The sequence below is a fragment of the Geodermatophilus pulveris genome (assembly GCF_900188375.1).
In the GTDB taxonomy this organism is placed as follows: domain Bacteria; phylum Actinomycetota; class Actinomycetes; order Mycobacteriales; family Geodermatophilaceae; genus Geodermatophilus; species Geodermatophilus pulveris.
Genome location: NZ_FZOO01000001.1, coordinates 167,048 through 277,944, shown reverse-complemented (window position 1 = coordinate 277,944; position 110,897 = coordinate 167,048). Strand labels below are relative to the sequence as shown.

Below are 110,897 nucleotides of genomic sequence, written 5' to 3'. Positions count from 1 at the left end.
GGCCCAGCCCGCGGCGCGCGGCGGCCGTCCGCACCTCGGCGACCGTGCCGGCCAGGTCGGCCTTGGCCTCGGCGACGGTGCTGCAGACCCCGGTGATGACCTCGATCGTCGACTGCAGCAGCTCGTGCTTGGCCCGGGGGTGCTCCTCGGCGCCCTCGGGGCGGAGCTCCTCGAGGATCTCGACGGCGCCCGCGGTCAGCTGGCGGGTCCGCAGGTCGACGAGCTGCAGCTCCCACTCCACGCCGAGGCTGGCGCGCTCGGACGACCGGAACGGGATCTCCACTCCCTGAGTCTAGGGAGAAGCGGCCGCCCCGGCGCCCGGGAGAGCCGCGGCCACGAGCCCGGCGGCCGGCGTCCCCGCCACGGGGGCCGGCCGCGGCAGCCAGCGGTCGGCGGGCACGCGGTCGCGCACGGCCGCGACGGTGCCCCGGCCGTACCGGTCGTCGTCCACCAGCGTGCTGCACAGGTCCCGGCCGACCACGAGGACCGCGCGGCCGTCCGGGGTGGGCAGGGCGGCGGCGACCCGGTCCCAGGGGACGGCGTGCACGTCGCCGTCCGGGTCGCGCCAGGCCAGCTCCCGCTCCCCCACGACGAGCGCGACGCGCTGCGCCGGGGAGAACAGCCGGGCCAGCAGCGGCGGCCGGGAGGTGCGGCCGGGCGGCAGCCGGTCCTGCACCGCGCAGACGTAGCGGCGCTCGACCGGGTGCCCGGGCCCGTCGTAGTGGTCGGTGTCCTCGGGCACCGCGAGCACGGCCGTCGGCACGGTGGCGCGCAGCGCGGCCGCGACCTGCCCCGGGCCGGTCGCCCGCCAGGCGGCGAGCACGTCCTGCACGGGGCGGAACGGCAGGCCGCCGACCGCGCAGTACGCGGCGTCGGCCAGCTCGGACTCGACCACCGCGCGCTCGTCGTCCAGCTCCTCGGCGAAGCCGCCGACCGCGTGCGCCAGCTCGGCGGCGGTGGGGCCGGCCTCGCCGAGCTCCGCGTAGGCCGCCCAGAGCAGCCTGGCCACCTCGCCCTCCTGGCCGGGGCGGGCGTCGACGACGACGGCGACCTCCCGGCGGTCGGCGGACAGGTCCAGGGCCAGGGAGTCCACGGAGTAGCTCAGGCCCCGGGCCAGGCGGGCGGTGTCGCGCAGCCGCTCCTTGAGCACCTCGACGCCGAGGGTGAGCGCCGGGTCGGCCGCGCCGCCGGCGGTGAGCAGCAGGCCGACGCCGGAGCGGCCGGCGCGGGTCCACACCGGCCCGGTCTGCGGCCGGGCGGCCGGGACGGGCCGCCCGGGACGCGGGCCGGGCGGGAGGGGCAGCCGCAGGCCGGGGGGCAACGGGCCGCTGACCCACAGCGCGGCGTTGCCGCGGACGAACCAGCGGCGGGCGTGCGCCCGCACGGTCTGCTCGGTGAGGTACTCGGGGCCGGGCCCGGCGGCCACGACCAGGCCGGGGCCGGCCAGCCCGAAGCGCGCGGCCCACAACCCGGCGGCCGTGGAGTCCGGCGTGCTGCAGCTCTCCGCCTGCAGGACGCCGACCTCGACGCCCATCCGCTCGGTGGGCAGGTCCGACAGCGCCCGGCAGACGCCCTCGAGGAACGCGCCGACCGCATCGGGCCGGCCCGTGGCGCTGAAGGTGGTGGTGTCGACGTCGGTGACCGCGCTGCAGCGCAGGTGGGTGCGGGGCAGCGCGGCCATGGCCAGGTGCTCGACGAGGTGCGTGACCTCGATCGTCGCGAACGTCTCGTCGCGCAGCCCGACGCCGAAGACGAGGGCGGCGGTGGTCCGCGCCGGGCCGTCGGCGGTGAAGACGGGGACGCCGTCGATGTCGATGCGCTGCACGCCGCCACAGTCGGCACCCCGCGCGCCGGCCTCCAGCGGACACGCCCGCGGCGGGACGGGTGGGGTCCGTGTGCCGCCGCGGTCCCCGTGCCGGGGTCCGCGCGCTGGCGATAGCGTCGCCCCCGTGAGCGCACCCCCCACGACCGACGCCGCGACCCTGGCCGGACGGGCGGCCGACGAGCTGACCCGCGCGCTCGGCGGCGGCCACGAGGTGGCCGTCGTCATGGGCTCGGGCTGGGCGCCGGCCGCCGACGCCTTCGGTGCCGTCGCGGACACCGTGGCCATCGGGGAGCTGCCCGGCTTCGCCGCCCCGACGGCGGTCGGCCACGGCGGGGAGGTGCGCTCGGTGCGGGTCGGCGAGCGCCGGGTGCTGCTCTTCCTCGGCCGCACCCACCTCTACGAGGGCCGCGGGGTGGAGCCGGTGGTGCACGGCGTCCGGACGGCGGCCGCCGCGGGCGTGCGCACCGTGGTGCTGACCAACGCCGCCGGCGGGCTGGCGCCCGACCACCGGGTCGGCCAGGCGGTCCTGATCAGCGACCACCTCAACCTCACGGCCCGCTCGCCGCTGGTCGGCGCCACCTTCGTCGACCTCACCGACCTGTACGCCGCCCGGCTGCGGTCGCTGGCCCGCGAGCTGGACCCGTCGCTGACCGAGGGTGTCTACGCGGCGCTGCCCGGGCCGCACTACGAGACGCCGGCGGAGATCCGGATGCTGCGCACCCTGGGCGCGGACCTGGTCGGCATGTCGACCGCGCTGGAGGCGATCGCCGCGCGGGCCGCCGGCCTGGAGGTGCTCGGGCTGTCGATGGTCACCAACGCCGCGGCCGGCATCACCGGGGAGGCGCTGGACCACCAGGAGGTGCTCGCGGCGGGCCGGGCCGCCGCCGGCCGGCTGGGCGAGTTCCTGGTCGGGTTCGTCGGGCGGTTGCCGTGAGCGGGCAGGGGCGTGAGCATCACAGCGGGGGACGAGCGAGGAGCGGAGCGCCCCGCGTGAGCGATCCGGTGTCATCGTGAGCGGTCCGGTGCTGCTCACCGGGGCTGCGGGGCGGATCGGCACGGTGCTGCGCGGCGGGCTGCCCGAGCGCGGCTGGGCGCTGCGCTCGCTGGACGTCGTCCCGCTGACCGACACCCGGCCCGGCGAGGAGCACCTCGTCGCCGACGTCACCGACCCGGCCGCGGTGCTGGACGCCGCGCAGGGCGCCGACGCCGTCGTCCACCTGGCCGGCGTCTCCGGGGAGTCGACGTGGGCGGCGGTCTCGCACGCCAACATCGAGGGCACCTGGTCCGTGCTGGAGGCGGCGCGGCGGGCCGGCGTCCCCCGGGTGGTGCTGGCGTCGAGCAACCACGCCACCGGATTCACCCCGCGCCCCGGCTCCGGGCTGCTGCGCGAGGCGGACGCCCCGCCGCGGCCGGACACCTTCTACGGGGTCACCAAGGTGGCGACCGAGGCGCTCGGCGCGCTGTACGCCGACCGGTACGGCATGGACGTGGTCTGCCTGCGCATCGGCACCGCCGCCCCCGAGCCGACGACGACGCGGCACCTGTCCACCTGGCTGTCCCCCGGCGACCAGGTGGGCCTGGTCGACGCGGCGCTGCGCGCGCCGGCCCCCGGCTTCGCGGTCGTGTGGGGCATCTCGGCCAACACCCGCGCCTGGTGGGACCTCACCGCCGCGCGGGCGCTGGGCTACGAGCCGCAGGACGACGCCGAGGTCTTCGCCGCGGCCCTGGTCGAGGTGGACGGCGAGCCGGACCCGGCCGACCCGGTGCACGCGCGGGTGGGCGGCGAGTTCACCACCCGGGACTTCGACGCCGAGCACCTCGGGCCGCCCCTGCCCCGCGGGGACATCGCGCCCGGGAGTGGGGCGGAGCCGTGACCCTGCTGGACCGGGCCCGGGAGTGGGCCGGCGCCGACCCGCACGACGGCGACCGCGCGGAGATCGAGGCGCTGGTCGCGGCCGGTGACACCGCGGAGCTGGCCCGCCGCTTCGCCGGGCCGCTCACCTTCGGCACCGCCGGGCTGCGCGGCCCGCTGCGGGCCGGGCCGGCCGGGATGAACGCCGCCGTGGTCACCCGCGCGGCCGCGGGCCTGGGCCGCTGGCTGGCCGGCGCCGGGCACGCGGGCGGCGGCGTGGTCGTCGGCTTCGACGCCCGCCGCCGGTCCGACGAGTTCGCCCGGGTCTCGGCCGCGGTGCTCGCGGCGCAGGGGTTCGCCGTCCGGGTGCTGCCCCGGCCGCTGCCGACGCCGGTGCTCGCCTTCGCCGTCCGGCACCTGGGCTGCGTGGCCGGGGTGATGGTCACCGCCAGCCACAACCCACCCGACGACAACGGCTACAAGGTCTACCTCGGCGACGGCGCGCAGCTCGTGCCGCCGGCCGACCGGGAGATCGAGGCGGCCATCGCCGCCGTCGGGCCGGCCCGCGCGGTGCCGACGTCGGAGGCCTGGACCAGCCTCGGGGACGACGTCGCCGCCGACTACGTCGCCGCGGTCGTCGGGGCGCTGGAGCCCGACCGGGTGCCCGGCCGCGACCGGCTCGTCGTCGCCTACACGGCGATGCACGGCGTGGGGGCGGAGACCACCCGCGCGGTGTTCGCCGCCGCGGGGCTCGCGCCGCCGGTGGGCGTGCCCGAGCAGGAGGAGCCCGACCCGGCGTTCCCGACCGTCGCCTTCCCCAACCCCGAGGAGCCGGGGGCGGTGGACCTGCTGACCGCGCTGGCCGCGCGGGCGGGCGCCGACGTGGCGATCGCCCAGGACCCCGACGCCGACCGCTGTTCGGTGGTCTGCGGCGGGCGCCGGCTGACCGGCGACGAGGTGGGCGGACTGCTCGCCGACTGGCTGCTGCGCCGGGGGGTGCGCGGCACCTACGCGGCGTCGCTGGTGAGCGGCTCGCTGCTGCACGCGCTGGCCGGCGCGCACGGCGTGCGGTTCGCCGAGACGCCGACCGGGTTCAAGTGGATCGTCCGCGCCGGCACGGATGCCGACCCGCTGGTCTTCGGCTACGAGGAGGCGCTGGGCTACGCCGTGGCGCCGCACGTGGTGAAGGACAAGGACGGCATCTCCGCCGCGCTCGCCGTCGCGCTGCTGGCCGCCGAGCTCGCGGCCTCCGGCCGCACGCTCACCGACCGCCTCGACGAGCTGGCCCTCGAGCACGGGCTGTTCGCGACCGGGCAGCTGTCGGTGCGGGTCGAGGACCTGTCCCGGATCGGCGCGATGACGGCGCGGCTGCGGTCCGCGCCGCCCACCCGGCTGCTGGGGCGCCCGGTGGTCGCCTCCGACCTGCTGGCGGAGACCCCCGCCGTGGACGCCGTCCGGTTGCTCGGCGACGGCGTCCGGGTGGTCGTGCGGCCCAGCGGCACCGAGCCCAAGCTCAAGGCCTACCTGGAGACCGTCGTCCCCGTGCACGAGGACGCCGGGATCATCGCCGCCCGGGGCCGCGGGGCCGACGAGCTCGACCGGCTCCGCGACGAGATGTCGGCGGCACTGGGGCTGTAGTGGACGTCCGCGCGCTGGTCTTCGACGTCTTCGGCACCGTGGTGGACTGGCGCGGCGGCGTGGCCCGGGAGGTCCGCCGGCTGCTCGGGCCCGCGGTGGACGCCGAAGCGCTGGCCGACGACTGGCGCGGGCGGTACGTGCCGTCGATGCAGCGGGTGCGCTCCGGTGACCTGCCGTGGACGCCGCTGGACGCCCTGCACCGTGCCTCGCTGGACGACGTGCTGGCCGACGCGGGGCGGGCGGACGTGGGCCCCGACGTCCGGGAGGAGCTGGTGCTCGCCTGGCACCGGCTGGACGCGTGGCCCGACGTGCTGCCGGGCCTGACCCGGCTGCGGCGGTCCTTCGTGCTGGCGCCGCTGTCCAACGGGAACGTCGCCCTGCAGGTGGACCTCGCCCGGCGGTCGGGGCTGCCCTGGGACTGCGTGCTGGGCGCGGAGGTCGTGCGGCACTACAAGCCCGACCCCGAGGTCTACGACTCCGCGGCGCAGCTGCTGGCCGTGCCGCCGTCGTCGGTGGTCATGGTGGCCGCGCACGTCGACGACCTCGCGGCGGCGCGGGCGCGGGGGCTGCGGACCGCCTACGTGCACCGGCCCGCGGAGTTCGGCGGGCGGGTGGTGCCGCCGTCCGCCGACCCGGACGCCGACTGGTCGGTGGACTCCGTCGAGGAGCTGGCCGACCGCCTCGGCGCCTGACCCGCCGCCGGGTCGCAGGACACGAGACGGTCACGCGGCGTGGCGGGCGTCACGCCCGGTGATAGCGTTCCGCCGCTCCTGGCCGGTACACGACTCAGAAGGACACCACTCAATGCCACGAGGCCCCCGGTACGACATCGCGCGCCCGCGCCGCTCCCGCTCGGTGATCGGCCTGGCCGCCGCCACGCTGACGCTCGCCGCGTGCGGCGGTGGCGGTGGTGGCGGGGAGGACGCCGCGGCGTCCTACCCGGACGGCGACATCACCTTCGTGGTGCCCTTCTCGGCGGGTGGGCCGACCGACACGGTCACCCGGCTGATCGCGGAGCCGATGAGCGCGGAGCTCGGCCAGCCGGTCGTCGTCCAGAACGTCGAGGGCGCCGGCGGCACCATCGCGGCCGGTCAGGTCGCCTCGGCCGAGCCGGACGGCTACACGGTGCTGATGCACCACATCGGCATGTCGACGGCCCCGTCGCTGTACAGCGACCTGCCCTACGCGCCGCTGGAGGACTTCAAGACGGTCGGGCTGGTCACCGAGGTCCCGATGACGATCGTCGCCCGCAACGACCTCGAGCCGACGACGCTCGAGGAGCTGGTGGCCTACGTCCAGGAGAACCAGGACACCGTCACGATCGCCAACGCCGGCATCGGCGCGGCCTCCCAGCTGTGCGGCCTGCTCTTCCAGCAGGCGACGGACACGACCCTCACCGAGGTGGCCTACGAGGGGACCGGCCCGGCCCTGACCGACCTGGTCGGCGGGCAGGTCGACATCATGTGCGACCAGACCACGAACACCACCGGGCAGATCCAGTCCGGTGAGATCAAGGGCTACGCGGTGACCACGCCGGAGCGGGTGGAGAGCCTGCCCGACCTGCCGACCACCGAGGAGGCGGGCCTGCCTGACCTGCAGGTCGGCGTGTGGCACGGCCTCTACGTGCCGACCGAGACCCCGGACGCGATCGTCGAGGAGCTCACCGCCGCGCTCCAGGTCGCGCTGACCGACCAGAACGTGATCGACCAGCTGGCCGAGCTGGGCGCCACCCCGGTCCCCGAGGAGGACGCCACGCCCGAGGCGCACACCGAGCAGCTGTCCAGCCAGATCGACCTCTGGCAGCCCATCATCGAAGAGGCCGGCGTCTCCGCGGACTGATGCCCGTGGCGGTGGGGCGGTGCGTCCTGGGGACGCACCGCCCCACCGCCGTCCCCGAGACCTGAGGACACGCATGAAACTGCAGGACGCACGCAAGGACCTCCTGGCGGGCGCGGTGTTCACCGGCTTCGGCCTGGCCTTCGCCGTCACCGCCTCGACCTACGACATCGGCACCGCGCTGCGCATGGGACCGGGGTTCTTCCCGCTGGTCCTCGGCGCGATCCTGGTCCTGCTGGGCATCTCGATCGCCGTCAAGGGCTTCGTCGCCGGCGAGGGCGGCGACCTGGGCACGGTGCCGTGGCGGTCCCTCGTCCTGCTCATCGCCGCCATCCTGTTCTTCGGCGCCACGGTCCGTGACCTGGGCCTGGTGCCCGCGCTGTTCGTGTCGGTGCTGCTGGCCGCCCTGGCCGGCCGCGGCGTCCGCGTCGTCCCGGCCGTGGTCATCGCTGCGAGCCTGACCGCGCTCAGCGTGCTGATCTTCGTGGTCGCGCTGCAGCTGCGGTTGTCGCTCGTCGGCCCCTGGCTCGGGGGCTGACCGGGCCGTGGGCATCCTCGACAGCCTCGCCCTCGGGTTCGAGACGGCGTTCACGCCGGTCAACCTGCTCTTCTGCCTCATCGGCGTCACCCTCGGCACCGCGGTCGGGGTGCTGCCCGGCATCGGGCCGACCGCCACCATGGCCCTGCTGCTGCCGATCACCTTCGGCTTCGACCCGGCCACCTCGCTGATCATGCTGGCCGGCATCTACTACGGCGCCCAGTACGGCGGGTCGACGACGGCCATCCTGATCAACCTGCCCGGTGAGTCGTCGGCTGCCGTGACGGCCATCGACGGCCACCAGATGGCCAAGCAGGGCCGCGCCGGCAAGGCCCTGGCCACCGCGGCGCTGGGCTCCTTCTTCGCCGGTAGCGTGGCCACGCTCCTCGTGGCGCTGCTGGCCACCCCGCTGTCCCGGCTCGCGCTGGACTTCGGGCCGGCCGAGCTCGCCTCGCTGATCCTGCTCGGCCTCATCGCCTCGATCACGCTGGCCAGCGGGTCGACGCTCAAGGCGCTGGCCATGATCGTGCTCGGCCTGCTGCTGGGCACCGTCGGGCAGGACATCGGCTCGGGCACGCCGCGGTTCACCTTCGGCCAGCGGGAGCTGTTCGACGGCCTGGACTTCGTCTCGCTCGCGGTCGGCCTGTTCGGCGTGGCCGAGATCCTCCGCAACCTCGAGGGCTCGATGGTGCGGTCGGTCGTGGTCAAGAAGGTCCAGGACCTCTGGCTCACCCGGGAGGACTTCCGCCGCATCCGGATGCCGGTGCTGCGCGGCACCGCCCTGGGCTCCGCGCTCGGCGTCCTCCCCGGCGCGGGGCACGTGCTCGCGTCGTTCATCTCCTACTCCACCGAGAAGCGCGCCGCCAAGGACCCGCAGGAGTTCGGCCGGGGCGCCATCCAGGGCGTCGCCGGCCCGGAGTCGGCGAACAACGCCGCCGCGCAGACCTCCTTCATCCCGCTGCTCACCCTCGGCCTGCCGGCGAACGCGGTCATGGCGCTGCTCATCGGGGCGCTGCTCATCCAGGGCATCGTCCCGGGCCCCAACGTGATCAACGAGGAGCCCGGGCTCTTCTGGGGCCTGATCGTCTCCTTCTGGATCGGCAACCTGTTCCTGGTGCTGCTCAACCTGCCGCTGATCGGGCTGTGGGTGAAGATGCTCGCCATCCCGTACCGCTGGCTGTTCCCGGCGATCATCGGGTTCGCGGCCATCGGCACGTTCTCGATCAACCTCAACGCCTTCGACGTCTACGCCATCGCCTTCTTCGCCGTCCTCGGCTACGGGCTCATCAAGCTGGGCTGCGAGCCGGCACCGCTGCTGCTGGGCTTCGTCCTGGGACCGCTGCTCGAGGAGTACGTCCGCCGCGCGCTGACCATCTCGCAGGGCGACGCCACGGTGTTCGTGACCCGGCCGCTGTCGCTGACCCTGCTGGTCCTGGCGGTGGTCGCCTTCGTCGTCGCCGTGCTGCCCACGGTGCGCCGCAAGCGCGAGGTCGTGTTCGTCGAGGAGGACGACGGCTCCCGCCCGCCCCAGCCGGCGCAGGCCGGGACCGGGGACGGCGCCGCGCGCCGCTGACCGGCCGGCGGTCGAGGGCGGGCCGGTCAGCCCCGGACGGCCGCCAGCACGGGGGCGAGCCCGGCCTTGAGCTCCAGCCCGATGCCCGGCGCGTCGGGCAGGCGCACGTGGCCGTCCTCGATCGGGTACCCGTCGGCGAAGCCGCCGAAGGGCGCGAAGATGCCCGGGTAGGACTCGCAGCCGTACAGGTGGAAGGCCGCGGCGATGGACAGGTTGAACTGGTGGCCGCCGTGCGGGACGCACCGGTTCGGGTCCCAGCCGGCGTCGAACAGCATGCCGACGGTGCGGCGGAACTCCGTCAGCCCGTAGCTGAGCGCCGGGTCCATCTGCAGCACGTCCCGGTCGGCGCGCAGGCCCCCGTAGCGGATCAGGTTGCGGGCCTCGGGGAAGGACAGCAGGTTCTCCCCCGTGGCCAGCGGGCCCTCGTACCGCTCGGCCAGCGCCCGCAGCTCCTCGAAGTCCAGGGGGTCACCGGCCTCCTCGTACCAGCGCAGCGGGTAGGCCGACAGCGCGTCGGCGTAGGCCAGGGCCTGCTCGAGGGAGAAGCGCCCGTTGGCGTCGACGGCGAGGTCGCAGCCCTCGGGCAGGACGGCGAGGACGGCCTCGATGCGCCGCACGTCCTGCTCCAGCGGCGCCCCGCCGATCTTCATCTTCACCGTGCGGTAGCCCAGGTCCAGGTAGGAGCGCATCTCGTCCTGCAGGGCCTCGATCCCGCGGTCCGGGTAGTAGTAGCCGCCGGCGGCGTACACCCAGACCCGCTCCAGGGGCTCGGCCGGCGTGCGGGGGTCCCGGGCGCGGTCGCTGAGCAGGCGGTACAGCGGGACGCCGGCCAGCTTGGCGGCGAGGTCCCAGGAGGCCATGTCCAAGATGCCCATCGCGACGGCGCGGTCGCCGTGCCCGCCGGGCTTCTCGTCGCGCATGGCCGCCCGCCAGATCAGCTCCGGGTCCAGGTCGCCGTGCTCGCCGACCAGGCTCTCCGGCGCCGCCTCCAGCACCCGGGGGACGATCCGCTCGCGGAGCAGGCCACCCTGGGCGTACCGGCCGTTGGAGTTGAAGCCGTACCCGACCACCGGCTGCCCGTCGCGCACCTCGTCGGTGACGATCGCCAGCACGCTGACGGTCATCTTCGAGAAGTTGATGAAGGCGTTGGACATGTCCGCCTCGATGGGGACGGTCTGCTCACGGACGTCGACGATGCGCACGCCCGTCACCGTAGACACCGCTGCCGGGGCGTCCTGCCCCCGCCGTCGGGCGGTCAGGACGCGGGCACCGACCGGTGCGGCGGCGGGCCGTGGCGGTTCGGCGTGTCCTGCCCGCGCAGGAACCAGGTCTGCACGACCAGCACCAGCACGCCGACGAGGGGCACGAGCAGCAGGAGCAGCCACCAGGCCGAGTGCCCGCGGTCGTGCAGGCGGGTCACCGTGGACGCGACTGTCGGCACCAGGGTGGCCAGCGAGGCGGCCATGCCGATCGGCCCGGCCGTGCTGGAGAAGACGAACCCCTCCCCCGTGGCCGGCGCGGTGCCGGCCAGGCCGAGGAGCACGTCGAGGGTGCCGGCGGCCACCTGGACGGCGAGGATCGGCAGGAAGTAGCGCAGCCAGAAGACCCGCCGCCGCATCCGGCCCCGGGGCAGGTACCAGCGTCCGGCGTCCACGTCGTCTCCCTGTCGTCCGGGGCCGGCTCAGCCGCCGACCGGCTCCCGGCAGCCGGAGCGCAGCGCGCGGACCGCGGTGTCCAGCACCGCCACGACGTCGCGGGCGAAGCCGACGTCGCACGGGTGCGTCCCGCCGGTCACCGCGGCGGCGGCCAGCTCGTCGACCGCGACGGCGAACGACTCGACCGGGCTCTCGGTGTCCGGCAGGAGCACCAGCCGGCCGGCGTCCCCGTGCACGGAGAACTCGATGCCCGTCGACAGCGGCGCCGCGGTGTGCGACAGGGTCACCGTGGAGGCCACCCCCGGGGTCGCGTGCTGCAGCACCAGGTGCACGGTGTCGCCCGCCCCGGCGCCGGCCTGCACCGACACCACCGGGCCCAGCGCGGGCACCAGCAGGGACAGGGCGTGCGGGCCGATGTCCCACAGCGCGCCGTGCTGGCGGCGCCAGGCCGAGTCGAAGGGGCTGCCGGCCAGCGCGCTCAGCCACGAGGCGGCGCCCCCGGCCAGCCGGGTGCGGGCGGCCTGGGTCAGCCAGGTCGACGTCCCGGCCTGGAAGCGGAAGGTGAAGAACACGACCGAGGCGACGCCGGTCGAGCGCACCGCGGCGACCACCCGGTCGGCCTCGCCGAGCGAGAGCCCGATCGGCTTCTCCAGCAGCAGGTGCCTCCCGGCGGCCGCGGCCTGCTCGGCCAGCTCCACCTGCACCGACGGGGGGACGGCGATCGCCACGGCGTCCACCCGGTCCAGCAGCCCGGCCAGGTCCGCGGAGCCGGGGACGTCGAACTCCGCGCCGACCTCCCGGGCCCGGCCCGGGTCGCGGCCCCAGACGCCGACCAGCTCGGCGGTCGGGTGGGCGGCCAGCGCGGCCGCGTGGACGGTCCGCGCCCAGTGGCCGGTGCCCAGCACGCCGAACCGCACGGTCAGACCGCCCCGAACTGCCGGTCGCCGGCGTCGCCGAGGCCCGGGACGATGTAGGCCTTGTCGTTGAGCCCCTCGTCGACCGAGGCGGTGAACACCCGCAGCGGCAGCCCGCTCCCTTCGAGCCGGCGGATGCCCTCCGGGGCGGCCAGCGCGCACAGCACGGTGATCGCGGTGGCGCCGCGCTGGGTGAGCAGCCCGCAGCAGTGCACCAGCGAGCCGCCGGTGGCCAGCATCGGGTCCAGGACGAACACCTGACGGTCGACCAGGGACGCCGGCAGCGAGGCCATGTAGGCCTCCGGCTGGAAGGTGTGCTCGTTGCGCGCCAGGCCGACGAAGCCCATCTGGGACTCCGGCAGCATCCCGTGCGCGGTGTCGGCCATGCCGAGCCCGGCGCGCAGCACCGGCACGATCAGCGGCGGCGCGGCCAGCCGGTAGCCGGTGGTCGCGGTGACCGGCGTGGTGATCGGCTCCTCGGTGATCGGCAGGTCGCGGGTCGCCTCGTAGACCAGCATCTGGGTCAGCTCGGCCAGCGCCGCGCGGAACGCCGCGTTGTCGGTCCGCTCGTCGCGCATGCGGGTCAGGCGGGCACGGGCCAGCGGGTGGTCGACCACGGTGAGCTGCACGCGCGCCACCGTAACGGGCGACGCGGCGCACGGCGCCGCGCCCGAGGTGGCGCAATCGGTGGCCTGGGCCGGTCCGGCGGTTCGCCTATCCAATCGCTGTTGATCATTCCCGAGTATCGCCGTGCTCGCTGGTGCTGAGTTCGCTGCTGTTGGCCAACAGGGCCCAAGCGAGCGCAGCCAGTCCGACGGCGGCCGCCTGCACCACAAACAAGAAGGCGAAATACTCATGCCCTTCGTTGAGTACGTCGTCCGCCTCACCCTGATTGGAACGCACCAGCGCGGAAAGGGCCAACACCTCGCCTAAGAAGAGGATGAGCACCATGACCGCCAGCCCCGCTCGTTGAGCACTGCTCCTCAGCGCTCGCCTGAAATGGCTAGATTCCAGTCCGACGCCGATCAACAGCAGCAAGATGATTTGACTGAGCTGCGCGAAGTACTCCGGATCGATCGAACCAGAACAGTCCTCCGCACAATCGGTCCGTACAGCCGCAATACCGATTTGACCTTCCCACAGGATAGCGGCCATATAGCTGACGAATGCTCCCACGAGTAGCGGGATGGTCGCAGAGAAGTCGGCCCAACCCTCGCCGCGACGGCGGATGGCTTCGCGCGGAGTCACCGCAAATGTGGCCAATACGAGCATTGCCATCGAGGCGACATAGGCGGTAGAGGTGGCGAGCTCAAGCCCTGCTGGAATGCGATAGAATGCGCCGCCAAAAATCGGGACGGCGACGAATGCCCGAATCGAGTCGAGAGCGACGGTTCCGCCAGCGGCAATCCGCCAGGCGACCCGATGGCGCCTGCTGACGCGGATGTTCTGTCGCCACACGAGCTTGACGAGAAGGTACGAGATGAAAAGCAGAACGCTATCGAGGAGGGGAAGTGCCACAGCAGGAAGCGGCATCTCGACAGTCAGCTCGGCAGCATACAACATGTCTTCGCTGAAAGTAATGGGAAGGAAATAGAACAGAAGAACAGCGAAGACAGCCTTGCTGGCTCTGGGAGGGGGTCGTTGCATGGCAGTAGCCACTGGCGCTGCTCCTTGCCACCGGGGTGCACGTCGATCCAACACCCGTGCACCTGACGAAGGACCTTTGTGCGAGGGATGTCCGCCCTCGCGTACCCGCGGGGGAGAATGCCCTCATGACCCACGTGCTCGACCCCGGCGCGCCGGCGGCGGCGGTCCCGCCGCGGCGGGAGCCCCCGGCGCCCTACCGCGACGTGACCCGCTCCGACGCCGCCTTCCGGGCCTTCCTGCACGGCCTGCCGGGGGTCGACCAGGTCGGCGCCGAGGCGCGCACCGCCGTCCTCGCCACCCGGTCGATCAAGACCACCGCCAAGGCGTGGGCGATCGACACCGCGATCTCGATGATCGACCTCACCACGCTGGAGGGCGCCGACACCCCGGGCAAGGTGCGCAGCCTGGCCGCCAAGGCCCGCCGTCCCGACCCCACCGACCCGACATGCCCGCCGGTGGCCGCGGTCTGCGTCTACGGCGACCTGGCCGGCGTGGCGAGGGAGGCGCTGTCCGGGACCGGCATCAACGTCGCCGCCGTCGCCACCGCGTTCCCCAGCGGCCGGGCCAGCCGGGCGGTCAAGCTCGCCGACGTCCGGGACGCCGTGGCGAACGGCGCCGACGAGATCGACATGGTCATCGACCGCGGCGCCTTCCTGGCCGGCCGCCACCGGGACGTGTACGACGAGATCGTCGCGGTCAGGGAAGCCTGCGGGGACGCCCACCTCAAGGTGATCCTGGAGACCGGCGAGCTGGTCACCCTCGACAACGTGCGCCGCGCCTCCTGGCTGGCGATGCTCGCCGGCGGGGACTTCATCAAGACCTCCACCGGCAAGATCTCCCCCGCGGCCACCCTGCCGGTGTGCCTGGTGATGATGGAGGCCGTCCGCGACTTCCGAGCCGCCACCGGCCGGCAGGTGGGCGTCAAGCCGGCCGGCGGCATCCGGACGACGAAGGACGCGATCCGGCACCTGGTGCTGGTCAACGAGGTCGCGGGCCCGGACTGGCTGACCCCCGACTGGTTCCGCATCGGCGCGTCCAGCCTGCTCAACGACCTGCTCCTGCAGCGGCAGAAGCTGCACACCGGCCACTACTCCGGCCCCGACCACGTATCGGTGGACTGATGACCAACCCGTTCCAGTACGCCCCCGCGCCCGAGTCGCGGTCCATCGTCGACGTCGCGCCGTCGCACGGCCTGTTCGTCGACGGGGAGTTCGTCGACGGCACCGGGACGCCGTTCAAGACGGTGAACCCGGCCACCGAGGAGGTGCTGTCCGAGATCGCCTGCGCCTCGGACGCCGACGTCGACCGCGCCGTGAAGGCCGCCCGCCGCGCGTTCACCCGCACGTGGGGCCCGATGCGCCCGGCCGACCGCGGCAAGTACCTGTTCCGCATCGCCCGGCTGCTGCAGGAGCGGGCGCGGGAGTTCGCCGTCCTGGAGTCGCTGGACAACGGCAAGCCGATCCGGGAGTCCCGCGACGTCGACGTGCCCCTGGCCGCGGCGCACTTCTTCTACCACGCGGGCTGGGCCGACAAGCTGGACTGGGCGGGCCTGGGCCCCGGCCCGCGCCCGCTGGGCGTGGCCGGCCAGGTGATCCCGTGGAACTTCCCGCTGCTCATGCTGGCGTGGAAGGTCGCCCCGGCGCTGGCCACCGGCAACACCGTCGTCCTCAAGCCCGCCGAGACCACGCCGCTGACCGCGCTGCTGTTCGCCGAGGTGTGCCGGCAGGCCGACCTGCCGCCGGGCGTGGTGAACATCGTGACCGGCGCCGGCGAGACCGGGCGGGCCGTCGTGGAGCACGCGGACGTCGACAAGGTGGCCTTCACCGGGTCGACCGAGGTGGGCCGCTCCATCGCCCGCGCCGTCGCCGGCACCCGCAAGCGGCTCACCCTCGAGCTCGGCGGGAAGGCGGCCAACATCGTCTTCGACGACGCCCCCGTCGACCAGGCCGTCGAGGGCATCGTGCAGGGCATCTTCTCCAACCAGGGGCACGTCTGCTGCGCGGGCAGCCGGCTGCTGGTGCAGGAGAACGTGCACGACGAGGTCATCGCCTCGCTGCAGCGGCGGATCGGCACGCTGCGCCTGGGCGACCCGCTGGACAAGAACACCGACATCGGCGCCATCAACTCCGCGGAGCAGCTGGCCCGGATCCGGGAGCTGGTAGACGTCGGCGAGGCCGAGGGCGCGCACCGCTGGCAGCCGGCCTGCGAGCTGCCCGACCGCGGCTTCTGGTTCCCGCCGACGGTGTTCACCGAGGTCTCCCCGGCGCACCGCATCGCCCGCGACGAGGTCTTCGGCCCGGTGCTGTCGGTGCTGACCTTCCGGACACCGGACGAGGCGGTGGCCAAGGCCAACAACACCACCTACGGCCTGTCGGCCGGCGTGTGGACCGAGAAGGGCTCGCGCATCCTCGCCGTCACCGACCGGCTGCGCGCCGGCGTGGTGTGGGCCAACACCTTCAACAAGTTCGACCCGACCTCGCCGTTCGGCGGGTACAAGCAGTCCGGCTACGGCCGCGAGGGCGGCCGGCAGGGGCTCGCCGCGTACCTGGAGGGTGCCCAGTGAGTGACCGCCTGGCGGTGCGCAAGACCTACAAGCTCTACCTGAACGGCGCCTTCCCGCGGTCGGAGTCCGGCCGCACCTACGAGGTCACCGACGCCCGCGGCGGCTTCCTCGCCAACGCCGCGCAGGCCTCCCGCAAGGACGCCCGGGACGCCGTCGTCGCCGCCCGCGCCGCGTTCGGGACGTGGTCCGGTGCCACCGCCTACAACCGCGGCCAGGTGCTCTACCGGGTGGCAGAGGTGATGGAGGGCCGGCACGCGCAGTTCTGCGAGGAGGTGGCCGCCGGGGAGGGGCTGTCCTCGTCCCGGGCGCGCGCCGCCGTCGACGCCGCCATCGACCGGTGGGTCTGGTACGCGGGGTGGACCGACAAGCTGGGCGCCGTCCTCGGCGGGGCCAACCCGGTCGCCGGCGCGTACTTCGACTTCTCGCTGCCCGAGCCCACCGGGGTGGTCGCCGTCCTCGCGCCGCAGCGCTCCTCGCTGCTCGGCCTGGTCAGCGTGCTGGCGCCGGTGCTGGCCGGCGGCAACACCGCCGTCGTCGTCACCTCGCGGGCCCGGCCGCTGCCGGCGGTGACCCTCGGCGAGGTGCTGGCCACCAGCGACCTCCCCGGCGGCGTGGTCAACCTGCTCACCGGCGACGCCGGCGAGCTGGGCCCGTGGCTGGCCGAGCACGACGACGTCGACGCCGTCGACCTCGCCGGCGCCCCCGCCGACCGGGCCATGGAGCTCGAGCGCCTCGCCGCGGGCAGCATCAAGCGGGTCGTGCGGCCGCCGGCCGAGGAGCCGGACTGGTCGGCCGACCCGGGCCTGGGCCGGCTCACCCCGTTCCTGGAGACGAAGACCGTGTGGCACCCGATGGGTCTGTGAGCGGCCCCCGCCCCCGGTCCGCCGGAGGTGGCGGGGACGGGCGTCCCGATCGGGCAGGATGGGGCGCGTGGCCCGGCCCAGCATCGTCCCCATCGCCCTGACCGTCGACGACCGCACCGGGTTCACCCTGTGGGCCCCGCCGTGGGAGGAGGACGGCGAGGAGTGGCAGGCCTTCCTCGGCACCTCCGATGACGACGGCACGGCGGGCAGCGCCCGTGTGCACCTGTTCCCGACGCCGGCGGCCCTGGCCGCCTTCTGCCGCACCCGCACCGACCACGACCTCGCCGACCACCCGGTGTGGCCGGTCGTGGTCGGCCTGGACGCCGCCGACCTGACCCCCGACGACGACCACCGCTACGACCTCGACGGCGTCTACGACATCGCCGCGGAGGACCCCGACCGGTGGGCGGTCGAGGAGCTGGCCGCCGACATCGACATCGTCACCCGGCTGGCCGAGTGCCTCGACAGCGGCGACGACACCGGCGAAGACACCGGTGACGACGACGAGTCCGACGACGAGCGGGCCGACGACGCCCGGGACGACGACGACATCGAGCTGGAGCGGCGCCCCGGCGGGGCCGCCGGCGACGGGGAGTTCGGCGCGCTCGCCGAGCTGGTCGCCCGGCCGGAGATCGGCTCCCTCGGCCTGGGCGTCGAGGCCTTCCTGGGCCGCTCCGGCGAGGACGCCTGGGCCGGCGTCGGCGCCGCGCTCGACGACCTCTGGGAGGACGTCATCGAGGAGCTCGGGGCGCACCTGGACTGGACCGGCGGCGGCACGGTCGGCCTCGCCGACTACCCGCCGGCCGGCGAGGCAGACGACGACTACGAGGACGAGGACGAGGACGCCGAGGACGCTGCCCCGGCAGCCCGCCCCGCCGCCGGCGCGACGGCGGCCGCGGCCGGCGTCAGCACCATCGCCCGCCCGGGCCGGCTCTCCGCCCCGGAGAGCGAGGTCGCCAAGGCCGCGGAGTTCTGGGAGGCCGTCGGGATCCTGCCGGTGGAGATCGTGGTGCCCGAGGGGGCCGGGGTGACGCTGCGCTGCTACGTCGAGGACCGGGCCCGGTTCCTCGGCCGGGACGGCGAGGTCTTCCTGTTCCCCTCCCCCGCCGAGCTCACCCGGTTCTGCCGCGGCGAGGAGGCGCACGACCTGACCGACATCGCCTCCTGGCCGGAGGTCGCCGACACCGACACCCCGCCGCTGCCGGCCGACCAGGACCGCTACGACCTCACCGAGCTCACCGAGGTGCTGGCCGAGGTCAGCGGCGGCGCGGCCGGGCTGGTCGACCACCAGGTGCTCGCCCAGCAGGTGGAGGGGGTGCGCGACGTCGCCGAGTACGCCGGGCTGATCCGCGTCGACGAGCTGCTGCGTTCCGACGCGCCGCTGGGCCGGGCCGTCGCGCGCAGCGAGCGGGTCCCGGACACGCCGCTGACCGCCGAGGACGCCGCCACGCTGCGCCCGGCCTGGAACGAGGTCGTCACCGCGGTGAGCGGGGCACTGGTCTTCCGCGACTAGCGCAGACGCGGCAGCGGCCGGCCCCGGGGAACCGGGACCGGCCGCTGCCGTGTGGCTGGGTGCTCAGTCGGCGGGACGCCGGCCCTGGCCGCGGTACGGGCTGGACCGGCGCTCACCCGAACCGGACCGCTCGCCGTAGGAGCGCTCGCCGCTCCCGCGGGAACGCTCGCCCTGGGCCCGCTCGCCGTACGCCGGACGGTCGCCGTCCCGGCGCGGGCGCTCGCCGTGCGGGCGGCGCGGCCGCTCGCCGTCCCGGCGCGGACGCCGGCCGCCGTGACCCCCGGAGGCATGACCACCGGCGGGGCGGCGGGACTCGCGCACCGGGCGCTGCACCGGCTCGACGTGCACGCCGCTGGCGACCAGCTCGGCGATCGGGGCGTCGCCCGGGCGGACCCGGGAGACCTCCGGCTCGACCTTGGCCTGGCGGAACCGGCGCTTGGCCTGGCCCACCTGGTCGGGCAGCAGCAGCGACACGACCACGCCACCGGCGCCGGCGCGGGCGGTGCGGCCCGAGCGGTGCAGGTAGGTCTTGTGGTCGGCCGGCGGGTCGTAGTGCAGCACCAGCGAGACGTCGTCGACGTGGATGCCGCGGGCGGCGACGTCAGTGGCGACCAGCACCGGGCTGCGGGCGTCGGTGAACTCCTCCAGCGCGCGGCGGCGGGCGCCCTGCGGCAGCCCGCCGTGGATCACCTCGGCCTTGATGCCCGCGGCCTGCAGGTTGCCGGCCAGCCGGTCGGCGCCGAGCTGGGTGCGCACGAAGACCAGCGTGCGGCCCGGGCGGGCGGCCAGCTGCTCGGTCACCGGCACCTTGTCGCGGAAGGCGATGCTGTAGGCCAGGTGCTCGGCCGGCGGCGCGTCGTCGCCGGCGCGCTTGACCTCGTGCCGGGCCGGGTCCTTGAGGTAGCGGCGGACCAGCGTGTCGACCTCGCCGTCCAGCGTGGCCGAGAACAGCAGCCGCTGGGCGTCGGGGCGGGTCTGGTCGAGCAGCTCCTGCACGACCGGCAGGAAGCCCAGGTCGGACATGAAGTCGGCCTCGTCGACGACGGTCACGGAGACCTCGTCGAGGGTGACCTCGCCCTGGCCGATGAGGTCCTGCAGCCGGCCGGGGGTGGCGATGACGGCGTCCACGCCGCGGCGCAGCTGCTGGATCTGCCGGTACATCGAGGCACCGCCGTAGACGGTGGTCAGCTGGACGCCGATCGACTGGCCCAGCGGGGCGAGGTTGTCGAAGACCTGCTGGGCGAGCTCGCGGGTCGGCACGAGCACCAGCGCGCGCGGGGCGCGCGGGCCCCGGCGGGCGGTCTCGCCCAGGCGGGCGAGCAGCGGCAGGCCGAAGGCCAGCGTCTTGCCCGAGCCGGTGGCGGCCTTGCCCAGCACGTCGCGCCCGGCGAGGGCGTCGGGCAGGGCGGAGGCCTGGATGGCGAAGGGGTGCCGGATGCCGCGCCGCTCCAGCGCGGTCACCAGCTGCTGGGGCAGGCCCAGCTGCGCGAAGGTGGGGCCGGTCGGGGCGGGGGCCTCGACGACGGGGACCTCGGGGGTGGTGTCGGGGGCGGTCGGGACGTCGACGGTGTCGAACGTGGTCATGCGGGTGTGGGACTCCGATGCTGCTCGGGCGCGTCCCGTGGTGAGTGCGCGGACACCGGCTACCGGCGTCCCCACTGGCGACCGCTCGCGTCAGCTGTGACGACCGGATCTGCACGGATGCGCTCATGCCCGGACGGACCGTCCGGGAGGATGACCGGCGTGTGCCGGTCCACCCACCGTAGCAGCGGGACCGGCCCCGGCATTCCGGCCGTGATCAGGCTCGCAGCGCCGCGTACCCCGGCCGGAGGACGTCGGTGAGCAGCCGGGACCGCTCCCCCGCGTCCACGAACGCGGCGGCCAGCGCCCGCTCGGTGACCGTCGCGACGTCGTCCCAGCCCCAGCCGGCGGTGGCCGCCACGTCGGCCAGCTCGCTGGTGGCCGACACCCCGCTCATCAGCCGGTTGTCGGTGTTGACGGTGACCGCGAAGCCCAGCCGGTGCAGCAGGCCCACCGGGTGCGCGGCCAGCGACGGGTAGGCGCCGGTCTGCACGTTGGACGACGGGGCGACCTCCAGCGGCACCTGCTCGTCGAGCACCCGCCGCGCCACCGGGCCCAGGGTGTCGCCCTCGCCCACCTCGTCGGCGATCCGCACCCCGTGGCCGAGCCGTTCCGCGCGGGCGCCGTCCAGGGCGGCGACGATGCTCTCGACGCCGGCGGCCTCGCCGGCGTGCACGGTGCGGTGCGCCCCGGCGCGGTCCAGCAGCGCGATGGCCGACGGGTGGCGGTCCGGCGGGAAGCCGATCTCCGGGCCGGCCAGGTCGAAGCCGACCACCCCGGCGTCGCGGTGGCGGACCACCAGCCCGGCCACCTCGTCCCAGCGGTCCTCCTGACGCATGGCGCACAGCAGCGTGCCGACGGTGATCGGCGTGCCCTGCGCGGCGGCCTCGGCGCTGCCCTTGGCGAACCCGTCGAGGATCGCCTCCACGGCCTCCTCGATCGGGGTGCCGCCCGCGGTCAGCAGCTCCGGTGCCATGCGGACCTCGGCGTAGACGACGCCGTCGGCGGCGAGGTCGAGGGCGCACTCGGCGGCGACCCGGGCGACCGCCCCGGGCCGCTGCATCACCGCGACGGTGTGCCGGAAGGTCTCCAGGTAGCGCACCAACGAGCCGGAGTCGGCGGCCTGCCGGAACCAGCGGCCCAGGGCCTCGGCGTCGCCGGCGGGGAGGTCCCGGTAGCCGGCCTCGTCGGCGAGCTCGAGCACGGTCTGCGGCCGCAGCCCGCCGTCGAGGTGGTCGTGCAGCAGCACCTTGGGGGCGCGGCGGATCGCATCGGCGTCGAGCGGAGCGGGCACCGGCAGACGCTATCTCGTCCCCCGGTCCTGCCAGCGGAAGGTCAGGACGCACAGGACCAGGCCGGCGACGCACCACAGGCCGAGCACCACCGCCACGGTGCCCAGCTCCCACGACCCGGCCGGCTCGCGGGCGGCCAGCGCGTCGGGCAGGAACACCGACCGCAGGCCCTGGGCCAGCCACTTGACGGGGAAGACGGCGGCGACGTCCTGCAGCCAGCCGGGCACCTGGTCGAACGGCATGAAGACGCCGGAGACGAACTCCAGCACCAGCGCGATCGGGGTGACCGTCGCCGACGCCGACCGGCCGTTGCGGGCCAGCGTGGAGACCACGATGCCCAGCAGCGTGCACGCCGCCGCGCCGAGCACCGACACCCAGGCGAAGGTCAGCCAGTCGGTGCCGGAGGGCAGGTCGATGCCGTACACCAGCACGCCGACCAGCAGCAGCAGCGCGATCGTGGCGACGGCCACGGCCAGCACCTGGACGACCTTGCCGGCGAAGTAGGCGCTGGCCGGCATCGGCGTGCCCCGCAGGCTCTTCAGCGTCCCGTCCGAGCGCTCCGCGGCGATGTGGATGGCCATGTTCTGCAGGCTGGCGCCCACGATGCCGGCGGTGATGACCCCGGCCATGAAGTACTGCGGGAAGTCGACGCCGGCACCGAGGTCGTAGTCGAGGACGGCGCCCAGCCCGAGCAGCAGGATGACCGGGAACACCAGGGTGAAGACGACGGACTCGCGCTGGCGGAAGAACTCCTTGAGCTCGACGCCGGCGCGGCTCAGGTAGACCCGGCCGAGCGGCGGCAGCGCGGTGCGCTCCGGTGCGGTGGTCACGCGTGCTCCCCGATCATCTTCAGGTAGACGTCCTCCAGGGTCGGCCGGGCGACGGTCAGCCCGGGCACCTCGCCGGGGAAGCGGGCCGCCAGCTGCTGCACGAACGCGGTCGGCGTGGCGGTCTCCGCGGTGCGCCGCACGCCGTCCTCGGTCCAGCTGACGACGGCCGGCGCGGTGCCCCGCCCGCCGAGCGCCGTGGGGACGGCGACCTCGGCGAGCCGGCCGCGGGCGAGGACGCCGACCCGGTCGGCCAGCGCCTCGGCCTCGTCGAGGTAGTGCGTGGTGAGCAGCATGGTGGTGCCCAGGTCGCGCAGCGAGCGCAGCAGCGCCCAGAACTGCCGCCGCGCCTCGGGGTCGAACCCGGTGGTCGGCTCGTCCAGGAAGAGCAGCCGCGGCCGGCCGACGATGCCCAGCGCGACGTCCAGCCGGCGGCGCTGGCCACCGGAGAGGGTGCGCCCGCGGGCCCCGGCCCGCTCGGTGAGCCCGACCAGCTCCAGCACCTCGTCGGGGTCCAGCGGCCCGGCGTAGCAGGCCGCCCGGGCCTGCAGCAGCTCCCGCACCGACAGCTGGCTGTCCCCGCCGCCGGACTGCAGCACGATGCCCAGCTGGGCCTTCCAGCGCCGTCCGCCCCGGGCCGGGTCGACGCCCAGGACGCGCACCTCGCCGGCGTCCCGCGTGCGGTGGCCCTCCAGCACCTCGACCGTCGTGGTCTTGCCGGCGCCGTTGGGCCCCAGCAGGGCGAAGATCTCGCCGCGGCGGATGTCCAGGTCCAGCCCGTCGACCGCCACCCGGTCGCCGTAGCGCTTGACCATGCCGCGCACCGAGACGGCGGCATCCGGGTCCAGCGGGTCACCCGGCCGCGGCCGGCCGTCGGCCAGGGCCGTTGGGCGCGTACTCGTCACGGGTGCCGAGTCTCCCACCCGGCCGGCCGGCTCCCCCGCGCCGATCACGGACGACGGGGAGCGACCCTCCGCCAGCCGGCGGCGTGTCGCTCCCCGAGCGCCATGACCACGGAGGAGGCGCCCCTCAGGAGGCCGTGACGCGGTCGAGCACCAGCGGCAGCGGGACGTCGCCGGTGTCGACGCCGACCGCGCCCGCCAGGGCCTCCAGCGCCCGCGGGATGCGCGCCGGCTCGTCGGTGTGCAGCTCCAGCAGGGGCTGCCCCTCGGTCACCCGCTCCCCCACGGTCGCCGTCCAGGTGACGCCGGCCGCGGCCGACACCGGGTCCTCCTTGCGGGCCCGGCCGGCCCCCAGCCGCCAGGCGGCGACGCCGAGGGCGTAGGCGTCCAGCCGGGTCAGCGTGCCGGTGGCGGGGGCGGTCACCACGTGCCGCTCGGCCGGCTGCGGCAGCGGGGCGTCGGGGTCCCCGCCCTGCGCGGCGACCATGCGCCGCCACACGTCCATGGCCCGCCCGTCGGCCAGGGCCGCGGCCGGGTCGACGTCGTCGCGCCCGGCGCCGGCCAGCATCTCCCGGGCCAGCGCAAGGGTCAGCTCGACGAGGTCGGCCGGGCCGCCGCCGGCGAGCACCTCCACCGACTCGGCCACCTCGACGGCGTTGCCCGCGGCGCGGCCCAGCGGCCGGTCCATCGCGGTCACCAGCGCCACCGTGCGCACCCCGGCCGCCTCGCCCAGGCCGACCATCGTGCGGGCCAGCTCGACCGACGAGGCGACGTCCTTCATGAACGCCCCGGAGCCGGTCTTCACGTCCAGCACGAGGGCGTCGGCGCCCTCGGCGATCTTCTTGCTCATGATGGAGCTGGCGATCAGCGGGATGGACTCGACGGTGCCGGTGACGTCGCGCAGCGCGTACAACTTCTTGTCCGCCGGCGCGAGGTCCGCGCCCGCGGCGCAGATGACCGCGCCCACCTCGCGCAGCTGGGCCAGGTAGGCCTCCTCGTGCACGTCGGCCCGCCACCCCGGGATGGCCTCGAGCTTGTCCAGCGTGCCCCCGGTGTGGCCCAGCCCGCGGCCGGACAGCTGCGGCACCGCCACCCCGCACGCGGCGACCAGCGGGGCGAGCGGCAGGGTGGTCTTGTCGCCGACCCCGCCGGTGGAGTGCTTGTCGGCAGTCGGGCGGCCCAGCCCGGAGAGGTCCTTGCGCTCGCCGGAGTCGATCATCGCCTGGGTCCAGACGGCCAGCTCGCCGGGCGTCATGCCGCGGAAGAACACCGCCATGAGCAGCGCGCTGACCTGCTCGTCGGGCACCTCGCCGCGGGTGTAGGCGTCGATGACCCAGCGGATCTGCTCCGCGCTGAGCTGCCCGCCGTCCCGCTTGGTGCGGATGACGTCGATCGCGTCCGGGGTCACCGCGTGGCCGCCCTCTCCAGGTCGTCGGGGCCGAAGGCGTCCGGCAGCACCTCGCGCATCGGCACGATCCCCAGCGAGACCGTCTCGATGAGCATGTCCGGGCCGCCGTGCTCCCACAGCAGCTGCCGGCAGCGGCCGCACGGCATCAGCGGCCGCCCGTCCCCGTCGACACAGGACACCGCGACCAGCCGCCCGCCGCCGGTGCGGACGAGGTCGCTGACCAGCCCGCACTCCGCGCACAGGGCCAGCCCGTAGGAGGCGTTCTCCACGTTGCAGCCGGTGACCACCCGGCCGTCGTCGACCAGCCCGGCCGCGCCCACGGGGAACCGCGAGTACGGCACGTAGGCGCGCGTCATGGCCTCGCGGGCGGCACCGCGCAGCGCCGCCCACTCGACGTCCACTAGTGCTCTCCCCGCCGGTAGACCAGGCCGTCGGCCTTGGGCGGGCGCAGCCGCTGGGAGGCCAGCGACAGCACCAGCAGCGTGGTGAGGTGCGGGGTGAAGAAGACGATGCCCTCGGGCAGCCGCTCGACGGTGAGGAAGCCGACCAGCGCGACCACCGCGAAGGCGCCGGCGAGGACGGCCTGCACCACCTTGCGGCGGCGCGCCTGGTAGGCGGCCACCCCGGCGAGCAGCACGGCGACGAGCAGCAGCAGCGCGACGACCGCGGTCTGGCTGCGCAGCTGGAGGGCGTCGGCGAAGCCGAACAGGCCCGCCCCGGCCGCCAGCCCGCCGGGCCGCCAGTTGCCGAAGATCAGCGCGGCCAGGCCGATGAACCCGCGGCCGCCGGTCTGTCCCTCGCGGTAGATGCCGGCGACGAAGACGAGGAAGACGCCGCCGAGGCCGGCCAGGGCCCCGGACACGATGACCGCCAGGTACTTCAGCCGGTAGACCGGCACGCCCAGGGAGTCCGCCGCGGCGGGGTTCTCCCCGCAGGCGCGCAGCCGCAGGCCGAACGCGGTGCGCCACAGCAGCAGGTAGGACACCGGCACGAGCAGCACGGCCGCCAGGGTCAGCAGGCCCACGCCGCTGGTCAGCCCGCGCAGCAGCCCGGCCAGGTCGCTGACGAGGAACCAGCCCTGGCGCTCCAGGTCGCCGAGCAGGTCCGGCCCCGAGGACAACACGGGCAGGGAGAACGACGGCGGTTCGCTGGACAGCGACGGCGACTGGGTCGGGCCGCCGCCGCTGCCCTCGGTGAACAGCAGCTCGGACAGGAAGCGGACGACGCCCTCGGCGAGGATGTTGATCGCCACGCCGGAGACCACGTGGTCCACGCCGAAGGTGACCGTGGCGACGGCGTGCAGCAGGCCGCCGGCCGCGCCGAAGGCCAGCCCGCCGACGACCGCGCCGGCCCAGCCCCACTGGTAGCCGGCCCAGCCGGCGCCCCAGGTGCCGAGGATCATCATCCCCTCGAGGCCGATGTTGACCACGCCCGCGCGCTCGGCCCACAGCCCGCCCAGGGCGGCCAGGCCGATCGGGACGGCGAGCAGCAGGGCCGCCGACAGGGTCGAGGAGGAGGTGAGCTCCTGCTCGCCGGAGACCACCCGGACCAGCGAGAACAGCAGCCACAGGCCGGCGAGCAGCCACATGACCCGCCGGGCCCGGCCGCCGCCGGTGAGCAGGTCGGTCAGCGGGCCGCGGCTGGGCTGGCCGCTGCGGGTGGGTGCCTGGGTGCTCATCGCCGCACGTCCTCGGAGGTGCCGGGGACCCCGGCGCGGGCCCGCTGCCCGCCGTCGGGAGCGGTGGGCGGGGGCGCGCCGTCCGCGCCCGGGTCGGGGCCGGGACCGGCGGTGGCGCCGGCCCGCTCGGCGGAGCGCAGCGCCAGCCGGCGGGCGATCTCGTTGGCGACGACGACGGCGAGCACGATGGTGCCCTGGATGATCGTGACCACCGAGGCCGGGATGTCGGCGAACTGCAGCGGCAGCGCCGCCCGGTCGAGGAAGGCGAACAGCAGCGCGGCCATCGCGATGCCGAGCGGGGAGCTGCGGCCCAGCAGCGCGACGGCGATGCCGAGGAAGCCCAGCCCCGCGGTGAACTCGGTGCCGTAGTCGTACTGGGTGCCCAGCAGGTCCGGCAGGCCGATCAGCCCGGCGATGGCCCCGGAGATGAGCATCGTCTTGACCACCATGCCCCGGGCGTCGACGCCGCTGGCCGTGGCCGCCGACGGCGACAGGCCGGTGGCGCGCAGGTCGAAGCCGAAGCGGGTGCGCTGCAGCAGCACGGCGACGACGACGCCGACCACCACGGCGACCGGCAGGAAGCCGTGCAGGGCGCTGCGCGGCTCGGCGAGGCCCAGCGCGGTGAGCACCCCGTTGAGGCTGGGCACCCGGCCGGACTCGGGGATCTCGCTGGTGGTGATGATCGAGGCGCCCGGCGGGCTGCCGCGCAGCGGGCCGGTGAGCAGGAAGGACGCCAGGCCCAGCGCGATGAAGTTGAGCATGATCGAGCTGATGACCTCGCTGACGCCGCGGGTCACCTTGAGCACGCCGACGATGCCGGCCCACAGCGCGCCGATCGCCATCGCGACGACGACGATGAGCAGCACGTGCAGCGGGCCGGGCAGCGCGACGGCGGCGCCGACCGCGGCGGCCAGGATGGTCGCCAGGCGGTACTGGCCCTCCACGCCGATGTTGAACAGGCCCATCCGGAACGCGACGGCCACGGCCAGCCCGGCCAGGAACAGCGGCACCGCCCGGTTGAGGATGACCACGATCGACTGCACCTGCTGCGACGGGCTGTCGCCCAGGTCGGTCATGACGCCGAACGCGCGGGCCGGGTCCTCGCCGATGAGGGCGATGACCACCGCGGAGATGACCAGCGCGACGACGACGGCGAGCACCGGGCCGAACAGCGACAGCGCCACCCGGCGCAGGCCGCTCACGCCGCGCCCGCGGTGCGCGCGCCGGTCATGTGCCCGCCGAGCTCCTCGGGGGTGACCTGGCCGGGGTCGAGGGTGGCCACCAGCCGCCCGCGCAGCATGACGTGCAGCGTGTCGGACAGGCCGATCAGCTCGTCGAGGTCGGCGGAGACGAGCACGATGCCCAGCCCCTCGGCGCGGGCGTCCTTGAGCAGCTCCCAGATCACCGCCTGGGCGCCGACGTCGACCCCCCGGGTCGGGTGGGCGGCCACCAGCAGCCGGGGGCCGGCGCTCATCTCGCGGCCGACGATCAGCTTCTGCTGGTTGCCGCCGGACAGCGCGACGGCGAGGGTGTCCGGCCCCGGGGCGCGGACGTCGTACTCGCGCATGATGCGGGCGGTGTCGGCCCGGGCGCCGCGACGGTCGATGAACGGGCCCCGGACCGCCGGCGGGCGGGTCTGGTGGCCCAGGATGCGGTTCTCCCACAGCGGGGCGTCGAGCAGCATGCCCTGGCGGTGCCGGTCCTCGGGGATGAAGCCGACGCCGGCCTCCCGCCGAACCCGGGTGCTCCAGGCGGTGACGTCCTGCCCGCCGAGGAGCACGGAGCCCGCGGCCAGCGGGCGCAGCCCCATGACGGCGTCGACGAGCTCGGCCTGGCCGTTGCCCTCGACGCCGGCGATGCCGACGACCTCGCCCTCGCGCACGGTGAGCGTGACGTCGTCCACGACCGGGCGGGCCCCGGCGTCGCGCACCGTCACGCCCACCAGCTGCAGCACCGGCGTCTCGCGCACCGTGGACTCGCGAGTCTCCGGGGTGGGGAGCTCGGCGCCGACCATCAGCTCGGCCAGCTGGCGGGCCGTCGTCGTCCGGGGGTCGGCGGTGCCGACGGTGGTGCCGCGGCGGATGACGGTGATCGCGTCGGCGACCCGGCGCACCTCGTCGAGCTTGTGGGAGATGAACACGACCGTCAGCCCCTCCCGCTTGAGCTCGGCGAGGTTGGCGAACAGCTCGTCGACCTCCTGCGGCACGAGGACGGCGGTCGGCTCGTCGAGGATCAGGATGCGGGCGTCGCGGTAGAGCACCTTGGCGATCTCGACGCGCTGTCGGTCGCCGACCCCGAGGTCCTCCACGAGGGCGTCCGGCTGCAGGCCCAGGGAGTAGCGGTCGGAGATGTCGGTGATCCGGCGGCGGGCCTCGGCGAGGTCCAGCCGGCCGCCGCGGGTGGGCTCGCTGCCCAGGACGACGTTCTCCAGGACGGTGAAGTTGTCGGCCAGCATGAAGTGCTGGTGCACCATGCCGATCCCGGCGGCGATCGCGTCGGCCGGGCTGCGGAACACCACCTCGCGGCCGTCGACGAGGATCTGACCCTCGTCGGGACGGTGCTCGCCGTAGAGGGTCTTCATGAGCGTCGACTTGCCGGCGCCGTTCTCGCCCACGACGGCGTGCACCTCGCCGCGGCGCACCCGCAGCTCGATGTCGCGGTTCGCCACGACGCCCGGGAACCGCTTGGTGATCCCGCGCAGCTCGACGGCGAGCGGGGCCTCGCCCGCCACCGGCGCGTCGTGTGCTGGCGGGTCTGCTGGGGCCATTGCCGGCACCTCCTCGGCTCGTGGACCCGCCGGTGGGCGGGAGGTCACTGGTGGGACGGCGGCGGGCGGGGTCGTCCGCCGCCGTCGTCCGCGGCCCCCGGGGGCCGTGGGTATGGTGCCGCACCCGCGGCGCGCCGAGGGAGGCCGGGGCGGGCCTGGGAGCAGCGCGGGCCCGGGCGGTGAGCGCCCGGGCCCGCGTCGCGGGGTGGATCGTGCGGGGTGCCCCCGCACGGGTCACTCGATCGTCGTCGGGACCGTGATGGTGCCGTCGGTGATCTGCTGCTTGTACTCGTCGATCTCGCCCTGGATGTCGTCGATGAACCCGCCGCTGGTGGCCAGGTCGATGCCCTCGGTGGACAGGTCGTTGAGGACATCGGTGGCGCCCTCGACGTTGCCCTCGGCGTAGTCGTTGATGAACTGCTCCACCGCGTTGTCGACCCGCTTGAGCATCGACGTCATGATCACCGCCTGCAGCGCCGGGTCGTCGACCGTCAGGTACTGGTCGGAGTCGACGCCGATCGCCCGGTTGCCGGAGGCCGCGGCGGCCTGGAAGACGCCGATGCCCGAGCCGCCTGCGGCGTGGTAGACGATGTCGGCGCCGGCGTCGTACATGCCCTGGGCCACGATCTGGCCGCGGGCCGGGTCGCTGAAGCCGGAGAAGTCACCGGCCGGCGAGATGTACTGCCGGTCGACGCGGATCTGCGGGTCCACGGCCTGCGCACCGGCGACGTAGCCGGCCTCGAACTTCTGGATCAGCGGGCTCTCCACGCCGCCGACGAAGCCGATGTGGGCGGCCTCGCTCTTCAGGGCGGCCGCGACGCCGGCGAGGAAGGAGCCCTCCTCCTCGGCGAAGATCAGGCCGGTGACGTTCTCGCCCTTGGCGCCGTCGGCGTTGGAGCCGTCGACCTGGGCGAAGGTCGTGTCGGGGAACTGCGGGGCGACCTCGGCGATGACCTCGTCGTAGTTGAAGCCGACGGCGATGACCGGGTCGAAGCCCTGCTCGGCCAGGCTGGCCAGGCCCTCGCCGCGGTTCGAGGCGTCCTCGTTGGGGCTGAACTCCTGCAGCTCGCCGCCGAGCGCGTCGACCGCCGCGGCGGCGCCGGTGTAGGCGGAGTCGTTGAACGACCGGTCGCCGCGGCCACCGGTGTCGTAGGCCAGACCCACGCGCAGCTCCTCGGCCGCCGGCGCGCCCCCGCCGCCGCCGGCATCGGTGGTCTCGTCGCTGGCACAGGCGGCCAGCACCATGCTGCCCGCGATCAGCAGCGAGGCGGCCCTCATCTTCCGACGCACAACGGTCTCCTCTCTGGGGACGGGCCGCACCCGGGAGGCGGCCCGCCCGGTGGGTCCGGGTCGTGCGTGACTGCCGGCGGAGCCGGTCCCCACAGCACGCGACCAGCGCACGCTAGCCGCGCGCGGCGGGCGGGCGGCACCCGCACGAGAGACCGAGACGGGATCGTTGCCTGCGCCGCCGGGCGGCCGACCCGCCGTCCCACCTGCGGGTCAACGGCGTGCGGCCGCCGTCCGGCCGTCGGCCGGGGGCACGGCAGGGTCCGCGCCCTCGGCCACCACGCGGGCGTCGCCCTGCACGCCGGGCAGGGTCGCGGTCCACGCGGCGGTGAAGAAGGCGAACCTGCAGACGACGTTGAGCCAGATGAGGATGCCGACCGCGCCGCCGAACGCCGACGCGGTCACGCTGCCGGAGATCAGCGACAGGTAGAGGCTGCCGATCAGCTTGAGCACCTCGAAGCCGGCCGCGCCGAAGAGCGCGCCGGGCAGCAGCCGGCGCACCGGGTGGGCGGTCGAGGGCACCACCGTGAGCAGCCACAGGAAGACGACGACGTCGGTGGCCAGCGCCAGCGCGATGCCGACGACCGCGGTGAGCAGCGGCAGGCCGGGCGCCTGGGCCAGCCCGGACAGCTCCAGCAGCCACCCGGTCGCCTGGGTCACCAGGCCGGTGAACCCGAGGCTGAGCAGCCCGAGGAGGCCGAGGGCGACCAGGGCGAGCAGGTCCTGCAGGTTGTCCCGCAGGAACTCCGGCTCGTCGACGCGCCCCTTCCAGATCCGCTCCATGCCCACGCGCAGCTTGTCCATGGCGCGCAGCCCGGCGTAGAGGAAGCCGACCACGCCGATGAGCCCGGTGAGCCCCGCCGAGCCGACCGCACCGCCGAGCTCGTCGGTGATCTGCCGCCCGGCGGAGCCGGGGAAGCTCTCTCGGATGGCCGCGTAGAGCTCCTGCTGCAGCAGCTCGTTGCCGGCCAGCACCAGCCCGATGACCGAGGCGACCAGCAGCAGCACCGGCACCAGGCCGAGGAAGACGAAGTAGGTGACGCCGGCGGCCATGAGGTCGCCCTGGGTGCGCCGGTAGCGGCCGCCGGCGCGGGCCAGGTGGTCGAACCACGGGAGGCGCCGGCGCAGCTGGGTCACCCGGTCCTGCCACCGGCCGGGCAGCCCGGTGACCCGGGACCACCGGCCGCCGGGCGGCGGGTCCCCGGCGGGCGCGGGAGCCGACCGCCGGGCCCGGGTGGCGCTCACCCGGCCGAGTCTGCGGGCAGCCGGCGCCGGCCGCGCCCCCGGGGCGGTCAGCCCCGGTGCGGCGGGCCGGTGAGCGGGTACTCGGCGGCGACGGCCCAGGAGCCGTCGGGGGTCTGCTCGAACGCGGTGAAGTGCTGTACCGGGAACTCCGCGGAGAGGTCGGCCAGCCCGCAGTAGGCGAGGTCCAGCATGTCCTGCGGGACGTCGTGGGCCACGGTGACGTGCGGGTGGTACGGGTAGGCCAACGAGCGGGTCAGCGGGCCGCTGCGGACGTCGTTGGCGATCAGCTCGCAGTTGCCGATGCCGCGGGCCACGGCGACGAACACCACCGCCGACACCGGCGCGAAGGTGCCCGTCCCGGACAGGTGCATGTCGAACGGCGGGTGCGCGCGGGCGACCTCGGCCAGGTGGGCGCTGATGGCCGGCCGGTCGACCACGGGCACCTCGGTCGGCGGCAGCAGCGTGACGTGCGGCGGCACCGAGCCGTCCTGCGGGTCGCCGACCTTGGCCCGCCAGTCGACGAACAGCTGCGACCACGGCTCCGGGATGGGGACGACGACCCCCAGCACCGTGGTGCCGGTGACCGGCCGCGGCCGGACCGGCTCGAAGGAGAAGGTGTCCTCGTTCACGCCGGTGCCCCCGCCGGTGGCAGGAAGCCGACCGCCTCGTGGACGTCGGCGACCGTGCGCGCGGCGACCTCCCGGGCGCGGGCGGCGCCGCGGGCCAGGGTGCGCTGCAGCTCGGCGGGGTCGTCGAGCAGCTCCTGGGTGCGCTGCCGGACCGGCGTGACGAAGTCGGCGACCACCTCCACCAGCTCCTTCTTCAGGTCGCCGTAGCCGCGGCCGGCGAAGTGCTCCTCGAGCTCGGCGACCCCGCGCCCGGACAGCGCGCTGTGGATGGTCAGCAGGTTGGTCACCCCCGGCTTGCCCTCCGGGTCGGCGACGACCTCGCGGCCGGTGTCGGTGACCGCCGAGCGGATCTTCTTGCCCGTCGCCCTCGGGTCGTCCAGCAGGTCGATGCAGCCGGCCGGCGGCAGGCTCTTGCTCATCTTCTTGTCCGGCGACTGCAGGTCGAGGATCTTCGCGGTGCCCTGCACGATGTGCGCCTCGGGCAGGGTGAACGTCTGCCCGAAGCGGTTGTTGAACCGGGTGGCCAGGTCGCGGGTCAGCTCGAGGTGCTGGCGCTGGTCCTCACCGACGGGCACCCGGTCGGCCTGGTAGAGCAGGATGTCGGCGGCCTGCAGCACCGGGTAGGTGAACAGCCCCACCGAGGCGCCGGCGGTGCCCTCCCGCTGGCTCTTGTCCTTGAACTGCGTCATCCGGCTGGCCTCGCCGAACCGGGCGACGCACTCCATCACCCAGGACAGCTGCACGTGCTCGGGGACGTGGCTCTGCACGAACAGCGTGCTGCGCTCCGGGTCGACGCCGAGGGCGAGCAGCTGGGCCGCCGAGACGAGGGTGCGCCGGCGCAGCGCCTCGGGGTCCCAGTCGACGGTGATCGCGTGCAGGTCGACCACGCAGTAGAACGCCTCGTGGTCGCCCTGCAGGGCCACCCACTGCCGCAGCGCACCCAGGTAGTTGCCCAGGTGGAACGAGTCCGCCGTCGGCTGGATGCCGGAGAGCACGCGGGGAGGGGGCACGACGGTCATCAAACCAGCCGGACCTGAGCCTCGGGAGCGCACGCCCGGGACGTCGTCCGCACCGGCGGGGTCAGCCGACCGTCGCGGCCGGCCGCACCCGGTCCAGGGCGTCGAGGAAGACGTCGTCCTCCTCGGGCGTGCCCACGGTGACCCGGATCCCCTCGCCGGCGAAGGGCCGGGTGATGACGGCCCGGGACTCCAGCGCGGCGGCGAGGTCGGCGGCCTGCTCCCCCACCGGCAGCCAGACGAAGTTGGCCTGGCTGTCGGAGACCTCCAGGCCGCGCCCGCGCAGCTCCGCGGCGAGCCGCTCCCGCTCGGCGGTGACCGCCGCGACGCGCCGGCGCACCTCCTCCTCGCTGGCCAGTGCGGCGACGGCGGCGGCCTGGGCGAGGGTGGAGACGCTGAACGGCACGTGCGTCCGGCGCACCGCGTCCGCGACGGCGGGGTCCTCCGCCACCAGGTAGCCGACCCGCAGCCCGGCCAGCCCCCACGCCTTGGAGAAGGTGCGCAGCACGGCCACGTTGGGCCGGCCCCGCATCAGCTCCAGCCCGTCGGGGACGTCGGGGTCGGTGACGAACTCGCGGTAGGCCTCGTCGAGGACGACGAGGGTGTCGGCGGGGACGGCGTCCAGGAAGCGCTCGAGCGGCGCGCGGCGGACCGCCGTCCCGGTGGGGTTGTTCGGGTTGCACACGAAGACCACGCGGGTGTCGTCGTCGACCGCCGCGGCCAGGGCCCCGAGGTCGTGGGTGTCGGCGGAGCCGCCGGGGCGGCCGGGCACCAGGGGCACCTGCACGGCCCGCGCCCCGGCCACCCGGGCCAGCAGCGGGTACATCTCGAAGGACCGCCAGGCGAAGGCCATGGCCGTGCCCGGGTCGGTGAACGACTGGGCGACCTGCTGGCACAGCATGACCGCGCCGCAGCCGGTCACGACCTGCGCGGGGTCGACGCCGTAGCGCCGGGCCAGCGCGCCGGTGAGGACGACGGCGCCGTTGTCGGGGTAGCGGTGGGTCTCCCCCGCCGCGGCGGCGATGGCCTCGACGACGGCCGGCAGCGGCGGGAAGGCCACCTCGTTGCTGGCCAGCTTGACCGCCCGCTCGACGCCGATCTCGCGGGCGAGGTCGGCCGGGTTGCGTCCGGGCCGGTAGGCGGGCAGCGACTGCACCGCCGGTCGTGCGCTGACCACGTCCGTGCCTCCTGACCGCGCCTCCGCGTCGCGCGGGGTGGGGGTCCGCGCGCGGATCTAGGGTGGGCGCATGCGCGTTCTCGTCGCCGGTGGGGCCGGCTACATCGGCAGCGTAGTCACCGCCGCACTGCTGGCGGGCGGCCACGAGGTGACCGTGCTCGACGACCTGTCCACCGGGCACGCCGACGCGGTGCCCGAGGGGGCCCGGCTGGTGCAGGCGTCGCTGCACGACTCGGCCCCCGTGCTGGCCGACGTCCGGCCCGAGGCGGTGCTGCACTTCGCGGCCAAGAGCCTGGTCGGGCAGTCCCAGGTGGAGCCGCAGGCCTACTGGGACACCAACGTGTGCGGGTCGCTGGCGCTGCTGGAGGCCATGCGCGCGGTCGACTGCCGCCGGATCGTGTTCTCCTCGACGGCGGCGACCTACGGCGAGCCCGAGCAGGTGCCCATCCGCGAGGACGCCCCGACCCGGCCGACCAACACCTACGGCGCGACCAAGCTGGCCGTCGACGCGATGCTCACCTCCTACGCGGCGGCGCACGACTTCGCGGCGGTGAGCCTGCGCTACTTCAACGTGGCCGGCGCCGCGCACGGCCTGGGCGAGCGGCACACCACCGAGACCCACCTCATCCCGATCGCCCTGCAGGTCGCCGCCGGGCAGCGGGAGCACCTGACCGTCTACGGCGAGGACTACCCGACGCCGGACGGCACCTGCATCCGCGACTACATCCACGTCGAGGACCTCAGCGACGCCCACCTGCTCGCGCTGACCGCGCCGTCGCCGGGCGAGCACCGCGTCTACAACCTGGGCAACGGCACCGGCTTCTCGGTGCAGCAGGTGGTCGACGCCGTCCGCGAGGTCACCGGGCACCCGGTCCCCGTCGTCGTCGGGGAACGGCGGGCCGGGGACCCCGCGCAGCTGGTCGCCTCCAGCGAGGAGATCCGCGCCGACCTGGGCTGGACGCCGCGGCACACCGACCTGGCCGGCATCGTCCGCGACGCCTGGGACACCGCCCGCACGCGGGCCTGAGGAGGGACCCCGCTGCCCTCGGCCCTCCTGCAGGGTCCCGCCGCGAGCCGGCGAGTGGTGGGGGGCAAGGAGGGTCCTCCCTCAGCTGCCGATCGTCCCGGTCGGCACCTGGGCCGGGTCGATCTCCGGCTCCGGGGCCCGGCTGACCGACATCCGCGCGATCCGGCGCCCGTCGAGCTCCAGGACGGTCACCGTGCGGCCCTCCACGTCGACGGTGTCGCCGACCACGGGCAACCGGCCGAGCTCGGCGAGCACGTAGCCCGCCACGGTCTCGTAGGGCCCCTCGGGGAGCCGCAGGCCGGTCGTCTGCGCGAAGTCGTCGAGGTTGAGCAGCCCGTCGACCTCCTGCGGGCCGTCGGGCCGGGCGTCCCCGCCGTCGGCGACGTCCTCGTCGTACTCGTCGTAGATCTCCCCGATGACCTCCTCGATGAGGTCCTCGAGGGTGACGATGCCGTCGGTGCCGCCGTACTCGTCGGCGACGATCGCCAGGTGGTGGTTCTCCCGCCGCATCTCCGACAGGGCGGTGAGGACGCCGGCGGTGCCCGGCAGCCGCTTGACCTCGCGCACGAGGTCGCCGACGGTCGCCGCGCGGCCGGCCGGGTGGTTGGGCAGGAACAGGTCGCGGACGTGCACGAAGCCCAGGACGTCGTCCTCGTCGCGGCCGACGACCGGGTAGCGGGAGTGGCTGGAGTCCGCGACCTGCTTGGCCGCCCGGCTGGCGGTCATCGACGCCTCGAGGAAGTCGACCTCGGTGCGCGGCGTCATGACCTCGCGGACCTCCCGGTCACCGGCGCGGAACACCTCGCCGATGAGCCGGCGCTCGTCGGAGCTCAGCGACTCGTGCGCGGTGACCAGGTCGCGCAGCTCCTCCTGGCTGATCGACTCGCCACTCGCCCGCGGGTCGCCACCCAGCAGCCGCACCAGCACGTTGGTCGACCGGGACAGCAGCCAGATGACCGGGCGGGACAGGGTGGCGATGGCGTTGAGCGGTGCGGCGACCAGCAGGGAGAAGCCCTCGGCCCGCTGCAGCGCCAGCCGCTTGGGGGTCAGCTCCCCCACGACCAGGGACAGGTAGCTGATCGCGATCGTCACCAGGACGAAGGCCAGCGTGCCGGCGAGGCTTTGCTGCACCCCCAGCCCCACGAGCACGTCGGCCAGCGGCTCGGACAGCGTGCTGGCGCCGAAGGCGGCGGAGAAGAAGCCGGCGAGGGTGACGCCGACCTGGACCGCGGCCAGGAAGCGGTTGGGGTCGCTGAGCAGCCGCTGCACGGCCTTGCCCCGCCGCCCGCCGTTCTCGGCCATCGCCCGCACCTGGGACTCCCGGAGGGAGACCAGGGCGATCTCCGCTCCCGAGAAGGCGCCGCCGATCAGGACGAAGACGACGACCATCACGATGTTGAGCCAGACGTCGCTCACCGGCGGCGTGCTCCTGTCGAAGGGGGTGACGGACGGCGTCCATGCTGCCCGCTCGACCTCGCGAGAGCACCACCCGAGGCGATCACCGCGCGACGGGTGACCTCGGTCACAGCCCACTGCCGATCACGCTGTGCATACGGCTAGTCTTGCCAGAGTAACGAATCGTGATCTAGCACTTGGAGATCAGCTGTGGTGCACCACATGCCGTCGGGCCCGCCGCTCGCCTCCCGCGTCGTCGCGGGCCTGCTCCGGTGGATCCGGCTGCTGCGGCTGACCCGTGTGGTGCCCCTCCTGGGCGTCGCCGGTGCCGTCGCCCTGGTCGCGCTCGGCGTGCCCGCGGTCTCCGGTGCGGTGACCAGCTTCACCGACCCGGTGGCGCTCGAGTCGACCTCCGCCGGCCGGTCCGCCCCCGCCCGGGACACCGAGGAGCCCGACGGCTCGTCGTGGTGGTCGTCCTGGTGGTCGTCCGACCCGTCGTCCTCCTCGCCCCCTCCGCTCGACCGGTCCGCGTCGGATGGCTCCTCGTGGGACGGCGCCTCGCGGGACGGGTCCGCCTGGTCGTCGTCCGGGTCGTCGGGCTCGGCGCCCGCGGGCGGCTCGGTGGCCCAGCCGCTGGTGCGGATGGGCGTGGACGGCGACGCCCCGGCCCCCGCGCCGGTCCCCGAGGCACCGCCGGCCGCGGTGCCCGCCCCGGTGAGCCCGGCCGACCCGCCGGCCGCGGCGCCGGCGCCGGGCGCCACGCCGGCGCCGCGGGCCGGGGCGGCCTCGCGGCCCGCGCCGACCGAGGCGGCCGGGACCCCGCGGGCCTCGCAGCCGGCCCGGGAGGCCCGCGTGCCCGCCGCCCCGACGGAGACCGCGCCCGCCCCCGTCGCAGCGGCCGCGGCGCCCGCCGACCCCTCCGCGGAGACCGCGGTGCTGGTGCTGGTCAACGCGGCGCGCACCGCCGCCGGCTGCGCGCCGGTCGCCGCCGACCCGGCCCTGGCCGCGGTGGCGCGGGCGCACAGCGCCGACATGCGCGACCGCGACTACTTCTCGCACACCAGCCCGGAGGGCCTGTCGCCGTTCGACCGGGCCGAGCGGGCGGGCATCGACTACTCGCGGGCGGAGAACATCGCCTACGGCCAGGCCGACGCGGCCGCGGTGATGAGGGCCTGGCTGGAGAGCCCGGGCCACCGCGCCAACATCCTGGACTGCGACCTGACGAAGCTCGGGGTGGGCGTCGCCGAGGGCCCCGGCGGCCCGTGGTGGACCCAGCTGTTCGGCTCCTGATCCCAGGGCGCGGACGAGGGCGACGAGCTCCTCGGGCCGCCGGAGGTCGGCTGCGGTCACGTGCAGGACGGTCCGACCCGCGGCGACGAGTGCGTCGAGCCGCCACCGGTCACGGCCGAGCTGTCCGGGGTCCCCGTGCCAGGCGCCGTCGTACTCGACCGCCACCCGGTGCTCGGGGAACGCCAGGTCGACCCGGGCCACGAACCGGCCCTCCCGGTCCCGCACGGTGTGCTGCGGGACCGCGACGAGGCACCCGGACGTGGCCGGGCGACTCCGGTCGTCCACAGGCGCGCCGTCGTCCGCAGCAGCCGGATGCGGCGACGCGCGAGAGAGGCGCGTCGAGCTCCCCCTCGGGCATCCCGGATGCCACGCTGCACCCATGCCGGACAACAGGTACCGCCTCCCGGCGGACGAGTTCTACGCCAGCGCCCAGGTGCCGCTGGAGGAGCAGGTCGAGGTGCACTCCGAGCCGGTTCCCCCGCCTGCCGGCTGGCGAGGCGACCCGGTGCCGTGGGCCGACGGCGGCTCCGGCGACGCGGACGGCGACTGACCGAACCGCGGCGAGGAGCACCGTGAGCCGGGTGGAGGCGGTCGTCCGCGGCCTGCGGTCACCGTCATCACGGGAGCGGAGGTGACGCTCGTCGGCGCATGACGCCACGAGAGCGACGACTGCCGCCCCGTCACCCGCACAGCGACACGAGGCAGCCGGCGGCAGGGACCGAGGACGCCAGCGGCCCCCCACCCTGAGGTGGGGGGCCGCTGCAGCTCGCCGCTGCGTCAGGCCATGGCCTTCTGCAGGTTGTCGTCGATGGCCGCCAGGAAGTCCTGGGTGTTCAGCCACGGCTGGTCGCGGGAGATCAGCAGCGCGAGGTCCTTGGTCATCTGGCCGCTCTCGACGGTGTCGATGCAGACCTTCTCCAGGGTCTCGGCGAACCGGGTCACCTCGGGGGTGCCGTCCAGCTTGCCGCGGTGGGCCAGGCCCCGCGTCCAGGCGAAGATCGACGCGATCGGGTTGGTCGAGGTCTGCTCGCCGCGCTGGTGCTGGCGGAAGTGCCGGGTCACCGTGCCGTGGGCGGCCTCCGCCTCGACGGTGCGGCCGTCGGGGCTCAGCAGCACCGACGTCATCAGGCCCAGGGAGCCGAAGCCCTGCGCCACGGTGTCGGACTGCACGTCGCCGTCGTAGTTCTTGCACGCCCAGACGTACCCGCCCTCCCACTTGAGGGAGGCGGCGACCATGTCGTCGATGAGGCGGTGCTCGTAGGTGATGCCGGCCTCGTCGAACCGGGATTCGAACTCGGCCTCGAAGACCTCGGCGAAGAGGTCCTTGAACCGGCCGTCGTAGGCCTTGAGGATCGTGTTCTTCGTCGACAGGTAGACCGGGTAGCCGCGGTCCAGGCCGTAGTTCATCGAGGCGCGGGCGAAGTCGCGGATGGACTCGTCGAGGTTGTACATGGCCAGCGCGACACCGGCGCCCGGCGACTGGAACACCTCGTGCTCGATCGGCGCCGAGCCGTCCTTCGGCGTGAAGGTCACCGTCAGCGTGCCCTCGCCGGGGAAGCGGAAGTCCGTGGCCCGGTACTGGTCACCGAAGGCGTGGCGGCCGACGACGATCGGCTTGGTCCAGCCCGGCACCAGCCGCGGCACGTTCTGCATGATGATCGGCTCGCGGAAGATGACGCCGCCGAGGATGTTGCGGATCGTCCCGTTCGGGGAGCGCCACATCTTCTTGAGGCCGAACTCCTCGACCCGGGCCTCGTCGGGCGTGATGGTGGCGCACTTGACGCCGACCCCGTGCTGCTTGATCGCGTTGGCCGCGTCGACGGTGATCTGGTCGTCGGTCTCGTCGCGCTTCTCGATGCCCAGGTCGTAGTACTCGAGGTTGACGTCGAGGTACGGGAGGATCAGCTGGTCCTTGATGAACTGCCAGATGATCCGGGTCATCTCGTCGCCGTCCAGCTCGACGACGGTTCCCTCGACCTTGATCTTGCTCACGTCGTGGTTTCCCTCTCTGCAGCTCTGAGCAACGCGCTCAGAGGTCGGCTACGTCGGCCTGCTTGGCGCGCACGGCCTCCGCGGCCTCGCGCAGTCCGGCCAGCTCGCTCTCGGTCAGGTCGCCCTCGACCACCCGGCGCACCCCCTGGCGGCTGATCTCGGCCTCCACCCCGAGGTAGACCCCGGAGATGCCGTACTCGCCGTCCACCCAGGCGCACACCGGCATGACCGCGCCGGAGTCCTCCATGACCGCGCGGGCCATGCGGGCGGCGGCGGCCGACGGCGCGTAGTAGGCCGACCCGGTCTTGAGCAGCGCGACCACCTCGGCGCCGCCGTTGCGGGTCCGGTCGACGAGGTGCTCGATGCGGTCGGCGGGGAGCACGTCGGCGAGCGGCTTGCCGTCGACGGTGCAGCGCGAGGGCACCGGGACCATCGTGTCGCCGTGCGAGCCGAGGGTCAGGGTCTGCACGGAGGAGACCGGGACGCCGAGCTCCTCGGCGACGTTGTTGGTGAACCGGGCGGTGTCGAGCATGCCGGCCTGGCCCATCACCCGCGCCTTCGGGAAGCCGGTGGCCAGCTGGGCCAGCGCGGTCATCTCGTCCAGCGGGTTGGACACGACGATGACGACGGCGTCCGGCGAGGTCTGCGCGACGTTCTCGGCCACCTGCCGGACGATCGACGCGTTGGTCTCGATGAGGTCCATGCGGCTCATGCCGGGCTTGCGCGGCAGGCCGGCGGTGATGACGACGACGTCGGAGCCCTCGGTGCCCTCGTAGGAGCCGCCGCCGACGCCGACCACCTTCGTCTCGAAGCCCTCGATCGGGCGGGACTGGTTCATGTCGAGGGCCAGGCCCTCGGGCTTGCCCTCGACGATGTCGGTCAGCACGACGGTCTCGAAGACGTCGTACTCCGCCAGCCGGAGCGCCGTGGTGGAGCCGTAGAAGCCGGCACCGACGACGGTCACCTTGCCGTTCCTGCGCTGCTCTGCCATGGCGGCCAACCTAGCGGCGGGGCGGTCCCCGCGCCTGGTCGGGTCCGGCGAGGGGCCGGTCTACTCCCCCGGGACGGCGAGGGCGACGGCGGTCAGCGTCAGCCCGACGCCGGCCATCATGACGACGTCCACCGGCCGGCTGCGGACGGCGAGGAACCCGACCCGGCGCAGCGGGAGGAGCAGCCGCAGCAGCCCGCCGCCGACCAGCGCCAGGCCGACGACGACCAGCCCGCGCCGCCAGTGCTCGAAGGTGACCATCAGCAGGCCGGTGCCCACCGCGAGCAGCACCACCAGCAGCGGCAGCTGCCGCAGCAGGCCGGCCAGGAACGGCCGGCGGGTGTAGAGCGGCGGGCGGGTCATCAGGCCGACAGGGCGTGCGCGGCGGCGGCCTGCTCGGCGGCCAGGACGACGTTGCGCAGCAGCATCGCCCGGGTCATCGGCCCGACCCCGCCGGGGTTGGGGGCGACGTGCCCGGCGACGTCGACCACGTCGGGGGCGACGTCCCCGGCGATCCTCCCGTCGACCCGGCTGACCCCGACGTCGAGGACGGCGGCGCCGGGCTTGACGACGTCCCGGGTGACCAGACCGGGGACGCCGGCCGCGGCGACCACGACGTCGGCGCGGCGCAGGTGCGCAGCGAGGTCGCGGGTGCCGGTGTGGCACAGGGTCACCGTGGCGTTCTCGCTGCGGCGGGTGAGCAGCAGGCCGAGCGGGCGGCCGACGGTGATGCCCCGGCCGACGACGACGACCTCGGCGCCGGCGATCGGCACGTCGTAGCGGCGCAGCAGCTCCACGATGCCGACCGGGGTGCAGGGCAGCGGGCCCGGGACGTTCAGGACCAGCCGGCCGAGGTTGACCGGGTGCAGGCCGTCGGCGTCCTTGGCCGGGTCCACCGCCTCGAGGACGGCGCTCTCCTCGATCCCGGCCGGCAGCGGCAGCTGCACGATGTACCCGGTGCAGTCCGGGTCGGCGTTGAGCTCGGCGACGACCGCGAGGACGTCGGCCTGGGTGGCAGTGGCCGGCAACTCGCGCTGGATGCTGGCGATGCCGACCTGCGCGCAGTCGGAGTGCTTGGCGTTGACGTACCAGCGGCTCCCCGGGTCGTCGCCGACCAGGAGCGTGCCCAGCCCCGGGCGGTGGCCGGCCGCGGTCAGGGCGGCGACCCGCTCGGTCAGCTCCCCGCGGATGGCCGCTGCGGTCGCCTTGCCGTCCAGAGTCGTCGCCGCCACGGTGGGACAGTCTGCCGGAGGACCGGCCGGCGCCTGCCACCGCGCCCCGGGCCCGCCGGTGGCGTCCTCCGGCGAGGAGTGGTGATGAGCGAGCGCGAGCGGCCCGGCCCCACGCCCGTCCCGCCGCCGCCCGCCGGCTACGCGCCGCGGACCGTGCCGGAGCACCCGGACCGCCCGGTGCGCCGGCGGCGCCCCGCCGGCCTGGCCGGCCTGCTGCTGCTCCTGGCCGGCACCGCCGCCGGCCTGAGCCTGCTGCTGCGCTGGCTGCCCGGCAGCGACCTCACCGGCGCGGACCTGGTCCGCCGCGGGTGGGACGACCTGGCCGCGGGCGGCGTCGCGCGGCTGCTCGCGGACGGGTTCTGGCAGCCGGTGGCCGTCGTCCTGGCCGGCGCCGCGCTGGGCCTGCTCGGCCTGCTCGTCCTCGTGCCGGCCCGCTCGCACCGCGCCCTGGGGGTGCTGGCCCTGCTGGTGGCCCTGGTGGCCGCCGTCGCGGTGGCGGTGCCGCTGGCCGCCGTCGGCTGGGACGCCGCGACGATCGACACCGGCCTGTGGTGCGCGCTCGCCGTCCCGGTGCTCGGCCTGCTCGGCGCGCTCTCGGCGCTCGCCACCGGTCCCCGCCGGCGGTAGCGCGCCCTCAGCGCACGAGGGCGCCGTGGGCGCGGGCGTCCTGGACCGCCTGCTCGAGGTCGAGGGACACGCCGGTCAGGTCCAGGCCACGCCAGTCGACGGCGTCGGTCGACGCGCCCCGCAGTGGGAGGACCCCGCTGCCCCCCAGGTCGGCCTCCCGCGGCCCCGTCCCGGGACCCGCCGCGAGCTCGCGAGCGGTGGGGAGGACGGGGTCCTCCGTCAGTCCACGCGGGCGAGGTCCGCGTCCTCGACGACCGCGCCGGCCCCAGGGGGCCCGACGTGCGGGCGCGGCGGCGGCATCAGTGGGCGAAGTGCCGGGTGCCGGTCAGGTACAGCGGCACCCCGGCCGCGGCCGCGGCCGCCACGACCTCCTCGTCGCGCACCGAGCCGCCGGGCTGGACGACCGCGCGCACCCCGGCGTCGAGCAGCACCTGCAGGCCGTCGGCGAACGGGAAGAAGGCGTCGGAGGCGGCGACGGCGCCGGTGGCCCGCTCCCCCGCCCGGGCCACCGCGAGGCGGGCGGCGTCCACCCGGTTCACCTGGCCCATGCCCACACCGACGGTGGCCTTGTCGTGGGCCAGCAGGATGGCGTTGCTCTTCACCGCGCGGACCGAGCGCCAGCCGAACACCAGGTCGTCCAGGCCGGCGGCGTCCAGCGGCGCGCCGCAGGCCAGCGTCCAGGTGGTGGGGTCGTCACCGGGGGCGTCGATGCGGTCGGCGGTCTGCAGCAGCAGCCCGCCGCCGACCGGCCGCAGCTCGGTGCCCGGCCGGGCGTCCCCGGGCAGCCGCAGCAGCCGGATGTTCTTCTTCGCGCGGAGCACCTGCAGGGCGTCCTCGGTGAAGGACGGCGCGACGACGACCTCGGTGAACACCTCGGCGACCTGCTCGGCGACGGCGAGGTCGACCTCCCGGTTGGCGGCGATGACCCCGCCGAAGGCGGACACCGGGTCGCAGGCGTGCGCCTTGCGGTGCGCGGCGGCGACGTCGGTGCCGACGGCGATGCCGCAGGGGTTGGCGTGCTTGACGATCGCCACGCACGGGTCGGCGTGGTCGTGCGCGGCCCGCCAGGCGGCGTCGGTGTCGACGTAGTTGTTGTAGGACATCTGCTTGCCGTGCAGCTGCTCGGCGTGCGCCAGCCCGGGCCGGTCGCTGCGGTACAGCGCGGCCCGCTGGTGCGGGTTCTCGCCGTAACGGAGCACGTCGGCGCGCTCCCAGGTCGCGCCCGCCCACGCCGGGAAGCCGGAGTCGTCGTCCGGGGCGAGCACGCTGCCCATCCACGAGGCGACGGCGACGTCGTAGGCCGCCGTGTGCCGGAAGGCGGCGGCGGCCAGGGACCGCCGGTCGGCGAGGGTGAACCCGCCGGCGGCGACGGCGGCCAGCACGTCGCCGTAGCGGGCCGGGTCGACGACGACGGCGACCGACGGGTGGTTCTTGGCCGCGGCGCGGACCATCGCCGGGCCGCCGATGTCGATCTGCTCCACGCACTCGTCGGGGCCGGCCCCGGAGGCCACCGTGTCGGTGAACGGGTACAGGTTGACCACGACGAGGTCGAACGGCGCGATGCCGAGCTCCTCGAGCTGCTGCACGTGGGCGGGCAGGCGGCGGTCGGCCAGGATGCCGGCGTGCACCGCCGGGTGCAGCGTCTTCACCCGCCCGTCCAGGCACTCCGGGAAGCCGGTGACCTGCTCCACCGGGATGACCGGCACCCCGGCGTCGGCGATGCGGCGGGCGGTCGCGCCGGTGCTCACCAGCTCCACGCCGGCGTCGGCCAGCCCGCGGGCGAGCTCCTCGATGCCGGCCTTGTCGTACACGCCCAGCAGCGCGCGGCGGACGGGGGTGCGGTCGCTCATCGGGTGCTCTTCCTCGTCGTCCGGGAGGTGACGAGCCCCGCCACCGTCTCCACCAGGAGCTCGCGCTCCACGTCCTTGATCCGTGCGTGCAGCCGCGCCTCGTCGTCCCCCGGGAGGACGGGCACCTCCCGCTGGGCGATGACCGGGCCGGTGTCGACGCCGGCGTCCACCCAGTGCACCGTGCAGCCGGTGACCCGGGCGCCGGCGGCGAGGGCGTCGCGGACGGCGTGCGCGCCGGGGAAGGCCGGCAGCAGCGCGGGGTGGGTGTTGAGCAGCCGGCCGCCGAAGGCGCCCAGCACGGCAGGGCCGACGAGCTTCATGAAGCCCGCGGAGACCACCAGGTCCGGGCGGTGCGCGGCGATCGCGGCGGCCAGCGCGGCGTCCCAGGTGGCGCGGTCGGGGTGGTCGCGCAGCGCGCAGGTGAAGGCGGGGACGCCGCGGCGCCGGGCGTGCTCCAGCCCCGGGGCGTCCCGGTCGCTGCCGACGGCGACCACGCCCGCCGGGTAGTCCGGGGCCTCCGCCGCGGTGAGCAGCGCCTCGCCCAGCGACCCGGTGCCCGAGAGCAGGACGACGACCCGCGCCCGCGCGGACTGCTCGGCTGCGGGCACGGCCAGGACCCTATAAGCACCCCGGCCCCCTCAGCCCAGGGAGCGCCAGCGGGTGACGGCGGCCGCCAGGCCGGCGGCGACGCCCGCCTGGAGGGCGACGGCCAGGCCGGTCGCGACCGGCGGTGCCCCGACGCCGGCCAGCGCGCCGTCGCCCAGCGACCCGGCGCCGGCGAACGCGAACAGGCCGCACGCCACCCCGAGCAGCACGCCGGCGAGCACGCCCCACAGCCCGGCCACCACCGAGCCGGCGTCGTCGTCGTCCAGCCACCGGCCGAGCGTCCCGCCGGCCACCAGGCCGGCGAGCGCGGGCACCGCCTGGGAGGCGAAGGCCAGCAGCGGCACCGCCTGGGTGTCGGGCAGCGCGGCCAGCAGCGGCAGGGCCGGGACTGCGCCCAGGGTGACCCCGTGCACGGAGACCAGCGTGCCGCTGCCGACGGCGAAGCCCGGCCCGGCGGCCAGGCCGATCGCGGCCGCCGCGGCGTTGGGCAGCAGCAGCACGCCGAGCACCAGCAGCCCGACCGCGCCGGCGCCGGCCCCGCCGAGGGAGCCCGCCAGCGCCGCGTACCCCGCGGTGTCGGCGGCGGCGGCGACGGCGACCACGACCAGCGCCAGCGCCACGGCGGTCAGCAGCCCGGCCGCGACGGCGCGCAGCAGCGGCCGCACCGGCCCGGGCAGCCGGTCGAGGACGTCGTCGAGCAGGCGGGAGTCCCGCGCGGCCCCCCAGCCGACGGCGAGCACCGCGAGGACGGCGCCACCGGCCGCGGACCGCAGCAGGTCGACCGGCACCCGCGGGGTGCCGGCCAGCAACGCGACGAGCACGGTGAGCAGCGTGTGCGCTGCGGCGGCGGCGACGACGACGGCGGCCACCGCCCGCCCGCCCGCGACGTCGCAGGCGCGGACGACGCCGCGGCCGGCACTGCTCAGACCCCAGGCCACGGCGAGGGTGAGCAGCAGCGGGGCCAGCACCAGCGGGCCGGACGCCGGCGCCAGACCGCCGCCCTGGGCGAGCAGCCACAGCCGTCCGGCCAGGCGGGCGGAGTCGGCGACGGGCAGCCCGCCGGCCGGGTCGAGGGTCTGCACGACGACCGACGCGAGACCCACCCCGAGCAGCCCGAGCACCGTGACGGCCCCGGCCGCCAGGGCGGCGAGGACGGCGGCCTGCCAAGGGCCGCGGGCGTCCGGGTCCCGCTGACCGGGCAGGCTCAGTCGGGCGAGCAGGGAGACCACCCGCCCACTGTCCCAAGCCGGGGCCGGGATCGCCGGAGTACGCGCCCGGCGGTCCGCGACGGGGACCTACGCCGCCGGGCCGGTCCCCGTACCGGAGGCGGTCGAGCCGCCCGGCCGGTCGTCGTCGCGCACCCCGTCGGGCGCCGGCCGGCTCTGCTCCGGCCCCGGCTCCGCCGCGCCGGCCGGCGGGCCCAGCGGCTGCTGACCGGGGACGGGCTGCCCTCCGGCCGGTGCCCACGGACCGCCCGGCTGCTGCGGCGTCCAGCCCCCGGGTGTGGCGGACCGCCCCGAGCGCAGCAGCGCCAGCACGGAGGAGACCACGGCCGCGACCGCGGCGAGCAGGGTGAGCAGGGCGAAGACGCTGAAGCCGCCCTCGAACGTGCTCAGCCAGCCGACCAGGGTGAGCAGCAGGGCCAGCGAGGTCAGGACCGTGCTCAGGACGCTGCGCGGGACGGGCAGGCGCAGGTCGACGACGGCGGGCAGCAACGACCAGACGGCGGCGAGGACGAGCAGCACGGCGGCGGTCGCGACCAGCCCGAGGTCGAACCCGTTGATCGACTCGGCTAGGCCGAACCCGAAGTCGAACGTGAACCACGGCAGGGCGGCGAAGAGCAGGAAGGCCACGCAGCTGGCCGCGACCAGCACGTCGCCGCGGTCCAGCCGCCGGCGGTCCAGGCCGACGTGCGCGGCGGCGGGACGGCCGTACGGCTGCTGAGGCGGGTACGGCTGGCCGTAGGGCGGGCCCCAGAACTGCGGCTGGCCGTACGGGGGCGGCCCGTAGCCGGGGTGGCCCGGCCCCTGCTGGCCCCACGGCTGCCCGTACGGCTGCTGCCCGTACGGGGGCTGCCCGTACGGGGGCTGCCCGTAGTAGGGCTGCGGCGGGTAGCCCGGGCCGTAGCCGTACGGCGGCGGCTGCCCGTACGGGTACGGCTGCCCGTACGGCTGCTGCCCGTAGGGGTACTGCTGGCCGGGGTGCCCCTGCGGTGGCTGCCCCGGCGCGGTCCCCCCGCCGTCCGGACGGCGCTCCTCGGAGCCCCCGCCGGGTGGCTGCGGCGGCTGACTGGTCATCGCGGGACACTCCTCGGGCTCGGCGGGGGACTGCGTCGATCGTGGGCACCGCCTGCCGCGGGTGCCGACCGGACACGCCCGCCGTCCGCCCGCGGGACCGTCAGCCGACGACCCCCGTGGTCGGCTTCCGCGCCCCGGTCCGCTCCTCGGTCGCTGGCGCTCCCTGCGATGCTCCCGGGACTGTCAGCCGACGACCCCCGTGGTCGGCTTCCGCGCCCCGGTCCGCTCCTCGGTCGCTGGCGCTCCCTGCGATGCTCCCGGGACTGTCAGCCGACGACCCCCGTGGTCGGCTTCCGCGCCCCGGTCCGCTCCTCGGTCGCTGGCGCTCCCTGCGATGCTCCCGGGACTGTCAGCCGACGACCTCCCGCATCAGACGCGCGGTCTCCGACGGGGTCTTGCCGACGCGCACGCCGGCCGCCTCGAGGGCCTCCTTCTTCGCCTGCGCGGTGCCGGCCGACCCGGACACGATCGCGCCCGCGTGGCCCATCGTCTTGCCCTCGGGCGCGGTGAAGCCCGCGACGTAGCCGACGACGGGCTTGGTGACGTTGGCCCGGATGAAGTCGGCGGCGCGCTCCTCGGCGTCCCCGCCGATCTCGCCGATCATGACGATGGCCTCGGTCTCCGGGTCGTCCTGGAAGGCCTGCAGGCAGTCGATGTGCGTGGTGCCGACGACGGGGTCACCGCCGATGCCGACGGCGGTGGAGAAGCCGATGTCGCGCAGCTCGTACATCATCTGGTAGGTCAGCGTGCCGGACTTGCTGACCAGGCCGATCCGGCCCGGGTTCGGCGCGATGGTGGCCGGGATGATGCCGACGTTGGACCGCCCGGGGCTGATCAGGCCCGGGCAGTTCGGGCCGACGAGCCGGGTCGAGCCGCCCTGCGAGTGGGCGTAGAAAGACGTCGAGTCGTGCACCGGGATGCCCTCGGTGATGACCACGCACATGCCGATCTCGGCGTCCAGGGCCTCCATGACGGCGTCCTTGGCGAACTTCGGCGGCACGAACACGACGCTGACGTCGGCGCCGGTGTCCTTCACCGCCTCGGCCACGCTGCCGAACACCGGCACCGAGGTGCCGTCGAAGTCGACGCTCTGGCCGGCCTTGCTGGGGTTGACGCCCCCCACGACGGCCGTGCCCGAGGCGAGCATGCGCTGGGTGTGCTTGCGCCCCTCGGAGCCGGTCATGCCCTGGACGATGACCTTGCTGTTCTCGTTGAGGAAGATCGACATCTCTCGGTCCTGTTCTGGGGGCCCCTGCAGGGGCCCGCCACGAGCGTGCGGGCGGTGGGGGCGGGGTCCTTCAGGCGGCGAGCTCGGCGGCCCGGCGCGCGGCGCCGTCCATCGTGTCCACCACGGTCACCAGTGGGTGGGCGGCCTCGGCGAGGATCCGCCGGCCCTCCTCGACGTTGTTGCCGTCGAGCCGGACGACCAGCGGCTTGGTCGCCTCGTCCCCCAGCATCCCCAGCGCGGACACGATGCCGTCGGCGACCGCGTCGCAGGAGGTGATGCCGCCGAAGACGTTGACGAAGACGCTCGTCACGTCCGGGTCGGAGAGGATGATGTGCAGGCCGTCGGCCATCACCTGCGCGGAGGCGCCGCCGCCGATGTCGAGGAAGTTGGCCGGGCGGACGCCGCCGAACTCCTCACCGGCGTAGGCCACGACGTCCAGGGTGCTCATGACCAGGCCCGCGCCATTGCCGATGATGCCGACCTGGCCCTCGAGCTTGACGTAGTTGAGCCCGCGCTCCTTGGCCGCGGCCTCCAGCGGGTTGGCCGAGGCGGCGTCCGCGAGCTGGGCGTGCTCGGGGTGGCGGAAGTCGGCGTTCTCGTCGAGGGTCACCTTCGCGTCCAGCGCGAGCACGGTGCCGTCGGGCGCCTTGGCCAGCGGGTTGACCTCGACGAGGGTGGCGTCCTCGCCGCGGAAGACGTCCCACAGCTGGACGGCGATGGCGACGACCTGGTCGCGCACCTCGGCGGGGAAGCCGGCGGCGTCGACGATCTCCGCGGCCTTGGCGGTGTCCACGCCGACCGTGGCGTCCACGGGGACGCGGGCCAGGGCCTCGGGGCGCTCGACGGCGAGCTGCTCGATGTCCATGCCGCCCTCGACCGAGGCCATCGCCAGGAAGGTCCGGTTGGCGCGGTCGAGCAGGTAGGAGAAGTAGTACTCCTCGGCGATGTCGCTGGCCTGGGCGACCATCACGCGGTGGGTGATGTGGCCCTTGATGTCCAGCCCCAGGATGTCCTGCGCCCGCGCGCGGGCCTCCTCGGCGTCGCCGGCGAGCTTGACGCCACCGGCCTTGCCGCGGCCGCCGGTCTTGACCTGCGCCTTGACGACGACCGGCGCGCCGATCTCCCGCGCGATCGCCTCGGCCTGCTCAGGGGTCTCGGCCACGCCGCCGGGCAGCACGGGCACGCCGTGCGAGGCCAACAGGTCACGCGCCTGGTACTCGAAGAGATCCACGAACAGGCACCGTAAACCCCGCCGGACGGTCGTCGCGCACCGGCGGTCGGGAGGTGCGCGGGGTCACAGCGACCGCCCAGGTCACGGCCCCGCGGCTACCCGCCGGCCGCCGAGGGGTCCCGGACCGGCGCCCGACGCAGCCGCCAGGCCAGCACGGTCAGGGCGACGTGACCCAGGCCGGCCAGCAGCAGCCCGGCGCCGGGCAGCGTCCACTCGAGGTCGCCGGAGACCACCGCGTCGCGCAGCCCGGCCAGCCCGGCGGACAGGACGACGACGGCGATGGCCAGCAGGCCGCCGACGGTGGCCAGCCGCGGCCGCAGCGAGGGCGCCAGCACCGAGCCGAGGACGACGGCGCCCGCGAGCAGCAGGCCGCCGAGCAGGGCCAGGCCGGGCCGCTCGAACAACCCCTGCGGACCCTCCTGCTCCACGACGACCTGCAGCCCGGTCGTCGGGTCGGTGACGATGCGGTCGGGGAGGTCGGCGGCCGGCAGCACCAGGCACAGCACCGCGAGGACCCCCAGCAGCGCCGCGGCGCCGGCGAGCGCCGGGCGGGCGGGGTCCAGCGCGCCGGCGTCGTCCATGACCGTGCGGCCCCAGGCCGCCACCGCCAGCACGCCGGCCAGCACCGTGAGCGCCAGGGCGACGGCGCCGAGGACCCACCCGGCCCGGACGTCGACCGCGCTGGTCAGCACCCGCTGGCCGGCGATCACCTCGATGCCCGGCCGCACCGTCGAGGTGCTGGCGCGGTAGAGCTCGATGAGCAGCAGCCCCAGCGCCGGCCCCCCGCCGATGCCGGCGAAGGCGAGACCGAAGCGCGGGACCCGGCCGGCCGCGAGCCCGCCGCCGACCGCCACGGCCGCCACCGGCGCGAGCAGGCCGGCGAGCAGGCCGGCCGCGTCGGCGGACGGGGACAGGGCCGTCCCCCCGACGACGAGGTAGGTGGGGAACAGGCCGAGGGCGCCGGTCACGCCGGCGAGGACGAGCAGCACGCCGACCACGCGGCCGAGCAGCGGCGGGTCCCCGAGGACGAGCCCGTCGACGGGCGTGACGGGGGCCGGCCCGGACGGTCGGCGGGGGCCGGTGCGGCGGGCGGCCGGGCGCGCCGGCCGCGCCGTCGGGCGGGCCGGGCGGACCCGGGCCGAGCCGTCACGGGCGGTCACGGGACCCCTCCCTCCCTGGTCACGAACGGGTGACGCAGGTGGCGTCGGTGTGACGGGCGCCACACATCGGCTTTACCGTCGGGTGAACCGGGCATCCAGGGGCAGTCACCGCTCCCGGGGAGACCACCCGGCTCGGTGAGCCTGGACGGGGAGGGACCATGCGGTCACCCAGCGACCCGGCGCCCGGTCCAGCCTCGCACACCGGCGGCCGCGGGCAGGGAGCGCCACGGCAGCTGCTGCGCTCGCTGCTGTCCCCGGCCGCGTTCACCGGTGGGATGACCGAGCTGGCCCTCGTCGGGGCCCACGTGCTGATGTACCCGCTGGGCGCCCGCGCCGAGCCGCTGCGGATCGACCCGCGCTGCCGTCCCGGCGAGCAGCCGCCCGGGGTGCGCGCGCTGTTCGCTGCCGACCCGCTCGCCGCCCGCGTCCCCGTCGTGCTCGTGCACGGCTTGATCGACAACCACTCGATCTTCGCGGTGATGCGGCGCAGCCTGCGCCGCCGCGGCTTCACCTCGGTCTGCTCCTGGAACTACAGCCCCTTCCTGTCCGACGTGGCCCGCGGTGCCGCGGACCTGGGCGAGCACCTGCAGCGGGTCTGCGAGCAGACCGGGCACGAGCGGGTGCACGTCGTCGGGCACAGCCTCGGCGGCCTGCTCGCCCGCTACCACGTGCAGCGCCAGGGCGGCGACCGGCGCGTCGAGACGCTGGTGACGCTCGGGACGCCGCACGGCGGCTCGGTGCTGGCCCACCTGCTGCCCACCCCGCTGGTCCGCCAGCTGCGTCCGGGGTCCGCGGTGCTGCGCGAGCTCGCCCAGCCGGCCCCCGGCCTGCGCACCCCGGTGACCGCGATCTACAGCGACCTCGACCAGGTGGTGGTGCCCAGCCGGGCCGGGCGGTGCGAACACCCGGACCTGCAGGCCCGCAACGTGCTGGTGCGCGGGGTCGGCCACACCTCGCTGCCCTTCCACCGCGGCGTCCTCGACGAGGTCGCCGTGACCCTGGCCGGCGTCCGCCGGACGCCCGCCGCCGGCCTCGCGCCGGCCGCCGTCGCCTGAAGAAGGACCTCCTCCCCCCCACCACTCGCAGGCTCGTGGCGGGACCCTGCGAGGAGGCCGGTCCAGGACGTGACTGTGCGCGGCGGGGGCCTCCGGACGGCGGTCACTCCTGCCTCGCCCGGCACACCGGTCCGGCCCGGCGTCACCGCGGCACCGTCACAGCGGTCCCACTGGCACCACCGGGCGCAGACACACCGGCGGGTGCCGCCACAGGAGCGGCCGTGCCCTGACTGATCGTTACGGTCCGATCACGGCGTCGGTACCCACCGGCGGAGGTCCCCGGACGTCCCAGCCGTCGTCGCCCCGACGGGCCGCCCCGCGGCACCCGCCGGGGACCACTCGTGGAGAAGGTGCCCCGTGATCCGCTCGACCGGCCCCGCGCTGCTGGAGCGACCGAGCACCGATCGCGAGGCCACCACCGCCCAGGCCGTCGCCGCCCTGCGCACCGGGGCGCGCGCGACCGTCGCACCGGACGTCGTGGTGGCAGGGGACGCCGCCGGCGCACCGGAGGCCGCCGAGCCCGCCGCCGGGCCGCGTCGCCGGCTGCCCCGCCCGCCGGGCCGCCGCGGGCCGGTGTGGCTGGCCGCCCTGGTCGCCGGCGCGCTGGTCGCGGCGGTGCCCAGCACCCTGGGCACCGACTCGGCCGGGCTGTCGGTGAGCGCCGCCGACTACGGCCTGGGCGCCACCGAGGTCGGCTTCAGCGGGGACATGGAGGACGCCGGCGTGCGCCGGGGCATCAGCGAGGCCGAGGCCCAGGCCCGGCTCGGCGAGCTGGCCGCCTCCCGCGCGGCCCGCGAGCCCGAGACCGTGCTGCCCACGCAGGGCCGGCTCACCACCTGCTTCTGCATGCGCTGGGGCACGATGCACTACGGCCTGGACCTCGCCGGGCCGCTGGGCACGCCGATCCTCTCGGCCACCGACGGGGTCGTCGTCCGCGCCGGGCGGGCCTCCGGGTACGGCAACGCCGTCTACATCCAGGACGCCGACGGCAACGTGCACGTCTACGGCCACATGCGCTACTACGACGTCGCGGCCGGTGACCTGGTGCACGCCGGGGACCAGATCGCGACGATCGGCAACGAGGGCCAGTCGACCGGCCCGCACCTGCACTACCAGATCCACGGCGGGGGCATGAACGGCCGCCCGATCGACCCGCAGGAGTTCCTCGCCGAGCGCGGCGTCGTCATCTGACGCCGATCTCCGGCCCTCTGCACCCGCTCGCCTCGTCGGGGGACGCCGACCAGGCCGTGAACCGGGAGCTCCCGGACGCGGGGTCCGGCGCTACAGCTTGACGAGGGGCGCGTAGCGCAGGACGAGGCGCTTGGTGCCGCCCGAGCCGAAGTCCACCGTCGCCTGCGCCTTGTCGCCGGCACCGGTGACCTCGACGACGGTGCCCAGCCCGAACGCGTCGTGGCTGACCCGGTCGCCGACGTCGACGGAGATCACCGCCCGGTTGCCGGCCCCACCGCGCAGGCCGCCGGTGGACAGCCCGGTGGCCGCGACCCGCTGCTGCGCCGAGCGGTACCCGGTGCTCGGCGCGGGCACCGGCTCCTTGCCCGCCCAGTGCACCGTGTCCCCCGGCAGCTCGTCGAGGAAGCGGGACGGCGGGTTGTAGGCCGGCTGCCCCCAGCTGGTGCGCACCGTGGCCCGGGAGAGGAACAGCCGCTGCCGCGCCCGGGTGATGCCGACGTAGGCCAGCCGGCGCTCCTCCTCCAGCTCGCGGGGGTCCCCGAGGGCGCGCAGGTGCGGGAAGACGCCGTCCTCCATGCCGGTGAGGAAGACGACCGGGAACTCCAGGCCCTTGGCGGTGTGCAGGGTCATCAGCGTGACCACGCCGGCGTCGTCCCCGGCGACCGGGATCTGGTCGGCGTCGGCGACCAGCGAGACCTGCTCGAGGAAGTCGGTGACCGAGCCCCCCGGGTTGGCCGCCTCGAACTCCGCGGCCACCGAGATGAGCTCGTTGAGGTTGTCGACGCGGCCCTCGTCCTGCGGGTCGGTGCTGGCCTGCAGCTCGGTGAGGTAGCCGGTGCGGTCCAGGATGCTCTCCAGCAGCGCGGCCGGACCCGAGCCGGTCTCGACCAGCTGCTCGAACTCCTCCAGCAGCGCGACGAACTCCTGGATCGCCTTGAGCGAGCGCGCCGCCAGCGTGGTGACCTCCGAGCACCGGCGCAGCGCGGACCCGAAGGCGATCCGCTCCCGGTCGGCGAAGGACTCGATGCAGGACTCGGCCTTCTCCCCGATGCCCCGCTTGGGCACGTTGATGACCCGGCGCAGGCTCACCACGTCGGCCGGGTTGGCGACCAGCTTGAGGTAGGCCAGCGCGTCGCGGACCTCGCGGCGCTCGTAGAAGCGCACCCCGCCGACGACCTTGTAGGGCATGCCGACGCGGATGAACACCTCCTCGAAGACGCGGGAGGCGTTGTTGGTCCGGTAGAAGACCGCGATGTCGGCGGGCCGGACCTGCCCCTCGTCGACCAGCGCGTCGATCTGCTCGGCGACCCAGGCCGCCTCGTCGTGCTCGTTCTCCGCGACGTAGCCCTCGATCAACTCGCCGTCGCCGGCGTCGGTCCACAGGTTCTTGGGCCGCCGCGCGGTGTTCCGGGCGATGACCTGGTTGGCCGCCCGCAGGATGCGCTGGCTGGAGCGGTAGTTCTGCTCCAGCAGGACCGTGGTGGCCTGCGGGTAGTCGCGCTCGAACTCGTCGATGTTGCGGATGGTCGCGCCGCGGAAGGCGTAGATCGACTGGTCGGCGTCGCCGACGACGCACAGCTCGGCCGGCGGGACCGGCCCCTCCCCCGTGCCGACCAGCTCGCGGACCAGCACGTACTGCGCGTGGTTGGTGTCCTGGTACTCGTCGACCAGCACGTGGCGGAAGCGCCGGCGGTAGTGCTCCGCGACGTCGGGGAAGGCCTGCAGCAGGTGCACCGTCGTCATGATCAGGTCGTCGAAGTCCATGGCGTGCGCCTCGCGCAGCCGCCGCTGGTAGAGCGCGTAGGCCTCGGCGAGCACCTTCTCCGGCGCGGTGACCGGGGTGAACGACTCCTCGTCGACCAGCTCGTTCTTCAGGTTGGACACCTGGGTGGCCAGGCTGCGGCCGGAGTGGCGCTTGGCGTCGAGGTCCAGGTCGCGGGCGACCATCGTCATCAGCCGGACGGAGTCGCCCTGGTCGTAGATGGTGAACGACGACTTCATGCCGAGCTTGGCGGCCTCGGCGCGCAGGATGCGCACGCACATCGAGTGGAACGTGGACACCCACATCGCGCGGGCGCGCGGGCCGACCAGGGCGGCGACCCGCTCCTTCATCTCCCCGGCGGCCTTGTTGGTGAAGGTGATCGCCAGGACCTCCCCCGGCTGCACGCCGCGCGCGCCCAGCAGGTAGGCGATGCGGTGGGTGAGCACCCGCGTCTTGCCCGAGCCGGCGCCGGCGACGATGAGCAGCGGGCCGCCCTCGTGGACGACGGCCTGCCGCTGCGGGCCGTTGAGGCCGGCGAGCATCCGGTCCAGCTCCCGCCCCACCTGGCCGGTCGCGGAGCGCGGGAGGGACGCGGTGCCCGGGAGGGCCTGCTGGGCGCTGCTCATGACGACACCACTGTAGTTCGACGGGGTGACACGCCCCGCCGTCGCGCCGCGCCGTCCCCGGGGACCGGGCTGGCCCCTCCGGCGGCACCCGTGGCAGACTCGCCGCCGTGCTGCTCGCCACCGTCGGCTTTCCCTACGGCCACCGGGATCCGGTGTCCGTCGCCGCTGGCTGAGCAACCGCCGCAACCGACGCCCCGGGCCCGAGGAGCCCGGGGCGTCCGTCGTCTCCGGGGTCCGACGGCCACCGCCCCGCCCCGGAGGACCCGATGAGCGCGACCGTCCCCACCGCTGCCGCCGACGACCGCATCGCCGAGCTGCGCGGGCAGATCGACGCCTGCGACACCGAGATCATCGCGCTGGTGCAGCGCCGGCTGGCCGTGTCGCAGGAGATCGGCGAGCTGCGCCGCACCGCGGGCGGCACCCGGCTGTCGCTCGCCCGCGAGCAGCGGGTGATCGCCCGCTTCCAGGACGCCCTCGGCCCCGAGGGTGCCGCGCTGGGCATGGTGCTGCTGCGCCAGGGCCGGGGTCGGCTCTAGCAGGCCGCCGATGGGGCGGCGCCGCCCGGCATAGGCTCGGCAGCCGTGACCGCGCCCCCGCCCCGGAAGCCCGCCGAGCACGTCGAGCGCGCGCTGTGCGTGCTCGCCCACCCCGACGACGTCGACTTCGGCAGCGCCGGCACCGTCGCCACCTGGACGGCGGCCGGCACCGAGGTGACCTACTGCATCGTCACCGACGGCGACGCCGGCGGTTTCGACGACACCCCGCGCGAGCAGATGGCGCCGCTGCGGCGGGCCGAGCAGGAGGCAGCCGCCAAGGCGGTCGGCGTGACCGACGTGCGCTTCCTCGGCCACCCCGACGGCCGGCTGGAACTGACCCTGGACCTGCGGCGCGACATCAGCCGGGTGATCCGGCAGGTCCGCCCGCAGCGGGTGCTGACCAGCTCCCCGGAGCGGTTCTGGGAGCGCATCGGCGCCAGCCACCCCGACCACATGACCGTCGGCGAGTCGACGCTGCGGGCCGTCTACCCCGACGCCCGCAACCCGTTCGCGTTCCCGGAGCTGCTGGCCGACGAGGGCCTGGAGGCCTGGACGGTCTCCGAGGTGTGGCTGGGCGCCAGCCCGCGCGCCGACCACGTCGTCGACGTCACCGACGTCGTCGAGCTGAAGTTCGCCGCGCTCAAGAGCCACGTCACCCAGGTCAGCCACATGACCGACCTCGAGGCCTTCGTCACCGACTGGATGCGCCAGACGGGGCGGCGGATGGGGCTGCCCGACGGGCGGCTCGGCGAGGCGTTCCACGTCGTCCACACCGCCTGACCCGGGACGAAACCCGGCCGCAACACCGGGCCCGCCGGGGAGAGCACGGGCGAAACACGGTCCACGTAGAACTCACCGGACGCCGTCCCCGAGCGCCCAGGAGAGCCCGTGACCCCCACCCCGCCGCCCCACCCGGCCGCCGCCGCCGAGCTGCTGGAACGGGGGCTGGGGCGCCGCGCGTTCGTCCGGGCCACCGTGGCGGCCGGCGCGGTCCTCGCGGCGGGCGTGGCCGCCGCCGCACCGGCCGCGGCCGGCCCGAGGAGCCGCACCCGGCTGCCCGGGGAGGTCCTGCAGCCCGGCCGCGGTCCGGTCGACGGCGACGTCTACCTGCCCTCCCGGGCCGACGAGGTGTACTGGGGCTACCTGCCGCGCGTCGGCGACGCCCCGGTGGCGCGGGTCCGCTCGGGTGGCACGATCACCGTGGACACGGTCAGCCACGAGGGCGTCCTGGAGGACCAGGGCCGCGACCCGGCCGCGTGGTTCGCCGGCCGGGGCGTGCCGCGCGAGCAGGTGCTCGACGACGCGGTGGCCGTGGCCGCGGGGTACGACCGGCACGTCCGCGACTTCGACGCGGACGGCCCGCACGTGGTCACCGGGCCCGTGTACGTCGAGGGCGCCCGGCCCGGCGACGTCCTGAAGATCGAGCCGCTGACGGCCCTGCCGCGCGTCCCCTACGGCGTCGTGTCCAGCCGGCACGGGAAGGGCGCGCTGGCCCGCCAGTTCGCCGAGAACCCGCCGGCGGACATCAGCCTCGCCGAGGTCATGCCACCGGTCGGCACCGACGGCCGCGCGACGGGGGACCCGCAGCGCTACGGCAACGTCTCGCACGTCACCCCGCTGTCCACCGGCCGCGGCGGGACGACGGTCGCCTCGCTGCCCCGCGGCCGGCGCGGCACGGTGTCCTGGCCGGTCGCCCCGTTCGCCGGGCTCATGGCGGTGGCCACGGTCAGCGACGCCCCGGCACTGGACGACCCGCTGGTCAACTCCATCCCGCCCACGCTGGGCGGCGGCAACATCGACGTGAACCTGCTGACCGTGGGCTCGGCCTTCTACGTGCCCGTGGTGGCCGAGGGGGCGCTGTTCTCCGTCGGCGACCCGCACATGTCCATGGGCAGCGGCGAGGCCGCGCTCACCGCGCTGGAGGGCTCGCTGCGGCTCACCTTCCGGCTCACCGCCTGCCGGCCCGGTTCCGGGGACGCGCCGTCGGTCGCCTTCCGGTACCCCTTCGGCGAGACGCCGGACGCCTGGGTGCCGATCGGCCTGTCGGACCCGGACGGCTCGCGCGACGGGCAGGGCGGCGACCTCGACGTCGCCAACCGGCGGGCGACGGTCAACGCGCTGGACTTCCTGCAGCACGACCTCGGCATGGACCGGTCGGTGGCCTACGCCTACCTCTCGGCGGCCGTGGACTTCACCGTCTCCCAGGTGGTCGACCGCACCGTCGGCGTGCACGGCACCATCCCCAAGAGCCACTTCGCCTGAGTCCTCCGCTGACGCGGGGGCGGGGCCCGGGGGTCCCCCGCCCCCGCCGGCGGGTGGGCCTCCGCGCAGGCCGGGTACGGCACCGGACCGCGGTGCGGTCCGGAGGACCGCAGTGTCACAGCAGCCGGTTGGTGGCCGCCCAGCGGGTGAGCTCGTTGCGGTTGGACAGCTGCAGCTTGCGCAGCACGTTGGAGGCGTGCGACTCCACCGTCTTCACCGAGATGAACAGCCGCGAGCCGATCTCCCGGTAGGTGTAGCCACGCGCCAGCAGCTGCATGACCTCCCGCTCGCGGGCGCTGAGCAGGTCCAGCCCGGGGTCGGTGGCCGGGTCTGCCGGCCGGGGGGCGGACGGGGTCGCGGCGAACGCGTCGAGCACGAACCCGGCCAGCCGCGGGCTGAACACCACGTCCCCGTCGGCGACCCGGGCGACGGCGTCGCGCAGGTCCGGCCCGGAGATGGTCTTGGTGACGTACCCGCGGGCGCCGGCGCGGATGACGGCGATGACGTCCTCGGCGGCGTCGGACACCGACAGCGCCAGCCAGCGCACGGTGGGCAGCTCGGCCCGCAGCGTCTCCAGCACCGCCCGGCCCCCGCCGCCGGGCAGGTGGACGTCGAGCAGCACGACGTGGGGCACGGTGCGGCGGATGCCCTCGACCGCGCCCGCGACGTCGGCGGCCTCGCCGACGACGTCCACCGCACCGCCGAGCTCGGCGCGCACGCCCGTGCGCACCATGGCGTGGTCGTCGACGAGGAAGACGGTGGTGCTCACGCCACCGCCCGCTCCCGCGGCAGGCACAGCTCCACCTCGGTGCCCTCCCCCGGCGACGAGCGCACCACCGCCGTCCCGCCGAGGCGGGCGAGCCGGCCGGAGACCGAGTCGCGCAGCCCGTGCCGGTCGCCGGGGACGGTGGCCGGGTCGAACCCGGCGCCGCGGTCGCGGACGAAGACGGCCACCCGCTGCGGGCCCACCTCGGTGTACAGGTCGGCGACGGTGGCGCCGGAGTGCTTGGCCGCGTTGACCAGCGCCTCCCGGGTGGCCGCCGCCAGGGCGGTGAGCGCGTCGTCGAGCGGGGCGTCGCCCACGACCACCGACTCGACGGTCAGCGCGTGGTCGGCCTCGACCTCGGCGACCACGCCGGACACCAGCGCCGCCCAGGTGCCGCCGCCCACGGTCGCCGCCGGCTCGTAGAGCCAGGTGCGCAGCTCGCGCTCCTGGCTGCGGGCCAGCCGGGACACCGCGGTGGCGTCGTCGGCGTGCCGCTGGATGAGCGCGAGGGTCTGCAGCACGGAGTCGTGCAGGTGGGCGGCGACGGCGGCCCGCTCCTCGGAGCGCACGCGGGCGGTGCGCTCGGCCTCGCGCGAGGCGAGCAGCCGGCGCCACAGCGGGGCGGTGGCCAGCGCGACGCCGGCCAGGATCACCAGGGTCGCGCTGAAGCCGTTGCGGGCGTTGGCCAGCTGGCCGGTGGTGGCCAGCAGCAGCACCAGGCCTGCCACCCCGAGGGCCACCCCGCCGGCGAGCAGCCAGCGCACGCCGGGGCGGGAGAGGGTGCGGTCGGTGTCCAGCTGGCGCCAGATGACGGTCAGCCCGACACCGACGAGCAGCAGCGGGAGGACCAGGTCGCCGCCGCCCCAGGTGCCCAGGTTGGTGACCGCGAGCAGCGCGCCGACGCCCAGCAGGCCGAGGCCGAGGGTCTGCCGGCGGCTGGGCTCGTCCTCCCCGGGCGTCGCGGCGGCGTCGGCGTCGGTGTCGGCGACCGGCATGAAGAACCACAGCAGCGCGTAGGCGACGACGCCGATGCCCGCGGCGGCGAGCACGACGAAGCCGACCCGGACGGCCAGCGGGTCGGTGCGCAGGTGCGCCGCCGTCCCCGCGGCGACGCCGGCCAGCAGCCGCCCCGACCGCGGGCGCACCAGGGGCGGCCGCGCGGGCACGGGCACGGTCGTGGTCACGGTGCCGATCGTCGCACCGGGACGGGGTCCGGCGGCACCGGGGAACGCCCGGAGCTCACCGACCCGGGTGGGATGGGGGCGTTCCCCGATGGACCGCCGTCCCCCGCGGGGACAGGCTCGGTGCCATGACATCCGCACCGCCCCCCGCGCTCCCGTCGGCGGACCCGCCGGCGGCTGATCCCCTGCCGCCCGGTGCCCCGGCGCGGCCGCCGCTGCGGCGCAGCCGCAGCGACAAGGTCCTCGGCGGCGTCTCCGGCGGCCTGGCCGAGTACAGCGGCATCGACACCCTGCTGTGGCGGGTGGGCTTCGTCGCGCTGGCCCTCGCCGGGCCCGGCGTGCCGGTCTACCTGCTGCTGTGGCTGCTCATGCCGGCCGGGCACCGCTCCGGGCGGCCCCGGTCGGCAGGCCCGCCCGGGCCCCGGTCACCGGTGCCGGGCCTGACGCTGGCCGCCCTGCTCATCGTCGTCGGCCTGCTCGCGGGGCTGACCGTCCTCACCGGCTGGGACGTCGGGCCCGTCGGGTTCCTCGCCCCCGCGCTGGGCATCGTCGGGCTCGGCCTGGTCGTCGCCGCCTTCACCGGCGGACGGCGGGCCAAGGGCGGGCTGATCGCGCTGGGCGCCGTCCTCTCGGTGGCCCTGGTCGGCGCGACGGCCGACTGGGGGGACGTCGACGTCGAGGGAGTCGACGACCGCACGGAGCGGCCGCTGCGCGCCGCCGACGTCCGGCCGGTCTACGACGGCGGCGTCGGTGACCTCACGCTGGACCTCTCCGCGCTCGACGTGAGCGACCTCGACGCCCCGGTCACGACCCGCGTCGGCCCCGGGGTGGGGGACGTCGAGGTCCTGGTGCCCGAGTGGGCCGACGTCGAGGTCGAGGTCGACAGCGGCATCGGTGACGTGGACGTCCTCGACCTGGACTCCGGGAGCGGGTACTCCCGCGGGGACGGCCCCGCCGCCTGGAGCGGGGACGACCGGCCCGAGATCGTGCTGACCGTCGACGCCGGCGTCGGCGACGTGGAGGTGGACCGTGCCTGACTACAGCGAGTTCCCGACCACCCCGACGGCGTGGCAGGAGCACGCCTGGGGCGAGGTCACCCCGCTGGAGACCGAGGACCCGCCGTCGCCCGCGCGCCGGGGGGTCGACCTCACCGCGCTGGTCCCGGGACTGGTCTTCGTCGTCCTGGCGGTGGTGGTGGCGGCCGGCGCCGTCCTGCCGCTCGGCGTGGTCGACGGCGGCCTGCTGTGGCTGGTGCTGGTCGCCGGCGGCGTGGCGCTGCTGGTCTCCGAGCTGCGCCGGGCCCGCCGTCGGCGCTGACACCTCGCACCGGAGGGCCCGGGGAGCCGACCGCTCCCCGGGCCCTCCGGTGTCCGGTCACCGGCTGACGACGGCCAGCCCGACGGTGCCCAGGTAGATGACGGGTATCGCGAAGCCCTCGAACCCGACCCCCGTGCGGTCGCGCATCACCAGGCCGCCCGCGAGCACCGTCGTCATGAGCACCGTCGTCATGAGCACCGTCCCGCCGAGCAGCACCAGGCTCACCGCGCCGGCGTCGCGGTAGACGGGCCCCTCCAGGTGGAAGACGTCGGCCAGCCCGATCATCAGCGCGTCGAAGACGTTGCCGCCGATGGTGTTGCCGACGCCGAGGGTCAGCGCCCCCATCCGCACCGCGGTGATCAGCACGACGAGCTCGGGGAGCGAGGTCAGCGCGGTGGTCAGCGTGAACCCGACCAGGCCGCTGGGCAGCCCGGTCGCCGCGACGACACCCAGGCCGCCCTGGCCGATCGCCCACCCGGCCACCCCGACGACGAGTCCGAGCGCGGCCAGCTCGGCCCACAGCCGGCCGGTCGAGGCGCCCGACCGCTCGTCCGCCTGCCCCTCGCCGTCCCCGTCCGAGGTGGCCGACGTCCGGATCGGCTGCCACATCGGCTCGGCCTGCATCCGGCGCAGCAGCACGAGTCCGTAGCCGTACAGCACGGGGATCAGCAGCGTCAGCGGGTGGATCCACCCCAACCGCAACCCGGGGGTGGCGTAGGCCATGACCGGGACCGAGAGCAGGGCGACGAGGATCAGCGCCTGCAGGACGTTCTGCAGGGACGCCGCGGCGTGCTCCAGGTTGGCCCGCCGGTAGACGAGGTCGGCGATCGCCAGCCACACGGTCTGGATGGCCACGCCGCCCACCGGGTTGGCGAGCCCGAGACCGGGGTCGCCCTCCAGGGCACCGGTCGCGGTCGCCACGATGCCCGGCAGGGAGGTGACCGCGCCGAGCAGCAGCGCCCCTCCGACGGCGTCACCGAGACCGGTGCGGTCGGCGAGCTCGTCGGCCGCCCGGGTGAGCCGGATCCCGGCGAAGACGATGGCGATGCCGGCTGCCACGACTGCCAGCACGCTGGGCAGGAGCGTCCAGTCGTCGGTCACCGGCCTCCCCCGGTCGAGTGCTGTGGTCGCGCCGGCTCAGCACAGCGGGCCGGGGTCGGCGATCCGGACGGCGGGTCAGCCGACCCGGCCGAGGAACACGAGGGCGCGCTGCCAGAAGAGCTCCGTGGCCTGCTCGTCGTACTCCTGGGGGCGGCTGGGGTCGGTGAACAGGTGGCCGCTGCCCGGGTGGCCGAACACCTCGACGGCGCCGTCGGCCCGGCGGACGTCGGCCACGAAGGCGTCGAGCCACCCGGGTGCGTGCCTCGGGTCGTCCTCGGTGTGGTGGACCTGCACGGGCACGCCGGCCGGCCAGGCGTCCGCCCCGAGGACGGCGAGCGGCAGCGCACCGGCGACGAGCAGCGCCCCGCGGCAGGGTCGCCGGGTGGCGACGTACTCGGCCATGCCTGCGCCGTTGGAGAACCCGGCCACCACGAAGCCGTCGGGGAGGTACGCGACCGCGTCCACCGCCGCGGCCATGAGCGCCGGGAAGCCGATCCGGTCGACGTGCGCCCCGGCCTCGTCGTAGTCGTCGAAGACCCGACCGCCGTACTGGTCGACGACGAGCACCTCGTGCCCGGCGGCCCGCAGCCGCGCGGCGGCGTCGAGGACGCCCGGGCGGACGCCGAGGACGGAGTGGAACAGCGCGATGGATGCCATGGCAGGACCCTCCCGCGCGCCCGGTGACACCGTCCTGTCACCGACTCCTGCGACGATCCGCGGGTGAACCGCACCGACCGGCTGCACGCGCTCACCGAGGAGCTGCGCCGGGCGGGGCCGCGCGGCCGGACGGCGCAGCGGCTGGCCGGGTGGCTGGAGGTGTCCACGCGCACGGTCAAGCGCGACGTCGCGGCGCTGCAGCAGGCCGGCGTGCCCGTCCGGGCGGCGGCCGGCCCGGGCGGCGGGTACGTGCTCGACGCCGCCGCCACCCTGCCGCCGGTGAACCTCACCCCCGCGCAGGCGGTCGCTGTCGCCGTGGCCCTGGCCGGGTCCGGCGACGCCCCCTTCGCCGTCGACGGGCGGGCGGCGCTGGGCAAGGTGGTCGACGTGCTGGGGCCGGCGGCGCGCGCGGAGGTGGACCGGCTGGCCGGGCGGGTGTGGGTGCACGGGACGCCGGCCCGGCGCGGCCGCGCGGCCGCGGTGGTGGAGCAGGCCCTCGCCGGACGCCGGGTGGTGGCGCTGACCTACCGGGACCGGGACGGCGCGACGACGCGGCGCCGGGTGGAGCCGCAGCTGCTGGCCCGCACCGGCGACCACTGGTACCTGGCCGCCTGGTGCCGGGAGCGGGACGCGCCGCGCTGGTTCCGCTGGGACCGCATCGAGGACGCCGCGCTCACCCCGGGGACCGCGCCGGCCCGCGACCCGGCCGTCTTCGGCACCCCGCCGCCCGACGCCCGCGCCGTCCGGGACGAGGCCGGGAGTCCGGCCACTCGGTAGGGCGGCGAGGGGGACCGCCGACCGTCGCGGGGCCCGCTGGCGCGCATTTCGTGCACGCACCGCGCTCGGGACGCCATCCCGACCGCGACACGTGCACATCCCGTGCACCGACGCCGCGGATCAGCGCGGGGCGACCCCCGGGCTCACTCCCACTCGATGGTGCCCGGCGGCTTGCTCGTCACGTCGAGCACCACCCGGTTCACCTCGGCCACCTCGTTGGTGATGCGGGTGGAGATGCGGGCCAGCACGTCGTAGGGCAGCCGGTTCCAGTCGGCGGTCATCGCGTCCTCGCTGGACACCGGCCGCAGCACCACCGGGTGGCCGTAGGTGCGCCCGTCGCCCTGCACGCCGACCGAGCGGACGTCGGCCAGCAGCACCACCGGGCACTGCCAGATCTCCCGGTCCAGGCCGGCGGCGGTCAGCTCGGCGCGGGCGATGGCGTCGGCGCGGCGCAGCACGTCCAGCCGCTCCCGGGTCACCTCGCCGACGATCCGGATGCCCAGCCCGGGGCCCGGGAACGGCTGGCGCCACACCAGCGACTCGGGCAGGCCGAGCCGCAGGCCGACCTCGCGCACCTCGTCCTTGAACAGCGTGCGCAGCGGCTCGACGAGGGTGAAGGTGAGGTCCTCGGGCAGCCCGCCGACGTTGTGGTGGCTCTTGATGTTCGCCGTCCCGCTGCCGCCGCCGGACTCGACGACGTCGGGGTAGAGGGTGCCCTGCACGAGGAAGTCGACGGTCTCCCCGTGGGCCTGCGCGTCGTGGACGACGTCGAGGGCGGCCTGCTCGAAGACCCGGATGAACTCCCGGCCGATGACCTTGCGCTTCTGCTCCGGGTCGCTGATCCCGGCCAGCGCCGTGAGGAACTGCTCCCGGGCGTCGACCACCCGCAGGTCGGCGCCCGTGACGGCGACGAAGTCGCGTTCGATCTGCTCGGTCTCGCCCTCGCGCATCAGCCCGTGGTCGACGTAGACGCAGGTCAGCCGGTCACCGATGGCACGCTGCACCAGCGCCGCGGCGACCGCGGAGTCGACGCCGCCGGACAGCGCGCACAGCGCCCGCCGGTCGCCGACCTGCGCGCGGATCCGCTCGACCTGCTCGTCGACGACGTTGGCCATCGTCCAGGTCGGCTCCAGGCCGGCGATGTCGAACAGGAAGTGCTCGAGCACCGTCTGCCCGTGCGCGGTGTGCCGCACCTCGGGGTGGAACTGCACGCCGGCGAGCCTGCGGTCGACGTCCTCGAAGGCGGCGACCGGCGCCCCGGTGGAGGTGGCGGTGACGGTGAACCCCGGCGGGGCGGCGCTGACGGCGTCCCCGTGGCTCATCCACACCGACTGCTCGACCGGCAGCGCGCCGAACAGCCGGCCGGCGGTGGTGACCGTCAGCGGGGTGCCGCCGTACTCGCGGTCCCCGGTGCGGGCCACCGTGCCGCCGAGCGAGGCGGCCATCGCCTGGAAGCCGTAGCAGATGCCGAACGCCGGCACGCCGGACTCGAACAGCGCCGGGTCCACCTGCGGGGCGCCCTCGGCGTAGACGCTGGACGGCCCGCCGGACAGCACGATCGCCGCGGGTTTGCGGGCGACGACCTCCTCGGCGGGGACGTCGGAGGGCACGATCTCGGAGTAGACCCCGGCCTCGCGGATCCGCCGGGCGATCAGCTGGGCGTACTGCGCGCCGAAGTCGACGACGAGGACGGTCGGGGAGTCCATCAGCGCAGGTCGTCCTCGTGCGGGCCGCCGCCGACGACGAGGTCGACCCGCTGGAACTCCTTGAGGTCGCGGTAGCCGGTCTTGGCCATCGTGCGGGCCAGCGCGCCGAAGAGGTTGGTCCGCCCGTCGGCGGTCTGCGCCGGGCCGAGCAGCACCTGCCCCAGCGAGCCGGCCGGCGGCACCGGCGCCGACGCGCCGCCCCGGGGCAGCCGCGGGTGCGCGGCCACCGAGTCCCACCAGATGCCGCCGCCGGGCGCCTCCGCCGCGGCGCGCAGCGGCTCGCCGAGCTGGACGGCGTCGGCGCCGCAGGCCAGCGCGCGGGCGATGGCGCCGCTGGTCTCGATCCGCCCGTTGGCGATGACGTGCACGTACCGCCCGCCGGTCTCGTCCAGGTAGTCGCGGCGGGCCGCGGCGGCGTCGGCGATGGCGCTGGCCAGCGGCACCCGGATGCCCATGACGGCGTCCCCGGTGGAGAAGCTGTCGGCGCCCACGCCGACGACCACGCCGGCGGCGCCGGTCCGCATCAGGTGCAGCGCGGTCTGGTAGTTGGCCGCGCCGCCCACGATCACCGGCACGTCGAGGTCGGCGATGAACTCCTTGAGGTTGAGCGCGTCGCCGGAGCTGGTCACGTGCTCGGCGGAGACGATCGTGCCCTGGATGACCAGCAGGTCCACGCCCGCGGCGAGCACGGCCGGGGCCAGCTGCAGCGTGTGCTGCGGCGAGACGCGCACCGCCGTCGTCACGCCGGCGTCGCGCATCTCCTTGACCCGGACGGTGATCAGGTCGGGGTCGACCGGGCGGCAGTAGACGTCCTGCAGCAGGGCCACCGGCGGGGCGCCGTCCCCGGCGGCCTCGCGCAGCCGGCGGTACACCGGGTCCGGGTCGTCGTAGCGCGTCCACAGCCCCTCGGCGTTGAGCACGCCGAGGCCTCCGGCCTGGCCGACGGCGATCGCGGTCGCCGGGCTGACGACGGCGTCGCTGGGGCTGGTGACCAGCGGGATGTCGAAGCGGAAGGCGTCGATCTGCCAGGCGGTGGAGACGTCGTCGACGTCGCGGGTGCGCCGGGAGGGCACGATCGAGACCTCGTCGAGGTCGTAGCCGCGGCGGGCGAAGCGGTTGAGGCCGATCTCGACGGTGTCGCGTGCGCTCACGGTCAGCGCCCCCTGTAGTTCGGTGCTTCCACCGTCATCTGGATGTCGTGCGGGTGGCTCTCGACCAGGCCGGCCGAGGTGATCCGGGTCAGCCGGCCGCGCTCCTGGAGGTCGGCGATCGTCTGCGCCCCCGCGTAGCCCATCGAGGCGCGCAGCCCGCCGACGAGCTGGTGGGCCACGCCGGAGAGCGGGCCGCGGTAGGGCACCTGGCCCTCGATGCCCTCGGGGACGAGCTTGTCGTCGGAGAGGACGTCGTCGGCGAAGTACCGGTCCCGGCTGAAGGACTGGTTGCCGCGCTTCTGCATCGCGCCCATCGACCCCATGCCGCGGTAGGTCTTGTACTGCTTGCCGTTGACGAACACCAGCTCGCCCGGCGCCTCCTCGACGCCGGCGAACAGCCCGCCGATCATCACCGTGTCCGCGCCGGCGACCAGGGCCTTGGCGATGTCGCCGGAGTACTGCAGCCCGCCGTCGGCGATCACCGGGACACCGGCCGGCCGGGCGGCCAGCGCCGCCTCGTAGATGGCCGTGACCTGCGGGACGCCGACACCGGCGACCACGCGGGTGGTGCAGATCGAGCCCGGGCCGACGCCGACCTTGACCGCGTCCACCCCGGCGTCGACCAGGGCCTGCGCCCCGGCGCGGGTGGCCACGTTGCCGCCCACCACCTGGACGCCGAAGTCGGCCTTCACCCGCGCCACCATGTCCAGCACCGCGCGCTGGTGGCCGTGCGCGGTGTCGACGACGAGCACGTCCACGCCCGCGTCGACCAGCAGCCCGGCCCGCTTGTAGGCGTCGTCCCCCACGCCGAGGGCCGCACCCACGACCAGCCGGCCGTCGGCGTCCTTGGTGGCGTTCGGGTACTGGTCGCGCTTGACGAAGTCCTTGACCGTGATCAGCCCGCGCAGCCGCCCGGCGCGGTCCACCAGCGGCAGCTTCTCGATCTTGTTCCGGCGGAGCAGGCCCAGCGCGGTGTCGGCGTCCACGCCGACCGGGGCGGTGACCAGCGGCATCGGCGTCATGACGTCGCGGACCAGCACCGACTGGTCGTTCTCGAAGCGCATGTCGCGGTTGGTCACGATGCCCAGCAGGACGCCGTCGGCGTCGACCACCGGCGCGCCGGAGATGCGGTAGCGGGCCGACAGCGCGTCGACCTCGGCGAGGGTGTTGTCCGGCGAGCAGGTGACCGGGTTGGTCACCATGCCGGCCTCCGAGCGCTTGACCAGGTCGACCTGGCCGGCCTGCTCCTCGGCGGCGAGGTTGCGGTGCAGCACGCCCATGCCGCCGACCCGCGCCATCGCGATGGCCATGCGGGCCTCGGTGACGGTGTCCATCGCGCTGGACAGCAGCGGGACGGCCAACAGGATGCCGCGGGTCAGCCGGCTGCCGGTGTCCACCTCGGCGGGGACGACGTCGGACGCACCGGGGATGAGCAGGACGTCGTCGTAGGTCAGGCCGAGCGGCGCGAACTTCGCGGGCAGCTCGGGGACGGACTCATCGGGCTGCATCGGTCGCCGCCACCCTCCGGATCGGCCGGCACCCCTCCTGGGCGCGCGGGGGGCCTCCCCCCGATCCTAGGCGGCGCCCCTCGCGGCCTTCGTGCGATGCCCGTCCGGCCGATACCGTGACCCCTGTGAGTTCTTGGGACGACGCCTCCGGCTCCGCCGACCAGCCCGGTCCGCCGCCGCTGACGATGGAGGAGCGGGCCGGGGTCCTCGACGACCTGGCCGAGCTGGAGGTGTTCCGGACGCTGCTGGAGCCGACCGGCATCAAGGGCATCGTCGTCGACTGCCCGGACTGCGACGAGGAGCACCACGTCGACTGGGCGCTCATGCAGGCCAACCTCCGCCAGCTGCTCGAGGAGGGCCAGACCGGCCGGCACGAGCCGCCGTTCGACCCCGACCCCGACGACTACGTCAGCTGGGACTACGCCAGCGGCTACGCCGACGGCATCGCCGCGGTCGCCGACCGCGAGGAGCCCGGCGGCGAGGGCCGCGGCGGCCGGCACGCCCGCGACGACTAGGACACGGTCGGCCTTCCGGCCGACACCGCGGCCAGGGGGCGTCCCCGGCTGCCGCCGAACCGCTGGGTCACGCCTGCGCGGACCCTCCGGGGCCCACTCGGCGCGACGGACGCACGCACGAGAGGGCCTCCGCTGCGGTACGGCGGAGGCCCTCTCGTGGTGCGGTCCTGGCGGACCGTGCGTCAGGTCATCATGCCGCGGCGGAAGCCGGTGGCCACCGCCTCGGCGCGGTCCTTGGCGCCGAGCTTGCGGAACAGCCGTCGGGCGTGGGTCTTGATGGTGTCCTCGGAGAGGTAGAGCTCGCGGCCGATCTGGGCGTTGCTCTTGCCCTGGCTCATGCCGGTGAGCACCTGCATCTCGCGCATGGACAGGCTCACCGGGGCGGGCTCGCGCACCGTCGAGCGCACCGTGGTGGGCGCCGCACCGGTCAGCGGGCTGGCACCCCCCCAGGACGGGGTCGACGCGGCACCGACCGAGGCCAGCGGCACCGGCTGCGCCGGGACCGGCCCCGCGGGGCCGCGCCCGTCGACCCGCAGACCGACCCGGGACAGGCCCAGGCCCATCTCCAGGGCGGTGGCGTCCCAGCGCAGGTAGCCGCGGGCGCCGGCGGCGACCGCCGCCCGCACGGTCTCGCCGTCGTCGGGGGCGCCGAGGACCAGCACCGGCAGCCGCGGGTTGGCCCGCAGCGCCTGGGTGGCGACGGTCAGCCCGGTGTCCACGGCGCGCTGGGTGCCGATGAGCAGGACGTCGGGCTGGCGGGTGGCCAGCCGGGCCATCAGGGCGGCCGGGTCACCGACGACCTCCACCCGGCCGACGAACGGGAGTGCCACCAGCCGGCCCGCGATGTCGTCACGGACCCGCCGGCGCTCGTCGTAGACCCACACCGTCGTCGTCCCGTGGCCGGGTCCGCGCATCCTGTCGTCGATCACGCCTGCTCCTCGCTGCCTCGGCCAGGGCTGGCCGGGTCCCCCACCGCCCGGGTCCCCCGGCCGGGTGTCGCTCGGGCGCGCGCCCCGCCCGGGGCCCCGTCGCCACCCGGTCGGACCGGGTGCGAGCGGTGTCCCGTGGCGGTGTTCGGCACGGCCTGCAGCCACCTTGATCGACTACCGGGGGCCAGGACACCCGCTCTCACCCAGCGGAGGGAGGCCGGAGCCGCGAAAATGCGGGGTCACCGTGGGTTTGACCCGCGGAGGCCTCGGGCACCGGGCCCCATGCGACCGGACCGCCCCCTCCGGCTCGCATCGAGCCGAGGAGGACGAATGGCCGACATCCGCCGCCTGCCCACCCCCGTTGCCGAGGTGTGGGACTGGCAGCTGCACGGCGCGTGCCGCGGGGAGAGCACGGCTCTCTTCTTCCACCCGGACGGCGAGCGCGGCCCGGCTCGGGCCCGCCGCCAGGCGGCCGCCAAGGCGGTCTGCGGGCGGTGCCCGGTCCTCGAGTCCTGCCTGAAGCACGCGCTGTCGGTGCGGGAGCCCTACGGGGTCTGGGGTGGAATGAGCGAGGAGGAGCGGGCCCGGCTGATCGCCGCGGAGCCCGCGGCGGTCGCCGCCGGGGTGTGATCCGGGGCCACCCCTGCAGGGAGGCCGCACGACAGACGACGAGAGGGCTCGGTCCGTTCGGACCGGGCCCTCTCGTCGTCTGTCGTGCCGGACGCCGTCCGGGCTCACCGCGCAGGGTCCTGGCTCACCACCGGCGGTGAGCCAGGACCCGCGACGACCAGCTCAGCTGGTCATCGGTGCTCGGCCCCCTCAGTGGCTGTGGCCGTGGCCGTGGGAGTGGCCGTGGGTGTGGTGCCCGGCCCCGGCCGGCTCCTCCTGCGGCGCCTCGACGACCGCGGAGTCGGTGGTGAGCACCATCGCGGCGATCGACACGGCGTTGCCCAGCGCGGCCTTGGTGACCTTGACCGGGTCGATGACGCCCTGGGCGGCCAGGTCGCCGTACTCGCCGGTGGCGGCGTTGAAGCCCTGACCGGCACCGGCCTCGCGGACGCGGGCCACGACGACCCGCCCCTCGAAGCCGGCGTTCTCCGCGATGCGCACCAGCGGGGCGTCCAGCGCGCTGCGGACCACGCGGGCACCGGTCAGCTCGTCGCCGGAGAGGTCGAGGGCGTCCACGGCCGCGGCCGCGTGCACCAGCGCCGACCCGCCACCGGGGACGACGCCCTCCTCCACCGCGGCCCGGGTGGCGGCGATGGCGTCCTCGATGCGGTGCTTCTTCTCCTTCATCTCGACCTCGGTGGCCGCGCCGACGCGGATGACGCCGATGCCGCCGGCGAGCTTGGCCAGCCGCTCCTGCAGCTTCTCGCGGTCCCAGTCGGAGTCCGTCGCCTCGATCTCGCGGCGGATCTGCGCGACCCGGTCGCCGATGGCCTCCCGGGTGCCGCCGCCGTCGACGATCGTGGTGTCGTCCTTGGTGACGGTGACCCGGCGGGCGGTGCCGAGCACCTCCAGGCCGACCTGGTCGAGCTTGAGGCCGACGTCCTCGCTGACCACCTGACCGCCGGTGACGACGGCGAGGTCGGTCATGAAGGCCTTGCGGCGGTCGCCGAAGTAGGGCGACTTGACCGCGACGACCTTGATGGTCTTGCGGATGGAGTTGACGACGAGCGTGGACAGCGCCTCGCCCTCGACGTCCTCGGCCACGAGCAGCAGCGGGCGGCCGCCGGTGGACAGCACCTTCTCCAGCAGCGGGAGCAGGTCGGCCAGCGCGCCGACCTTGCCCTGCACCAGCAGCACGAGCGCGTCCTCGAGGACGGCCTCCATCGCCTCGGGGTCGGTGACGAAGTACGGCGACAGGTAGCCCTTGTCGAACTGCACGCCCTCGGTCACGTCGAGGTCGGTGGAGAGGGTGGTGGCCTCCTCGACGGTGATGACGCCGTCCTTGCCGACCTTCTCCATGGCCTGGCCGATCAGCCGGCCGACCTCGGCGTCCTGCGCGGAGACGGTCGCGACGCCGGCGATGGCGGCCTCGTCGGCGACCGGGATGGCGACCTCGTCGAGGGCCTTCGACACCGCGTCGGCGGCCGCGCGCATGCCGGCGCCCAGCGCGGTCGGGCTGGCGCCCGCGGCGACGTTGCGCATGCCCTCGTGCACCAGGGCCTGGGCCAGCACGGTGGCGGTGGTGGTGCCGTCGCCGGCGACGTCGTTGGTCTTGGTGGCCACGTTCTTGGCCAGCTGGGCGCCGAGGTCCTCGTAGGGGTCCTCGAGCTCGACCTCACGGGCGATGGTGACGCCGTCGTTGGTGATGGTCGGGGCGCCGAACTTCTTGTCGAGGACGACGTTGCGCCCGCGCGGGCCGAGGGTCACCTTGACCGCGTCGGCCAGCTTGTCCACGCCGCGCTCGAGCGAGCGGCGGGCGTCCTCGTTGAACTTGATGATCTTGGCCATGGGCCCTTCCGATCAGGTGTGGCACGGACGACGACCGCCCCGGGACCCGGTCAGTTCGGGTCGCCGGGGCGGTCTGGTGACGTGCGGGAACGGCCTCGTCCCGAGGCTCGTCCCGGGCGTGCGAGGGATGAGGAGGACGAGGTCCTGCTACTTCTCCACGACGGCGAGCAGGTCGCGGGCGGAGAGCACGAGGTACTCCTCGCCGGCGTACTTGACCTCGGTGCCGCCGTACTTGGAGTAGATGACCACGTCGCCGACGGAGACGTCGAGCGGGACGCGGTTGCCGTTGTCGTCGACGCGACCGGGGCCCACGGCCACGACCGTGCCCTCCTGCGGCTTCTCCTTGGCGGTGTCCGGGATGACCAGGCCGGAGGCGGTGGTGGTCTCGGCCTCGTTGGCCTGGACCACGACACGGTCCTCCAGCGGCTTGATGTTGACCTTGGTAGCGGTCGTCACGTCGGTGACGCCCCCTTCGGTGTCGGACGGCTGGTGGGTCGAGCTGCTGCTGTGGCACGGTGCCGGGGGTCTGCCGTCGCGGGGGTCAGACGCCTGGTGCCCGTGTCGGTTGGCACTCTACCTACGAGAGTGCCAGCCACTCAACCGGGGTCGCGAGCCCGTGGCCCCGCCGGTGCGCCACGCTGTCGGGGTGCCCGGTGAGGTCCCCCCCGACGCGATCGCCCAGGTCCGCTGGCTGCGGACCCCGGAGGGGACGGCGGCCCTCGCCCGGGCGGCCGCGCTGCTGGCCGAGGGCACCGACCTGCTGACCGGGCTCACCCGGCTGCGCGCCGAGGTCGGAGCCGGGCGGGCCGGCGCGGCCTGGGAGCTGGCCCGGCTGCGGGACCGCGCCCGGCCGGTGTTCGGTGCCGACGCCGACGTCCTGTTCCTCACCGCCGACACCCTCGAGCAGGCCGGCCGTCCCGCGCTGGCCGCCCGCCGGGCCGCCCGGCTGCTCGCCGACGGCACCGACTCCGCCGCCGACCTCGGCTGCGCGGCCGGCACCGACACCGTCGCGCTGGCCCGGGCCGGGGCGCGGGTGCTGGCCGTCGACCGCGACCCGCTGGCCCGGGAGCTGACCGCCGCCAACGCCGCGGCGCTCGGCGTGGACGACGACGTGTGGGTGGTCGCCGGCGACGTCGTGGACCTGGTGGACGCCGCCCGCGGCGGGGAGGTGGCCGGCTGCGCCGCCGCCGTCCTCGATCCCGCGCGCCGGGCCGGCGGGCGGCGCCGACTGGACCCCGACCGCTGGTCGCCGCCCTGGCCGACGGTGGCCGCGCTGCTGGACCGGGTGCCGCGCGCGGTGGTCAAGGTGGCCCCGGGGCTGGACCACGCCCGGGTGCCGGCCGGGGTCGAGGCGGAGTGGGTGTCCACCGGCGGGTCGATCGTCGAGGCGCTGCTCTGGGGCCGCGGGGTGTCGGCGGTGTGGCGGCGGGCCACCGTCGTCCGGGACGGCGCCGCGCACGAGCTGACCGCCGGCGCCGACCCGGGCCCCGCGCCGGCCGGACCGGTGCGCGGCTGGCTGCACGAGCCGGACCCGGCGGTCATCCGCTCGGGGCTGGTGTCGCTGGTCGCCGCCGACCTCGGCGCCACGCTGGTCGACCCGACGATCGCCTACCTGACCTCCGACACCGTCGCCGGCCCCCCGTGGGTGTCGTCGTACCGCGTCGACGAGGTGCTGCCGTTCAACCTCAAGAAGCTCAGGGCGCTGCTGCGGGCGCGCGACGTCGGCCGGGTGGTGGTCAAGAAGCGCGGCTCGGCGATCGAGCCGGAGACCCTCGCCCGGCAGCTGCGCGGCCCGGGTGCGGGGACGGCGACCGTCGTCGTCACCCGGGTGGCCGGCGTCCCCACCGCGCTGGTGTGCGACGTCAGCTGAGGGCGACGACGTCGATCGGCAGGGAGCTGTCGGCGCCGACGTCCGGGGCCGACGGCGCCACCCCCGCCTCGACCAGCCGCGAGCCCAGCGCGGCCACCATCGCCCCGTTGTCGGTGCACAGCCGCGGGCTGGGCACCCGCAGCACGATCCCGGCGGCGGCGCAGCGCTCCTCGGCCAGCGCGCGCAGCCGCGAGTTGGCCGCCACCCCGCCGCCCAGCACCAGGTGGTCGACGCCGGCGTCGCGGCAGGCCCGCACCGCCTTGCGGGTCAGCACGTCGGCCACCGCCTCCTGGAAGGACGCCGCGACGTCGGCCACCGGCACCGGCTCCCCCGCCCGCTGCCGGGCCTCCACCCAGCGGGCGACGGCGGTCTTCAGGCCGGAGAAGGAGAAGTCGTACGGGGCGTCGCGGGGCCCGGTGAGCCCGCGGGGGAACTCGATCGCCGCCGGGTCGCCCTCCCGCGCCGCCCGGTCGATCGGCGGGCCGCCGGGGAAGGGCAGGCCGAGCACGCGGGCGACCTTGTCGAAGGCCTCCCCCGCCGCGTCGTCGATGGTGCGGCCCAGCGACCGCACCTCGCGGGCCAGGTCGGGCACCAGCAGCAGCGAGCTGTGCCCGCCGGAGACCAGCAGCGCCATCGACGGCTCGGCCAGCCTGCCGTGCTGCAGCTCGTCGACGGCGACGTGCGCGGCCAGGTGGTTGACGCCGTACAGCGGCACGTCCAGGGCGAGCGCGTAGGCCTTGGCCGCGGCCAGCCCCACCAGCAGCGCGCCGGTGAGCCCGGGCCCCGCGGTCACGGCGACCGCGTCGACGTCGGCGGCGCGCACCCCGGCCTCGGCCAGCGCGCGGTGCACGGTCGGCACCATCGCCTCCAGGTGCGCCCGCGAGGCGATCTCCGGCACCACCCCGCCGAAGCGCTCGTGCTCGGCCACCGAGGTGGCCAGCGCGTCGGACAGCAGCGTGCGGCCCCGCACGAGGCCGACGCCGGTCTCGTCGCAGGAGGTCTCGAACCCCAGCACCAGTGGTCCCCCACCCACCCGGTCAGCCACGCCGCACCTCCCGCCGCATCACCACGGCGTCCGCGCCGCTGGGCTGGTAGTAGCGCGGGCGCCGGCCGACCTCGGTGAACCCGCGGCGCCGGTACAGCCCCTGGGCCAGCTCGTTGTCCGCGCGCACCTCCAGCAGCACCACCGGGCTGCGCCGGTCGGCCTCGGCGAGCAGCGCGTCGAGCAGCGTGGCGCCGATCCCCTCGCCCTGGCGGCCGGCGGCGACGCCGATGGTGGCCACGTGCGCCTCGTCGTCGTAGGCGATCAGCCCGGCGTAGCCGACGACGGTCTCGCCGGCCCCCGCGTCGGTGTCCACGGCGACCAGGTAGTGCCGGGTCTCGGTGCGGGCCAGCTCGTCGCGGTACATGGCGCGGGTCCAGGTGTCCGGGGCGAACAGCTGGTCCTCCAGCTCGAGCACCGCGTCCAGGTCGGCCGGCCGCATGGGCCGCAGGCGGGCGGTCACGCGGTGGTCACCGGCTTGAAGGACGCCGGCGGGACGGCGTCCGGGCGGCGCAGGTACAGCGGCACCAGCGGCCCGGCCGACGACGGGTCGGCCAGCTGGGGCGCCGCGGCCCGCAGCAGTCCCGCCGTCGTCACCTCCGCCGGGGTCACCTCGACGCCGAGCCGCTCGGCGAACCGGGCGTCGCCCACCACCGGGCCGGCCGGCGCCAGCTCCTCCGGGCGCGCCACCCCCGGCCCGGCGGACCGCGCGCCGTCGGGGCCGTAGGCGGCCCAGTAGACCTCCCTGCGGCGGGCGTCGGTGACCACCGTGCGGGCGCCGGAACCCACCGCGTCGAGGGAGCACACGCCGACCGCGGGCAGCCCGCGGGCGTCGGCCAGCGCCGCGGCGGTGACCACCCCCACCCGCAGCCCGGTGAACGGGCCGGGGCCCAGGCCGGTGACGACGGCGGCGACGGCGGACAGCCCCACCCCGGCGTCCCGCAGCACCTCGGTGACCGCGCCGGTCAGCAGCTCCGCGTGCCGGGTGCCCGAGGGCAGCGCGCGCTCGGCGAGCACCTCCGCGCCGCCCGGCGACCACCGCGCCAGGCCGGCGACCAGGGTCGGCGTGGCGGTGTCGAGGGCGAGGACGAGCACGGGTGACCAGGGTAGTGCCCAGCGCGGGCCGGGCTCGACGACCGTCTCCGGGGCGGCCGGTCGGGCATGCTCACCGGACCGACCCCTCGAAGCGGAGGAGACGCATGACCGCCACCCTGCTCCTCGTCCACGGCGCCTGGCACGGGTCCTGGTGCTGGGGCCCCCTCCGGGACGCGCTCGGCGGCGACGTCGACGTGCGCACCGTCGACCTGCCGAGCGTGGGGGACGACCCGGCGGCCCTCGGTGACCTGGCGGCCGACGCGGCGACGGTGCGCGCCGCGCTCGACGGGCTCGACGGGCCGGTCGTCGTCCTCGGCCACTCCTACGGCGGGGCGGTGGTCACCGAGGCGGTCACCGCCGGCAGCGGCGTCGCGCACCTGGTGTACCTCTGCGCCTTCCAGCTCGACGCCGGTGACTCGCTGCTGGGCGCCGTGGGCGGGCAGGAGCCGCCGTGGTGGGAGGACGTCCAGGGCACCGCGGTCCGGGCCGCCACGCCGGAACAGGTCTTCTACAACGGCGTCTCCCCCGAGCTGACCCGCGACGCGGTGTCCCGGCTGGGCCTGCAGTCGCGGGCCTCCCTGGAGCAGCCGCTCACCGACGCCGCCTGGCGGGCGGTGCCGAGCACCTACGTCGTCTGCGAGCAGGACCAGGCCATCCCGGTGCCCGCCCAGGAGGCGATGTCCTCGCGGGCCGGGGACGTGCTGCGCCTGCCGGCCGGGCACTCGCCGTTCCTGTCCCACCCGGCCGAGCTGGCCGCGCTGCTGCGGCCGGTCCTCGACCGGGCCGGCTGAGCGGCCGCTCACCCGTCCAGCCGGGACGCCCAGCCGGCGCCGTGCGGCACCAGCACCGCGGTGCGGACGTCGTCCTCGCGCCGGTCCAGCCGCACCTCCAGGTGCTCGTCGGCCAGCTGCTCCACCAGCCCCTGGCCCCACTCGACGACGGTGACGGAGTCGGCGACCGTCACGTCGAGGTCCAGGTCGTCGACGTCGGCGACCCCGCCCAGCCGGTAGGCGTCGACGTGCACCAGCGGCACCCGGCCGCCGCGGTGCACGCGGGCGATGACGAACGTCGGCGAGGTGACCGGCTCGCGCACCCCCAGCGCCTCCCCGAGGCCCTGGGTCAGCGCGGTCTTGCCGGCGCCCAGCGGGCCGACCAGCACGACGAGGTCGCCGGCGCGCACCAGCCCGGCCAGCACGGCGCCCAGCGCCCGGGTGTCGGCCGGGGTGGGCAGCAGGTGCTCCCGCCTCACGGGAGGGCGGCCGCGACCGCGGTGAGATCGGCCAGCAGCCCGGCGCGCGGGGCCCCGGCCGGGCCGAACCGGATCGCCGCCGACGGGTGGTAGGTGGCCCACACGGCGCGGCCGTCGACGTCGTGCGCCCGGCCGCGGGCGGTCGCCAGCACCGTGCGCGGGCCGAGGAACCACTTCGCCGCGGACAGCCCGAGGGCGACCACGACCGGCGGGTCCAGCAGCTCCAGCTGGCGGCGCAGCCAGCCGCTGCAGCGGGCCACCTCCGGGGCCCTCGGCGTCCGGTTGCCCGGGGGCCGGCACTTGACCACGTTGAGGACGGCGGCCTGCGCCCGGTCGAGCCCGGCCTCGGCGAGCAGCTGGTCGAGCAGCTGGCCGGACCTCCCCACGAACGGCCGGCCGGTCTGGTCCTCGGTCGCCCCGGGCGCCTCGCCGACGAGGGCGAACCGGGGGCGGTGGCCGGCCGGGGCCTCGCCCACCACCACCTGCTGCCGGGTGGCGGCCAGCTCGGGGCAGGCCACGCACGGGCGGGCGGCCGCGGCCAGGGCGTCCCAGTCCGGCGCGGCGGCCGCGACGCCGGCGACCCCGTCGGCGGCGGCGTCCGGCCGGGGCGGCCGGGTCACGGCTCCACCGCGGTGGGCAGGTCGGCGACCACCCGGCGCAGCAGCGCCGACAGCGCGGCCGTCACCTCGTCGTGCTTCTCCAGCAGCACCATGTGCCCGGCCCCGGGGACCACGACGTGCTCGACCCCCGGCCGCTCGGCCCCGCCGAGCAGCTCGACGATCGCCTCGCTGTGCCCCGGGGGGATCAGCGTGTCGGCGTCCCCGGTGAGGACCAGCACCGGCACCCGGCCCAGCGGCTCCAGGGACGCGCTCTCGTCCAGGCCGGCGAGCGCCGGGTAGAACTCCGCGATCACGTCGACCGGCGTGCCGGCGATCATCGAGTCGACGTAGCGGCCGAGCGCCGGGTCCACGTCCCGGGAGGCGAACGACAGCGACCAGGTGACCTGCGAGACGAGGTCGGCGGCCAGCCGGCGGGTGCGCTCGGCCAGGCCCGGACGGCGGCGCATGGCGAACGCCGCGATCGGCACCACCGCCCCCCGCAGCCGGGTGAGCACCTGCGGCAGGCCGAGGTCGATGTCGGCGAGGTTGCCGCTCGAGGTGCTCAGCAGCGCCGCTCCCACGATCCGGGCGCCGAACAGCTCCGGGCGCTGCGCGGCCAGCGCCATGACCGTCATGCCGCCCATGGAGTGCCCGACCAGCACCACCGGCCCGGACGGCGCCCGGGCCCGCAGCACCGCGTCCAGGTCGCGGCCCAGCTGGCGCATCGTGGAGTGCTCGGCCGGGCCGCGGCCGGAGCCGCCGTGGCCGCGCTGGTCGTAGAACACCAGCCGCGCCGTCGGGCGGGCGCCGTTGGCGGTGGCCAGGGCGGCGCCCAGCGCGCGCCGCTGGAAGGTCCAGGAGGCCATCGACAGCGAGTAGCCGTGGCAGAAGACGACGGTCAGCGGGGCGTCGGGCGGGCCGACCTCCTCGACGGCCAGCAGCACGCCGTCGTCCGCGGCGACCAGCGCCGTCCGGTCGGCCCGCCGCGACCGCGGGCCGAGCGGGTCGTCCTCGCGCAGCTCGGCGTCCGAGGCCCCCGGCGGCAGCCCGGCCGCGGAGCCCACCCGCTCGGCGCCCACCCGGCGCGCCGCGGCCCGGCTGACCGCGATGCCGACGGCGGTGCCGGCGGCGGCCAGGCCGAGGGCGGCGCCGAGGACACCCGCGCGGTGGTGCGGCAGGCGCTTGGGGGCGGCCATCAGACGGCCCCCGCCGAACCGACGTACCGGCGGGCGAACCGGCCTCCGACGCGGGTGACCAGCTCGTAGTGGATGGTGTCGACCGCGTCGGCCCAGTCCTGCGCGGTCGGCTCGCCGCGGTCACCGGGCCCCCAGAGCACGACCTCGTCGCCGGCGCGCACGTCGGCGTCCCCGACGTCGAGCACGAACTGGTCCATGCACACCCGCCCGGCGATGGTGCGCCGCGCCCCGGCGGCCAGCACCGGGGCCCGGTTCCCGGCGGCGCGCGGCACGCCGTCGGCGTAGCCGACCGGCACGAGGAGCAGCGTGGTCCCGGTGCGCGGGCTGTAGGTGTGGCCGTAGGAGACGCCGGCTCCCGCGGGCACCCGCTTGGTCAGCGCGGCGGTGGCCCGCACGGTCATCGCCGGGCGCAGCCCGTGGTCGGCGGGGTCCCCGCCGAGGGGGTCCAGCCCGTAGACGGCGATCCCCGGGCGGACCACGTCGTACCAGGTGTCCGGCAGCGCGATGGTCGCCGCGGAGTTGGCCAGGTGCCGGCGCGCCCCGGTCAGCCCGGCCGCCCGCGCGAGCGCCACGGCCTCCTCGAAGGCCCGCACCTGCGCGCCGATCGTCGGGTGGGTCGGGGCGTCGGCGTAGGCCAGGTGGCTCCACAGCCCCACGACGTCCACCCCGCCGTCGGCCTGTGCCCGCGCCGCGGCGGCGACCAGGTCCGGCCAGTCCGCCGCTGGGGCGCCCTCGCGGGACAGGCCGGAGTCGGCGCACAGGTGCACGCGCGCGGTGCGGCCGGTCGCGCGGGCGGCCTCGACGACCTCGGCCAGCGCCCAGCCGGCGTTGACCGACACCTCGACGTCCGCGGCCAGCGCGGCGGCGTAGTCGGTGCCGGGGGCGTGCAGCCAGGCCAGCACCGGGGCGGTGACGCCGGCCGCGCGCAGTGCCAGGGCCTCCTCCAGCACCGCCACCCCGAGCGCGTCGGCCCCCCCGGCCAGCGCGGCGCGCGCGGCGGGGACCAGGCCGTGGCCGTACCCGTCGGCCTTCACCACCGCCATGAGCGGTCGGCCGACGCGCGTGCGCAGGGCGGCGGTGTTGGCGGCGATGGCGTCGAGGTCGACGACCACCTCCGCGCGGGGTCCGTTCGTCACGCCCCCGAGTCTCCCAGCCGCCCGGCCGGCGCCCGACGCAGCCGGTGCAGGGCGGCCGGCAGCCGCCGCATCAGGTCGCCGGCCACCAGCGGCCCCTCCTCGGCGGCCAGCTGCCCGGCCCGGCCGTGCACGTGGGCGGCGACCGCGGCCGCCTCGTCGGCGGGCAGCCCGGTGGCCAGCAGCGCGCCGAGGATGCCGGACAGCACGTCGCCGGTGCCGGCGGTGGCCATCCACGGGGTGCCGGTGCCGTTGACGTGGGCGGTGCCCCCGGGCGCGGCGACGACGGTCGCGTCGCCCTTGAGCAGCACGACGGCCCCCAGGTCGGCGGCCAGCCGGCGGGCCGCGCCGACCCGGTCGTCGCCGACCTCCTCGCCGAAGCGGGCGTACTCCCGGTCGTGCGGGGTGAGGACGGTGGGCGCCGACCGGCCGCGGACCAGCTCCGGCTCCCGCGCGGCCAGGGTCAGCGCGTCGGCGTCCAGCAGCACCGGCAGGTCGGTGGCGAGCACCTCGGCCAGCACGGCGCGGGCGTCGTCGTCCGTGCCGATGCCGGGTCCGACGGCCCAGGCCTGGACCCGCCCGGCGTCGGCCGGCCGGCCCTCGGTGACGATCACCTCGGGCCAGGCGGCCCGCACGCCGGTGGCCGCCGTCCCGGCGTAGCGGACCAGGCCCGGCCGGGTGCGCAGCGCCGCGCCGGTGCACAGGACGGCGGCGCCGGGGTAGGTGGCCGAGCCGGCGACGACGCCGACCACGCCCTGCGTGTACTTGTCGTCACCGGTGTGCGGCAGCCGGATGCGGGCGGCGACGTCGGCGTCGGTCAGCTGCCAGGCGTCCGGGGCCGGCAGGTCCAGCCCGATGTCGACCAGGTGCACCTCGCCGGCACACCCCCGGCCCGCGCCGACGACCAGGCCGGTCGTGACCGCGCCGAAGGTGACCGTGTGCTGGGCGGGGAACGCCGCCCCGGGGACCGCCCCGGTGGTCGCGTCCACCCCGCTGGGGACGTCGACGGCGACCATCAGCCCGGGCCCGGTGGCGGCCCGCTCGACCAGGGCGGCGGCCGGTGCCCGCAGGCCCCCGCGGCCGCCGATGCCGACGATCCCGTCGAGGACGAGGTCGGCGCGCTCCAGGCCGGTGGGGCCGCCGGGGCCGGTGACCCGCCCGCCGGCGGCCCGCAGCGCGGCCAGCCCGGCGGGGTGCACCCGCTCCGGGTCGAGCAGGACGGCGGTCACCCGGGCGCCGCGGCGGGCCAGGTGCGCGCCGGCGAACAGCGCGTCGCCGCCGTTGTTGCCGGCGCCGACCAGGGCGGTGACCCGCGTGCCGTGCGCGCGGCCGAGCAGCCGCAGGCAGACCGTGGCCAGGCCGGTGGCGGCGCGCTGCATGAGCGTGCCCTCGGGGGTGGCGGCGAGCAGCGGCTCCTCGGCGGCCCGCACCTGCCCGGCGGTGTAGAGACCCCTCACCCCGCCTCCCCGCCGCTCACCGGCGCCTGCCCCGGGCCCTCGGCGACCACCACGGCCGAGGCGATGCCGCCGTCGTGGCTCAGCGAGAGGTGCCAGGAGGTGACCCCGAGGTGCGCCGCCCGCCCGGCCACGGTGCCGCGGACCTCCAGGTGCGGCCGGCCGTGGTCGCCGACGCAGACCTCCGCGTCGTGCCAGTGCAGGTCGCCGGGGGCGCCGAGCGCCTTGGCGACGGCCTCCTTGGCGGCGAAGCGGGCGGCCAGCGACTCCCCGCTGCGCGGCGCGCCCCGCGGCGTGCGCTGCTCGGCGGCGGTGAACAGCCGGTCGCGCAGGCCCGGTGTGCGGGTCAGGGACTCGGCGAACCGGTCCACCGGCACCACGTCGATCCCGACCCCGATGATCACCTGGCGAGTGTAGGGAACGGCCCCTCCGCAGGGCCCCGCCGCGAGCGGAGCGAGTCGTGGCCGGGCGGAGGGGTCCTCCTGCTATTCGACGGTGACGCTCTTGGCCAGGTTGCGCGGCTGGTCGACGTCGTAGCCGCGGGTGTCGGCGATCTCGCAGGCCAGCACCTGCAGCGGCACGGTGGTGACCACCGGCGCCATGAGCGTGGGCGTGCGGGGCACCCGGATCACGTGGTCGGCGTAGGGGACGACGTCCTCGTCGCCCTCCTCGGCGATCACGATGGTGCGCGCCCCGCGGGCCCGGACCTCCTGGATGTTGGAGACCACCTTGCCGTGCACCGACTCCCGCGCCCGCGGGGACGGGACGACGACGACGACCGGCGTGCCCTGGTCGATCAGCGCGATCGGCCCGTGCTTGAGCTCGCCCGCGGCGAAGCCCTCGGCGTGGATGTAAGCGAGCTCCTTGAGCTTCAGCGCGCCCTCGAGGGCCACCGGGAAGGCGACGTGCCGGCCGAGGAACAGGATGGTGCCGGCGCCGGCCAGGGAGCGGCCGAGCTCGCGGACCGGCTCCATCCGGGTGAGCACCTCGGCGACCGCCTCGGGCAGCCGGCGCAGGTCGTCGACGATCGTGGCCACCTCGTCGGCGTACTTGATGCCGCGCACCTGGGCGAGGAACAGCCCGACCAGGTAGCAGGCGATCAGCTGGGTGAGGAAGCCCTTGGTCGAGGCGACGGCGACCTCCGGCCCGGCGTGGGTGTACAGGACGGCGTCGGACTCCCGCGGGATTGTCGAGCCGTTGGCGTTGCAGATCGCCAGCACGCGGGCCTTCTGCTCCTTGGCGTGCCGCAGCGCCATGAGGGTGTCCATCGTCTCGCCGGACTGGCTGATGACGACGACCAGCGTGGAGCGGTCCAGCACCGGGTCGCGGTAGCGGAACTCGCTGGCGACCTCGACCTCGACGGGGATGCGCGTCCAGTGCTCGATGGCGTACTTGGCGATCAGCCCGGCGTGGTAGGCGGTGCCGCAGGCGACGACGAACACCTTGTCGATGTCGCGCAGGTCCTGGTCGGACAGCCGCACCTCGTCGAGGACCAGCTCGCCGCCCTGGCCGATGCGGCCGAGCAGGGTGTCGGCGACCGCCCGCGGCTGCTCCGCGATCTCCTTGAGCATGAACCAGTCGTAGCCGCCCTTCTCGGCGGCCTCGGCGTCCCAGTCGACGGTGTAGGCGTGCGGCTCGACGGCGGTGCCCGCGAAGTCGGTGACGGTCAGCCCGCGGTGCCGGTCGATCTCGACGACCTGGTCCTGGCCGAGCTCGCGGGCCTCCCGGGTGTGCGCGATGAACGCGGCGACGTCGGAGCCGAGGAAGTACTCGGGGGTGCCGTCCGCCGCCTCACCGACGCCCACGACCAGCGGGCTGTTGCGCCGGGAGGCGACCAGGGTGTCCGGCTCGTCGGCGTGCGAGGCGACCAGGGTGAAGGCGCCCTCCAGCCGGCGGCTCACCGTGCGCATCGCCTCGGCCAGTCGTCCGGGCCCCGGCGGCGTCTCGTCGTAGACCCGCGCGAGCAGGTGGGCGGCGACCTCGGTGTCGGTCTCGGAGGTGAACTCCACGCCGGCGGCCTCGCACTCGGCGCGCAGGGCGGCGAAGTTCTCGATGATCCCGTTGTGGATCACCGCGACCCGGCCGTCGGCGGACACGTGCGGGTGCGCGTTGCGGTCGGTCGGCCCGCCGTGGGTGGCCCACCGGGTGTGCCCGATGCCGATCGTCGACTCCGGCAGCGGGGAGTCCGCCAGGTCCTTCTCCAGGTTGGCGAGCTTCCCGGCCTTCTTCGCCGTGGCCTGCCCGCCGCCGGCGAGGACGGCCACCCCCGCGGAGTCATAGCCCCGGTACTCCAGCCGGCGCAGGCCCTCCAGGACGACGTCCAGGGCGTTCTGTGGACCGACGTATCCCACGATGCCGCACATTCGCCCGAGGTTACCGGCGGGACCGGACCCCTCCGTCCCGCCTCGCCACAACGGATGAGCCACCCGCCCGGGCGCACCACTCCGGTCACACCGGCACCGCCCGTGCCGGTCGGGCGCGGGTAGCGTCCGCCGGGACGGCGGGGAGGGGGTCCGGTGCGGCTGCTGGTGCTGGGTGGCGGCGGGTTCCTCGGCTTCCACGCGGTGGCCGCGGCGCTGGCCGCCGGCGCGGAGGTGAGCGTCCTCAGCCGGTCCGGGCGCACCCCCCACGACGGCGTCGAGGTGCTGCGCGGGGACCGCACCGGCGACCTCGGCGTGCTGCGCGGCCGGGAGTGGGACGCCGTCCTCGACACCTTCACCGACACCGGGCCCGGCGCCCCCGCGGTGCGCGCGACGGCGGAGCTCCTGTCCGGGTCGGTCGGCGTGTACGGCTACGTGTCCGGGATGAGCGTCTACGCCCCGGAGGGTCCCGACGTGCCCGACGAGCGCGCGCCGGTCCGGGCGGCCGGGGTCCAGCCGGACGACGACCCGCTGCAGGAGCGGTCGCTGGCCAAGCTGGCCGCCGAGCGGGCGGTGCGCGAGGGCTTCGACGGTCCCGCGCTGTTCCCCCGGGTGGGCATCATGGTCGGCCCGCGCGACCCGTCGCACCGCTTCACCTACTGGCCGCTGCGGCTGTCCCGGGCGCTCACCGGGGAGCGCCCGCGCACCGTGCTGGCGCCCGGGGACCCCGACCGCCCGGTGCAGTACAGCGACGCCCGGGACGTCGCCGGCTGGATCGTGGCCGCGCTGGCCGCCGGGCGGGGCGGGGTCCTCAACACCGTCGGCCCGGGCCGGGCGGAGCCGCTGCGGGAGGTGCTGGCCGCGTGCCTGCGCGCGGCCGGCGGGGCGCCCGGCGACGTCGGGTTCACCTGGGTGGGCGAGGACCTGCTGCGCGCCCGGCTGGCCGACGTCGAGGAGGAGTCGCGGCCGCTGTGGTACCCCGAGGACCAGATCCCCCAGTCGGCGGTCGACTCCTCCGCCGCGCTCGCCGCCGGCCTGGTCTTCCGCCCGGCCGAGGACACCGCCCGCGACACGCTCCGCTGGGCGCGGGCGGATGCGGCCGGCGAGGGGCTGGACACCCCCGAGGCGGCCCGGCGGGAACAGGCACTCCTGGCCGAGTGGGCGCGGGTGGCCGGAGGTCGCCGAGAGCGCTAGTCGACGGCGGCGACGACCGCGGCCAGGCGCTGGGCGATCGCGTCGGCGTGCTCCTGGGTGGGCGCCTCGACCATCACCCGCACCAGCTGCTCGGTGCCCGAGGGGCGCAGCAGCACCCGGCCGTCGGCCCCGAGCTCGGCCTCGCACCGGTTGACCGCCGCCGCGACCTCGTCGCTCGCCGACACCGCCATCCGGTCGCGCACCGGCACGTTGACCAGCGTCTGCGGCAGCCGGTGCACCACCGAGGCCAGCTCGGCCAGGGACACCCCGGTCTCGGCCATCCGGGACAGCAGCGCCAGCCCGGTGAGCAGCCCGTCGCCCGTGGTGGCGTGGTCGAGGAACACCAGGTGCCCGCTCTGCTCGCCGCCCAGGCTCAGCCCGTGCGCCCGCAGCGCCTCCAGCACGTACCGGTCCCCGACCGCGGTGGTGTGCACCGCGATCCCGGCGGCACGCATCGTGTGGTGGAAGCCCAGGTTGCTCATCACCGTCGCGACGACGGTGTCACCGGCGAGCCGGCCGTGCTCGTGCAGGCCGAGCGCACAGACGGCGAGGATCGCGTCGCCGTCGATGACGTCGCCGGCCGCGGTGACCGCCAGGCAGCGGTCGGCGTCCCCGTCGTGGGCGATGCCCAGGTCGGCGCCGTGCGCGCGGACGGCCTCGGTGAGCGGGCCGAGGTGCGTGGAGCCGATGCCGTCGTTGATGTTCCAGCCGTCGGGGTCGCCGCCGATCACGTGCACGGTGGCACCGGCCCGCCGGTAGACCTCCGGGGCGCACACGGCAGCCGAGCCGTGCGCGCAGTCCACGACGAGGGTGAGGCCGGACAGCGGCCGGCCGACCGTCGACAGCAGGTGCTCGACGTAGACCGGGCCGGCGTCGGTGAGGTCGGAGACCCGGCCCACCCCTGCGCCGGTGGGCCGGGGGCCGTCGGTCTGGCCGGCGGTCACGGCCTGCTCGATGGCGGCCTCGACCGCGTCGGGCAGCTTGTGCCCGCCGCGGCTGAACAGCTTGATGCCGTTGTCCGGCATCGGGTTGTGGCTGGCGGAGATCATCACGCCGAGGTCGGCGCCGGTGTGCGCGGTGAGCTGCGCGATCGCCGGGGTGGGCAGCACCCCGGCCCGCAGCACCTGCGCGCCGGCGCTGGCGAGGCCCGCCACGACGGCGGCCTCGAGCATCTCGCCGCTGGCGCGGGGGTCACGGCCGACGACCGCGACGGGACGCTGGGTCCCGTCGCGGTCGGCGAGCACGCCGGCGGCAGCACGTGCCACCGAGAGGGCCAGCTCCGGCGTGAGGTCGGCGTTGGCCCGACCCCGGACGCCGTCGGTCCCGAAGAGGCGACCCACGGGCGTACCGGTCAGCGCTTCGAGTACTGGGGCGCCTTGCGGGCCTTCTTGAGCCCGTACTTCTTGCGCTCGGTGACGCGGGGGTCCCGGGTCAGGAAGCCGGCCTTCTTCAGGGCCGGGCGGTCGTCGGCCTCGACGGCGATGAGCGCGCGGGCGATCGCCAGGCGCAGCGCGCCGGCCTGGCCGCTGACGCCGCCACCCCGGAGGATGCCGACGACGTCGTACTGCTCGGTCCGCTCGACGGTCACGAACGGCTCACGGATGAGCTGCTGGTGCACCTTGTTCGGGAAGTACTCCTCGATGGTGCGGCCGTTGAGCCGGAACTGGCCGGTGCCCGGCAGCAGGCGCACGCGGACGATGGCCTCCTTGCGCCGGCCGACGGTCTGCACCGGACGCCCCTCGGCGTCGGTCACGGTGAGGGCGGTCGTCACTGGGCCACCTGCTTGATCTCGTAGGTCTGGGGCTGCTGGGCGGCGTGCGGGTGCTCGGGGCCCGCGTACACCTTCAGCTTCTTGAGCATCTGACGGCCCAGGCTGTTGTGCGGGAGCATGCCCTTGACCGCGCGCTCGACGACGCGGTCGGGGTGGGTGCGCAGCTGGTCGCCGACGTTGATCCGCTTGAGGCCGCCCGGGTAGCCGGAGTGGCGGTAGGCGATCTTCTCGTCCCGCTTGGAGCCGGTGAGGGCCACCTGCCCGGCGTTGACGATGACGACGAAGTCGCCGACGTCGACGTGCGGGGCGTACTGGGGCTTGTGCTTGCCGCGGAGCAGGATCGCGGTCTGGCTGGCGAGTCGACCGAGCACCACGTCGGTGGCGTCGATGACGTGCCACGCCCGGCTGATGTCGCCGGGCTTGGGGGTGTACGTGCGCACGGCGCTCGTGTCCTCCGTCGTCGTCGGGGCGGCTGGTGGATCGCCTCACCGAGCACGGGAGACGGGACCGGCGCGCGGGCACCAGCCGGCTCCGCACACCAGCGGCCGACGATACCAGCCGGCCGGCGGGGGCCTCCGGCCCGCGGTCAGTCCGGGACGACGACCTCGCGGAGCAGCCCGGTGTCCACGTCGTAGACGGTGCCCCGGACGTCGCGGGAGAGCAGGTACGGGCAGGCGCGCAGCTGCCGGACGGACTCCCGGACGTCCTCCTCGACGTCGGCGAACGCCTGCACCGGCCAGTCCGGCCGCGCGCCGGTGGCCTGCTCCACCCGGTCGAGCAGCGCGGCCTCGTCGGCCCCCTCCATCCCGCAGCGGGTGTGGTGCACCAGCACGACCTCGCGGGTGCCGAGCACGTGCTGGGAGACGGTGACGGAGCGCAGCGTGTCCTGGGTGACGACGCCGCCGGCGTTGCGGATGACGTGGGCGTCGCCGGGCTGCAGGCCCAGGATGCGGAACACGTCCATGCGCGCGTCCATGCACGCCACGACGGCGACCGCGCGGGCCGGCGGCGCCGGCAGCCCCCCGGGCGCCTGCGCCGCGTACTGCGCGTTCGCCTCCAGCATGCGGTCCAGCTCGGCCACGGCTCCCCCCTCGTCCGGCTGGCCCGACCCTAGCGACGGACCCGGTGCCCCGGGGTGCCCTCCCCCGTGCCCCTGCCGCCGATCGGTCAGGATGGGCGCGTGCGCACGGTCGAGGAACACCAGGCGGTCGTCGCGGGGCTGCTCGCCCCGCTGGACGACGAGGAGGTCCCGCTGGCGGCCGCGCACAACCGGGTGCTCGCCCGGGACGTGACCGCGCAGGTGTCGCTGCCCGGCTTCGACAACTCCGCGATGGACGGCTACGCCGCGCGTTCGGCCGAGGTGGCCGCGCTGCCGGTGCGGCTCCCGGTCGCCGACGACGTCCCCGCCGGGCGCACCGACGTCCGCCCGCTCGAGCCGGGCACCGTGCAGCGGATCATGACCGGCGCCCCGCTGCCCGACGGCGCCGACGTCGTCGTGCCGGTCGAGCTGACCGACGGCGCCACCGACGTGGTCGAGATCCGCGACGCCCCCGCCCCCGGTACCCACCTGCGCCGCGCCGGGGAGGACATCACCGCGGGCACCGTCGCGCTGACCGCCGGCACCCCGCTCGGCGCCGCCCAGCTGGGCCTGGCCGCCGCCGTCGGCGCGCGGACCCTGTGGGTGCGCCGCCGCCCGCGGGTGCTGGTGCTGTCCACCGGCAGCGAGCTGGTCGACCCCGGGGAGCCGCTGCTGCCCGGGCAGATCTACGAGTCGAACTCCGCGCTGCTGGTCGCGGCCGTGGAGGACGCCGGGGGGACGGCGCGGCGGCTGCACTTCGTCCCCGACGACGTCGGCGAGTTCCTGGCCACCGTGCGCGCCGAGCTGCCGACCGCCGACCTGCTGGTCACCAGCGGCGGGGTCAGCGCCGGGGCCTACGAGGTGGTCAAGGACGCGTTCGCCGAGCTGGGCACCGTGCAGTTCGTCAAGGTGGCCATGCAGCCCGGCGGCCCGCAGGGGGCCGGCACGGTGGACGGCGTCCCGGTGGTCACGCTGCCCGGCAACCCGGTGAGCTCCTTCGTCTCCTTCGAGGTGTTCGTCCGCCCGGCGCTGCGCCGCGCGCTCGGCCACGCCGCGCCCGGCCGGCTGCGCGCCCCGGCCACGCTCACCGCGCCGCTGCGCTCCCCGGCGGGGCGGCGGCAGTTCCTGCGCGGCCGCTACGACGCCGGCACCGTCTCCCAGGTCGGCGGGCCCGGCTCGCACCTGGTCGCCCACCTGGCCCGCGCCAACTGCCTGGTCGTCGTCCCCGAGGACGTCACCGAGCTGCCCGCCGGGGCCCCGGTGGACGTCGTGCTGATCGAAGGAGCACTCCAGTGAGTCGACGGTCCTGTGCGCATCGCAGCGAGCGCCGGCGAGCGGGGAGCGGAGCAGGACCGGAGACGAACGGAGGAGCGCTGCGATGAGCGACAGGCTCACGCACGTCGACGAGGCCGGCGCCGCCCGGATGGTCGACGTCTCCGCCAAGCCGGTCACCGCCCGCGAGGCCACCGCTGCCGGCCGGGTGCTGGTGAGCCCGGAGGTGGTTGCGTTGCTGCGCGGCGAGGGGGTGCCCAAGGGCGACGCCGTCGCCGTCGCCCGCATCGCCGGCATCGCCGGGGCCAAGCGCACGCCGGACCTGGTGCCGCTGTGCCACCCGATCGCCCTGCACGGGGTGACAGTGGACGTGACGGTGGCCGACGACGCCGTCGAGATCGTCGCCACCGCCCGCACCGCGGACCGGACCGGCGTGGAGATGGAGGCGCTCACCTCCGTGGCCGTGGCCGGGCTGACCGTCATCGACATGGTCAAGGCCGTCGACCCGCGGGCGTCGGTCACCGACGTCCGGCTGCTGGCCAAGTCCGGCGGCAAGAGCGGGGAGTGGCGCCGGTGAGCGAGCTGCCGGGCGACGCGCGCGCCGTCGTCGTCACCGCGTCCAACCGCGCCTCCGCCGGGGTCTACGCGGACCGCAGCGGGCAGGCCCTGGCCGAGGGCCTGCGCGGACTGGGGTTCGCCGTCGAGGGTCCGCACGTGCGGCCCGACGACGTCGACGCGCTCGTCACCGTCCTGCGCGAGGCGGTGGCGTCGGGCGCGGACGTCGTCCTCACCACCGGCGGCACCGGGCTGTCGCCCACCGACGTCACCCCCGAGGCGACCCGCCGGGTGCTGGAGCGCGAGGCGCCGGGCATCGCCGAGGCGGTCCGCCGGTACGGCGAGCCGCAGGTGCCGACGTCGGTGCTCTCCCGGGGGCTGGCCGGCACCGCCGGGCGCACGCTGGTGGTGAACCTGCCGGGCTCGACCGGCGGGGTGCGCGACGCCCTGGCCGTGCTCGGCCCGCTGCTGCCGCACGTGGTCACCCAGCTCCGCGGCGGCGACCACTAGGGCACAGGAGGCTCTCCCCACGTGTCGCGAGCCGCAGACGTGCGTCGAGCCTCCTGTGCCCCGTCCGGCAGCACGATGCGCTCCGTGCACGTGTAGACGTTGCAGCCGTCGCCGCGCAGGAAGCCGACCAGCGTGATGCCGACGTCGGCGGCCAGCTCGACGGCCAGCGACGACGGCGCCGAGACCGCGGCCAGCACCGGGATGCCGGCCATCGCCGCCTTCTGGGTCAGCTCGAAGCTGGCCCGCCCGCTCACCATCAGCACGTGCCCGGCCAGCGGCAGCCGCCCGGCGCGCACGCCGTCCCCGACCACCTTGTCGACGGCGTTGTGCCGGCCGACGTCCTCCCGCAGGGCCACCAGCTCGCCGTCGGCGGTGAACAGGCCGGCCGCGTGCAGCCCGCCGGTCTTGTCGAACACCTGCTGGGCCGCCCGCAGCCGGTCGGGCAGGGCGAGCAGCGTGGCCAGCGGCACCCGGAGGCCGTCGCCGGCCACGTCGTGGCGGGTCTTCGTGCGGATCGCGTCGATGCTGGCCTTGCCGCACACCCCGCACGAGCTCGACGTGTAGAAGTTGCGGTCCAGCGCGGTGTCCGGCGGCTGCACGCCCGGCGCGAGGTCGACGTCGACCACGTTGTAGGTGTTGCGGCCCTCGGCGTCCACGGAGTTGCAGTAGCGCAGGCCGGCCACGTCGTCGGCCGACGCGATCACCGCCTCGGTGGCCAGGAAGCCGTGCACCAGGTCGAAGTCGTCGCCGGGCGTGCGCATGGTGACCGCCAGCGGCGTCCCGCCCAGCCGGATCTCCAGCGGCTCCTCGGCGGCCACGGTGTCCGGGCGGGTGCTGTGCGCCGCGCCGCGGATCCGCAGCACCGGCGTCCTGCTCGTCACTCGTCCCACGGGGGCGACGGTACCCACGCCGGGCCCCTACGGTCGGCGGTGTGCCGGAACCCGAGCCCTACGCCGCCGTGGTCCTCGCCGGCGGCCGCGCGGCCCGGATGGGCGGGCAGGCCAAGCCGCAGCTCGACGTCGGCGGCCGCAGCATCCTCGCCGCCGTCCTCGCCGCCGTCCCGGACGCCGCGCCGCGGGTCGTCGTCGGCCCCCCGCAGCCGGTGCCGGCCGACGTCGTCGTGGTCCGCGAGGACCCGCCGCGGGGCGGGCCGGTCGCCGCGATGCGGGCCGGCCTGGCGCACGTCCCCACCGGGGTGGTGGCGCTGCTCGCCGGCGACCTGCCGTTCCTCACCGCCGGGCTGGTCCGGGCGCTGCGCGAGCGGCTGACCGGCGACGGGGTGCTCGTCGTCGACGACACCGACCGCGACCAGCTGCTGCTCGGCGTCTGGCGCACGGCGGCGCTGCGCGCGGCGGTCGCGGACGTCCACGGGCCCACGTCGGTGCGCCGGGTGCTCGCCCCGCTCGCCGTCCGCCGGCTGCACCCCGAGGTGGCGCCCGGGCAGCCGGCGCCGTGGACCGACTGCGACACGCCCGCCGACCTGGCCCGCGCCCGCGCCGCCGCCGCCCGCCGGGTTCCGCGCCGCCCGCGGGGGTAGGGCCCGGTTCGTGCGCATCGCCATCGCCGGGGCCCACGGGCAGGTCGCCCGCCGCCTGACCCGCCTGCTGTCCGCCCGCGGGGACACGGTGGTCGGCATCGTCCGCAACCCCGCGCACACCGGTGACCTGCGCGCCGACGGTGCCGAGCCGGTGGTCCTCGACCTCGAGCAGGCCCCGGTCGAGCAGGTGGCGGAGGCGGTCGCGGGCGCGGACGCCGTCGTCTTCGCGGCCGGCGCCGGTGCGGGCAGCGGCGAGGCCCGCAAGCACACCGTGGACCGGGGGGCGGCGGTGCTGCTGGCCGACGCGGCGGAGCGGGCCGGGGTCCGGCGCTACCTGCTGGTGTCGTCGATGGGCGTCGAGCGGGCCCGCTCCGGGGCGCCGCCGGACGTGGACCCGGTGTTCGCCGTCTACCTGCAGGCCAAGCTGGCCGCCGAGGACGCCGTCCTGCCCCGGCCGGGGCTGGACACGGTGGTCCTGCGACCGGGCCGGCTCACCGACTCCCCGGGCACCGGGCGGGTCACCCTGGCCCGCGGCGTGGAGTACGGCGAGGTGCCGCGGGACGACGTCGCCGCGGTGCTGGTCGCGCTGCTCGACGCCGGGACGGCGGGCGCGGTCGTCGAGCTGGTCGGCGGGGACACCCCGGTGGCGGCGGCGGTCGCGGGGCTGTGAGCCGGGTCAGGCCCGCAGTCCGCGGGTGACCACCGCCCGGGCGGCCAGCTCGTCGTCCGGCGGGTAGTCGACACCCACCAGCGTGAGCCCGCCCGGCGGGACCACCGGCACCTCGCTCGACCGCTGCGTGGCGGTCAGCAGCGCCGCCGGCCACTCGGGCGGACGCCGTCCCTGGCCGACAGCGGTCAGCGCGCCGACGAGGCTGCGCACCATCGAGTGGCAGAAGGCGTCCGCCGAGGTCCGCACGGTCACCAGGTCGCCGTCCCGCGCCACGTCCAGGGCGAGCAGGGTGCGGATCGTCGTCGCGCCCTCCCGGCGCCGGCAGAAGGCGGCGAAGTCGTGCAGGCCGAGCAGGCGCCGGGCGGCGTCCGCCATCGCGTCGGCGTCCAGCCGCCGCGGCCAGCCGATCGTGTCCGCCCGGCGCAGTGGCGGCGGGCCGCCGTCGGCGTCGCTCAGCCGGTAGACGTAGTGCCGGCGCAGCGCGCCGAACCGGGCGTCGAAGTCCGGCGGCGCCTCACCGACGGCGTGGACGGCGACGTCGTTCGCCAGGACCCCGCGCAGCCGGCGCACCAGCCGGTCGCGCTGCTGCTCCCACACCGCGCGCGGCAGGTCGGCGTGGGCGACCTGGCCGGTGGCGTGCACGCCGGCGTCGGTGCGGCCGGCGACCGTGAGCCGCACCGGGCAGCGCAGCACGGTCGAGAGCGCCGCCTCCAGCTCCCCCTGCACGGTGCGCCGGCCGGGCTGCCGCGCCCAGCCGTGCAGGGCCGTGCCGTCGTAGCCGATCGCGAGCCGGAGACGGACGAGCCCGCCACCGGGGTCGGTGGCGGGCTCGTCGGGACGTCCGGTGCAGGACCCGGCACCGGGTGGCGTCGTGGTCAGCGACGGCTCACTTCGGGTCGGGGGCGGCCTCGCCCCCGGGTGCGTGCGTGCCGGCCGTGGCGGCGTCGCCCATCTCGGCGGCCTCCACCTCCGCGGCGGCCGCGGCGGCCACGTCCGGGGACAGCTGGGGGTCGTCGACGACCGCGAGGTTCTCGGCCGTCGGCTCCGGGGTGACGGCGCCGTCGTCCTGCCGGTCACCGTCGGGGTTGTAGAGGTCGGTGACGACCTCCTGGGCCTCGGTGTCGACGTCGTCGGCGGTCACGGCCGGCGACGTGTCGCCGCCCGGGCCGGTGGTCTCCCCCATGAGGGTCGCGCCCTGGTCGCCGCCGCCGGTGGTGACGCCGGAGGCGCCGGCGTCGCCGCCCTCGCCGGGGGTGTCCCGGTCGCTCACCGGGCGCCGTCCGTGCCCTCGGGCTCCGCCGGGGTCTCGGTCTCGGTCCCGGCGGACGCGGTGGCGCCCTCGGTCGCGACGGGCGGGTCCACGGCACCCACGTCCACGGCACCGGCGTCCGCCGCGGGGGTGTCGCCGGCGGCGCTGTCGACGGCGGCCTCGGGGGCCTCCGCGGTCTCCAGCGCGTCGGCGGTCACCTCACCGGAGGCGGCCGCGGCACCGGCGCCCGCGGTGGCACCGGCGAACCGGGTGCCGCGCGCCCGCTCGGCCTCGCCGACGGCCTGCTGGGCCACGGTCCGGCCCTCGACGAGCTCGATGACGGCCATGGGGGCGTTGTCGCCCTTGCGCGGCCCCACCTTGGTGATGCGCGTGTAGCCACCGGGCCGGTCGGCGAACCGCGGACCGATCTCGGCGAACAGCGTGTGGACGACGTCCTTGTCGCGGATGGTCGTCATCACCATGCGGCGGGCGTGCAGGTCACCGCGCTTGGCGAAGGTCACCAGCTTCTCGGCCAGGGGACGCAGCCGCTTGGCCTTCGTCTCGGTGGTGGTGATCCGCCCGTGCTCGAACAGCGAGGTGGCCAGGTTGGCCAGCATCAGCCGCTCGTGCGCGGGGGAACCGCCCAGACGGGGGCCCTTGGTGGGGGTGGGCATGTCGGTCCTTCCTCAGGCTGCCGGGCCGCGGTGCCGGCTGCGTTCCGTGGTGGTGCTGACGAACTGGTGCGCGCAGCGCGCGGGTGGTGCGTCCGGGCCAGTGTGGCGGGCCCGGAGGCGGCGCCGGACGGCGGGTCCACCCGCCGTCCGGTCCGCGCTCAGAGCTGCTCGGTCTCCTGGTAGGAGCCGTCGTCGTACTGCGCCTGGTCGTAGCCGGCGGCGAACTCGCCGTGGCCCTGGTAGGCGTCGGTCTCGTAGCCCTCGTCGTAGCTCTCGACGGAGGTGGGGATGAACCCGGGCGGGCTGTCCTTGAGCGCCAGGCCCATGGCCGCCAGCTTCATCTTGACCTCGTCGATGGACTTGGCCCCGAAGTTGCGGATGTCCAGCAGGTCGGCCTCGGAGCGGGTGACGAGCTCCCCGACGGTGTGCACGCCCTCGCGCTTGAGGCAGTTGTAGGACCGGACGGTGAGGTCCATGTCCTCGATCGGCATCGAGAAGTTCGCGATGTCGGCGGCCTCGGCCGGGCTCGGGCCGACCTCGATGCCCTCCGCGTCGATGTTCAGCTCGCGGAGCAGGCCGAAGAGCTCGACCAGCGTGGACCCGGCACTGGCGATCGCGTCCCGCGGGGCGATCGAGGGCTTGGTCTCGACGTCGACCACCAGGCGGTCGAAGTCGGTGCGCTGCTCGACGCGGGTGGCCTCGACGGCGTAGGTGACCTTGAGCACCGGGGAGTAGATCGAGTCGACGGGGATGCGCCCGATCTCCTGGCCCGGCTGCTTGTTCTGCGGCGCGGGCACGTAGCCGCGGCCCCGCTCGACGACCAGCTCGACCTCCAGCCGGCCCTTGCCGTTGAGCGTGGCGATGTGGAGGTCCGGGTTGTGCACCTCGACACCGGCGGGGGGCGCGATGTCGGCGGCGGTCACCTCACCGGGGCCCTGCTTGCGCAGGTACATGGTCACCGGCTCGTCGGCGTCGGAGCTGACGACCAGGCCCTTGAGGTTGAGGATGATCTCGGTGACGTCCTCCTTGACCCCCGGCACGGTGGTGAACTCGTGCAGGGTGCCCTCGATCCGGATGCTGGTGACCGCGGCACCGGGGATCGACGACAGGAGGGTGCGGCGCAGGGAGTTGCCGAGGGTGTAGCCGAAACCGGGCTCCAGCGGCTCGATGACGAACCGCGAGCGGGACTCGGTGAGGGTCTCCTCGGTGAGGGTGGGGCGCTGGGCGATGAGCATGGTGCTGTTCTCCTCGTGGTCCTCCGGCGACCGCCATATGACGCCGTGAGGGGGTGGTGCTGGCTCCGGCGGGCATCTGTCCGCCCGCCGGAGCCGGTACTGCGGTGCGCGAGCTGCTACTTGGAGTAGAGCTCGACGATCAGCTGCTCCTGGACCGGGGTGTCGATGACCTGGCGCGCCGGGACGCTGTGGACCAGCACGCGCAGCTGGCTGCTGATGACCTCCAGCCACGGCGGTACCGGGCGCTCGCCGGCGCGGGCCTGGGCGATCTCGAACGGCAGCATCCGCCGGGACTTCTCGGCGACCTCGATGATGTCGCTGGCGCTGACCCGGTAGGACGGGATGTCGACCTTGCGGCCGTTGACCCGGATGTGGCCGTGGCGCACCAGCTGGCGGGCCATGTCGCGGGACTCGGCGAACCCGGCCCGGTAGACCACGTTGTCCAGGCGCGACTCGAGGATCTGCAGCAGGACCTCACCGGTCTTGCCCGACTTCTTGTTCGCCTCTTCGTAGTAGCCGCGGAACTGCTTCTCCAGGACGCCGTAGATGCGGCGGGCCTTCTGCTTCTCGCGGAGCTGCAGGAGGTACTCGCTGTCCTTGCTGCGGCCCCGGCCGTGCTCGCCCGGCGGGTACGGCCGGATCTCGATCGGGCACTTCGGGGACTCGCACTTGCTGCCCTTGAGGAACAGCTTCATCTTCTCGCGCCGGCACATGCGGCAGTCGGCTCCGGTGTAACGGGCCACGTCAGGTACTCCTCGTCAGTCTCGTCAGTGGCCGGTCAGACCCGGCGGCGCTTCTTGGGGCGGCAGCCGTTGTGCGGCTGCGGGGTCACGTCCTGGATCTGGCCGACCTCGAGGCCGGTGGCCTGCAGCGACCGGATGGCCGTCTCACGGCCGGAGCCGGGGCCCTTGACGAAGACGTCGACCTTGCGCATGCCGTGCTCCTGCGCCTTGCGGGCCGCGTTCTCAGCGGCCATCTGCGCGGCGAACGGCGTGGACTTGCGCGAGCCCTTGAAGCCGACGTGGCCGGCGGAGGCCCAGCTGATCACGTTGCCGGTGGGGTCGGTGATCGACACGATCGTGTTGTTGAACGTGCTCTTGATGTGCGCGGCGCCGTGGGCGACGTTCTTCTTCTCCTTGCGGCGGACCTTCTTGGCACCAGCCGCGGCGCGAGCCCTGGGAGGCATGTCTCTCCGGATTCCTTCGGTTCAGTGGCCAGGTACAGCACGCGGGCGCGCCGTCGCCCCCGCCCTCACGGGTCGTGCGACGGCGCGCGGCGCGGCTACTTCTTGCCGGCCTTCTTCTTGCCGGCGATGGTCTTGCGCGGGCCCTTGCTCGAGCGCGCATTGGTGCGGGTGCGCTGCCCGTGCACCGGCAGGCCGCGGCGGTGCCGCAGGCCCTGGTAGCAGCCGATCTCCACCTTGCGGCGGATGTCGGCGGCCACCTCGCGGCGCAGGTCACCCTCGACGCGGAAGTGCTCGTCGATGTAGTCGCGCAGCTTCAGCAGGTCCTCGTCGGAGAGGTCCCGGGCACGCAGGTCGGGGCTGACACCCGTCGCGGCCAGGGTCTCCTTGGCGTGGGCCTTGCCGATGCCGTAGATGTAGGTGAGCGCGATCTCCATCCGCTTCTCGCGGGGCAGGTCGACGCCGGCCAGTCGTGCCATGTCTCAGGTACTCCCTCAGCCCTGCCGCTGCTTGTGGCGGGCGTTGTCGCAGATGACCATGACCCGGCCGTGCCGGCGGATCACCTTGCACTTGTCGCAGATCTTCTTCACCGACGGCTGGACCTTCACCGGTGCCGCCCCTCATTCCTCATGCTCGTAGGCCGGCCGCCCGCGCGGGACGGGCCGGCGATCACTTGTACCGGTAGACGATGCGACCGCGGGTGAGGTCGTAGGGCGACAGCTCCACGACCACGCGGTCCTCGGGCAGGATGCGGATGTAGTGCTGCCGCATCTTGCCGCTGATGTGGGCGAGCACCCGGTGCCCGTTCTGCAGCTCGACCCGGAACATCGCGTTGGGCAGCGGCTCGACGACGCGACCCTCGACCTCGATGGCCCCGTCCTTCTTCGCCATGCCCTACACGGCCTCCCTGACTCGGTGGTGCTGGTGTCCTCACGCGCCCACGCCGGGACCCGGCGGGCGTGCTCGGTGGTGTGCGGAACGGTGGTGCAGGCGCTCCCGCGAGGGCGCTCCGGGTCGTACGGCCACAGCACGACAGCAGAGCGGCGCAAGCGCCGTCGGCCACTGTACCCCGCTGCGACGGGGCCCTCCAACCCGGCCTCCGTCACACGGACGGCCCCGGCAGGAGCACGCCGCCGGCCCGGCGCGGTGTCGGGCCGGCCCCTCCGCAGGGTCCCGCCGCGAGCCTGCGAGTGGCGGGGGGCGGAGGGGTCCTCCGTCAGTGGCGGGGGGTGATCCCGAAGGGGGCGAGCCCCGCGACGCCGCCGTCCTCGGCCGTGAGCACCCACGGGCCCTCGGGCGTGATGGCGACGCTGTGCTCGAAGTGGGCCGCCCGCGACCCGTCCTTGGTGACGACGGTCCAGCCGTCCTCCAGCTCGACGGTCGCCGGGTCCCCCACGGTCACCATCGGCTCGATGGCCAGCGCCAGACCCGGCACCAGCCGGGGCCCGCGGCCGGGCCGGCCGTAGTTCAGCACGTGCGGGTCCTGGTGCATCTCGGTGCCGATGCCGTGCCCGCCGTAGTGGTCCACGATCCCGTACGGGTGCTGCTCGGCGGTGATCGTCTGCTCCACGGCGTGGCTGATGTCGGTCAGCCGCCCGCCGGCCAGGGCGTGCGCCAGCCCGGCCCACATCGACCGCTCGGTGACGTCCATGAGCGCGGCGTCCTCCGCCGACGGGGGCCCGACGGTGACGGTGACCGCCGAGTCGCCGTGCCAGCCGCGGAGGATGGCGCCGCAGTCGATGGAGATGTTGTCGCCCTCGGCGAGCGCGCGGTCCGGGCCGGGGATGCCGTGCACGATCTCGTCGTTGATGGACGCGCAGATGCTGCCGGTGAACCCGTGGTACCCGAGGAACGACGGCACCGCGCCGGCGCTGCGGATGTGGTCCTCGGCGATGGCGTCCAGCTCACCGGTGGTCACCCCCGGCCGCACGGCCGCGCGGACGGCGGCGATGGCCCCGGCCACGACGAGCCCGGCTGCCCGCATGAGCTCGAGCTCCTGCGGCGTCTTGATCTGGATCATCCGTCCACTCCACTTCGCCAGCAGCGGGATCCGGTCGAGGATCCGCGCGGCCGTCATCCGGGCCGCCTGTCCTCAGCCCGCGCCCGGCCCGTCGGACCGCGTGCCGCGGCAGGCCTCCAGCGCGTCCAGTGCCCGCTGGGTGACCTCCTCGACCGCGCCGATGGCGTCGATGCGCGAGAGCAGCCCCTCGGCCTCGTACCAACCCGACAGCGGGGCGGTCTGTTCCCGGTAGACCTGCAGCCGGTGTCGCACGGTCTCCGGCTCGTCGTCGGAGCGCTGCACCCACTGGCCGTCGACCAGCGTCCGGCGGCCGGAGAGCCGGCGGACCAGCTCGTCCTCGTCCACCACCAGCTCCAGCACGCAGTCCAGGGCGTCCCCGAGCTCGTGCAGGGACTCCTTGAGCTGCTCGGCCTGCGCGATGGTCCGCGGGAAGCCGTCGAGCAGGAAGCCGCCCTTGGCGTCTGTCTCGGCGAGCCGGGTCTTGACCATGGCCACGGTGATCTCGTCGGGCACGAGGTCCCCGGCGTCCATGTAGCTCTTGGCCTGCAGGCCCAGCTCGGTCTCCCCGCTCACGTTGGCGCGGAAGATGTCACCGGTCGAGATGGCCGGGACGCCGAGCTGGCCGGCGATGACCTGCGCCTGGGTCCCCTTGCCCGCTCCCGGGGGGCCCAGCAGCACGACGCGCACTACTTCAGGAACCCTTCGTAGTTGCGCTGGTTCAGCTGTGTCTCGATCTGCTTCACCGTCTCCAACCCCACTCCGACCATGATCAGCACCGCGGTGCCACCGAACGGGAAGTTCTGGTTCTGCCCCTCCTGCGTGACCGACAGGAAGAAGTTGGGCAGTACGGCCACGATGCCGAGGTAGAGCGACCCGGGCAGGGTGATCCGGGACAGCACGTACTGCAGGTACTCCGCGGTGGGCCGGCCGGGGCGGATGCCCGGGATGAAGCCGCCGTAGCGCTTCATGTCCTCGGCCCGCTCCTCCGGGTTGAACGTGATCGACACGTAGAAGTAGGTGAAGAACACGATCAGCCCGAAGTACAGGGCGACGTGCACCGGGCTGCTCTGGTCGATGACGTAGTTCTCGAAGAACTGCCGCACCGGACCGGTCTCGTTGCCCTGCAGCTGGGTGAGCAACTGCGGCAGGTAGAGCAGCGAGGAGGCGAAGATGACCGGGATGACACCGGCCTGGTTGACCTTCAGCGGCAGGTAGGTCGACGTCCCGCCGTACATGCGGCGGCCGACCATCCGCTTGGCGTACTGGACCGGGATGCGCCGCTGTGCCTGCTCGACGTAGACGACCGCGCCGATGATCAGCAGGGCCAGCAGGCAGACCAGCGCGAAGACGATGCCGCCGCGGGTCTGCAGGATGGCGCCGCCCTCGGCGGGGATGCGGGCCGCGATCGAGGTGAAGATCAGCACGGACATGCCGTTGCCGATGCCCTTCTCGGTCAGCAGCTCGCCGAGCCACATGATCACCGCGGTGCCGGCGGTCAGGGCGATCACCAGGACGATCGTCGTCCAGACGGAGTTGGACGGGATGATGTCCTGCGGGCAGCCGGGGAACAGCTGGCCGCTGCGGGCCAGGGCGATGATGCCGGTGCTCTGCAGGACGGCGAGGGCGATCGTCAGGTAGCGGGTGTACTGGGTCAGCTTGGCCTGACCCGACTGCCCTTCCTTCTTCAGCTGCTCGAAGCGCGGGATCACGACCACCAGCAGCTGCACGATGATGCTCGCCGTGATGTAGGGCATGATCCCGAGCGCGAAGACGCTCAGCCGCAGCAGCGCGCCGCCGGAGAACAGGTTGACCAGCGAGTACAGGTCCCGCTGGTCGGAGGCCTGGGCCTGCTCGAGGCAGCTGTTGATGGCCTCGACCGAGACGCCGGGGCCGGGGATCGCCGCCCCCAGGCGGTAGACGGCGATGATCGCCAGGGAGAACAGCAGCTTGCGCCGGAGGTCTGGCGTCCGGAACGCCGCGGCGAACGCCTGCAGCACGTGCCCTCCCCTGCTCGGTCGGATGAGATTAGCAACGAGCACGGCGGGGCCGTGCGAGGGCCGGACAGCGGACGACCCCGGGGCGCCGTGGGCGCCCCGGGGTCGTCGGCGTGTCAGAGGCGGCTGGTGCTGCCCCCGGCGGCGCCGATCTTCTCGGCGGCCGACGCGGAGAAGGCGTGCGCGTGCACGTGCACCTGGACCCCGCCCAGGTCGCCGGTGCCCAGGACCTTCACCGGGTGCCCGCGCCGCACGGCGCCGGCAGCGGCCAGGGAGTCCGGGTCGACCGAGCCGCCCTGGGGGAACAGGGACGCGATCCGGCCGAGGTTGACGACCTGGAAGACGACCTTGTTGCGGTTCTTGAAGCCCGAGAGCTTGGGCAGCCGCATGTGCAGCGGCGTCTGCCCGCCCTCGAAGCGTGCGGAGGTGGTGCCCCGCGCGCCGGTGCCCTTGGTGCCGCGACCGGCCGTCTTGCCCTTGGAGCCCTCACCGCGACCCACGCGGGTCTTGCGGGTGTGGGCGCCGGGGGCCGGACGCAGGTGGTGGACCTTGAGAGTCATCGGGTGTCCTCGCTCAGACTTCTTCGACGGCGACCAGGTGCGGCACCGTCGCGACCATCCCGCGGATCTCGGGACGGTCCTCCTGGAGGACCGAGTCGTTGATCCGCTTGAGGCCCAGCGAGCGCAGCGTCTGGCGCTGGTTGGGCTTCGAGCCGATCGCCGACCGGACCTGGGTGACCTTCAGCTGCGCCATCTCAGACCCCCTGACCCGCCCGCGCCCGCAGCATGGCGGCCGGGGCGACGTCCTCGAGGGGCAGGCCGCGGCGGGCCGCGATCTCCTCGGGACGGACGAGGTCCCGCAGCGCCTGCATGGTGGCGTGCACGATGTTGATCGGGTTGGACGACCCGAGGCTCTTGGAGAGCACGTCGTGGATGCCGGCGCACTCCAGCACGGCACGCACCGGGCCACCGGCGATGACACCGGTACCGGGGCTGGCCGGCTTGAGCAGCACGACGCCGGCCGCCGCCTCACCCTGCACGGGGTGCGGGATGGTGCTGGCGATGCGCGGCACCTTGTAGAAGTGCTTCTTGGCCTCCTCGACGCCCTTGGCGATCGCCGCGGGCACCTCCTTGGCCTTGCCGTACCCGACGCCCACGGTGCCGTCGCCGTCGCCCACGATCACCAGCGCGGTGAAGCTGAAGCGCCGACCGCCCTTGACGACCTTGGACACGCGGTTGATGGCCACCACGCGCTCGATGAAGGTGCTCTTCTCGGCAGGCGCGCCGCCGGGGCCCCGCCCGCCGTCACGACGGTCGCGGCGGTCGTTCCCGCCGCCGGCGCCGCCGCCGCGTCGCTGTGGTCCTGGCATCAGACGTCCCTCTCGATCTGCATCGTGTCGTGTCGGCGCTGCTCGGCGCCCATCAGAAGTCCAGCCCGCCCTCGCGGGCGCCGTCGGCCAGCGCCGCGATGCGGCCCTGGTAGCGGTTACCGCCCCGGTCGAAGACGACCGCGGTGATGCCGGCGGCCCGGGCGCGCTCGGCGACCAGGGAGCCGACCCGGCGGGCCAGCGTGGACTTGTCCCCTTCGGCGGTGCGCAGGCTCGCGTCCAGCGTCGAGGCACTGACCAGGGTACGGCCGACGGTGTCGTCGACGACCTGGACGTGGATGTGCCGCGAGCTGCGCTTGACCACCAGGCGCGGACGCTCCGGGGTACCGGCCACCCGCTTGCGCAGCCGGGTGTGCCGGCGCAGGCGGGAGACCCGCCGCGCGGTGCTGATGTCGGTGCCCACGGGCTTGTGCACCCGAGCGACACTCTTGTCGGTCCGTGCCATCACTTACCCGTCTTCCCGACCTTGCGCTTGACGACCTCACCCTGGTAGCGAACGCCCTTGCCCTTGTAGGGGTCCGGGCGGCGCAGACCGCGGATGTTGGCCGACACCTGGCCCACCAGCTGCTTGTCGATCCCGGTGACCCGCAGGCGGGTCGGGGACTCGACGGTGAAGGTGATGCCCTCGGGGGCCCTCACCGGCACCGGGTGGCTGAAGCCCAGGGCGAACTCGAGGTCCGACCCGCGGGCCTGCACGCGGTACCCGACACCGACGATCTCGAGGGTCTTGGTGTACCCCTCGGTGACGCCGGTGATCATGTTGGCGATGAGCGTGCGCGACAGCCCGTGCAGGGCCCGGCTCTCCCGCTCGTCGTCCGGCCGCTGCACCTGCAGCGTGCCGTCCTCGCCGCGCTCGACGGTGATCGGCGAGGCGACGGTGTGGCTCAGCGTGCCCTTGGGACCCTTGACGCTCAGCGTCTGGCCGTCGATGGAGACGTCCACGCCCCCGGGCACGGGAATCGGCAGTCGTCCGATCCGCGACATGTCACTCGCTCCTCACCAGACGTAGGCGAGGACTTCCCCACCCACGCCCTTCTTGTTCGCCTGGCGGTCGGTCAGCAGACCGGTGGAGGTCGAGATGATCGCCACCCCGAGGCCGCCCAGCACCTTCGGCAGCGCGGTGGACTTGGCGTACACCCGCAGGCCGGGCTTGGAGACGCGCCGGACGCCGGCGATGCTCCGCTCACGGTTGGGGCCGTACTTGAGGTCCACCACCAGCTCCTTGAAGGTGGTGCCGTCCTTGTCGACCTCGTTGACGGTCCAGCCGGCGATGTAGCCCTCCTGCTGGAGGATCTCGGCGATGTGCGTCTTCAGCTTGGACGACGGCATGGTCGTGGAGTCGTGGTACGCCTGGTTGGCGTTCCGGATCCGCGTCAGCATGTCCGCGATCGGGTCGGTCATCGTCATGGGTGTCGTGCCTCTCTCACCGCGGTTCCTCTCGCCGTACGGCTCGGTGCCGTCGGGCGCGGCCTCTCGGTGATCAGTGGTGCGCGGTAGGTGACTTGCTGGAACGGCCCGGCTGCAGGACCCGCGGCGCGCGGAGCGCGTCGTGGGGGGCAGCCGGGTCCTTCACCAGGAGCTCTTGCTCACGCCGGGCAGCTCGCCGGCGTGCGCCATCTCCCGCAGGCAGATCCGGCACAGGCCGAACTTGCGGAAGACCGAGTGCGGGCGGCCGCACCGCTGGCACCGGGTGTAGCCGCGGACCGCGAACTTCGGCTTGCGGGCCGCCTTGTTGATCAGCGCCTTCTTGGCCATCTGGGTGTCTCCTCCCCCGGCTCAGCGGGTGGTGGTGACGACGGGCTGGCCGGCGAACGGGAAGCCCAGCAGGCGGAGGAGCTCGCGACCCTCCTCGTCGTTCGTGGCGGTGGTGACCAGCGTGATGTCCATGCCGCGCGGACGGTCGATCTTGTCCACGTCGATCTCGCGGAACATCGACTGCTCGGTCAGGCCGAACGTGTAATTGCCGTGGCCGTCGAACTGCTTGGCCGACAGGCCGCGGAAGTCGCGGATGCGGGGCAGGGCCAGGCTCAGCAGCCGGTCCAGGAACTCCCACATGCGGTCACCGCGCAGGGTGACCTTCGCGCCGATCGGCATGCCCTCGCGCAGCTTGAACTGGGCGATGGACTTGCGCGCCCGGACGACGGCCGGCTTCTGCCCGGTGATGGCGGTGAGGTCGCGGACCGCGCCGTCCATCAGCTTGGCGTCGCGGGTGGCCTCGCCGACGCCCATGTTGACGACGATCTTGGTCAGCCGCGGGATCTGCATGACGTTCTCGTAGCCGAACTCGGCCTGCAGCGCGGGCAGGATCTCGTCGCGGTAGCGGGCGAGCATGCGGGGCAGCTCGCGGGTGGGTGCGCTCTCGGTCATCGACGACATGGGGATCAGAGGTCCTTACCGGTGCGCCGCGAGACCCGGATGCTGCGGCCTTCCTCGTCCTTGCGGTAGCCGACCCGGGTCGGCTTGTCCTCGGAGTCGAGCACCATCACGTTGCTGACGTGGATCGGCGCCTCCTGCGTGACGATCCCGCCCGACTGGGCACCGCGCTGGTTGGAGCTGATCCGGGTGTGCTTCTTGACCCGGCCCACGCCCTCGACGAGGACCTTCTGCCGCTCCGGGTAGGCCGCGATGACCCGGCCCCGGGCGCCCTTGTCCCGGCCGGCGAGCACGACGACCGTGTCGCCCTTCTTCACCTTCATCGACGGCGCCTTGGCCTTCGAGTGGGCAGCCTGCTTCTTGTTGGTCGCCATGGTCACAGCACCTCCGGGGCGAGCGAGATGATCCGCATGAAGCGCTTGTCGCGGAGCTCCCGGCCGACCGGGCCGAAGATGCGCGTTCCGCGCGGGTCGCCGCTGTCGCGGATGATCACGGCGGCGTTCTCGTCGAAGCGGATGTAGGAACCGTCGGGACGACGGCGCTCCTTGACCGTGCGGACGACGACGGCCTTGACCACGTCGCCCCGCTTGACCCCTGCGCCCGGCAGCGCGTCCTTGACGGTGGCGACGATGACGTCACCGATGCCGGCGTAGCGTCGCCCGGAGCCGCCGAGCACCCGGATGCAGAGGATCTCCTTCGCACCGGTGTTGTCGGCGACCCGCAGTCGCGACTCCTGCTGGATCACGTCCTACTCCTGATCTGTGGGTGTGACAGCCGGACCGGAACGGTGAACCGGCTGTCCGGTGCCCACGTGCGGACGCACCGGCGGCGCAGCCGCCGGTGCGTCCGAGCACGGTCACCGGGATGGGCGCGCAGTGGTGCCGAGCGCGCCAGTGGTCCAGGATACTCGCCCCCGGAGCCACCCCGCAGGGCGGCTCCTCCGGGGACCGCGGAGGGCCCCCGGAGGGGACTACTTGGCCTTCTCCAGGACCTCGACCAGCCGCCACCGCTTGGTGGCCGACGTCGGCCGGGTCTCCATGATCTGCACCCGGTCACCGATGCCGGCGACCTGCTGCTCGTCGTGGGCCTTCAGCTTGCTGGTCCGGCGGATGACCTTGCCGTAGAGGCCGTGCTTCACGCGGTCCTCGACCTCGACGACGATGGTCTTGTCCATCTTGTCGCTGACCACCAGACCCTCGCGGACCTTGCGGTAGCCACGGCCGGCCAGGCCGGGACCGGTGGCGATCGCCTCGTTGGCGGTCGCCGACTGGCTCTCGCTCATGCCACACCCTCGTTCGGGGCAGCCGACAGGCCGAGCTCGCGCTCGCGCATGATCGTGTAGATCCGCGCGATGTCGCGGCGCACGGTCTGCAGCCGCCGGTTGTTGTCCAGCTGGCCGGTGGCCACCTGGAACCGCAGGTTGAACAGCTCTTCCTTCGACTCGCGCAGCCGCGTGGCGAGGTCCTCGGCGGAGAGCTCACGCAGCTCGGGAGCGGTCAGGCCGGCGGCCATCACACCTCTCCTTCACGGGTGATGAAGCGGCACTTCATCGGCAGCTTGTGGATCGCGCGGCGCATGGCCTCGCGGGCCACCGGCTCGGCCACGCCGGACAGCTCGAACATGATCCGGCCGGGCTTGACGTTGGCGACCCACCACTCCGGCGAGCCCTTGCCCGAGCCCATGCGGGTCTCGGCCGGCTTCTTGGTGAGCGGGCGGTCCGGGTAGATGGAGATCCAGACCTTCCCGCCACGGCGGATGTGGCGGGTCATGGCGATACGGGCGGACTCGATCTGCCGGTTGGTGACGTACGCCGGCTCCAGGGCCTGGATGGCGTAGTCACCGAAGTTGATCTCGGTGCCGCCCTTGGCCTGGCCGGAGCGGCTCGGGTGGTGCTGCTTGCGGTGCTTGACGCGCCGTGGGATCAGCATCGGTCAGCTCCCCTGCTCGGACGGGGTGTTCTCGGTGGCTGCCGTCTCCGCGGCCGCGGTGGCCTCGGGGCCGGCGGCCTCGGCGACGGTCTGCTCGGGCGCGGCCTCACCGGAGGTCTGCACCGGGGTGCTGTCGGCGGCCGGGCCGGTCGACGGCGTCTCGGCGGCCGCCCGGCCGGCCTCGGTCCCGCCGGCGGTGGTGCCCGACGAGCCGGACCGCCGCTGCGGGCGCTGGGCCCGCTCGCGGCGCTGCTGGCGCGCGGCGAGGGCCTCGAGGGCCTCCCGCTCGGCACGCGAGCCGCTGACGTCGCCCTTGTAGATCCAGACCTTGACGCCGATGCGGCCGAAGGTGGTCCGGGCCTCGTAGATGCCGTAGTCGATGTTCGCCCGGAGGGTGTGCAGCGGCACCCGGCCCTCGCGGTAGAACTCCGACCGGCTCATCTCGGTGCCGCCCAGGCGACCGGAGCACTGCACCCGGATGCCCTTGACCTGCGGGCTGCGCTGGGCCGACTGCATGGCCTTGCGCATGGCCCGCCGGAAGCTCACCCGGCTGGACAGCTGCTCGGCCACGCCCTGGGCGACCAGCTGGGCGTCGGACTCGGGGTTCTTCACCTCGAGGATGTTCAGCTGCACCTGCTTGCCGGTGAGCTTCTCCAGCTCGCCGCGGATCCGGTCGGCCTCCGCGCCGCGGCGGCCGATGACGATGCCCGGCCGGGCGGTGTGGATGTCGACGCGGACCCGGTCACGGGTGCGCTCGATCTCCACCTTGGAGATGCCGGCCCGCTCCATGCCCTTGGACATGAGCTTGCGGATCGCGACGTCTTCCTTGACGTAGTCCTTGTAGAGCTTGTCGGCGTACCACCGGGACTTGTAGTCGGTGGTGATGCCCAGCCGGAACCCGTGCGGGTTGACCTTCTGACCCACTAGCGGGTCCCTCCCCTCGTGTTGCCCTGCTGCTGGCTGGCCGGGCCGGACTGTCCGGTGCGGCGACGGGCCGTGCGCGACTTGCCGGCGAGGTCGGTGCTGGAGGAGACCTCCGCGACCTCGACGGTGATGTGGCAGGTCCGCTTGTTGATGCGGTAGGCCCGGCCCTGCGCCCGCGGGCGGATCCGCTTGAGCGTCGGGCCCTCGTCGACGTACGCCGCGCTGACGACCAGCGCGGCGGGGTCGAGCCGCAGGTTGTGCTCGGCGTTGGCGACCGCGCTGGCGACCACCTTGAGGACCGGCTCGCTGGCGGCCTGCGGCGCGTAGCGCAGCAGGGCCAGGGCCTCCTCGGTCGGCAGGTAGCGGACGAGGTCCACCACCCGGCGTGCCTTCATGGGGGTGACGCGGACGAAGCGGGCGGTGGCCCGGGCGACCGGCGTCTCCTCTCCCAGCTGGGATGTCATGGGTGTCTCTCTCTACCTGGTCAGCCGCGCCGGGACCGGCGGTCGTCCTTCACGTGCCCACGGAAGGTGCGCGTGGGTGCGAACTCGCCGAGCTTGTGCCCGACCATCGCCTCGGTCACGAAGACCGGGACGTGCTTGCGGCCGTCGTGGACGGCGATCGTGTGGCCGAGCATGTCCGGGATGATCGTGGAACGACGCGACCAGGTCCGGATGACGTTCTTGGTGCCCTTGTCGTTCTGCGCGTCCACCTTCTTGAGCAGGTGGTCGTCGACGAACGGGCCCTTCTTCAGGCTGCGTGGCATGTCTGTCGGACTCCTCTACCCGCTCAGCGCTTCTTGTTGGTGCGCCGGCGGCGCACGATCAGGGCGTCACTGGCCTTGCGCTTGCGCGTGCGGCCCTCCGGCTTGCCCTTCGGGTTCACCGGGTGCCGCCCACCGGAGGTCTTGCCCTCACCACCGCCGTGCGGGTGGTCCACCGGGTTCATCGCGACACCGCGGACGGTCGGGCGCTTGCCCTTCCAGCGCATGCGGCCGGCCTTGCCCCAGTTGATGTTCGACTGCTCGGCGTTGCCCACCTCGCCGACGGTCGCGCGGCAGCGGACGTCGACGTTGCGGATCTCCCCGGACGGCATGCGCAGCTGCGCGAGCCGGCCCTCTCGGGCGACCAGCTGGACGCTGGTGCCCGCGGACCGGGCGATCTTCGCGCCGCCGCCGGGCCGCAGCTCGATGGCGTGCACGACCGTGCCGACCGGGATGTTGCGCAGCGGCAGGTTGTTGCCGGGCTTGATGTCGGCCGTGGGGCCGCACTCCACGGTGTCGCCCTGCCGCAGCCGGGCCGGCGCGAGGATGTAGCGCTTCTCGCCATCGGCGAAGTGCAGCAGCGCGATGCGCGAGGTGCGGTTCGGGTCGTACTCGATGTGCGCGACCTTCGCCGGCACGCCGTCCTTGTCGGCCCGGCGGAAGTCGATCAGGCGGTAGGCACGCTTGTGCCCGCCGCCCTGGTGCCGCGCGGTGACCTTCCCGTGCACGTTGCGCCCGCCGCGGCCGTGCAGCGGCCGGACCAGCGACTTCTCGGGGTGGTCGCGGGTGACCTCGGCGAAGTCGGCGACGCTGGAGCCGCGGCGGCCCGGCGTCGTCGGCTTGTACTTGCGGATGGGCATTGCTCTCGGTCCCTCTGTCTCTGGTCCGGACGGTCACCGGCGCTCAGGCGCCGGGACCACCGAAGATCTCGATGCGGTCGCCGGGGGCCAGCGAGACGATGGCCCGCTTGGTGTCCTTGCGCTTGCCGAGCTTGTTGCCCTTGCTCCGCTTGCGCTTACCCTGGCGGTTGATGGTGTTCACGCCGAGGACCTTCACGTTGAAGACCTGCTCGACCGCGATCTTGATCTGCGTCTTGTTGGCCTCGGGCAGCACGACGAAGGTGTACTGGTTCTCGTCGAGCAGCCCGTAGCTCTTCTCGGAGATGACCGGGGACACCAGGACGTCCCGGGGGTCGCGGACGCTCATGCCTTCTCCTCGGTGCTCGCGTCGGTGGTGCCGTCCTCGGTCGGCGCGGTGGCGTCCGGCCCGGCGTTGGCGGCCTCGGCCGCCGCCGCCGGGGTCTTCGCCGCCTGCACCGCGTCGGCCGGGGCCGGGTCCGCGGGGTCGACCGCGGCCGGCTGGGCCGCCGTGGACCCGTCGGCCGCGCCGGCACCGGTCGGGGTGTCGACGGTGCCGGCACCCTCGGCGGGCGCGATGGAGGGGACGGAGCCGGGGATGTCCGGCGTCGTCAGGTCGGGCTGGACGAGCTCGCGGCCACGGCCCGTGCCGGCGACGAACTCGGCCAGCGCGGTCTCGGTGAACACGACCTCGTCGGCGACCAGCACGTCGTAGGTGTTGAGCTGGCCGGCCTCCAGCAGGTGGACCTGCGGCAGGTTGCGCAGGCTCACCCAGTTGAGGACGTCGTCGCGGTCGAGGACCACGAGCACCCGCTTGGCCTGGGTGATCGACTGCAGCGTCGCCAGCGCGGCCCGGGTCCTCGGGGCGTCCCCGTCGACGAAGGTGCTCACCACGTGCACGCGGTCCTCGCGGGCCCGGTCGGACAGGGCCCCGCGCAGGGCGGCGGCCTTCATCTTCTTCGGGGTCCGCTGCGAGTAGTCGCGCGGCTGGGGGCCGTGGACGATGCCACCGCCCTCGAACTGCGGCGCGCGGGTCGAGCCCTGGCGGGCCCGGCCGGTGCCCTTCTGGCGGTAGGGCT

The 110,897-nt window shown here is 75.1% G+C and carries 123 protein-coding genes (2 of these 123 running past the window's edge); 33 read left to right on the top strand and 90 right to left on the bottom strand.

Features of this window, described 5'->3' with window-relative positions; genetic code table 11:
• Window positions 1–283, bottom strand: the beginning of a protein-coding gene (locus tag CHB98_RS01465; RefSeq protein ID WP_089303825.1) for a glutamate--cysteine ligase. 932 nt of this gene lie to the left of the window's left edge; 283 of the gene's 1,215 nt are visible here — the first part of the coding sequence; it begins with the start codon at window positions 281–283; its stop codon lies off the left edge, out of view.
• Window positions 284–292: 9 nt separating this feature from the next.
• Window positions 293–1,825: a peptidase M16 family protein gene (locus tag CHB98_RS01460; RefSeq protein WP_089303824.1), complete on the bottom strand. Its 1,533-nt coding sequence runs from the start codon at window positions 1,823–1,825 to the stop codon at window positions 293–295.
• 124 nt (window positions 1,826–1,949) lie between these two features.
• On the opposite strand from CHB98_RS01460, the gene CHB98_RS01455 reads away from it, so the two are divergent.
• From CHB98_RS01455 to CHB98_RS01425, 7 genes are all read left to right on the top strand, one after another.
• Complete coding sequence (locus tag CHB98_RS01455; protein ID WP_089303823.1) at window positions 1,950–2,759, top strand: purine-nucleoside phosphorylase; 810 nt, start codon at window positions 1,950–1,952, stop codon at window positions 2,757–2,759.
• A 76-nt stretch (window positions 2,760–2,835) separates the two neighbouring features.
• Entirely contained in the window at window positions 2,836–3,699 is an 864-nt protein-coding gene (locus CHB98_RS01450) for an NAD-dependent epimerase/dehydratase family protein (RefSeq protein ID WP_089303822.1), read from the top strand.
• A complete protein-coding gene (locus CHB98_RS01445; protein ID WP_089303821.1) occupies window positions 3,696–5,315 on the top strand; it encodes a phospho-sugar mutase in 1,620 nt (539 codons plus the stop codon). Before CHB98_RS01450 ends, CHB98_RS01445 begins: the two co-directional genes overlap by 4 nt.
• A complete protein-coding gene (locus CHB98_RS01440; protein WP_089303820.1) occupies window positions 5,315–6,007 on the top strand; it encodes a haloacid dehalogenase type II in 693 nt (230 codons plus the stop codon). The genes CHB98_RS01445 and CHB98_RS01440 overlap by 1 nt, the downstream gene beginning before the upstream one ends.
• Window positions 6,008–6,119: 112 nt before the next feature.
• Window positions 6,120–7,154: a tripartite tricarboxylate transporter substrate-binding protein gene (locus CHB98_RS01435; RefSeq protein ID WP_089303819.1), complete on the top strand. Its 1,035-nt coding sequence runs from the start codon at window positions 6,120–6,122 to the stop codon at window positions 7,152–7,154.
• Between the two features lie 73 nt (window positions 7,155–7,227).
• Window positions 7,228–7,689, top strand: coding sequence for a tripartite tricarboxylate transporter TctB family protein (locus CHB98_RS01430; protein WP_089303818.1), 462 nt, complete (start codon window positions 7,228–7,230; stop codon window positions 7,687–7,689).
• Window positions 7,690–7,696: 7 nt separating this feature from the next.
• Window positions 7,697–9,262, top strand: a complete 1,566-nt coding sequence (locus tag CHB98_RS01425) for a tripartite tricarboxylate transporter permease (protein WP_089303817.1) — start codon at window positions 7,697–7,699, stop codon at window positions 9,260–9,262.
• A 26-nt stretch (window positions 9,263–9,288) separates the two neighbouring features.
• Here the strand turns inward: CHB98_RS01425 and CHB98_RS01420 are convergent, their stop codons facing one another.
• The 5 genes from CHB98_RS01420 to CHB98_RS21915 all read right to left on the bottom strand — a co-directional run bounded on the left by CHB98_RS01420 (window position 9,289) and on the right by CHB98_RS21915 (window position 13,490).
• Window positions 9,289–10,464, bottom strand: a complete 1,176-nt coding sequence (locus CHB98_RS01420; protein ID WP_089303816.1) for a mandelate racemase/muconate lactonizing enzyme family protein — start codon at window positions 10,462–10,464, stop codon at window positions 9,289–9,291.
• Window positions 10,465–10,517: 53 nt separating this feature from the next.
• On the bottom strand, window positions 10,518–10,916 hold the full coding sequence (locus tag CHB98_RS01415) for a DUF805 domain-containing protein (protein ID WP_089303815.1): 399 nt from the start codon (window positions 10,914–10,916) through the stop codon (window positions 10,518–10,520).
• A 27-nt stretch (window positions 10,917–10,943) separates the two neighbouring features.
• Window positions 10,944–11,834: a Gfo/Idh/MocA family protein gene (locus tag CHB98_RS01410; protein WP_089303814.1), complete on the bottom strand. Its 891-nt coding sequence runs from the start codon at window positions 11,832–11,834 to the stop codon at window positions 10,944–10,946.
• Between the two features lie 2 nt (window positions 11,835–11,836).
• Window positions 11,837–12,460, bottom strand: a complete 624-nt coding sequence (upp, locus tag CHB98_RS01405) for a uracil phosphoribosyltransferase (protein WP_089303813.1) — start codon at window positions 12,458–12,460, stop codon at window positions 11,837–11,839.
• Between the two features lie 103 nt (window positions 12,461–12,563).
• Window positions 12,564–13,490 (bottom strand): hypothetical protein, encoded by a 927-nt coding sequence (locus CHB98_RS21915; protein ID WP_218822206.1) that lies wholly within the window; start codon window positions 13,488–13,490, stop codon window positions 12,564–12,566.
• Window positions 13,491–13,603: 113 nt separating this feature from the next.
• Here CHB98_RS21915 and deoC point away from each other — a divergent pair, with 113 nt between their 5' ends.
• From deoC to CHB98_RS01380, 4 genes are all read left to right on the top strand, one after another.
• Window positions 13,604–14,599, top strand: a complete 996-nt coding sequence (deoC, locus tag CHB98_RS01395; RefSeq protein ID WP_179224070.1) for a deoxyribose-phosphate aldolase — start codon at window positions 13,604–13,606, stop codon at window positions 14,597–14,599.
• The gene (locus CHB98_RS01390) at window positions 14,599–16,041 is read left to right on the top strand and encodes an aldehyde dehydrogenase family protein (protein WP_089303812.1); all 1,443 of its coding nucleotides are present in this window, start codon (window positions 14,599–14,601) and stop codon (window positions 16,039–16,041) included. Before deoC ends, CHB98_RS01390 begins: the two co-directional genes overlap by 1 nt.
• Window positions 16,038–16,904 carry an aldehyde dehydrogenase family protein gene (locus CHB98_RS01385; protein WP_089303811.1) on the top strand — a complete coding sequence of 289 codons (867 nt, stop codon included), beginning with the start codon at window positions 16,038–16,040 and terminating at the stop codon, window positions 16,902–16,904. The genes CHB98_RS01390 and CHB98_RS01385 overlap by 4 nt, the downstream gene beginning before the upstream one ends.
• A gap of 67 nt (window positions 16,905–16,971) precedes the next feature.
• The gene (locus CHB98_RS01380; RefSeq protein WP_089303810.1) at window positions 16,972–18,417 is read left to right on the top strand and encodes a hypothetical protein; all 1,446 of its coding nucleotides are present in this window, start codon (window positions 16,972–16,974) and stop codon (window positions 18,415–18,417) included.
• A 63-nt stretch (window positions 18,418–18,480) separates the two neighbouring features.
• On the opposite strand, the gene CHB98_RS01375 is transcribed toward CHB98_RS01380, so the two are convergent.
• The 14 genes from CHB98_RS01375 to hisC form a co-directional block, all read right to left on the bottom strand.
• Window positions 18,481–20,001 (bottom strand): DEAD/DEAH box helicase, encoded by a 1,521-nt coding sequence (locus CHB98_RS01375; RefSeq protein WP_089303809.1) that lies wholly within the window; start codon window positions 19,999–20,001, stop codon window positions 18,481–18,483.
• A gap of 214 nt (window positions 20,002–20,215) precedes the next feature.
• Window positions 20,216–21,292, bottom strand: coding sequence for an adenosine deaminase (locus CHB98_RS01370; RefSeq protein WP_089303808.1), 1,077 nt, complete (start codon window positions 21,290–21,292; stop codon window positions 20,216–20,218).
• A gap of 9 nt (window positions 21,293–21,301) precedes the next feature.
• Window positions 21,302–22,120 (bottom strand): ABC transporter permease, encoded by an 819-nt coding sequence (locus tag CHB98_RS01365; RefSeq protein ID WP_089303807.1) that lies wholly within the window; start codon window positions 22,118–22,120, stop codon window positions 21,302–21,304.
• Window positions 22,117–23,022 carry an ABC transporter ATP-binding protein gene (locus CHB98_RS01360; RefSeq protein ID WP_425432505.1) on the bottom strand — a complete coding sequence of 302 codons (906 nt, stop codon included), beginning with the start codon at window positions 23,020–23,022 and terminating at the stop codon, window positions 22,117–22,119. The genes CHB98_RS01365 and CHB98_RS01360 overlap by 4 nt, the downstream gene beginning before the upstream one ends.
• 124 nt (window positions 23,023–23,146) lie before the next feature.
• Window positions 23,147–24,427 (bottom strand): thymidine phosphorylase, encoded by a 1,281-nt coding sequence (locus tag CHB98_RS01355; RefSeq protein ID WP_089303806.1) that lies wholly within the window; start codon window positions 24,425–24,427, stop codon window positions 23,147–23,149.
• A complete protein-coding gene (locus CHB98_RS01350) occupies window positions 24,424–24,828 on the bottom strand; it encodes a cytidine deaminase (RefSeq protein WP_089303805.1) in 405 nt (134 codons plus the stop codon). Before CHB98_RS01350 ends, CHB98_RS01355 begins: the two co-directional genes overlap by 4 nt.
• The gene (locus CHB98_RS01345) at window positions 24,828–26,105 is read right to left on the bottom strand and encodes an ABC transporter permease (RefSeq protein ID WP_089303804.1); all 1,278 of its coding nucleotides are present in this window, start codon (window positions 26,103–26,105) and stop codon (window positions 24,828–24,830) included. Before CHB98_RS01345 ends, CHB98_RS01350 begins: the two co-directional genes overlap by 1 nt.
• Window positions 26,102–27,307: an ABC transporter permease gene (locus CHB98_RS01340; protein WP_089303803.1), complete on the bottom strand. Its 1,206-nt coding sequence runs from the start codon at window positions 27,305–27,307 to the stop codon at window positions 26,102–26,104. The genes CHB98_RS01345 and CHB98_RS01340 overlap by 4 nt, the downstream gene beginning before the upstream one ends.
• Window positions 27,304–28,872 carry an ABC transporter ATP-binding protein gene (locus CHB98_RS01335; protein WP_089303802.1) on the bottom strand — a complete coding sequence of 523 codons (1,569 nt, stop codon included), beginning with the start codon at window positions 28,870–28,872 and terminating at the stop codon, window positions 27,304–27,306. Before CHB98_RS01335 ends, CHB98_RS01340 begins: the two co-directional genes overlap by 4 nt.
• Before the next feature lie 234 nt (window positions 28,873–29,106).
• On the bottom strand, window positions 29,107–30,162 hold the full coding sequence (locus CHB98_RS01330) for a BMP family lipoprotein (RefSeq protein WP_245820846.1): 1,056 nt from the start codon (window positions 30,160–30,162) through the stop codon (window positions 29,107–29,109).
• Window positions 30,163–30,372: 210 nt separating this feature from the next.
• On the bottom strand, window positions 30,373–31,404 hold the full coding sequence (locus CHB98_RS01325) for a YihY/virulence factor BrkB family protein (protein WP_089303800.1): 1,032 nt from the start codon (window positions 31,402–31,404) through the stop codon (window positions 30,373–30,375).
• A gap of 47 nt (window positions 31,405–31,451) precedes the next feature.
• Complete coding sequence (locus CHB98_RS01320; RefSeq protein WP_089303799.1) at window positions 31,452–32,033, bottom strand: 2'-5' RNA ligase family protein; 582 nt, start codon at window positions 32,031–32,033, stop codon at window positions 31,452–31,454.
• A complete protein-coding gene (gene trpS / locus CHB98_RS01315) occupies window positions 32,030–33,052 on the bottom strand; it encodes a tryptophan--tRNA ligase (RefSeq protein WP_089303798.1) in 1,023 nt (340 codons plus the stop codon). Before trpS ends, CHB98_RS01320 begins: the two co-directional genes overlap by 4 nt.
• Before the next feature lie 61 nt (window positions 33,053–33,113).
• Window positions 33,114–34,226, bottom strand: a complete 1,113-nt coding sequence (gene hisC, locus CHB98_RS01310; protein WP_089303797.1) for a histidinol-phosphate transaminase — start codon at window positions 34,224–34,226, stop codon at window positions 33,114–33,116.
• Window positions 34,227–34,296: 70 nt separating this feature from the next.
• Between hisC and galE the strand changes: the two genes are divergently transcribed.
• Window positions 34,297–35,253, top strand: a complete 957-nt coding sequence (gene galE / locus CHB98_RS01305; RefSeq protein WP_089303796.1) for a UDP-glucose 4-epimerase GalE — start codon at window positions 34,297–34,299, stop codon at window positions 35,251–35,253.
• 81 nt (window positions 35,254–35,334) lie between these two features.
• Here the strand turns inward: galE and CHB98_RS01300 are convergent, their stop codons facing one another.
• Window positions 35,335–36,669, bottom strand: coding sequence for a hemolysin family protein (locus CHB98_RS01300; protein ID WP_089303795.1), 1,335 nt, complete (start codon window positions 36,667–36,669; stop codon window positions 35,335–35,337).
• Window positions 36,670–36,870: 201 nt separating this feature from the next.
• Between CHB98_RS01300 and CHB98_RS22145 the strand changes: the two genes are divergently transcribed.
• Together CHB98_RS22145 and CHB98_RS21300 are read left to right on the top strand one after the other, a co-directional pair.
• Entirely contained in the window at window positions 36,871–37,938 is a 1,068-nt protein-coding gene (locus CHB98_RS22145; protein WP_245820845.1) for a CAP domain-containing protein, read from the top strand.
• A gap of 379 nt (window positions 37,939–38,317) precedes the next feature.
• The gene (locus CHB98_RS21300; protein WP_179224068.1) at window positions 38,318–38,488 is read left to right on the top strand and encodes a hypothetical protein; all 171 of its coding nucleotides are present in this window, start codon (window positions 38,318–38,320) and stop codon (window positions 38,486–38,488) included.
• Window positions 38,489–38,715: 227 nt separating this feature from the next.
• Here the strand turns inward: CHB98_RS21300 and CHB98_RS01285 are convergent, their stop codons facing one another.
• The 4 genes from CHB98_RS01285 to CHB98_RS01270 are packed head-to-tail and all read right to left on the bottom strand — an operon-like array spanning window position 38,716 to window position 42,150.
• A complete protein-coding gene (locus tag CHB98_RS01285) occupies window positions 38,716–39,930 on the bottom strand; it encodes an NADP-dependent isocitrate dehydrogenase (protein WP_089303793.1) in 1,215 nt (404 codons plus the stop codon).
• A 37-nt stretch (window positions 39,931–39,967) separates the two neighbouring features.
• On the bottom strand, window positions 39,968–40,921 hold the full coding sequence (gene mdh / locus CHB98_RS01280) for a malate dehydrogenase (protein ID WP_089303792.1): 954 nt from the start codon (window positions 40,919–40,921) through the stop codon (window positions 39,968–39,970).
• A gap of 60 nt (window positions 40,922–40,981) precedes the next feature.
• On the bottom strand, window positions 40,982–41,281 hold the full coding sequence (locus CHB98_RS01275; protein ID WP_089303791.1) for a DUF3017 domain-containing protein: 300 nt from the start codon (window positions 41,279–41,281) through the stop codon (window positions 40,982–40,984).
• Window positions 41,281–42,150 carry a bifunctional methylenetetrahydrofolate dehydrogenase/methenyltetrahydrofolate cyclohydrolase gene (locus tag CHB98_RS01270; protein WP_089303790.1) on the bottom strand — a complete coding sequence of 290 codons (870 nt, stop codon included), beginning with the start codon at window positions 42,148–42,150 and terminating at the stop codon, window positions 41,281–41,283. The genes CHB98_RS01275 and CHB98_RS01270 overlap by 1 nt, the downstream gene beginning before the upstream one ends.
• A gap of 84 nt (window positions 42,151–42,234) precedes the next feature.
• On the opposite strand from CHB98_RS01270, the gene CHB98_RS01265 reads away from it, so the two are divergent.
• Window positions 42,235–42,777 (top strand): hypothetical protein, encoded by a 543-nt coding sequence (locus tag CHB98_RS01265; RefSeq protein ID WP_245820844.1) that lies wholly within the window; start codon window positions 42,235–42,237, stop codon window positions 42,775–42,777.
• Window positions 42,778–43,076: 299 nt separating this feature from the next.
• On the opposite strand, the gene purH is transcribed toward CHB98_RS01265, so the two are convergent.
• From purH to CHB98_RS01230, 7 genes are all read right to left on the bottom strand, one after another.
• Window positions 43,077–44,627: a bifunctional phosphoribosylaminoimidazolecarboxamide formyltransferase/IMP cyclohydrolase gene (gene purH, locus CHB98_RS01260; protein WP_089303789.1), complete on the bottom strand. Its 1,551-nt coding sequence runs from the start codon at window positions 44,625–44,627 to the stop codon at window positions 43,077–43,079.
• On the bottom strand, window positions 44,624–45,235 hold the full coding sequence (gene purN / locus CHB98_RS01255) for a phosphoribosylglycinamide formyltransferase (protein ID WP_089303788.1): 612 nt from the start codon (window positions 45,233–45,235) through the stop codon (window positions 44,624–44,626). Before purN ends, purH begins: the two co-directional genes overlap by 4 nt.
• 30 nt (window positions 45,236–45,265) lie before the next feature.
• Window positions 45,266–46,462 (bottom strand): cell division protein PerM, encoded by a 1,197-nt coding sequence (locus tag CHB98_RS01250; RefSeq protein WP_089303787.1) that lies wholly within the window; start codon window positions 46,460–46,462, stop codon window positions 45,266–45,268.
• Window positions 46,463–46,528: 66 nt separating this feature from the next.
• The gene (locus CHB98_RS21295; RefSeq protein WP_179224048.1) at window positions 46,529–47,530 is read right to left on the bottom strand and encodes a hypothetical protein; all 1,002 of its coding nucleotides are present in this window, start codon (window positions 47,528–47,530) and stop codon (window positions 46,529–46,531) included.
• Between the two features lie 349 nt (window positions 47,531–47,879).
• Window positions 47,880–48,758, bottom strand: a complete 879-nt coding sequence (gene sucD, locus CHB98_RS01240) for a succinate--CoA ligase subunit alpha (RefSeq protein ID WP_089303786.1) — start codon at window positions 48,756–48,758, stop codon at window positions 47,880–47,882.
• A gap of 70 nt (window positions 48,759–48,828) precedes the next feature.
• A complete protein-coding gene (gene sucC, locus CHB98_RS01235) occupies window positions 48,829–49,989 on the bottom strand; it encodes an ADP-forming succinate--CoA ligase subunit beta (protein ID WP_089303785.1) in 1,161 nt (386 codons plus the stop codon).
• A gap of 95 nt (window positions 49,990–50,084) precedes the next feature.
• Window positions 50,085–51,149, bottom strand: a complete 1,065-nt coding sequence (locus CHB98_RS01230; RefSeq protein WP_089303784.1) for a hypothetical protein — start codon at window positions 51,147–51,149, stop codon at window positions 50,085–50,087.
• Window positions 51,150–51,307: 158 nt separating this feature from the next.
• Here CHB98_RS01230 and CHB98_RS01225 point away from each other — a divergent pair, with 158 nt between their 5' ends.
• Window positions 51,308–52,204: an esterase/lipase family protein gene (locus CHB98_RS01225; RefSeq protein ID WP_089303783.1), complete on the top strand. Its 897-nt coding sequence runs from the start codon at window positions 51,308–51,310 to the stop codon at window positions 52,202–52,204.
• A 357-nt stretch (window positions 52,205–52,561) separates the two neighbouring features.
• Complete coding sequence (locus CHB98_RS01220) at window positions 52,562–53,395, top strand: M23 family metallopeptidase (RefSeq protein WP_089303782.1); 834 nt, start codon at window positions 52,562–52,564, stop codon at window positions 53,393–53,395.
• A gap of 90 nt (window positions 53,396–53,485) precedes the next feature.
• On the opposite strand, the gene pcrA is transcribed toward CHB98_RS01220, so the two are convergent.
• The gene (gene pcrA / locus CHB98_RS01215; RefSeq protein WP_089303781.1) at window positions 53,486–55,783 is read right to left on the bottom strand and encodes a DNA helicase PcrA; all 2,298 of its coding nucleotides are present in this window, start codon (window positions 55,781–55,783) and stop codon (window positions 53,486–53,488) included.
• Between the two features lie 266 nt (window positions 55,784–56,049).
• On the opposite strand from pcrA, the gene CHB98_RS01210 reads away from it, so the two are divergent.
• The 3 genes from CHB98_RS01210 (at window position 56,050) to CHB98_RS01200 (ending at window position 58,581) form a co-directional block, all read left to right on the top strand.
• Window positions 56,050–56,319, top strand: a complete 270-nt coding sequence (locus tag CHB98_RS01210; protein ID WP_089303780.1) for a chorismate mutase — start codon at window positions 56,050–56,052, stop codon at window positions 56,317–56,319.
• Window positions 56,320–56,364: 45 nt separating this feature from the next.
• Complete coding sequence (locus tag CHB98_RS01205) at window positions 56,365–57,099, top strand: PIG-L deacetylase family protein (protein WP_089303779.1); 735 nt, start codon at window positions 56,365–56,367, stop codon at window positions 57,097–57,099.
• 108 nt (window positions 57,100–57,207) lie between these two features.
• On the top strand, window positions 57,208–58,581 hold the full coding sequence (locus CHB98_RS01200; protein ID WP_089303778.1) for an acetamidase/formamidase family protein: 1,374 nt from the start codon (window positions 57,208–57,210) through the stop codon (window positions 58,579–58,581).
• Between the two features lie 115 nt (window positions 58,582–58,696).
• Here the strand turns inward: CHB98_RS01200 and CHB98_RS01195 are convergent, their stop codons facing one another.
• The gene (locus CHB98_RS01195; protein ID WP_089303777.1) at window positions 58,697–59,350 is read right to left on the bottom strand and encodes a LuxR C-terminal-related transcriptional regulator; all 654 of its coding nucleotides are present in this window, start codon (window positions 59,348–59,350) and stop codon (window positions 58,697–58,699) included.
• Window positions 59,347–60,531, bottom strand: a complete 1,185-nt coding sequence (locus CHB98_RS01190) for an ATP-binding protein (protein ID WP_089303776.1) — start codon at window positions 60,529–60,531, stop codon at window positions 59,347–59,349. The genes CHB98_RS01195 and CHB98_RS01190 overlap by 4 nt, the downstream gene beginning before the upstream one ends.
• A gap of 125 nt (window positions 60,532–60,656) precedes the next feature.
• On the opposite strand from CHB98_RS01190, the gene CHB98_RS01185 reads away from it, so the two are divergent.
• Window positions 60,657–61,565 (top strand): PspC domain-containing protein, encoded by a 909-nt coding sequence (locus tag CHB98_RS01185; protein WP_089303775.1) that lies wholly within the window; start codon window positions 60,657–60,659, stop codon window positions 61,563–61,565.
• The gene (locus tag CHB98_RS01180) at window positions 61,558–61,845 is read left to right on the top strand and encodes a hypothetical protein (protein ID WP_089303774.1); all 288 of its coding nucleotides are present in this window, start codon (window positions 61,558–61,560) and stop codon (window positions 61,843–61,845) included. The genes CHB98_RS01185 and CHB98_RS01180 overlap by 8 nt, the downstream gene beginning before the upstream one ends.
• Window positions 61,846–61,902: 57 nt before the next feature.
• Here the strand turns inward: CHB98_RS01180 and CHB98_RS01175 are convergent, their stop codons facing one another.
• Both CHB98_RS01175 and CHB98_RS01170 read right to left on the bottom strand, forming a co-directional pair.
• Complete coding sequence (locus CHB98_RS01175; protein WP_245820843.1) at window positions 61,903–62,946, bottom strand: sodium:calcium antiporter; 1,044 nt, start codon at window positions 62,944–62,946, stop codon at window positions 61,903–61,905.
• Between the two features lie 75 nt (window positions 62,947–63,021).
• Window positions 63,022–63,603 carry a dienelactone hydrolase family protein gene (locus CHB98_RS01170; RefSeq protein WP_089303773.1) on the bottom strand — a complete coding sequence of 194 codons (582 nt, stop codon included), beginning with the start codon at window positions 63,601–63,603 and terminating at the stop codon, window positions 63,022–63,024.
• Between the two features lie 63 nt (window positions 63,604–63,666).
• On the opposite strand from CHB98_RS01170, the gene CHB98_RS01165 reads away from it, so the two are divergent.
• Window positions 63,667–64,380, top strand: coding sequence for a helix-turn-helix transcriptional regulator (locus CHB98_RS01165; protein WP_089303772.1), 714 nt, complete (start codon window positions 63,667–63,669; stop codon window positions 64,378–64,380).
• Between the two features lie 143 nt (window positions 64,381–64,523).
• Here the strand turns inward: CHB98_RS01165 and guaA are convergent, their stop codons facing one another.
• From guaA to guaB, 3 genes are read right to left on the bottom strand one after another with little or no spacing between them, the layout of a single operon-like run.
• Window positions 64,524–66,086 carry a glutamine-hydrolyzing GMP synthase gene (gene guaA / locus CHB98_RS01160; protein WP_089303771.1) on the bottom strand — a complete coding sequence of 521 codons (1,563 nt, stop codon included), beginning with the start codon at window positions 66,084–66,086 and terminating at the stop codon, window positions 64,524–64,526.
• The gene (locus CHB98_RS01155) at window positions 66,086–67,237 is read right to left on the bottom strand and encodes a GuaB3 family IMP dehydrogenase-related protein (protein ID WP_089303770.1); all 1,152 of its coding nucleotides are present in this window, start codon (window positions 67,235–67,237) and stop codon (window positions 66,086–66,088) included. The genes guaA and CHB98_RS01155 overlap by 1 nt, the downstream gene beginning before the upstream one ends.
• Window positions 67,238–67,239: 2 nt before the next feature.
• A complete protein-coding gene (gene guaB / locus CHB98_RS01150; protein WP_089303769.1) occupies window positions 67,240–68,745 on the bottom strand; it encodes an IMP dehydrogenase in 1,506 nt (501 codons plus the stop codon).
• Between the two features lie 125 nt (window positions 68,746–68,870).
• On the opposite strand from guaB, the gene CHB98_RS01145 reads away from it, so the two are divergent.
• Window positions 68,871–69,260, top strand: a complete 390-nt coding sequence (locus CHB98_RS01145; protein ID WP_089303768.1) for a DUF5319 family protein — start codon at window positions 68,871–68,873, stop codon at window positions 69,258–69,260.
• Between the two features lie 182 nt (window positions 69,261–69,442).
• Here the strand turns inward: CHB98_RS01145 and CHB98_RS01140 are convergent, their stop codons facing one another.
• On the bottom strand, window positions 69,443–70,189 hold the full coding sequence (locus CHB98_RS01140) for a response regulator transcription factor (RefSeq protein ID WP_089303767.1): 747 nt from the start codon (window positions 70,187–70,189) through the stop codon (window positions 69,443–69,445).
• A 330-nt stretch (window positions 70,190–70,519) separates the two neighbouring features.
• Between CHB98_RS01140 and CHB98_RS01135 the strand changes: the two genes are divergently transcribed.
• Window positions 70,520–70,819, top strand: coding sequence for a WhiB family transcriptional regulator (locus CHB98_RS01135; protein ID WP_089303766.1), 300 nt, complete (start codon window positions 70,520–70,522; stop codon window positions 70,817–70,819).
• Window positions 70,820–71,008: 189 nt separating this feature from the next.
• Here the strand turns inward: CHB98_RS01135 and groL are convergent, their stop codons facing one another.
• Together groL and groES are read right to left on the bottom strand one after the other, a co-directional pair.
• Complete coding sequence (groL, locus tag CHB98_RS01130) at window positions 71,009–72,646, bottom strand: chaperonin GroEL (RefSeq protein WP_089303765.1); 1,638 nt, start codon at window positions 72,644–72,646, stop codon at window positions 71,009–71,011.
• A gap of 147 nt (window positions 72,647–72,793) precedes the next feature.
• Window positions 72,794–73,102 (bottom strand): co-chaperone GroES, encoded by a 309-nt coding sequence (gene groES / locus CHB98_RS01125; protein ID WP_089303764.1) that lies wholly within the window; start codon window positions 73,100–73,102, stop codon window positions 72,794–72,796.
• Between the two features lie 190 nt (window positions 73,103–73,292).
• On the opposite strand from groES, the gene CHB98_RS01120 reads away from it, so the two are divergent.
• The gene (locus CHB98_RS01120; protein ID WP_089304185.1) at window positions 73,293–74,516 is read left to right on the top strand and encodes a class I SAM-dependent methyltransferase; all 1,224 of its coding nucleotides are present in this window, start codon (window positions 73,293–73,295) and stop codon (window positions 74,514–74,516) included.
• Here CHB98_RS01120 and tsaD read toward each other — a convergent pair.
• From tsaD to tsaB, 3 genes are read right to left on the bottom strand one after another with little or no spacing between them, the layout of a single operon-like run.
• Window positions 74,509–75,561 (bottom strand): tRNA (adenosine(37)-N6)-threonylcarbamoyltransferase complex transferase subunit TsaD, encoded by a 1,053-nt coding sequence (gene tsaD, locus CHB98_RS01115; protein ID WP_245820842.1) that lies wholly within the window; start codon window positions 75,559–75,561, stop codon window positions 74,509–74,511. The two genes, CHB98_RS01120 and tsaD, sit on opposite strands and share 8 nt — an antisense overlap.
• Entirely contained in the window at window positions 75,554–76,021 is a 468-nt protein-coding gene (gene rimI / locus CHB98_RS01110; RefSeq protein ID WP_245820841.1) for a ribosomal protein S18-alanine N-acetyltransferase, read from the bottom strand. The genes tsaD and rimI overlap by 8 nt, the downstream gene beginning before the upstream one ends.
• Entirely contained in the window at window positions 76,018–76,653 is a 636-nt protein-coding gene (gene tsaB / locus CHB98_RS01105; RefSeq protein ID WP_089303763.1) for a tRNA (adenosine(37)-N6)-threonylcarbamoyltransferase complex dimerization subunit type 1 TsaB, read from the bottom strand. The genes rimI and tsaB overlap by 4 nt, the downstream gene beginning before the upstream one ends.
• A 104-nt stretch (window positions 76,654–76,757) precedes the next feature.
• Here tsaB and CHB98_RS01100 point away from each other — a divergent pair, with 104 nt between their 5' ends.
• Window positions 76,758–77,444 carry an alpha/beta fold hydrolase gene (locus CHB98_RS01100; protein ID WP_089303762.1) on the top strand — a complete coding sequence of 229 codons (687 nt, stop codon included), beginning with the start codon at window positions 76,758–76,760 and terminating at the stop codon, window positions 77,442–77,444.
• Between the two features lie 8 nt (window positions 77,445–77,452).
• Here CHB98_RS01100 and tsaE read toward each other — a convergent pair whose 3' ends face one another.
• The 7 genes from tsaE to glmS all read right to left on the bottom strand — a co-directional run bounded on the left by tsaE (window position 77,453) and on the right by glmS (window position 84,647).
• A complete protein-coding gene (gene tsaE / locus CHB98_RS01095; RefSeq protein WP_089303761.1) occupies window positions 77,453–77,902 on the bottom strand; it encodes a tRNA (adenosine(37)-N6)-threonylcarbamoyltransferase complex ATPase subunit type 1 TsaE in 450 nt (149 codons plus the stop codon).
• Window positions 77,899–78,522: a uracil-DNA glycosylase gene (locus CHB98_RS01090; protein WP_089303760.1), complete on the bottom strand. Its 624-nt coding sequence runs from the start codon at window positions 78,520–78,522 to the stop codon at window positions 77,899–77,901. The genes tsaE and CHB98_RS01090 overlap by 4 nt, the downstream gene beginning before the upstream one ends.
• On the bottom strand, window positions 78,519–79,697 hold the full coding sequence (locus tag CHB98_RS01085) for an alpha/beta fold hydrolase (protein ID WP_089303759.1): 1,179 nt from the start codon (window positions 79,695–79,697) through the stop codon (window positions 78,519–78,521). Before CHB98_RS01085 ends, CHB98_RS01090 begins: the two co-directional genes overlap by 4 nt.
• On the bottom strand, window positions 79,697–80,833 hold the full coding sequence (gene alr, locus CHB98_RS01080; protein WP_089303758.1) for an alanine racemase: 1,137 nt from the start codon (window positions 80,831–80,833) through the stop codon (window positions 79,697–79,699). The genes CHB98_RS01085 and alr overlap by 1 nt, the downstream gene beginning before the upstream one ends.
• The gene (locus tag CHB98_RS01075; RefSeq protein WP_089303757.1) at window positions 80,830–82,287 is read right to left on the bottom strand and encodes an NAD(P)H-hydrate dehydratase; all 1,458 of its coding nucleotides are present in this window, start codon (window positions 82,285–82,287) and stop codon (window positions 80,830–80,832) included. Before CHB98_RS01075 ends, alr begins: the two co-directional genes overlap by 4 nt.
• Window positions 82,284–82,688, bottom strand: a complete 405-nt coding sequence (locus CHB98_RS01070; protein WP_089303756.1) for a holo-ACP synthase — start codon at window positions 82,686–82,688, stop codon at window positions 82,284–82,286. Before CHB98_RS01070 ends, CHB98_RS01075 begins: the two co-directional genes overlap by 4 nt.
• Window positions 82,689–82,769: 81 nt before the next feature.
• On the bottom strand, window positions 82,770–84,647 hold the full coding sequence (gene glmS / locus CHB98_RS01065; protein ID WP_089303755.1) for a glutamine--fructose-6-phosphate transaminase (isomerizing): 1,878 nt from the start codon (window positions 84,645–84,647) through the stop codon (window positions 82,770–82,772).
• Window positions 84,648–84,800: 153 nt separating this feature from the next.
• Here glmS and CHB98_RS01060 point away from each other — a divergent pair, with 153 nt between their 5' ends.
• Entirely contained in the window at window positions 84,801–85,838 is a 1,038-nt protein-coding gene (locus CHB98_RS01060; protein WP_089303754.1) for a Rossmann-fold NAD(P)-binding domain-containing protein, read from the top strand.
• Here the strand turns inward: CHB98_RS01060 and glmM are convergent.
• The 4 genes from glmM to CHB98_RS01040 form a co-directional block, all read right to left on the bottom strand.
• Window positions 85,835–87,178, bottom strand: a complete 1,344-nt coding sequence (gene glmM / locus CHB98_RS01055) for a phosphoglucosamine mutase (RefSeq protein ID WP_089303753.1) — start codon at window positions 87,176–87,178, stop codon at window positions 85,835–85,837. The two genes, CHB98_RS01060 and glmM, sit on opposite strands and share 4 nt — an antisense overlap.
• Before the next feature lie 11 nt (window positions 87,179–87,189).
• Window positions 87,190–87,609, bottom strand: coding sequence for a 30S ribosomal protein S9 (gene rpsI, locus CHB98_RS01050; protein WP_089303752.1), 420 nt, complete (start codon window positions 87,607–87,609; stop codon window positions 87,190–87,192).
• Complete coding sequence (rplM, locus tag CHB98_RS01045) at window positions 87,606–88,049, bottom strand: 50S ribosomal protein L13 (protein WP_089303751.1); 444 nt, start codon at window positions 88,047–88,049, stop codon at window positions 87,606–87,608. The genes rpsI and rplM overlap by 4 nt, the downstream gene beginning before the upstream one ends.
• 146 nt (window positions 88,050–88,195) lie before the next feature.
• A complete protein-coding gene (locus tag CHB98_RS01040; protein WP_218822205.1) occupies window positions 88,196–88,690 on the bottom strand; it encodes a beta-class carbonic anhydrase in 495 nt (164 codons plus the stop codon).
• Window positions 88,691–88,789: 99 nt separating this feature from the next.
• Between CHB98_RS01040 and moeA the strand changes: the two genes are divergently transcribed.
• The 3 genes from moeA (at window position 88,790) to CHB98_RS01025 (ending at window position 91,024) form a co-directional block, all read left to right on the top strand.
• Window positions 88,790–89,983 (top strand): molybdopterin molybdotransferase MoeA, encoded by a 1,194-nt coding sequence (gene moeA, locus CHB98_RS01035; RefSeq protein ID WP_089303750.1) that lies wholly within the window; start codon window positions 88,790–88,792, stop codon window positions 89,981–89,983.
• 82 nt (window positions 89,984–90,065) lie between these two features.
• Window positions 90,066–90,536 carry a cyclic pyranopterin monophosphate synthase MoaC gene (gene moaC, locus CHB98_RS01030; protein WP_089303749.1) on the top strand — a complete coding sequence of 157 codons (471 nt, stop codon included), beginning with the start codon at window positions 90,066–90,068 and terminating at the stop codon, window positions 90,534–90,536.
• Complete coding sequence (locus tag CHB98_RS01025; RefSeq protein WP_089303748.1) at window positions 90,533–91,024, top strand: MogA/MoaB family molybdenum cofactor biosynthesis protein; 492 nt, start codon at window positions 90,533–90,535, stop codon at window positions 91,022–91,024. Before moaC ends, CHB98_RS01025 begins: the two co-directional genes overlap by 4 nt.
• Here CHB98_RS01025 and fdhD read toward each other — a convergent pair.
• Entirely contained in the window at window positions 91,021–91,914 is an 894-nt protein-coding gene (gene fdhD, locus CHB98_RS01020; protein ID WP_245820840.1) for a formate dehydrogenase accessory sulfurtransferase FdhD, read from the bottom strand. The two genes, CHB98_RS01025 and fdhD, sit on opposite strands and share 4 nt — an antisense overlap.
• A 41-nt stretch (window positions 91,915–91,955) precedes the next feature.
• On the opposite strand from fdhD, the gene mobA reads away from it, so the two are divergent.
• Window positions 91,956–92,561 (top strand): molybdenum cofactor guanylyltransferase, encoded by a 606-nt coding sequence (gene mobA, locus CHB98_RS01015; RefSeq protein ID WP_089303747.1) that lies wholly within the window; start codon window positions 91,956–91,958, stop codon window positions 92,559–92,561.
• 10 nt (window positions 92,562–92,571) lie between these two features.
• Window positions 92,572–93,231, top strand: coding sequence for an SDR family oxidoreductase (locus tag CHB98_RS01010; RefSeq protein ID WP_089303746.1), 660 nt, complete (start codon window positions 92,572–92,574; stop codon window positions 93,229–93,231).
• A 6-nt stretch (window positions 93,232–93,237) separates the two neighbouring features.
• On the opposite strand, the gene truA is transcribed toward CHB98_RS01010, so the two are convergent.
• The 31 genes from truA to rplD all read right to left on the bottom strand — a co-directional run.
• Complete coding sequence (gene truA / locus CHB98_RS01005) at window positions 93,238–94,014, bottom strand: tRNA pseudouridine(38-40) synthase TruA (protein WP_245820901.1); 777 nt, start codon at window positions 94,012–94,014, stop codon at window positions 93,238–93,240.
• Between the two features lie 103 nt (window positions 94,015–94,117).
• Window positions 94,118–94,501 (bottom strand): hypothetical protein, encoded by a 384-nt coding sequence (locus tag CHB98_RS01000; RefSeq protein ID WP_089303745.1) that lies wholly within the window; start codon window positions 94,499–94,501, stop codon window positions 94,118–94,120.
• Entirely contained in the window at window positions 94,498–95,154 is a 657-nt protein-coding gene (gene rplQ, locus CHB98_RS22850) for a 50S ribosomal protein L17 (protein ID WP_089303744.1), read from the bottom strand. Before rplQ ends, CHB98_RS01000 begins: the two co-directional genes overlap by 4 nt.
• Before the next feature lie 158 nt (window positions 95,155–95,312).
• Window positions 95,313–96,389 carry a DNA-directed RNA polymerase subunit alpha gene (locus CHB98_RS00990; protein ID WP_089303743.1) on the bottom strand — a complete coding sequence of 359 codons (1,077 nt, stop codon included), beginning with the start codon at window positions 96,387–96,389 and terminating at the stop codon, window positions 95,313–95,315.
• 116 nt (window positions 96,390–96,505) lie between these two features.
• Entirely contained in the window at window positions 96,506–97,132 is a 627-nt protein-coding gene (gene rpsD / locus CHB98_RS00985) for a 30S ribosomal protein S4 (RefSeq protein WP_089303742.1), read from the bottom strand.
• Between the two features lie 35 nt (window positions 97,133–97,167).
• Window positions 97,168–97,575 carry a 30S ribosomal protein S11 gene (rpsK, locus tag CHB98_RS00980; protein WP_012950456.1) on the bottom strand — a complete coding sequence of 136 codons (408 nt, stop codon included), beginning with the start codon at window positions 97,573–97,575 and terminating at the stop codon, window positions 97,168–97,170.
• A 95-nt stretch (window positions 97,576–97,670) separates the two neighbouring features.
• Window positions 97,671–98,051, bottom strand: coding sequence for a 30S ribosomal protein S13 (gene rpsM / locus CHB98_RS00975; protein ID WP_089303741.1), 381 nt, complete (start codon window positions 98,049–98,051; stop codon window positions 97,671–97,673).
• Between the two features lie 15 nt (window positions 98,052–98,066).
• Window positions 98,067–98,180, bottom strand: a complete 114-nt coding sequence (gene rpmJ, locus CHB98_RS00970) for a 50S ribosomal protein L36 (protein WP_012950458.1) — start codon at window positions 98,178–98,180, stop codon at window positions 98,067–98,069.
• Window positions 98,181–98,241: 61 nt separating this feature from the next.
• Complete coding sequence (gene infA / locus CHB98_RS00965) at window positions 98,242–98,463, bottom strand: translation initiation factor IF-1 (RefSeq protein WP_012950459.1); 222 nt, start codon at window positions 98,461–98,463, stop codon at window positions 98,242–98,244.
• A 325-nt stretch (window positions 98,464–98,788) separates the two neighbouring features.
• Window positions 98,789–99,649: a type I methionyl aminopeptidase gene (gene map / locus CHB98_RS00960; protein ID WP_245820839.1), complete on the bottom strand. Its 861-nt coding sequence runs from the start codon at window positions 99,647–99,649 to the stop codon at window positions 98,789–98,791.
• Between the two features lie 15 nt (window positions 99,650–99,664).
• The gene (locus tag CHB98_RS00955; RefSeq protein ID WP_425432504.1) at window positions 99,665–100,270 is read right to left on the bottom strand and encodes an adenylate kinase; all 606 of its coding nucleotides are present in this window, start codon (window positions 100,268–100,270) and stop codon (window positions 99,665–99,667) included.
• An 8-nt stretch (window positions 100,271–100,278) separates the two neighbouring features.
• Entirely contained in the window at window positions 100,279–101,589 is a 1,311-nt protein-coding gene (secY, locus tag CHB98_RS00950; RefSeq protein ID WP_089303739.1) for a preprotein translocase subunit SecY, read from the bottom strand.
• Window positions 101,590–101,702: 113 nt separating this feature from the next.
• Entirely contained in the window at window positions 101,703–102,146 is a 444-nt protein-coding gene (gene rplO / locus CHB98_RS00945; RefSeq protein ID WP_089303738.1) for a 50S ribosomal protein L15, read from the bottom strand.
• Between the two features lie 13 nt (window positions 102,147–102,159).
• Window positions 102,160–102,339, bottom strand: coding sequence for a 50S ribosomal protein L30 (gene rpmD / locus CHB98_RS00940; protein WP_089303737.1), 180 nt, complete (start codon window positions 102,337–102,339; stop codon window positions 102,160–102,162).
• A 1-nt stretch (window position 102,340) separates the two neighbouring features.
• Window positions 102,341–102,955: a 30S ribosomal protein S5 gene (rpsE, locus tag CHB98_RS00935; protein ID WP_089303736.1), complete on the bottom strand. Its 615-nt coding sequence runs from the start codon at window positions 102,953–102,955 to the stop codon at window positions 102,341–102,343.
• Window positions 102,956–103,007: 52 nt separating this feature from the next.
• Window positions 103,008–103,388, bottom strand: coding sequence for a 50S ribosomal protein L18 (gene rplR / locus CHB98_RS00930; protein WP_218822204.1), 381 nt, complete (start codon window positions 103,386–103,388; stop codon window positions 103,008–103,010).
• A gap of 29 nt (window positions 103,389–103,417) precedes the next feature.
• Window positions 103,418–103,957: a 50S ribosomal protein L6 gene (rplF, locus tag CHB98_RS00925; RefSeq protein ID WP_089303735.1), complete on the bottom strand. Its 540-nt coding sequence runs from the start codon at window positions 103,955–103,957 to the stop codon at window positions 103,418–103,420.
• A gap of 12 nt (window positions 103,958–103,969) precedes the next feature.
• Window positions 103,970–104,374 (bottom strand): 30S ribosomal protein S8, encoded by a 405-nt coding sequence (gene rpsH, locus CHB98_RS00920; protein WP_425432503.1) that lies wholly within the window; start codon window positions 104,372–104,374, stop codon window positions 103,970–103,972.
• 168 nt (window positions 104,375–104,542) lie between these two features.
• Window positions 104,543–104,728, bottom strand: coding sequence for a type Z 30S ribosomal protein S14 (locus tag CHB98_RS00915; protein WP_012950469.1), 186 nt, complete (start codon window positions 104,726–104,728; stop codon window positions 104,543–104,545).
• Between the two features lie 21 nt (window positions 104,729–104,749).
• Entirely contained in the window at window positions 104,750–105,340 is a 591-nt protein-coding gene (rplE, locus tag CHB98_RS00910) for a 50S ribosomal protein L5 (protein WP_425432502.1), read from the bottom strand.
• Between the two features lie 14 nt (window positions 105,341–105,354).
• Entirely contained in the window at window positions 105,355–105,720 is a 366-nt protein-coding gene (gene rplX / locus CHB98_RS00905; RefSeq protein ID WP_425432501.1) for a 50S ribosomal protein L24, read from the bottom strand.
• A 2-nt stretch (window positions 105,721–105,722) separates the two neighbouring features.
• Window positions 105,723–106,091, bottom strand: coding sequence for a 50S ribosomal protein L14 (rplN, locus tag CHB98_RS00900; protein ID WP_012950472.1), 369 nt, complete (start codon window positions 106,089–106,091; stop codon window positions 105,723–105,725).
• Between the two features lie 225 nt (window positions 106,092–106,316).
• Window positions 106,317–106,628: a 30S ribosomal protein S17 gene (rpsQ, locus tag CHB98_RS00895; protein WP_342743992.1), complete on the bottom strand. Its 312-nt coding sequence runs from the start codon at window positions 106,626–106,628 to the stop codon at window positions 106,317–106,319.
• Complete coding sequence (gene rpmC / locus CHB98_RS00890) at window positions 106,625–106,858, bottom strand: 50S ribosomal protein L29 (RefSeq protein WP_089303732.1); 234 nt, start codon at window positions 106,856–106,858, stop codon at window positions 106,625–106,627. The genes rpsQ and rpmC overlap by 4 nt, the downstream gene beginning before the upstream one ends.
• Window positions 106,858–107,274 (bottom strand): 50S ribosomal protein L16, encoded by a 417-nt coding sequence (gene rplP, locus CHB98_RS00885; protein WP_089303731.1) that lies wholly within the window; start codon window positions 107,272–107,274, stop codon window positions 106,858–106,860. The genes rpmC and rplP overlap by 1 nt, the downstream gene beginning before the upstream one ends.
• Window positions 107,275–107,277: 3 nt before the next feature.
• The gene (gene rpsC, locus CHB98_RS00880) at window positions 107,278–108,198 is read right to left on the bottom strand and encodes a 30S ribosomal protein S3 (protein WP_089303730.1); all 921 of its coding nucleotides are present in this window, start codon (window positions 108,196–108,198) and stop codon (window positions 107,278–107,280) included.
• Window positions 108,198–108,662: a 50S ribosomal protein L22 gene (gene rplV, locus CHB98_RS00875; protein ID WP_089303729.1), complete on the bottom strand. Its 465-nt coding sequence runs from the start codon at window positions 108,660–108,662 to the stop codon at window positions 108,198–108,200. Before rplV ends, rpsC begins: the two co-directional genes overlap by 1 nt.
• Window positions 108,663–108,682: 20 nt before the next feature.
• Entirely contained in the window at window positions 108,683–108,964 is a 282-nt protein-coding gene (gene rpsS / locus CHB98_RS00870) for a 30S ribosomal protein S19 (RefSeq protein ID WP_012950478.1), read from the bottom strand.
• A 23-nt stretch (window positions 108,965–108,987) separates the two neighbouring features.
• Window positions 108,988–109,821 carry a 50S ribosomal protein L2 gene (gene rplB, locus CHB98_RS00865; RefSeq protein WP_089303728.1) on the bottom strand — a complete coding sequence of 278 codons (834 nt, stop codon included), beginning with the start codon at window positions 109,819–109,821 and terminating at the stop codon, window positions 108,988–108,990.
• A 43-nt stretch (window positions 109,822–109,864) separates the two neighbouring features.
• Entirely contained in the window at window positions 109,865–110,167 is a 303-nt protein-coding gene (gene rplW / locus CHB98_RS00860) for a 50S ribosomal protein L23 (protein ID WP_089303727.1), read from the bottom strand.
• Window positions 110,164–110,897, bottom strand: the 3' portion of a protein-coding gene (rplD, locus tag CHB98_RS00855) for a 50S ribosomal protein L4 (protein ID WP_089303726.1). 229 nt of this gene lie beyond the right edge of the window; only the last 734 of its 963 coding nucleotides appear in the window; its start codon lies off the right edge, out of view — the gene reads right to left on this strand; its stop codon occupies window positions 110,164–110,166. Before rplD ends, rplW begins: the two co-directional genes overlap by 4 nt.

What these genes read in the sequence shown, in the direction of transcription:
- CHB98_RS01435 (WP_089303819.1), top strand. Translation starts at nt 6,120, where the DNA reads ATGCCACGAGGCCCCCGGTACGACATCGCGCGCCCGCGCCGCTCCCGC.
- CHB98_RS01430 (WP_089303818.1), top strand. Translation starts at nt 7,228, where the DNA reads ATGAAACTGCAGGACGCACGCAAGGACCTCCTGGCGGGCGCGGTGTTC.
- deoC (WP_179224070.1), top strand. Translation starts at nt 13,604, where the DNA reads ATGACCCACGTGCTCGACCCCGGCGCGCCGGCGGCGGCGGTCCCGCCG.
- CHB98_RS01390 (WP_089303812.1), top strand. Translation starts at nt 14,599, where the DNA reads ATGACCAACCCGTTCCAGTACGCCCCCGCGCCCGAGTCGCGGTCCATC.
- CHB98_RS01375 (WP_089303809.1), bottom strand. Translation starts at nt 20,001, where the DNA reads ATGACCACGTTCGACACCGTCGACGTCCCGACCGCCCCCGACACCACC.
- CHB98_RS01345 (WP_089303804.1), bottom strand. Translation starts at nt 26,105, where the DNA reads ATGAGCACCCAGGCACCCACCCGCAGCGGCCAGCCCAGCCGCGGCCCG.
- CHB98_RS01335 (WP_089303802.1), bottom strand. Translation starts at nt 28,872, where the DNA reads ATGGCCCCAGCAGACCCGCCAGCACACGACGCGCCGGTGGCGGGCGAG.
- trpS (WP_089303798.1), bottom strand. Translation starts at nt 33,052, where the DNA reads ATGACCGTCGTGCCCCCTCCCCGCGTGCTCTCCGGCATCCAGCCGACG.
- galE (WP_089303796.1), top strand. Translation starts at nt 34,297, where the DNA reads ATGCGCGTTCTCGTCGCCGGTGGGGCCGGCTACATCGGCAGCGTAGTC.
- CHB98_RS22145 (WP_245820845.1), top strand. Translation starts at nt 36,871, where the DNA reads ATGCCGTCGGGCCCGCCGCTCGCCTCCCGCGTCGTCGCGGGCCTGCTC.
- CHB98_RS21300 (WP_179224068.1), top strand. Translation starts at nt 38,318, where the DNA reads ATGCCGGACAACAGGTACCGCCTCCCGGCGGACGAGTTCTACGCCAGC.
- mdh (WP_089303792.1), bottom strand. Translation starts at nt 40,921, where the DNA reads ATGGCAGAGCAGCGCAGGAACGGCAAGGTGACCGTCGTCGGTGCCGGC.
- CHB98_RS01275 (WP_089303791.1), bottom strand. Translation starts at nt 41,281, where the DNA reads ATGACCCGCCCGCCGCTCTACACCCGCCGGCCGTTCCTGGCCGGCCTG.
- CHB98_RS01265 (WP_245820844.1), top strand. Translation starts at nt 42,235, where the DNA reads ATGAGCGAGCGCGAGCGGCCCGGCCCCACGCCCGTCCCGCCGCCGCCC.
- purH (WP_089303789.1), bottom strand. Translation starts at nt 44,627, where the DNA reads ATGAGCGACCGCACCCCCGTCCGCCGCGCGCTGCTGGGCGTGTACGAC.
- CHB98_RS21295 (WP_179224048.1), bottom strand. Translation starts at nt 47,530, where the DNA reads ATGACCAGTCAGCCGCCGCAGCCACCCGGCGGGGGCTCCGAGGAGCGC.
- sucD (WP_089303786.1), bottom strand. Translation starts at nt 48,758, where the DNA reads ATGTCGATCTTCCTCAACGAGAACAGCAAGGTCATCGTCCAGGGCATG.
- CHB98_RS01225 (WP_089303783.1), top strand. Translation starts at nt 51,308, where the DNA reads ATGCGGTCACCCAGCGACCCGGCGCCCGGTCCAGCCTCGCACACCGGC.
- pcrA (WP_089303781.1), bottom strand. Translation starts at nt 55,783, where the DNA reads ATGAGCAGCGCCCAGCAGGCCCTCCCGGGCACCGCGTCCCTCCCGCGC.
- CHB98_RS01210 (WP_089303780.1), top strand. Translation starts at nt 56,050, where the DNA reads ATGAGCGCGACCGTCCCCACCGCTGCCGCCGACGACCGCATCGCCGAG.
- CHB98_RS01185 (WP_089303775.1), top strand. Translation starts at nt 60,657, where the DNA reads ATGACATCCGCACCGCCCCCCGCGCTCCCGTCGGCGGACCCGCCGGCG.
- CHB98_RS01170 (WP_089303773.1), bottom strand. Translation starts at nt 63,603, where the DNA reads ATGGCATCCATCGCGCTGTTCCACTCCGTCCTCGGCGTCCGCCCGGGC.
- guaA (WP_089303771.1), bottom strand. Translation starts at nt 66,086, where the DNA reads ATGGACTCCCCGACCGTCCTCGTCGTCGACTTCGGCGCGCAGTACGCC.
- guaB (WP_089303769.1), bottom strand. Translation starts at nt 68,745, where the DNA reads ATGCAGCCCGATGAGTCCGTCCCCGAGCTGCCCGCGAAGTTCGCGCCG.
- CHB98_RS01135 (WP_089303766.1), top strand. Translation starts at nt 70,520, where the DNA reads ATGGCCGACATCCGCCGCCTGCCCACCCCCGTTGCCGAGGTGTGGGAC.
- groL (WP_089303765.1), bottom strand. Translation starts at nt 72,646, where the DNA reads ATGGCCAAGATCATCAAGTTCAACGAGGACGCCCGCCGCTCGCTCGAG.
- CHB98_RS01100 (WP_089303762.1), top strand. Translation starts at nt 76,758, where the DNA reads ATGACCGCCACCCTGCTCCTCGTCCACGGCGCCTGGCACGGGTCCTGG.
- CHB98_RS01085 (WP_089303759.1), bottom strand. Translation starts at nt 79,697, where the DNA reads ATGGCCGCCCCCAAGCGCCTGCCGCACCACCGCGCGGGTGTCCTCGGC.
- glmS (WP_089303755.1), bottom strand. Translation starts at nt 84,647, where the DNA reads ATGTGCGGCATCGTGGGATACGTCGGTCCACAGAACGCCCTGGACGTC.
- moaC (WP_089303749.1), top strand. Translation starts at nt 90,066, where the DNA reads ATGAGCGACAGGCTCACGCACGTCGACGAGGCCGGCGCCGCCCGGATG.
- rplQ (WP_089303744.1), bottom strand. Translation starts at nt 95,154, where the DNA reads ATGCCCACCCCCACCAAGGGCCCCCGTCTGGGCGGTTCCCCCGCGCAC.
- CHB98_RS00990 (WP_089303743.1), bottom strand. Translation starts at nt 96,389, where the DNA reads ATGCTCATCGCCCAGCGCCCCACCCTCACCGAGGAGACCCTCACCGAG.
- rpsK (WP_012950456.1), bottom strand. Translation starts at nt 97,575, where the DNA reads ATGCCTCCCAGGGCTCGCGCCGCGGCTGGTGCCAAGAAGGTCCGCCGC.
- rpsM (WP_089303741.1), bottom strand. Translation starts at nt 98,051, where the DNA reads ATGGCACGACTGGCCGGCGTCGACCTGCCCCGCGAGAAGCGGATGGAG.
- infA (WP_012950459.1), bottom strand. Translation starts at nt 98,463, where the DNA reads ATGGCGAAGAAGGACGGGGCCATCGAGGTCGAGGGTCGCGTCGTCGAG.
- map (WP_245820839.1), bottom strand. Translation starts at nt 99,649, where the DNA reads ATGACGGCCGCGCGGATCCTCGACCGGATCCCGCTGCTGGCGAAGTGG.
- rplO (WP_089303738.1), bottom strand. Translation starts at nt 102,146, where the DNA reads ATGACTCTCAAGGTCCACCACCTGCGTCCGGCCCCCGGCGCCCACACC.
- rpmD (WP_089303737.1), bottom strand. Translation starts at nt 102,339, where the DNA reads ATGGCGCAGCTGAAGGTCACCCAGGTCCGGTCGGCGATCGGCTCGAAG.
- rpsE (WP_089303736.1), bottom strand. Translation starts at nt 102,955, where the DNA reads ATGCCAGGACCACAGCGACGCGGCGGCGGCGCCGGCGGCGGGAACGAC.
- rplF (WP_089303735.1), bottom strand. Translation starts at nt 103,957, where the DNA reads ATGTCGCGGATCGGACGACTGCCGATTCCCGTGCCCGGGGGCGTGGAC.
- rpsH (WP_425432503.1), bottom strand. Translation starts at nt 104,374, where the DNA reads ATGACCGACCCGATCGCGGACATGCTGACGCGGATCCGGAACGCCAAC.
- CHB98_RS00915 (WP_012950469.1), bottom strand. Translation starts at nt 104,728, where the DNA reads ATGGCCAAGAAGGCGCTGATCAACAAGGCGGCCCGCAAGCCGAAGTTC.
- rplE (WP_425432502.1), bottom strand. Translation starts at nt 105,340, where the DNA reads ATGACCGAGAGCGCACCCACCCGCGAGCTGCCCCGCATGCTCGCCCGC.
- rplX (WP_425432501.1), bottom strand. Translation starts at nt 105,720, where the DNA reads ATGGCGACCAACAAGAAGCAGGCTGCCCACTCGAAGGCCAAGGCGCCG.
- rpsQ (WP_342743992.1), bottom strand. Translation starts at nt 106,628, where the DNA reads ATGAGCGAGAGCCAGTCGGCGACCGCCAACGAGGCGATCGCCACCGGT.
- rpmC (WP_089303732.1), bottom strand. Translation starts at nt 106,858, where the DNA reads ATGGCCGCCGGCCTGACCGCTCCCGAGCTGCGTGAGCTCTCCGCCGAG.
- rplP (WP_089303731.1), bottom strand. Translation starts at nt 107,274, where the DNA reads ATGCTGATCCCACGGCGCGTCAAGCACCGCAAGCAGCACCACCCGAGC.
- rplV (WP_089303729.1), bottom strand. Translation starts at nt 108,662, where the DNA reads ATGACATCCCAGCTGGGAGAGGAGACGCCGGTCGCCCGGGCCACCGCC.
- rpsS (WP_012950478.1), bottom strand. Translation starts at nt 108,964, where the DNA reads ATGCCACGCAGCCTGAAGAAGGGCCCGTTCGTCGACGACCACCTGCTC.
- rplB (WP_089303728.1), bottom strand. Translation starts at nt 109,821, where the DNA reads ATGCCCATCCGCAAGTACAAGCCGACGACGCCGGGCCGCCGCGGCTCC.
- rplW (WP_089303727.1), bottom strand. Translation starts at nt 110,167, where the DNA reads ATGAGCGTCCGCGACCCCCGGGACGTCCTGGTGTCCCCGGTCATCTCC.